A 90,278-nucleotide genomic window follows, 5' to 3' on the forward strand; every position below is an offset into this window, starting at 1 on the left:
ATAACAATGCAATCCACGCGACAAGCGCGTGATTGCGGGCGTTATGCAGTCATTCCCATGCCTAATTGACAAGTGTCACGTGACGAATTACACTTTGTTTCATGATTAAATCCTTCGCTGACAAACGAACCCAAGAACTCTACTCCAAGGGCAAGTCAAAGAAATTTCCTGCGGATGTTGCACCTAGAGCCGCTAGAAAACTTGAATACGTGGATCTGGCCGTACAGCTAGAGGATTTGAAAGTGCCGCCCGGCAATCGCCTTCACCCGCTGTCGGGAAACAGGCAGGGGCAGCACGCAATTTCAATAAATGATCAGTGGCGTATCTGTTTTCGTTTTGAAGATGGTGATGCGTATGAAGTCGAAGTGTGTGACTACCACTGAGTGAGGTGATGATATGGCTATTCTTAATACTACCGGTATGCAGCGCAAACCCACTCATCCTGGCGAAATGCTGAGGGAAGATTTTCTTCCGGACTATGGTCTGACGGTTTCGGGGTTGGCCGAATCTTTGGGTGTCTCTCGTCAGTCAGTTAATGAACTATTGCGCGAACGTCGTGCTGTCAGCCCTGAAATGGCGCTCCGGCTTGCGCGTTTGTTTGGTAACTCGCCGGAATTCTGGCTGAACGCACAGCGGTCTGTTGATCTTTGGACTGCCGCGCAGTCGGTCAAGGAAGAAGTGGATCGAATCAAGCCGCTACATGCTGCATAACCAAGCCGTGCACCGGTGACAGCAGGCGTTATAGCGCAATCAACTTAGGATCGTGAGTTTGAAAAAAATTCTTCTTCTGGCTCTTGTAGGTTTCGGTGCGTGGAACTACTACACAAATAACGTAAATTCTGCGCTTAGCCCTTCGATCCGCTGGTCTGGGGTGGATGAGACTCCCAACGAAGCACCTGTTTATAATTCCCAAACTAGTTTCAGCTGTGACGGGCGCCAGCATTGTAGTCAAATGACATCCAGAGCCGAAGCTGAGTTTTTCATTAGAAACTGCCCGAACACAAGGATGGATGGTGATCGCGACGGGATTCCTTGTGAAAACGACTCACGGTTCTAATAGCGAGAGCTAACCCCCAAGAAGCGGTCAAAAAACTGGAAAATGCATAACAAAGCCATTAAATCTGTTCCCGGCCTTTGGCTCTCCACCGGACGCCCTTGGAAGCATGCATGCTGCAAGCGTTATGCAACCATCAAGGAGAGAAAATGACGAATATTGAGAAGTTTGAGAGATATCTAAATAGCTATAGTTCAAAGGACGTTGACAGTGTATCAGCTATGTTTTCAGACGATATCACGATCAGAGATTGGAAAATCTCTGTAAAGGGGAAAGTTACAGCTATATCTGAGACAAAGAAAAACTTTTCAAACGCAGACACAATAAAGATAGAGATATTAAATACATACGAATCTCAAAACACAGTAGCGGGAGAGCTCAGAATTACTGTCGATGGAAGCGAAGTTTTGTATGTTGTGGACGTCATCAGGTTTGACAACCAAGGTCTAATTTCGTCAATCAAGGCCTATATTGGGCGCCCGGATTAGGGGCGGGATTTGCGCGCAACAAAATCATCAATGGGATGCTAAAAGCTTGGCTTGCCCTTCGGGCAGTTTAGCCAACCTTTTCTCACCCATTATGCAAACGGAATGCAGTTTGAATCAGCTGCTGAGAAATTCATGAGAATAGAACCAATGACGGCGTTACTAACGTTTTCTGTAGCTATTTTTCTTAGCTTTTGGGCATCAATTGCATCTGCTGATGGCCATAATTCCCTGATTAAAACTGTTGAGAGTATCGCTAGTGAGATAGAGGCTCGAGTGGGCTTTGCAGCTTATGATTTGGAGTCAGGTCAGAGGTGGGAATATCAAGCTGACCAGCGATTTGCAATGTCCAGTACGTTTAAAACGCTTGCTTGTGCGGCCTTGCTTCACCGGGTCGATGCGGGACAGGAGAACCTCGAAAGAACGGTGAGTTTTTCAGAGTCAGATCTCGTGACCTACTCTCCCATCACGGAAAAATACGCTGGCGGTCAAGCCATGACCCTTTCGGATCTTTGTGAGGCTGCTCTGACGAGGAGCGACAATACAGCCGCAAACTTGATTTTGCGATCGCTGGGTGGACCGGAAAAAGTAACATCGTTCGCGAGGCGCTTGGGGGATGATGTAACGCGTCTTGATCGCTGGGAAACGGAACTTAATGAGGCGGCACCAGGCGATAACAGGGATACAACAACTCCAAATGCGATGGTGAAGAATCTTCAGAGTTTGCTATTGGGCGACGCGTTATCCGGAAAGTCTAGAGAGCAACTACATGACTGGCTTAAGAGAAACCAGGTTGCAGATGGACTTTTTCGGGCTGTTGTTCCGGAAGGCTGGATTGTTGCAGATCGAACTGGGGCTGGCGGTTTCGGATCGCGATCTATAACAGCCATAATTTGGCCACCGGAGCGCCAGCCCATCGTTGTAGCTCTATATCTTACGCAAACGGAGGCGTCTTTCTCAGAGAGGAATGAGGCGATTGCTGAGATTGGTGAAGCAATAGTTTTGGAGGTGGGTTCAGGCCGGTAAAGCATAACCAGTGGCTGTTAGCGGACGCACCTGCGCGGCGCTCCGGTACGCCGCAAAGCTAAAGCGTTATGTTCCCGGGTTAGCCACGAACAGTAGACACTTTCTATGGTTAGGGTAGGCCCTGGCACGGAGGTGCTCCATGAAAACGATAGGCCTGATAGGCGGAATGAGCTGGGAATCAACCCAGACTTATTACCGACTGATCAACCAGAAAGTAAGAGACGAACTCGGAGGGCTCCATTCGGCAAAGCTCGTTCTCTACAGCGTGGATTTTGCCGAGATTGAGGCGTTGCAGCACCAGGGGGATTGGCAGGCAACAGCGGAAATACTGGGATCAGCCGGCCGGTCGATTGAATCGGCGGGTGCAGAGTTTCTGGTTCTCTGCACGAACACGATGCATAAAGTCGCCTCCCAAATTGAACGCGCAGTAAGCATCCCCCTTCTTCACATTGCAGATGCGACAGCCAACGTGCTCAAAAAGGATGGGGTAACCTGTGTAGGGCTGCTGGGGACAAGATTTACGATGGAGCAGACGTTTTACCTTGGCCGTCTCCAGGATCATGGTATTCGGGTTGTGGTGCCAGATGAGTCCCAAAGAGAGCGTATTCACTCTGTGATTTACAATGAGTTGTGCCGGGGTGTGGTCAAGTCTGATTCAAAAACGATGTATTTGGACGTAGTCACATCGTTGGCTGAGCGCGGTGCTCACGGTGTCATTTTGGGGTGTACGGAGATAGGTCTTTTGATCCAGGGATCGGATACAGAGGTCAAACTCTATGACACGACAGAAATACATGCCGAACAGGCGGTTCAGTTTGCTTTTGGCAGGATATAGCCGGGGGGCTGTTGTCGAGGGCGCCTTACCGCGCTGCCTGATGGCGCCGTGGGGCAATTTTTGTCTCTGTCTGGCAGGGGCTCGTGTATACAGCAAACTGCGACAGGGTAATGGTGATTGTTCTCCGTTATTATGGGGTAGAGTTCTAAGCTCTGTATAACCACGCGCAGCCAGTATCCAAGTCGGCCCGATCACAGAAGTGGAGTCTATTTCATGCAGCCAAAAGACATTGTGGCTCAATTTATCGCTGATATCCGTGCCCAGCGTCTTGATGAGGCAAGAACCTTGCTGGTGGCTGAGGGGTTTGAATATGTGGGGCCGAACATGCGTTTCCTCAGTCCGGATGACATGCTGTCCTACCAATTCGGTATGGTTGCCATCCAGAAAGACCTGGTCCTCCGTCAGCTCAGCGCCGACGGCGAGCACGTGTTCGCGATTCTGGATTATCAGACCCACTTTGAGCCGATCGGGGATGTGCGGCTTGCCGTCTGGTTTCGTGTCAGGGACAACAAGATCCAGACGGTTGAAGCCTTCTACAATGCGGCGGTGGTTGAAAACATGCTGGGAGGCAACCTGCCTTCAGCCACCTGCTAACTGAGTGGAGCCCGCGTCAGGCGCGGGCAACTTCCGGTTGTGGACGACCTCCCGGGAATGCCAGCCGCAGGTTTTTCAGCCAGGTAGTGCCGAACTGGCGCCACAGGGATGCCCGGTTGTAGGGCAAACCATAGCGCGCCGCCACCGCCCGCACCCGCTGGGAGGCTTCCGGATATCGATTGCTGCACATGTCAGGGAACAAGTGGTGTTCAATCTGATGGCTCAGGTTGCCGGAAAGCACATGGAACAGGCTGCCTCCGGTAATGTTGGCGGAGCCGAGGAGTTGGCGCAGGTACCACTGGCCACGGGATTCCCCTTCCACCTGATCGGGGGTGAAGTTGTACACGCCCTCCGGGAAATGGCCGCAAAAAATGATCATGAAAGCCCAGATATTGCGGATGATGTTGGCGATAAAATTGGCGCCCGCCACCAGTCCGAATACCAGCAACGGTGATTCCGGCACAAAGAAGGAAATGGGCACCGCCACCAATGCCGCCAGTCCCGGCCACATAATGTAGTCCTTACGAACCTGTCCCCAGATTTTGCGACCGATACGTTTTGCCAGCGGCTTGAACTCCGATGCTTTCTTACGGCCTTCGACCACGTCGATCAGAGCCTGTTCATGCAGTGCAACACCTTCCTCGAAGAACAGCATCAGCAACAGAAAATATACAGGTTGGGGCAGATACTTGGGATGCCACTCCTGCAAAGGCGTCACCCGCATAATGCCGTATCCGACATCGAGGTCTTTTTCCAGGACATTGGTCCAGGTGTGGTGCACCACGTTGTGGGAATGCATCCAGCGGTCCGACGGGCTCATGGTGTCCCATTCCCAGGTGTTGGACTGGATATCGGGGTCTTTCATCCAGTCCCATTGCGCATGCAGGACGTTATGGGCGATTTCCATGTTCTCCAGAATCTTGGCTGTGCCAAGCATGACCGTACCCAGTCCCATGATCAGTAATGTTGCGGTCCAGCCGGCCAGCGCATGGGACCAGGCCGGCAGGAAAAACAGGCCCGCATACATGAACAGGCGACCGATCAGGGCCATGCTTCGTTGGGTGCGGATGATCCCCAGTATGTATTGGCGATCACTCTCACCCCGGCTTTTCATGATGTCGTCATAAATCGACTCCATTTCCCGGCCAAACTCATCAATCTGTTCGTCGGTGAGATCCACCGGCAGGGGTTTCCTGGTAGCCATAGTCTGTACTCCTAAAGATCCAGTTCGCAGTCACCAGCGGCGGCACACACACAGGTCTGCACCATGGCCCCGGATTCGTTCAGTACTTCTCCGGTACGCAAATCACGCACACAACCTGAAAGCAGTTTGGTATTGCAGGTATGGCAGATGCCCATGCGGCAACCGTGGGGCGGGTTCATTCCGGCATCTTCGGCAATGCGTAACAGATTGGTTTCGCTGTCGGCATCAACATCCAGGTTGCTTTGGGCAAAACGAACCTTGCCACCGACCGCATCTTTTGGAATCTCGGCAAAATCCGCCAGAAAGCGTTCGATATGAAGTCGGCGACTGTGCCCGGCCTGCTCCCACACGCCTTCCAGCGCGGCAAGTAACCCGGGGGGACCACAGGCGTAGCAATCCCGCTCTTTCCAGTCGGGGCAGAGCTTGTCCAGCTGTTCCTGACTGAAATAACCCCGGGTCTGCTTCTCTTCGCCGAATTCCTGGGTGTGTACTTCGTGGAGGTGGTACTGCTCTTTATCGGCGGCGAGTTGGCGCAGTTCTTTGCTGAAGATCACGTCGAACTCGTGGGGTGCGTAATGGATGTGAACGGTGTCCGGCAATCGCTCCTGGGCAACCAGGCTCCGTATCATGCTCATCGCGGGAGTAATACCGCTGCCGGCAGTAATGAACAGGGGTTGGATGGGGGAAGCATCCGGCAGATAAAAATCGCCCTGGGGCAGGCCAATAGGTAAGTAATCACCCACTTTGATGTTGCGGACGATGTGTTTGGATACGCGCCCGCCGTCGATAATCTTCACTGTGATGGTAAAGCAGTCGTCATTGCGTTCCGGCGGAGACGATATGGTGTAGGTACGGGTGTAGTGGCGGCCTTCGATAGGAATGCCGATGCGGACGTGCTGGCCGGGCCGGTTTAATCGCCAGTTCACGCCCGGGCGCAAGGTAATGGTTCGGGCATCTTTGGTCTCGTCCCAGACATCGACAACCTGCGCCTGCATCTGGTGGGTACTCCAGAGCGGATTGACCAGTTCGACGTAATGGGAGGTGCGTAGGGGAAAGGCAAACATGTCCAGAACGTCTGACAGTTTTCGTCGCCAGGTCATTTCTGAATCGGGACTCTGCTGAGCTGGAGTGACCATAACTACGTTACTCTGAAAGCGTACATTGAAGTCGAAGTCGGGTGCTACATGACTTACTTTAAGCTAGTACACAGGGTCAGAGCTCACCACTTCTGCAGCGTCCACGGGTGTCGAATGGCCTGATTTGAAGTTCTCCGACAAGCGTGGCGCTCGCCACAGAGCATCTAATAATTTGATGGAAATACGCTAAATATTGAAATTTAAGATCGGATTAATCGATGGTTTAATTCTCTCATCGCTTTCGGAATACGACGTTTAGCAGGAGAGAGAATATGACAACTTTATTGAAGATTCAGAGCAGTCTGTTTGAGGATGCCGGCCAGTCATCGGTATTGGCACAGCAGTTTGTGGAGCGCTGGCAGGCGCAGCATGAAGATGCGCGCGTGATCAGTCGTGACCTGGCAACAGAGAATATTCCTCACCTGGATCAGACCCGGCTCGGGGCACTGATGACTTCTGAGGCCGAACGTACACCGGAGCAGCATGAGATGGTGGCGTTTGCTGACAAGCAGATTGCCGAGGTGCAGGAAGCGGATGTGCTGGTATTGGGTATTCCCATGTACAACTTCAGTATTCCTTCTGTTCTCAAGGCCTGGATGGATTATGTTGCCCGTGCCGGGGTGACATTCCAATACACCGCGCAGGGTCCGGAGGGTTTACTCAAGGGCAAGAAAGCCTATGTGTTCATCACCAGGGGTGGTTTCTACGGCGATGATCATGCCCAGACGGCTCTGGTGCGTCAGTACCTGGGGTTTGTGGGCATCACCGATGTGGAGATCATTCATGCCGAAGGGCTGAACATTGGTGATGAGACTCGCGACAAGAGTCTTGCCGCGGCGAATGACAGGATTGCCGAATTGCTGGCGGCCTGATCTGTAGTCGGGCCAGGAAGGGTTGGAGACATGCGTGCCGCCAACCCTTCCCGGCACGAATGATGATATTCAGCTTTTGTCCTTGGTCGCCGCCTCGATCTTCTCCAACTGCTCGTGCAGCAGCTTCTCCAGCTTGATCAGCTTCTCGCGATTCTTTTCGTTAGGGCGATTGGTATAGAGATCCACGTAGGTCCGGGTGACTTCGTGGAGTATGGGGTGAAGCTGCTTGTACTCGTCATCACTCATGACAACCCTCCTTGCCTCTCGCACTTTGCGCTTTCATACGTTAACTATGGCTCACAACCCGGGCTGTTGAAAGTGATGTGGATCAATCAGGTAATGCTCTCTATCAAACGTTGACGGAACCATCGATGGGCAGGGTCGTTGTCCAGTACGGGCGCCCACATCAGGTAGACGGGCAGCGGCGGAATGTCGGCGGGAAATGGCAGAGTCTGAAGTCCCAGTGCGTGGGCGTATAGTTGTGCCATGCGCTCCGGGACGGTGGCAATCATATCGGACCGGCTGCAGTTCGCCAACATACTGGCGAACTGGGTGACTCGTGCGCCGGTACGGCGCTGCCAGCCCGGTTTATTGAGGATCTGATCCAGCGGCAGGCGACGGTTTCGCTCTGGTAGTACCACGTGTTCAGCATCCAGAAACTGTTGTTTACTACAGCTGCCTTGCAGGGTGGGGTGCCCCTGTCGTGCCACCACGGCCAGCCGTTCCCCCATCAGCACTTGCCGGTGTAGCTGGTCGTTTTCGGTGCCAAAGGCATCCACGGCCAGATCGGCCTGGCCCGTGCTGAGTGTTTGCGGGATATCGTCGCCAGCCAGTGCAACTTCCACGACCACACCGGGCGCCTCCCTCCGTAGGCTGGCCAGCAGTGGGGGTAATACCACCATCTCGAAGTAGTCATTGCTGAGCACACGAAAGTGACGCTGACTGGTAGCTGGCACAAAGCGATTGGCGGGGTCCAGGGTGTCACGCATGGCGGCCAGTTGCTGGCTGAGGCTGCGGTGCAGTTCCCGCGCCCGGGGGGTGGGGAGCATGCCCTGACGAGTGCGTACGAACAGGGGGTCGCCCAGGGTATGGCGCAGGCGCTGCAGGGCGGCGCTGATCGCTGGTTGGCTCATGCCCAGGGTTTCGGCAGCGCGGGAGAGCTGACCGGCCTCCATGATGGCATCGAATACCGGCAGCAGATTGAGGTCGACACTTCGTAAGTTCAGCTTCATGGATAATACTTATACCAAATATTGAATAGGAAAATATATGGGGCGCCATTAAGGTCAAAAGTGCATACCTGCAATGACTGTCTGGGAGAACAAAAATGGACGATCAAAAACTGACGATGCTGGTAACGGCTTTTATCATCCTGACCGCCCTTTGGGAGGTGGTCAGTGGGCGCACCCGTGAAGGGCGCAAAAACAAGCAGGACTGGCGGATGGCGTTTCTTGCCACCTTTATGATGGTGGCAGTTCAGCGTCCGCTGGTGCTGCTGGTATTGACCCTGGTGCTCTCGACGCTGATTCCGGGCAGCGCCGGTTCACTGGCCTGGCTTGAGCAGTCGTATTTCTGGCCGACTCTGATTGTTTTCTTCTGTGTGGAGGAGTTTATCCACGGCAGTTTCCACCTGTTCGCGCACCGGCGCCGCCCCAACAACCGGATTCTCCAGTGGGTCCAGGCGTTCTACAAGATGAGCCACCGCCCCCACCACATGTCCGGTGGCCTGGATAATAAGGGGCAACTCTCGGTGACCCAGACGTTCGTCAACGGCTGGGCCTGGTGGTTGATCATGCCCAACTACACTTTCCAGTTGTTGTGCCTTTATCTGGGGCTGGTGGATGTTTTCCTGATTGCCACGGCATTCAAAGGCCTCTGGGCGGCCCATACCCACGTCAACTGGAATTACGACCTGTATTTCCACAACCACCGCTGGGCCTGGGTGCGCAAGACCATGTGGGCGCTGGCCCATATCCTGGTCTTCCCGACTCAACACCATCATCACCATGCCCGCGGTCCCAATTCAGCCAAGAATGTGACCTCCACCCTGGCGATTTATGACTGGCTGGTATTCGGTACCCTGGCCATTGAGACCAGTAAGCCCAAGGTCTACGGCTGGCGCCAGAAAGAGCAGGAAGCGAACAGTGTGCTGAAACGATATTTCTGCTGGGATGTACGGCAGTACGTACCTAAAGGCTGAGCGCGCATAGTATGTGGGCCATGTTCGACATGGTGCCTGCCAATGAACCGTTGTTACCCATCCTTATAATTGAACATTTGTTCACAGCTCCAGTCGTGGCTGCTATGGTCAATATAAGAACTTTTACGTATTTGCGCCTGGTGATGCTCCCTGGTGAGTAAGAGTTGTTGCATTGAGGCAGTTGCATATGTCTACGGTGGATGATCCAGATAACGAGATTATCGGCAGGCTCCGTGAAAAGGCTGAACGATTAGAGAGCCTTGAGAGCAGACTCCGGGTGTTGGAGCATGAGCGTGAAGACCTACTGGATAGTAAAAAGCGATTGTCCAAGGAGCTTCAGAACTATCATAAAAGCCTTCAGGAGTGGGAGTGGTTCTTTGAACATTCAGTCCAGATGCTGTGCATTGCCGGATTGGATGGTTACTTCAAACGCGTGAATTCGGCGTTCGCCAATGCCTTGGGTTATTCAAAAGAAGAGCTGTTGTCACGTCCCTTCGTGGACTTTGTCCATCCAGACGATATAGCCAAAACCGCCAGGGAACTGGAGGGGTTGGGGGCCGGCCGCGACAGCATCAGTTTTGAAAACCGTTATCTGGCCAAGGACGGAAGCTGGCGCTGGATCGCCTGGTACTGCCCCGCTATTACCAACGTCACAACCAAACTGTTTGCGATTGCCTGCGATGTCACCGAGGACCGCCGTAAGGAAGCGGAAATTCTGTATAGGGCTTCCCACGACTCACTAACAGGCCTCTATAACAGAGCCGCGTTCGAAGAAAGTCTCGAGTGTGCCATTGCTCTGCAACGCCGGAACCAGACCGGTGAGGTGGTGCTTTACCTGGTCGATATCGACGGCTTCAAGGAAGTAAATGACCAGTACGGACACATGGCGGGGGACCACCTGTTACAGGTGATCTCGGAACGGTTCCAGCAGATCCAGCGGGCGGGGGAAATGGTGGCGAGAGTGGGGGGGGATGAGTTCGCCTTTCTGGTAGATGGCACCATGGAAGAGGCTGGCAGTTATCCATTTGAACCCCTTGCGGAACGCATGATAGCCCAGGTCAGCCAGCCAGTAGAGCTGAGTACGGGAACAGTCACCGTGGGTTGCAGCATCGGCATTTCAACGTTTCCCGGTACGGCTGACGATTTCTGCTCGCTAATGTCCCAGGCCGACAAGGCCATGTATTCAGTCAAGAATTCCGGAAAGAATGGTTTCCGAAAGTTTGATCCTTCGCTAATCTGACGGGCACGATAGTAAGGCTCGCAAACAGGTCTCTCCCAACCGATCAAACGGAACAGCAGCAATGACGGAATACTTTATCCAGGCGTTTATCTATCTGTTGGCGGCGGTTGTCGCGGTACCGTTGGCCAAGCGCCTGGGGCTCGGGTCGGTGCTCGGGTATCTGGTAGCCGGTGTGGTCATCGGGCCGGTGACCGGCCTGGTGGGTCAGGAAGCGGCAACCATTCAGCATTTCGCTGAATTTGGCGTGGTGATGATGTTGTTCCTGGTGGGTATGGAGCTGGATCCGAAATCCCTGTGGGCCATGCGGGTGCGCTTGCTGGGGCTGGGCGGTCTTCAGGTGGTGCTGACCTCCGCTGCCGGTATGGCCATCGCCTGGTGGTTGGGGCTGCCCTGGCAAACCGCAGTCACCGTTGGTTTGATCTTTTCCCTGTCATCCACGGCCATTGTTCTGCAAACCCTGAACGAGAAAGGTCTGAGCAAGACCGAGGGTGGTCGTGGCGCGTTTTCGGTGTTGTTGTTCCAGGATATCGCCGTTATCCCCATGCTCGCTGTGATTCCGTTGCTGGCGGTGTCGGGGCTGGCCGCGGTTGGTGCGGCAGATGCCGAACACCATGGCAGTTTCAATCTGGTGGCGGACCTGCCCGGCTGGGCCCATGGGCTGGTGGTGATTGGCGCGGTGGCAGCCGTGATCGTAGGTGGGCACTACCTGAGCCGGCCGCTGTTCCGCTATGTGGTGCAGTCCGGAATGCGGGAAGTGTTTACCGCCATGGCGCTGATGCTGGTAATCGGCATTGCCGCATTGATGAGTGTGGTGAATCTGTCACCTGCCCTTGGTGCTTTCCTGGCAGGCGTGGTGCTGGCAAACAGCGAATTTCGCCATGAACTTGAGGCCAACATCGAGCCGTTCAAGGGGTTGTTGCTTGGTTTGTTCTTCATCACCGTGGGCGCCGGCATCAATTTCGATGTGTTGTCGGCGCAATGGGGTACGGTGCTGACGCTGGGGCTATTGGTGATCGTGGTCAAGGCCGCGGTGTTGCTGCTGTTGGCACAGTTGTTCGGACTCCGTGGCCGCGATGGCTGGCTGTTTACCCTGGGGTTGGCCCAGGCCGGTGAGTTCGGGTTTGTGTTGCTGACCTACAGTATGCAGAACCGCGTGATCCCCACAGACATTGCCCAGATCCTGTCTCTGGTGGTGGCGTTGTCGATGTTCCTCACGCCACTGTTGTTCATCGCCTATGATCGCCTGATTCTGCCGCGATACCGTGAGGCCCGGAATGAGCAGCGCGAAGCTGACGCCATTGAGGAACAGGCGCCGGTAATTGTGGCTGGTGTGGGGCGTTTCGGACAGATTGTCTGCCGCTTGCTGCGGGCCAACAACATTCCGATCGTGGCCCTGGATCTGGCGTTGGACCAGATCGAGAACCTGCGTCGCATCAACATCAAGAGCTACTTTGGCGACGCCAGCCGGTCGGACCTGCTGGAAACCGCCGGTATCGCCAATGCCCGTCTGCTTGTGGTGGCCATAGATGACCGCGAGCGGGCCGTGACCCTGGTGCACCACGTCAAGCAACACTTCCCGGGTGTCTGGATTCTGGCGCGGGCCTTTGATCGCGGGCATGGATACGATCTGCGGGACGCGGGCGCCGATGACGTGGTCAGCGAAACCTACCATTCCGCCCTGGAACTGGGCGGTCAGGCGCTGACGGCGTTTGGTGTGCATCCCTTGCGGGCCCGCCAGATGACCTGGGCCTTTGTGAACAACGAGAAAGCCCATGAGGCAGAGTTGCGCGAGGCCTGGAAAGATATCGAGTCGGGAATCAGCTTCAGTCCCCGTTACGGCGAATTGTTCATGAAGCTGGAAGACACCCTCAGCGAAGTGATGAAGCAGGAGTGGCAGCCCCCCCGCCGAGAGGAGGTGCCGCTCTGGGCTCCGCCGGAAGGTGGCGGGCGTTAGACGGTATCTTCGAGTTCTTTGGTCTCGGTTGCAGGTACCGTCAGCATCAGCAGGAAGCCGATTAGCAGGAACAGCAGGATGGTGCTCATGCCCCAACGCTGACTGTCGGTGACGGCTGTGACCCAGCCCACCAGCAGCGGGCCGGCGAATGCTGTGGCCTTGCCGGAGAACGCGAACAGGCCAAACATCTGGGTCTGAAGGTGGGGTGGGGCGACGCGGGCCAGGTGTGAACGGCTGGCGGGCTGCAGTGGCCCCACGAAGATACCCAGGATCATCCCCCAGGCCCAGAAGGCGGTGGCGCTGTCCACCAGCATGATGGCCAGCGCACTGCTGCCCAACCCGACCAGCGCCATCAGAATGGTGTTTCGGCCGCCGAGGGCGTCGTCAATCCAGGCAAAACCCAAGGCGCCCAGCCCAGCCGTTACGTTCAGGGCAATGGCGAATTGCAGAACTTCGGTGGGGCTCATATTAAAGGTGCCGGCGGCGTACACGCCCCCGAATGTGAAGATCGTAGCCAAACCATCGGTGTACAGCATGCGGGCGATCAGGAAGCGCACAATGTCCTTGTATTGGCGGACGTGAGCGATGGATTCCTTCAGTTGCACAAAACCGGCGCGGGTGGCGGCTGCCAGACCCAGGCCCGTGGAGGGCCGGTCCGGGATGAAGATAAAGGCCGGCAGGGCGAACACCAGATACCAGACCGCCACGAGAACGAAGGTGGCGCGAACGTGTTCGGCCTGATCCCGGTCCAGGTTGAAGAGACTGGCGTCGGCCTCGATAAAGCCGTACAGCGCGATCACCAGACTTGTAACTCCGCCTACATAGCCCAGCCCCCAGGCCCAGCCGGACCAGCGACCGGTGCGTTGCTGGCTGGCCAGGTCCGGTAGCATGGAGTTGTAGAAAATAAACGCGAACTCGGCGCCGAGGGTGCCCAGCCCTACCCACAGTGCGGCGTTCCAGAACTGGTCCTGATGAGGTGTCACGGTCCACAGCATGGCGGATGAAAGTACGCACAGCAGGGTAAAACTGATAAACCAGGGTTTGCGGCGCCCTGACTGGTCCGCAATGGCTCCCAGTATTGGCGCCAGAATTGCGATGAATATCCCGGAAATGCCCACGATATTGCCCCAGGCGTTGGTTCCGGCGACCTCGTCCTGCATCACCGAGACGCTGAAGTACTGGGCAAAGACAAAGGTGAGAATGATGGTAAAGAAGGCGCTGTTGGCCCAATCGTAAAAAGCCCAGGACCAGAGCGCGCGTTTGTTTTCCTGCGCGCCCGGGGGCTGGGCGTGGGGCGTGTGCGGTGGCATGTTCGGTTGGGCTCCTGATCCTGACAAGGGACATCCGTGACGTGATTGTGGCCGTTATCGACGTAAATGCCCAGCCCCGTTGAATTAAACGGTCTTCAGGTTGTTTGCTTCGTGGTCGAGCAGCCAGGCCTTGCGCTCCAGCCCTCCGGCGTATCCGGTGAGGGTGCCATTGGCGCCAATCACCCGGTGGCAGGGAATCAGAATCGCCACCGGATTAAGGGCGTTGGCACGGGCTACAGCGCGCACGGCTTTGGGATTACCCAGGATTTCGGCCAGGGTGCTGTAGGAACGATGTTCGCCCGCCGGAATGCCGGTAAGTCCCTGCCAGACATGTTGCTGGAATTCAGTGCCGGTCAACTGGATCTGCTGCCATGGCAGGGGCCGGAGTTCCCCGGCGAAGTAGGCCTCCAACCACTCGGTAATAGCTCTGGGCGCGAATTGCAGCTGCTCCTGCTCCTGCCACTGAAGGTGGCGGAACCGCCGGGCCTGCAAGATGTGCATGCGCTCTTCGTTACCCTCGAAGTCCAGATGCACCAGTTTGCCATCTACCGTGGCCAGACTGAGAGGGCCAACGGGACTGGGAAAGCGGCTGACATGGATCTGTGTTGTCATGGTGTGGTCTCCTGCCGGAGTGAATGAGTGGCCAGCGCGGCCCATAGGTACTGTGCGGCATAGGCCCGCCAGGGGCGCCAACATTCAGCGTGACGGATCAGGGCTTTGGGTGTCGTTAGGCCGCCAAGTTGGGATGCGGCCTTGAGGATGCCCAGATCACTGGCCGGAAAGGCATCCGGATCTCCCAGGCCCCTCAGGGCCAGATAACTGAGAGTCCAGGGGCCGATACCTCGCAATGTCGCGAGCTGCTCCAGCAGCGTGCTGCCATTCAGATCGGCGAAGCCGGGTTCGGCAAACAGGGTAGCGACCCGAGCCAGGGTTTCGGCCCGTTGGTGGGGAAGCCCCAATGTGTTCAGTGGCTGGCCTGCCAGATCTTCAGGTTCCGGGAATCGATGGGTAATCCCGGTACCGTCCACCAGATCTTCAGGTAAGGGGGTGCCATAGCAGGCAACCAGTCGACCGGCGAGGGTGCGGGCAGCGGCGATGGATATCTGCTGACCCAGAACTGCTCGAATGGCGAATTCGAACCGGTGCCAGCAACCGGGTACCCGCAGCCCGGGATGCTGGGTGACCACGGGATGCAGCAAAGGGTCCTGGCTCAGGTGATCGGCGATGGTCGGCAGGTCGGCATCCAGGTCGAACAGTCGGCGTACCCGGCCGCTGACCTCCAGGATGGCTTGTCGTGCCGGTCCCCGGAGAATGACCTGTAACCCTGGCTGGTCGGCGCGTGGGCGACAGATCATCAGTCCCGATTGCCCCTGGATATACAGTGCGCGCGCGTAATAGTTGTCTCCCACAGCTTCCAGCCCGGGAATGGCGCGGGCACGGAAGAAAGCCAGCAGGGCCTTGCTGTCAAAGGGGGGGCGAGCCTGCAGAACCAGGACAAGATCATCGCGGGCCGGCTGGAACGGATCGTTGGGGGCACGCCGGGTCGTGTTCCTTGTCGGCTGCTTCAGGCCACGGCGATAGACTGTCGGGGCATCGCCATAAGCTTCTTTCAGGGAGTGGTTAAAGCGACGAAGGCTGCCAAAGCCGGCAATATCGGCGATTTCGGTCATGCTCAGATTGCTGTCCACAATCAGTTGACGCGCCCGCAACAGGCGTCGGGCCTGGGCATGCTGCTGGGGGGTTACACCGGTGTGGCGCTTGTAAAGTTGGCGCAGGTAGCGATCGGTAATGCCCAGGCGCTCTGCCAGATCGGACACGGAGTTGGTATCCAGGGTACCTTCCTCCACCAGCCGCACGGCTCTGGCCAGGGTGGCGTGCACACCAGCCGCCGCCGGGCTTCCCGGAGCGGCTTCCGGCCGACACCTCAGGCAGGGGCGGAAGCCATTGGCCATGGCTGCTTCCGCTGATGGGTAAAAGCGCACATTGCCTCGCTTGGGTGTCACGGCGGGGCAGATAGGGCGGCAGAAGATCCCGGTGGTCAGCACGGCGGTGTAGAAGCGTCCGTCGAAACGGGCATCCCGGGTTTTCAGGGCCTGGTAGCAGAGGTCATCAGTCAGTGTGTCCATGTCTGAAAGTGTACCAGTGCCGGCAGGAAAAACTCGCCGAATCCGGAACTGATGATTCCGCGCTCATATGGTCAGACCCAACAGCAGGACCAGTTCGGAAAACACTACGCTGGCACCCAGGCTATCACCGGTGTAACCACCCAATTGGCTGCGCAGATAACGTCCCCACGCCAGGGCAACGCCGAGCGTTGCACATAGCCCCCACACCAATATCCAGGGTTGGTACAGGGTCAGAACCAGGGACGCAACGATCGTGAAGGCTGCAGCAATCGCCAGTCGGGTTCGCGAAAAGCCGTCGGCGACCGGCTTGCTCTTACTTTTGTCCGGATCGGTCACATACGGCAGGTAGCCCATGATCAGCAATGGTGTCAGGCGCGCCACCATCGGTGCGGCCAAAAGCGCCAGCCAGACCGGCCTTGCCTCCGTCAGGAGGGCAACTTTCAGTGTCAGGGCGGTGACCAGTGCCACGGTGCCGTAGGTACCAATCCGGCTGTCCTTCATGATCTCCAGGCGTTTTTCGATCGTATATCCACCACCCAGGGCATCTACGCTGTCTGCCAGGCCGTCCTCGTGGAACGCCCCGGTTAACCACAGGTGCAGAATGATCACTAACAGAATTGAGATCAGTGAACTGAAAGCGAAGGTCAATAACGTGTAGGTGCCGGCGTAGCATGTACCGAGCAGTAGGCCGACCAATGGGAAGTAAAGACTGCTCTGGTTCATCAGCCGTTGCGAATAATCGATCTGGATCAGCATCGGAATCCGGGTGAGGAAGCCGATCGCAAGCCAGAAGGCCTGCCATTCGCGGGAAGTAGTCGTTGCATTGGTACTCAAGCGTCGCTCCGGGGCATGCTCGCGGGATTTGTTGCCATACTCTACACTTTTTTTGTAGGTTGCCGGAAACGGCTCCTTGGGTAGGAGTCACGCAGTTTTATGCATGATCAACAGGACAGCGATGGCCCAGGCCAGGATTCGCAGACGTTTTATAACAAGCTGATCACCAGTGTGCCCGGCATTCTATACACATTCTGGGCAAGCGCTGACGGCAGTAAGCAGCGGTTTCCTTATGTTAGCCAGCGAGTGAATGACTGGTTCGGACTGGAACCGGAAGCGTTGCAGAAAAGTGCGGATGGCCTGTTTGGTATTGTACACCCGGATGATCTGGCCGGTATCTTGGAAAGTATCCAGACCTCCGCCCTTGATCTGACGGTGTGGAAGCACTGTGCCAGGCTGAAGCTCACTTCCGGAGAATATCAGTGGTTTGAGGGTTATTCCGTGCCGGAACGCCTGAGCGATGGCAGCATCCTGTGGTACGGTCAATTTCACAATATTCAGCAATACAAGGAGCTGGAACAGACTCTGCGTGAGAGCGAAGCCGAGCATTCCTATCAGGCGGCTTTCCAGAAGTTGATAGCCGACCTTTCCAAGGAGTTCATCAACCTGCATTTCGGAACCATTGATGAATGCATCAATGAACTGCTGAAAAAAATTGGTCAGTTTTTTGGTGTCGATCGTGCCTACCTTTTCAGCTTTCTGGACAATTACCAGTATATGACCAGTACCCATGAGTGGGTCAGGCCAGGTAGCCCGCCGCAGATAGGAAGTCAGCAGAATGTTTACATAGGGGGATATCCCTGGTGGCAGGAACAGATCATCGGGATGGTAAATGACGACAAGGTTGTTTTTGTTCCCGATGCATCGGTGTTACCCGATTTGGCAACCGGGGATAGGGAATTACTGATGCGCCGGGGCGTTTGCTCCATGTTTGTCGTGCCGGTTAAGGTCCGGGGGCGTGTTACCGGCTTTTTTGGGGTGGATTCACTTCGACAGCGGCGCTGGCGGGAGGATCAGGGCGATCTGTTGATCGTTGTTTCCGGTCTCCTGTCCGGCGTTCTGGAACGCCATAATCTGGAGCAGAAGCTGCTAAGCCAGTCCATCCGTGATCCACTGACAGGATTGCATAATCGCCGGTACCTGATGCCCCGGTTGTATGAAATGCTCGGGCGTGCTGCCCGGAACCAGGAAACGTTTGCGGTGGCGATGTTTGACATAGACCATTTCAAGCAGATAAACGATTCCCTGGGACATCTCGCCGGCGATTATGTACTGACAGAAATCGCTGGCATTCTGGAGCAACAAACCCGCGGCATGGATGTGGTTGCCCGTTTTGGTGGTGAAGAATTCGTGGTGGCGTATTCACTGGAACAATCCGACGACGTCGGTCGTATGGTGGCCAGGATCCTGCAAGCAGTGCGGGATCACAACTTCAGGTACGAGAGCTTCCCCATTGAGGTCACTGTCAGTGCCGGGATAGCGGCAGTCACAGATTTGCCGAAAATACCCTCCAGCCCCGATCCAGTGATCGGCAAAGCGGATCGCTATCTTTACCTGGCGAAACAGGCGGGCAGGGATTGTTTCGTCGATGCATCAGGGACTTATCGTATTTAAGAGGCAAGCCTGCGATGGGCATGACGGACAATCTGTTGTCGACCACCCAGTGGATTATTACCGCTCTTCTGTTTCTGGTTGTACTGGTGCTGGCCATCCGTCGGGTGGACTGGTCAGGTTTCCGCAAGGACAACGCGTTGCAACACTCGTTCTTCGGAGCGGCAGTGGTTCTGGCTATTGTCTGGCAACTGCGTGCGGGCATCTCGCCGGGGTTATCCATTCACATTTTTGGCATGACCGTCATTACGCTGATGTTGGGGTGGGGGCTGGCGGTGCTGGCGGGCCTTGTGGCCCTGGTGTTCACGGTCATCACCGGGCGTGAGCCGCTGATCATGTTTGCTGCTAATGGCCTGGTGACAGTCATGGTGCCAGCGCTGGTCAGTCACGGCATTATGTTGTGGGAGCGACAGCGGAATTTCCGCAATTTCTTTGCCTACATTTTTTTCTGCGGTTTTTTTGGTGCGGGCATCGCTGTGACCTGTGCCGGCCTGGTGATGTGCCTGATGCTGTGGACGGCCGGAGCCTATGACTTCCGCGAGCTGGTTCACGAGTACATCCGCTATCTGCCGCTTTTTGCATTGCCGGAAGGTTTCGTAAATGGAACCATCGTTACCGGTCTGATGGTCTTTCATCCGGACCGGTTAACGACTCTCGAACAGGGGCGCTACCGCTGAAAAAAGCTTGCCGCAGGGTTGGTTTTTAAGGTGCCACTGTCGTCGTCCCGGACCTGCCGTTGCCATTGCAGGGTCCAGTCGAGAACGTCGTCGGCTGGCATGGGGCGGGCAATGCCGTAACCCTGAACAAATTTGCAGCCCATCTGCTTCAGGGCATGGGCTTGGGCTATGGTTTCAACGCCTTCAGCCAGCACCGGATGGGCAAAGCGCTGGGCAAGGAAGATCACACTTTCGACAATGGCCCGGTCACTGGCATCTTCCAGCATGTTAAAGACAAAGCTCTGGTCAATCTTGATCATGTCCACCGGCAGGGTTCGCAGGTAGGTCAGCGACGAAAAGCCGGTGCCGAAGTCGTCCAGTGCGACTTTCAGGCCCAGACACCGGCATCGGCTAAGAACGTTGCCGGCTCGTTGCGTGTCCTCCAGGGCGGTCGATTCCAGAACCTCGAGTGTGATCAGGCCCGGGTCGAGATCGGGGTGGAGTCGCAGATAGGTTTCAATGAAATCTGTGAAACTCCGGTCCATCAAGTGCTGGGCGCTGATATTGATGCTGATGGCCAAGGGCGTTCCGGCTTCCCTCCAGCGGTTGAGCTGGTGGATCGCCTCTTTGACGACCCATTGCCCCATCGGTACTTCGAGGTGGCTGTTCTCCACGGCGGGCAAGAACGAACCGGGGGCAAGCAAACCCAGTTCCGGGTGGTTCCAGCGGATCAGTGCTTCGAAACCGGTAATGGCACCGTCAGGCAAGTGAATCTGAGGTTGGAAGTACAGTTCAAACTCTTCATTCTCAAGCGCCCGGGTGATGTCCATCAGTTGGCTTCTGCGTTTGCGTCGATGCTCGTCCAGGCACGGGTCAAAGAAGTGGAACTGGTTGCGGCCTTTTTCCTTGGCCGAATACATGGCCTGGTCTGCGTGACGAATCAGCCCCTCGGCGTCGCTGTTGTCATCCGGGTAACGGGTGATGCCCAGGCTGCCAGTCAGGGTGACAGACTCGTCTCCCAATGTCAGTGGGACGCCAACAGTGCTCAGAATGCGCTGAAAGACAGGATCGGTGGTCTCGCTCTGCAGTAGCAGAACAAATTCGTCGCCCCCGATGCGTGCGACGATATCGCCGCTTCTCAGCGTTCGGGTCAGGCGTTCTGCCAGGGTCTTCAGGGCCTCATCCCCGGCGGTGTGGCCGAAGCGCTCGTTGACCGTATGGAAGCCGTCCAGGTCCAGATAGCAAACCGACAGTCCCCGACGGAGGCGGTCTGCGTGAGACCGTGCTGTTCTTAATCGTTCCTCGAGCAGTTGCCGGTTTGGCAGGCCGGTGAGGACATCGTAATTGGCTGCGCGGTCAAGTTCCCTGGCGTGGTTTTTGAGCGCGGTAATGTCGGAGAACGCCGCGACATGATAGAACTGTCCGGGTTGGTCCAGATGCACCCGGCTGATCGAGAGCAGCTCTGCATACTCCTCACCGTTCTTACGACGGTTCCAGATTTCGCCGCGCCAGTGGTCTGTCTGCTCTATCGTGTGCCACATGGATCGATAGTATTCGGGGGTGTGGCGACCGGAACTGAGTATGGCCGGATTCAGGCCCAGAACTTCGTTCCGGCTGTAACCGGTTATGCGGGAGAACGCAGGATTAACGTCCAGAATACGGTTGTTGTGATCTGTAATCAGAACGGCTTCGTGGCTGCGATCAAAAACGCTTGCGGCAATTCGCAGCCCACGTTCGCTGTTTTTGCGGTCTGATATATTGTTCTGAATTGCGATGAAGCCAGGTTTGACACCCTGCTCTTGTCCAATGGGGAAGCCGTGTATGTGCACCCAGTAGGGGGCTCCAGAACGGGTATATTGGAGTAGATCCTCTTCAAACGCTGCATTCTCGTATAACTTCTGCCGGATACGCCTCACGGTCTGCGGATCGGTATCCTCACCGAAAAGCACATCACCAACCCGCTTTCCTTTGAGGTCACTGAGCGCATAGCCTGTGTGCTTCTCAAAACTCGGGTTGACCCATTCGAAACACCCCGCATCATCGGTGATCATTACCATGTTCGGGGTATAAGCGGCCAGCAGAGCCAGCCTGGGGTCTCGTAAGTTGACAGGCTGATGGTCATGGTCGGGCGTGTCTGGCATGGGGGAGACACCTGAGAGAGTATTTTGATAAGGCGTAGAATACAGAAAACCCGCTTCGGTTTCGAAGCGGGTTTTCTACTTACAGCGACCGGGAAATCCCGGGAGTGTGTTGGTTAACGAACACCCGCCCGGCGCAAGGCTGCGGGGGTGAATTCGTTGGAACGGGCTTTCACGCCAAAGGTGTATGGGTCATCTTCCTCGTTGGTCAGGCCCATCACCAGGTAGCGGCCGGACAGCAGGTCGTACAGGGTTTCCGCAGCGTAGCTGGGGACACCGATATCGTATCCCTGAACCATGTGCGCCTCGGCTACGCGCCAGAGTTGGCTGCGGCCGTCGTAATGGTCAACCACGGCGATCTGCCAGGAATCCTCATCCACGTAGAAATCACGCTGGCCGTAAATATGACGTTCACCGTCTTTCAGGGTGGCGCGCACATGCCAGACGCGATGCAGCTCGTAACGGGTCAGCTCCGGGTTGATGTGACCGGGCTGGATGATGTCATCGTAACTCAGACTTTGATCGCCGAGTCTGTAGGAGTTATACGGGATGTACATTTCCTTCTTGCCAACCAGCTCCCAGTTGTAACGGTCTGGTGCACCGTTATAGAGGTCAAGGTTGTCAGATGTACGCTGACCATCGGCGGCGGTACCCGGTCCGTCGTAGGCTACCTGGGGCGCCCGGCGAACACGGCGCTGGCCGGAATTGTAGATCCAGGCACGGCGTGGCTCCTTGACCTGGTTCAGGGTTTCGTGAACCAGCAACACGTTACCGGCGAGGCGTGATGGGGCGGTAATGACCTGCTTGAAGTAGAACAGCACATTCTCGTCCATGCCCGGCTCGTAGTCTGCCAGTGCCACTCGGTCGGTCAGATGTTCGGTGAATTTGACCGGGCTGTAGTCACCATTGGCCTGGGGGGTTACCTGGGCAACATTACGGATAATGGAGCCACCGCGGTAACGGGTAATGTGATTGAAAATGACCTCGACCCCTTTTTTCGGGATCGGAAAGGGCACGCCGGTCTGATAGTTCTCAAGGCCGTTGCCATCGGGCGTCAGCGACACCTTGGTGGCATTTTCCGCAGCCTTTTCCATCATGAAATCCGGATAGGCACCGGTACGGCGAGTCTGGTAAACAGGAATAAAGTAATCGCTGTAGGCCTTTATGGTAGCCACCTGACCCGGGGAGAGCCGATCCTCGTACTCGTCCACATTGCTCTGGTCGATGACGAACAGGCGCTCATCTTCCGGGAATGGATCCGGGTAGATACCTTCCTGTGGCTGCTCAACAGGAGGTGATGTCAGTCCACCCGTCCACGCGGGGATTTCATCTCCGTTACCGGCTTTTTCTGCGCCGAAAGGTGTGAGTTCGTTGCCAAGTTTCGCCGCTTCCTCTGCGGAGACAGCCGCGAGGGCTGCTCCTGAAGAAAACATCGAGATGGCGATGGCGCTACCGATGAGGTGTTTTTTGTAGGTATTCACAAGTGTCTCCTTTGTGATTGTCGTTAGTGCATCAGAATGAGTAGGAAATACTGGCTGAGACGAAATCCCGGTCTTCAATGACGTTGTAGTCACCACCGAAATAGTTCGTGTAGCTGATCGAGCCAGAGTATTTGTTCTGGTAGTTGGCATCGAGACCAAGACTTACTGACTTGTTACCCTCGTTGAAGTTGCCGCCTGGATCCGGGGCATACCCCTTCACATCGTGGGTAAAGAACAACTTGGGTAACAGGTTGATGCCAGCAATCGCGTTGGAGTAATCCAGCGCGAACAGAGCGCGGTAGCCCCAGGAGAAAGGTGTCGTAAAACCGTCCGAGCCACAGTTGGTGGGGTTGATGTTGAGTCGGGTGGTCTCATCACCGGGACCTTGACTACAGAAGTCACCGGAGAAAGAGTCGCCATCCAGAGGGACCGGTCCTACGCCGTAGATACCGGACCGGCCGTAACGCGCTTCGCTTTTGTCTGGCAGGTCATGCACGTAGGTGGCGCCAACTTCAGCGACGATGATAAACCGCCCTGCACCGAGTACACGGTCGATGAAGTGGATCAGGGTAGCCTGGGCCTGGGACACGTTGTAGCGGTCGTAGCCATCCACCGGTTTGCCGGCGTAATTGAAGCCTGGGTTATCGTCCTGCACGCGCTGTTCCAGTTTGCTCACCACCTGACCGTCCGGGCCGCGTTGTTGTAGGCCGCCGTAGATCAGCTCAAAGGTGTTCCACTGGATGGGCATGTTGGGACGGAAGCTGTACTCGGCGCCCAGTGAGGTGCCGGTCGGCAGTGTGGTATTGATGCTGATGCCGTACAGGTCGATACCCTTGGGGTAATCAATGAAATAACTCGGGAACCGGGTAAACGGTTCGTTGGGATCATTGATCTGGGTTGCGGTCGGGCTTTCCGGGTTGTTGACCACACCGCTGATGTAGGGCAGACGGCTGTGGTAGCGGATGTAGTAAAAGCCCAGTTCGGAATCAAGCGCGGGCACGAACCAGCGAACTGCAGCACCGAACTGATCTTTGTCGCCGGGCTCCACATCACCACGACGAGGCGCGACGAATCCCTCTTCGAAAGCCTGGGAGTCGGGCACCTGGCCAGCCAGAAGCACCGGTCCGCAGCCGTCGGCTGCCACATCCGCCGAGGAGAAGAATGTACCACAGTCATCAATCTTGAATGGTTCCCACTGGGTCTGGACGTAGGCTTCGAAGTTGATTTCAGGTGTGATACCGATGGAGGTGTACAGCATATTGACGGGCAGCAGAACGTCTTTCAATTCTGCGCCCGGGGCACGGAACGCCGGAACATCGATAGGGTTGGTGGCGTTTATGCCGCCCAGAATAAAGGTGCTTTCACCCCAGCTCAGTACTTGTCGACCGTAACGTACGGATATCGGGGTGTTGCCAGCGTACCAATCGGTAAAAACGTAGGCGTCCAGCAGATCCACGCCAGAGGCGTTGTCCTTTGCTTCAGGGTTCAGTGAACGCTGTTGTCCCACCGGATCCACTGCCCGTTCGTTGTCCTTCAGTTCATAGTCATAGTAATAAGTGCCGCGAATCAGGGTGCCGATTCGCGTGAGGTAATTACTGTCCGGGCTGTAGTCGAGAAACAGTTCGGACCGACCACGAAGAATCTGTGAGTATGGGTCGCCTTTATCAAAATTCAGGTTGCCGTCGTCAAAGTTGTTGGACGATGCGCCGGTGTTACTGTAGGCGAATTCGGGGCCCAGGTTACCCTGGGTGATCAGATCCGGATCCTGGTCTTCGAGTCGGAAGCCGATGCCGGCTGTCAGCTTGGTGCTGAAGGAGGCATCGATGCCATAGACGTCGAAGTCGATGGCTGATGCCGGGGCGGAAGCCATCAGGGACAGTGCTGCTGTTGCAAGCGATAACCGTGTCCGGGAAAACCTGTAAGAATTTATTATTGTCATTGCTACTGCTCCAATTCTTTTGTTCTTTCGGGGCCCGCCGCAGACGCGTCGCGGACCCCGGAGGTAGTCATTTCAGCGCTGTCGGTTACAGCAGGCCTCCGAGGAGGTCGCCGCCATCAAGGAGGCCGCCGTCACCACCGCCATCGCCATCGCCATCGCCATCGCCTGATCCGTCACCTTCGGCTGGCTCAGCACCGCCGTCGGTGGCGCCATCACACTCCGGATCGCCTGGGCGATTGCCAACGTCCTTGACCACGCAGTCGTTGGTAACGTCCACCGTGAACGCCGTGCTTGCATCGGTGCGGCTGCGGAACAGTGCCACCAGTTGCGTCGCCATTTCGTCAAACACAGCACTGGAACTGAACGCATCGGCTCCCTTCTGTCCGGCTGAAATCGGGTTGCCGTGTGAGCCTTCCAAATAGCGGGTGATCACAGGACGGGTGCCGTCATCGGTGCCATCGCCATTATCAATGCTGACGGCGCCCATAAACCGGGCCATGGGATCGGTGCCGGCCAGCGGCGCAGGCAGGCTGTTGATCTCGAAGCCGGCATCGGTCACCAGTTGCAGCGGGCCCTGATCGTACAGCTGGTCGTCGGCCGCGTTGGGGATGGTGCCGTCGGATGGGCGATCGGCATCGCCGTCAATACCCACGATTGAGGTCAGCAGAGTGGCCTCGTTGCCGCTTTCCTCGAACAGCGGTGCAAAGGCGACCGGGTCTGTGGAGTCCAACAGAGCCTGGAACACGTTGAAGTAGATGTTCAGCTCTGTCCGGCCCTGTGCGAGCAAACCGCCGGATGCTGCGTCGAGTCCTGGCAGCAGTGCAGGCGCAATGGTCTCGCGTGAGTTCTCTGCCAGGCGCGTGAACTGGCCGCCTGTGTTGAACATCACCGATGCCAGGATCGGATTCAGATCCGGATTGTCCTGCGCGGCCAGGTTATTAATCACCGGATAAGGCACACCGCCCATACCGCTCAGGGAATGGCTGATGAAGTACACCCGGTCGGTGTTCATTACGGTGCCGTCGGCGCAGTCACCGTCGGTTGCGCATTGGTTGATAGCATCTTCAATGGCTGGAAGGAGCGCGTTGATGTTCAGTAGATCCAGGGCGCCCTGACGCATGTTGTCCCGGGTATTGGCATAGTTGGTGAAATTCAGGAACAGGCTGCCGGATTCCGGGTTGTCGACCTGATCCCGGGTCACTGCCTGCATGGCATCATCGGCAGTGAAGCCAAAGTGCCTTTCAGTCGCATCCTCAGACGCACCGGGCTGTTGGGAAATTTCCACCATGCCGGGTGTGGTTTCCGGATCGTTTTCATCCCGGGCACTGGTGGCGGCTTCACCGAATACGCCGTTCAGGGGCATATCGATACCGACGGTGATGAAGCAATTGGCACTGTTCTGGGGCGCATCTCCCTCTGCAAGGCAAAGCAGTGCTGCGGCCGTTGCCATTGGCAGAATCGCGGACCGATCCTGAGTGGCTGCGTGCTGATAGATAATGACCGGGTAGCCACCCTCAGGAGGCCCCCCAAAGAGATCGTTTGTGTCCGGTGTGCCGACGATAATGGGAATCTTGGTGTCGGCCGTTTTCTGGATGAACGGGAAGCGGTAGGTCACCCTGTCGGATTTCGCTTGCGGCAGATCAGGGTTTGCACTGAAATCCGCAGGGAGCCAGGATCCGGTCTGTAACGGGCTGCCATCGGTGCCGTCCGGCAGTTGCTGGTAATACGGCAGGGTAATTTCGCCCTCGTAGACCTGAACGTTAACATTGATCTCTGTCAGCCCAAGGTCAATCGCGGTCTGTTCCAGCGCCGGGTTGACCTGGCCCCCGGTTTTCTGGCTGAAGAACCGCACCGGAGACGGCTCGCCGGAAGCCGGATCATAAGCCGCCGGAATATCCAGTATGGTCGAGGCGTCAGCCGCCAGCTGATCTGCCTGGGCGGAAACGTCAACCACATCTTCCACAGCCTGGGTCGCAGTATCCTGCAGAATAAACGCCAGCCTGCGGTCATCGTCCTCGGAGGCCACCAGATCGCCATAGGCAACGGCCATGCCGTTTGTGTTGGCCTCTGTCAGAATGCCGGCGAGACCGGCGTCATACAGGCGGTAGGTTTCGTCGGTCAGCAGCTCGAAGATGCGTGAGTTGATCTGCTGATCCTCGCTGGATGCCTCACCGATCGGCTGATCAGAGAGGTTGAAATCTCCTGCGATCAGAGCGTTCAGGACGGATTGCTTGCGATCAATGAGCAACTGGTTGCGGAACCAGGCGGCTGGTGCGGCATTGGCCAGGAGCACGTCTTCCACCGCTGTGGTGGTGAAGCTGATGGCGAACGTGACGTCGTCAAACGTGGGAATGCCAGCAGCACTCCGGCCCAGGTCGCTGAGTGCCTCGCGTTTGAAGTCAAAGAAGTCGGAGCCAAAGGCGCGTGCCGGCAGCAGGGAGTCCCGGAAGGGCTGCAGCGCCGGGTTGCTGAGAACGTACTCTGGGTTGGAGGCGGTTTCGAAACGCAGTTCCTGGACCAGAGGCTCGCCATCCTTGTCCACGATGTCGCTGCTCAGAACGACGGCGTACTTGGTTTTCGGATCCAGCGGCTTGACCGGCAGAATACGGATGGCGTTATTGGCTGAACCGCCGGCGGCACCGGCAGGGCCGTCTGCGTCAACGGTAATAATCTCGATGCGGAAACGCTGCTCCAGCAATTCCTGATAGAGTGCATCGGCGTCTGCCGTATTGCCCTGCTCTTCCAGGCGCTTGGCGTGGCGATACTTTTCGGCGTCGACAACGCCACCTACTTCACGCTGTTGCTGGAAGACGCTGTCGCCTGTCGGATACTCAAGTTCCAGCACGAACACGTTCTGGTCCGGGTTTGGAACCACTTCGCCGTCTATTTCAATAAAGGCGCGTGCGTCCAGTGTCTGGTTCGGATCCAGGCTGTCACTGATTTTGACGTCAAACGGCGCCAGGATGGAATTGCCGTCGACAAAGCCAAGGCCGGTGGTGACCGGGTTGGCGGGATCGGTACCGTTTAGCATGGTACCGTCGTTTTCCGGGTTCAGGAAAAACAGTGGATCACTGGGCAACGGGAATGCGGTGTCCAGCGGTCGGAAAATGGGTTTGGTGCCGTCACCAGGGTGATTCGGGTTGTCGATCTGGTAGATCGGATTGGCGTTTTTACCGGTCTGGCCGCCACTGTCGAGGCATCCCGCAAGCGCGGTACTTCCTGCAACAACCGCCAGGAGCGTTGTTTTTTTAATATTGACCATGTCTGTCTGTACCTTTCCGATTGTTATTGTCTAGAGGGTCTGGCGACCCTTGCTAGACTAAACGACTGTTTGAAAGGAAAGGTTCCAAAAAAAGTCAATAGGATTTATGTAGTGGGTGTTGTCTGCCTTGATGCAGGGATGGAACGGTTAACCGCGCCACCGGGAACGTTTCTGGAGTTTACGTTGCAGGGTCCGGCGGTGCATGTTCAGTGCCCGCGCGGTAGCCGACACGTTACCCTCGTGCTCGTTCAGCACCCGCTGAATATGGTCCCACTCCATTTCCTCTACCGTGGGTGGTTCAGGCCGCAATCCGGAGGTGTGATCGGGGTTGTCGAATGCCGCAATCAACTGGCCGGCTGTTACCGGTTTGCACAGGTAATTCACGGCTCCCCGTCTAATGGCGTCTACGGCGGTGGCAATGCTTCCATAACCGGTAAGAATCAGAATCTCCAGATCCGGATTCTCGGACAGCAGTACGGGTAGCAACTGCAGCCCGCTTTCACCGGCGAGATTCAGGTCGAGTACGCATCGTTGGGGGTGATCTTCCTGCAGCTTCGCCAGTGCATCAGCGCAATTGGTGGCGACAACGCTATTGATTCCATGGCGGGCCAGTGAACGTTTCAGGACGGTAAGGAAGGCTTCGTCATCGTCAATCAGCAGCCAGCGTGTTTTAGTTGTCATCTCTCACCTCCGGCAAAGCGATGATCATGGTGGTGCCTTCATCCGAGGCGTGGGCGCGTAGCTGGCCACCAAGACGCTGGATAGTGGCATTGGACAGAAAAAGACCAACCCCCAGCCCGTTCGGAGACACCGCAATCTCGCTGCCGGGCTCGGAATGCCGGGCATTCTCGAAACCGCCGCCGCGATCTTCCACCACGACTTCCAGCAATCCCTGACCGGCTGCGCGGGCGCTCACCGACACCCATGACGGACTGGCAGTCAGGGCGTTGGCAAGCAGATTGAGGACTGCCTGATCCAGAGTGGCATCCACGGTGACGCGGCCATCCGGCCAGGGCAGCTGCCACTGAACGGATGAGGCCGGCCACAGCAGCGTGGCCGACTCCCGCAGGCGATTGAGCCAGTCGCTGACCGTCAAAATTTGTCGCTGCTCGGCCCGGGCCTGGCCGGCAGCTGCAGACAGCTGCTTAAGGTGGCCGGCACACAGTCCCAGCTGTTGTTCCAGCATCTCCAGGTCCTGCTGGCGGGCTACAGGGTCATTGGACTGTTTGAGCTCTTCGATCAGCAGACTCATGGTGTTGAAGGGCGTACCCAGCCGGTGCGCAACAGACGCCGCCGACAGACCCAGGGCAATAATCTGTTCATCCCGCAACCGGCGTTCCCGAACCTCAGCCAGTGTGGCCTGTTGCCGGTGCAGGCGGCGGGCGAGGTTGCCGACCACCAGCAACAGGATACCCGCAGTCACGGCAAACGTGACCCACATGCCGACCAGATGGAGCTGCGCCAGATTTCTTCCGGCATGGTCGTGTAACCCGGGCATTGGCCACAGCACCAGCGAGGTGTACACCAGAATGCCGCACAGGGTGAGTGCGATGCTCTGGCGCAGCGGAACCAGAATAATGGCGACGGCAATGGGAAGCAGCAGCAACGATGTGAGCGGGTTGGTGTAGCCACCGGTCAGATAGAGCCAGCCGCCAATCAGCAGCAAATCCAAAGCAAGGGAAACGCTGATGGGACCGGGAGATGCCGGTGGTTTCCGGGTAAGCCACAGCCAGCCGAGTGTCGCCATAACGGCGTAAACCAGGCACAGGATAACGGCTTCGCCACGGTGCGAGAGTGTGACAAAGGTTTCGGCCACTGCGATGGCAACCAGTTGAATGGCAACAATAGTCAGCCGCATGCCCAGCAGGTAACGGGCAGCCTGTTGAAATCCGGTTTGTGAGTGGGTGAGCCATTCCATAGTCGGCATTCTAGCGGGTTTTCAGTGCAGGTAGTGGGGGAATACCTCCAGAGAGATGCGGCATTTGGTCTCAGGCGTCGGGGTTGAGAGGTCTTTATGATGGTGACCTCTCTTGGAGCTGGTCAGGGTAAAGGTTGGATGACTGCGAGAATTGGCCCCCGGGTTTTAGCCATCGGTGCAGCGGGAATTGTTGCTGCCCCATTGACGGTTTGCGCACAGGGCGTTGACGAGCCGCTTCCGTTGATTCGAATCACCGAAGGCCAGTGGTCTGAGGAGGCTGCCCGAATTCTGGCGTCAGAGCCAGTCGAGCGCCTGTCCACCAGCCCTTCAGTATCACTTTCCCGCATGGGGGGCCGTGGACTTGAGCCAGTGGTTCGGGGCCAGAGTCAGGAGCGTGTGGACGTGCTGTTGGATGGTATCCGGGTTGAAGGGGCCTGCCCTAATCGCATGGATCCACCCACCAGTCGCCTGAGTGTCGCGTTGGCACCGTTGCTGGAGGTGCGTACTGAGAATCAGACTCTGCGCTGGGGGCCGATTACCGGTGGGCAGGTGATTGCCACCACCGCTGCACCAACCTTCAAGGGGGCAAGTGCCACTGGTCACCTGACAGCGGGCTGTACTGACAATGGCAATGGCAAACTGATTAATGGCAGTGCCGCTGTTGGCAGTGACAGTATCTGGTTGAGGGTGGCGGGCGGCTACGACGAGGCCGATGATTACGAAGACGGCGATGGCCGCGAAGTTCGCAGCGCCTACAAGAATTCAGAGACTCGTCTGGATTCAGCCTGGAAGGCGGACAACGGTTTCTATATCAAGGGGCTGGTGAGTCGGCAGGAAGAGCGGGATGTGAAATATGCCGGCTCGGGCATGGACGCACCGAAAACCGATACCGACATTTTACGCCTGGAACTCGGTGCGCCAGTGGTCAATGGTGAGTGGAACCTGCTGACCTGGCAGGCCGATGTCGAACACATCATGGATAACTTCAGCCTCCGTGAGTCCATGATGAACATGCTTACGGCTTCCGAGACCGAAACCCGGGGCCTTCGGCTGACCCTGGATCAGAGTCCGGATGCCATAACAGACTGGGCCATTGGTGCGGATATCGAGACCAATAACTGGCACGCCGAACGGTTCGGCGGAGCGAATCTCGATGTGCTGACCTCAGTACTCTGGCCCGACGTGGATCGCGACCGTTTCGGCCTTTTCGCTGAGCGCTTCTACCGGGTAACGCCAGAGTTAAAGCTCGGCGGTGGCGTGCGCTATGACCGCGTGGAAATGTCTGCTGCGGCAGCTGGCAAGGTGTTCGGCAGTGGCATGATGGCCATGTCGGCGGCAGACGCCTACCAGACGATATACGGCACCACCAACACCGATGTTGCCGATGACAATGTCAGTGGCTTTGTCAGCAGCGACTGGCGATTCTCTCCGATCCAGTCGCTGGTGGTTACCGCCAGCCACAGTGTCCGAAGCCCCGGTGTGACGGAGCGTTACATTGCCAGCTGGAACAACATGGACCCGGCAAGGCGCTGGGTGGGCAACCCAGTCCTGGACCCGGAGACGCACCACAAGCTGGAACTGGCGATGCCCGGCCAGAGCAACGGCTGGCACTGGCGCCCGGCGAGAACCGCGACGATAACAAGCCCCTGCCGCAAATTCCGCCGGTGCAGTTCATTCAGACCCTTGGCTGGCAGCATAGGGGGCATGCCCTTGAACTGGAGTGGGTGCTGGCCCGTCGCCAGGACCGCGTGGATCTGGAATCCGGCCAGGACCCCGGCACTTCACCGGGCTACGGTGTGCTGAACCTGTCCGGAAGCCACCCGCTCGCAGACTACCTGAGTGTCAGCTGGGCGGTGGATAACCTGTTTGATAACACCTGGGCGCCCCACGTTAGCCGCGCCAACACTGATCCGTTTAACCCGGAAGCCGTAAGAGTTAATGAGCCTGGCAGGACCCTGCGTGCCGCACTGACAGCCAGGTGGTAAGTCTCTGTATAGCGGTTGCCCGCTTCCCATAGTCGGCGGGTGACGATCTTGCCCCGGGTGGAACCAACTCCTTCACCCGGGGCTTTTTTTGTCCCTGCTCAATGTAAGCGCAGCGACGGCCTGTTAAACTTCGGTTAAGTCGCGGAATAACCTTATAACTTCAAATGGTAGAGGTTGGCATGCGTCTTCCCGCTCGCCTTTTTGCTTCGCTTTTTCCCCTGCTGTTGTCTGCATTGGCAATCGGGCAACCTCTGTTTGAAACGGTTGAGCGACGTTCCTTCCAGGAGACCGTGCACCTCGATGGCATCATTGAAGCCGCTCAGCAGAGCACCGTCTCTGCCCAGACCAGCGGTACGGTTCAAAGCCTGCCCTACGATGTCGACGCCTCCGTTGCCGCCGGCGACCTGATTGTCCAGTTGGAGGACAGTGAACAACGTTCCCGGTTACGCCAGGCGCAGGCGGGCCTGGAAGAGACCGAGGCGGCGTTGGTGGATGCGAGGCAGCGGTTCGAGCGTATCGAAGCGGTTCACGAGCGTGGGCTGGTGTCCCGTCAGGAGTTCGATCAGGCCCGGAACAATCTGGCTGCGGCCCGCGCAAGGGTGGAGCGAGCCCAAGGTGCGGTTTCCGAGGCCCGGGAACAGTTGTCCTATACCCGCGTGGTGGCCCCTTACGGCGGTATCCTCACTGAGCGCCACGTGGAGGTGGGGGAGTCGGTAAACCCCGGTCAGCCCCTGCTGAGCGGACTCTCCCTGGAGCAGCTTCGGGTTGTGGTGGACCTGCCACAAAAGTACGCCGAACTGGCGCGCGCCGAGCGCCAGGCAAAGGTCACGCTTGCCGATGGCCGGGTGCTGGAAACCGGTGAAATGACCTTCTATCCCTATGCCGATCCGCAAACCCACACCTTCCGCCTGCGGATGCGCCTGAGTGAACCCAATGGCTCGCTGTTTCCCGGCATGCTGGTCAAGGTCGGTGTGCCGGTTGCCAGCCGCGAGGCTCTCTGGGTGCCGGCCAGCAGCCTGATTCAGCGCAGTGAGCTGAGGGCCGTGTTTGTGCTGGACGATCAGGACCAGCCCCGGCTGCGGCAGGTACGAACCGGAGTCAGGGACAATGGCCGGATTGAGGTCCTCGCCGGCCTCAGTGAAGGCGAACGGGTGGTCACCAACCCCTCCGAACTGGTCGGCAGTGATCGCCTGAATCCGCTCAATAAACGCGGCGAGGAGTCGGGCCAGTGAGCCGGGAGCTGCCGCCCGTTGGCCCATCCGGGGCCATTGCCCGGGTTTTTCAGAACAATCACCTCACGCCCCTGCTCGCCATTCTGGCGATCATTCTGGGCGTGCTGGCCGTGGTGGTTACCCCGAAAGAGGAGGAGCCCCAGATTGATGTCACCATGGCCGACATCATGGTGGCGTTTCCTGGCGCCAGTACCCGAGAGGTGGAAAGCGCCATAGCCACGCCTGCGGAGCAGGTAATGAGCGAGATACAGGGCGTGGAACACGTCTACTCGGTATCTCGTCAGGGCCAGGCCGTGATTACGGTGCAGTTCGAAGTGGGCGTGCCTCGTCAGGAAGCCCTGGTGCGGCTCTATAACCAGGTGTACTCCAACCAGGACTGGTTGCCGGCCAATCTGGGCGCGACCCAGCCGGTGATCAAGCCCAAGGGGATCGATGATGTTCCGGTGATGACCCTGACCCTCTACGATCCGGTCAACGGGCATACCGGTGAGGAATTGACCCGCCTGGCGCACATGCTGGAAGTTGCCCTGAAGCGGGTTCCCGGCACGCGCGATGTCTATACCACCGGCGGCATTCCTGATCGCGTCGATATCCGGTTCGATCCGGCGTTGCTGGCCGGCTTCAACCTGACTATCGACGATATCCGTAACGCGCTTGCTGCGGCCAACACCAGCAGCCAGGAGGCCCGTATTACCCGGGACAACCTGTCGATACCGGTCCAGGCCGGAACGCTTCTTGAAACGGTGGAGGATGTCCTGCGTCTGGTGGTGGGTATGCACAATGGCGCTGCGGTGCATCTGGAGGACGTGGCCGATGTCAGCCGCGGTGGCACTGTGGCGGATCAGAGCGTGATAACCGGGTTCGGGCCGGCCCATGGGGACGGCAAGGCGGGCCAGCCCGGTCAGGTTTACCCGGCGGTCACCCTGGCCATCGCCAAGAAACCGGGCGAGAACGCCATCAATATCACCACGGCTATTGAAGAGCGACTGGCACAGTTGCGCAACCGGGCCTTGCCGGAATCTGTGGAAGTGCTGGTCACCCGGGACTATGGAGTAACCGCCTCCCAGAAAGCCCGCAAACTGATCACCGATCTGATCTCCGCCACCCTGGGCGTCGTGCTGCTGGTGCTGGCGGCCATGGGCTGGCGTCAGGCCCTGATCGTCGGCATTGCGGTTCTGATTACGCTGCTGCTGACCCTGGTGTTTTCCTGGGCCTGGGGGTTCACCCTGAACCGCGTCTCCCTGTTTGCGCTGATCTTCTCCATCGGCATTCTGGTGGACGATGGCATCGTGATCACCGAGAACATCAACCGGCGGATCCAGAACTCCCGGCGGGCGGTGAAGGACATCATTCCCGTTGCCGTGGACGAGGTGGGTACGCCCACCATTATGGCCAGTCTCACCATCATGGCGGCGCTGATTCCGATGGCGTTTGTCAGTGGCCTGATGGGTCCCTACATGAGCCCGATTCCAATCAACGCTTCAGCCGGTATGGTGCTGTCCCAGATCGTCGCCTTTGTGGTGGCGCCCTGGCTGGCCTTCAGGCTTCTCAAGCACAAGAAGGGGGAGCAAGCCGCCGAAGTCGAGGAGGCTTCCAGCTCCGCCGACGGCGTTAGTCCATTGTCCCTGCGAATTTTCCGGACAGTGCTCGGTCCGTTCCTGGGCGATCATCCCTGGCGACGCCGTTTGCTGGCACTGGGAGTGGTGGGGCTGACCCTGGCGGCCACCTCCCTGCCTGTATTCCAGGCGGTGATTCTGAAAATGCTGCCGTTCGACAACAAGTCTGAGCTGCAGGTGGTGGTGGATATGCCGGAGCACACACCCATGGAGCAGACCCAGCGGGTGTTGATGGAAATGGGCAGCTACCTGGAAACGGTAGAGGAAGTCACCAACTGGCAGACCTATGCGGGGACCGCCTCGCCGATCAACTTCAACGGCCTCGTACGTCAGTATTACCTGCGCAGCGATCCCTATCAGGGCGATATTCAGGTGAATCTCAGCCACGAGGAGCGCCGGGATCGCCAGTCCCACGACATTGCCCAATCCTTGCGGGCGCCGTTAACGGAGATTGGAGGCAGGTACGGTGCCAGCGTGAAAATCGTGGAGGTGCCACCGGGGCCGCCGGTGCTGTCTCCGTTGGTGGCTGAGGTCTACGCCGTGGATGATAAACGCCGGGCGGAACTGGCGCTGAAAATCGCGGAAGACATGGCGCAGGTGGAGGGCTTGGTGGATATCGACACCACTCTGGAAGCCCCCACAAGGCAATGGGAAGTCGTAGTGGACAGGGACCGGGCAGCGCGGCTCGGTGTTTCCCAGGCCCAGGTCGTCGGGGCCTTGCAGACGGCCCTTGGCGGAACCGGCGTCAGCTTCCTGCACGATGACCACGCCAAGTATCCCGTGCCAATCCGGGTGATACTGGGCGAAGGCGACAAAGCTCAGCCATCGGTACTGCTCTCTCTGAATGTGCGCAGCCGCACGGGCAACCTGGTACCTCTGGCGAGTATTGCCGGGATTCGGGAAGCGGACTGGATGGGGGCGATCTATCACAAGGATCTGTTGCCGGTGACCTATGTAACCGCGGATATGGCCGGTGAGACTGATTCACCGCTGTACGGAATGTTTGATATGGTCGAACGCCTGAACCAGCAGGAGGGTGCTCCGGAACAGTACTTTATCGATCAACCACCACTGCCGGAAAAAGGCACCCTGAAGTGGGACGGCGAATGGCAGATTACCTACGAAACCTTCCGGGACATGGGGGCGGCCTACAGCGTGGGCATATTCATGATTTTTGTACTGCTGGTGGCCCAGTTCCGATCGTATATCCTGCCGCTGGTGATTATGGCACCCATCCCGCTGACACTGATCGGTATCATGCCCGGTCATGCCCTTTTGGGGCGGGAATATACCGCCACCAGCATGATCGGCATGATTGCCCTGGCCGGGATCATCGTGCGCAACTCGATCCTGCTGGTGGTGTTTATACGGCAGTTGATCGAGGAGGGTGTAGAGCTGGACGAAGCGGTAGTATTGGCAGGCGCAGTTCGCATCAAGCCCATTGCCCTGACGGCCATCTCGGCGATGGTGGGCGCTTACTTCATCCTGAACGATCCGATATTCAACGGCCTGGCGATTTCGCTGATTTTCGGTCTTGCCATGTCCACTTTGCTCACCGTTCTGGTCGTACCTTTGCTGTACTACACTCTGGCACGATGCAAATGGATTTAACGGGTGGGCCAGTAGCGCTGCATTTCGACGAACAGGAACGACGCACTCCAGGTGATCAGTACCAGTCCCGTAAGGGACTCGATTCCGGTCAGGAAGCGGAGGACACCCAGCGCTTCGATATCGCCATAGCCGAGTGTGGTAAAGGTTGTAAACGAGAAATGGACACAATCCAGCAGGCTGCCGCTGAAATTGCCGGTCAGCTCTCCCCAGGATTCGGCATGGTGCATGAAGTAAAAGACGGTGGCGAAGATCCAGACTTGAACCGTGTGGGCAGCGAGAATGCCCAGCACGCCCGTAATCAGACGGAAGTGATAGCTCTGGCGCATCCGCGAGAGAAGACTGCTGAGGCGAATAAGAACCTCGTTGTGAATGACAACCACCACGACAACAATAACAACGTTGAGAAGGGTCGCATTGAGGAGGTCGATATGTTCTGTTGCAGCCAAGGGTACCGTTCTCCGCGGAATCGTGGGGTTGGTCCTGATTGTATAGTAGTTTGATTCCATCAGCCCAAAGGCTTTATTCACATTAGCTGGTCAGCAAGTAATGTCCAAACGACTCATTCCTGTATTGATTCTTGCCGTCGGTGTCGCCGGCTTTCTGTTTCTCAAGATGACCCGCCCGGAGCCCGCGGAGGTGGGAGCTACGGAGCGTAGCTGGCGTGTTCAGATTCAGCAGGTAGAGCCCGGCATCCATACCCCGGTGTTGCCCCTGTACGGTGAAGTTGTGGCTCCTGAGCAGCTGACGGTCACGGCGACGTTGGCCGGAAGAATCGGAGAACGGCCGGTTACTGAAGGACAGCGGGTGAATGAGGGGGATCTTCTGGTGGCTCTCGATGACGATGATATCCAGCCTGCGTTGGCCCAGGCCGAGGCGCAGGTGGCGGATCTGGACGCGCAGATCCGTTCGGAACAGGTACGCCATCGGAACGATCAGGCGGCGCTGACCAATGAGCAGGCCATTCTCGATAACGCGCGCCGGCAGCTTGAGCGTACACGGTCACTGGTTAATCGTAACCTGGCGTCCCGTGAGGCACTGGAGGCCGCCACCGATGCCGCTGCCAGGGCGGAGCTTACCGTGAACACCCGACAACGGGCTATTGAGGAACATCCGGCCCGCCTGCAGAGCCTGGAGGCGAAGTTGGCTCAGGCCAAGGCCAATCTCGACAGCACCCGGCGGGATGCCAAGCGTGCCCGAATGCTTGCGCCGTTCGAGGGTATCGTGACCGGCATTCAGGTGGCTCGCGGTGATCAGGTCAGCCGGAACGAAGCCCTGCTGTCGCTGTATCCGGTTGAGGGTCTTGAGCTCCGGGCGCGGGTGCCGGAATTGTTTCGTGCCGAACTGCTGGACGCTCTGAGCCGGGGTGACACGCTGAGGGCGACCAGCGCCGATAATAACCACCGGTTCCGGCTGACCCGGTTTGCCGGTACCAGTGATCCGTCTGGAACCGAAGCTATCCTGGAACTCGAAGGAGAGCCGAAGGGGCTCCGCCCGGGTGGATTGCTGCAGGTGACTCTCGAACGAGCCGCCCGGGGCAATACCGTTGCGATTCCATTCAGCGCGCTGTACGGCGCTGGCAGTGTCTACCTGATGACTGCAGACAGTCGGATGGAGCGAGTGAAGGTCGAGCGGATCGGCGAAGCACGAGGTCAGAATGGCGAGCGCCGTTTGCTGGTGTCCGGAGAAGCTCTGGCTTCAGGTGCACGCCTGATTACCACGCACCTGCCCAATGCGGTGACGGGGCTCAAGGTAGAAGTGGCTGACTCCGGAGCAGTGGAACAATGAGGCGCAGGAAAGGCGTGATTGGCTTTTTTGTTCATCATCGGGTTGCCGCCAACCTGGTGATGCTGGTCATGCTGCTGGGGGGCGTGCTGGCGCTGACCCGCATGAATATTCAGTTTTTCCCCACCTTTGCCCTGGACATAGTGAGCGTCCGGGTGGTCTGGAGTGGCGCTTCCGCGGAAGATGTCGAACAGGGAATTACCAACCCCCTGGAACAACGGTTACGCAGCGTGGACGGTCTGAAAAAGATGACCTCCACATCGGCCCAGGGGGTATCGTCGATCACCCTGGAATTCCAGGAAAATACCAACCCGATTCAGGCCCTGGACGACGTTCGCCAGCAAGTGGACGAATTCACCAATCTGCCCGCTGAGGCGGAAGAGCCCCAGGTTGCCCGGGTGGAACGCTATGAACCGGTAGCCCGGTTGCTGGTCTTTGGTGATGTGGATCGCCGTGAGTTGCGGCAGTTGGCTTATCGTTTCGAGGATGAGTTGCTGCAACAGGGCATTGACCGTGTGTCCATTCGGGGACTGCCTGAGCAACAAATCAGTATCGATGTGCCCGTTGAACGTCTGGAGACACTGGGGCTTTCACTGGAGCAGATCGCCGGGCGTGTCTCTGCCATATCGCGGGATTTGCCCGCCGGGATGATGGCGCAACAGGACGCCACCCGCGAGTTGCGGGCTGTCGAGCAGCGTCGAAGCCCTCAGGAGTTCGAGAATGTGCCCGTGCTCAGTGGTGAGCGAATTCAGCTGAATCTCGGGGATATTGCCATCATCCGGCAAGAGGCCCGCGAGAACCAGGTGACCCTCGAGCAGGATGGCAAGCCGGCGGTGGAACTTCAGTTACAGCGGGCAGAAAACGGTAATTCTCTGGCTGCGGCCGAGATTCTGGAGAACTGGCTGGCGGATACCCGACCGGTGTTGCCGCCAACCGTAGAACTGGAAGTTTACGATGAAACCTGGCAGCTGCTGAACGATCGTATTTCCCTGCTGGTGACCAATGGCCTGGGCGGCCTGGTGCTGGTGATCTGTCTGCTGTACCTGTTCCTGCCGGGCCGTGTGGCCCTGTGGGTTGCCGTCGGCATTCCGACGGCTTTCCTTGCGGCCATGGCGGTGCTCTGGCTGATCGGTGGTTCCATTAACATGATTTCGCTGTTCGCGCTGATCATGGCGTTGGGGGTGATCGTCGATGATGCCATTGTGGTGGGCGAAGACGCCGATGCCCATGCCCGCATGGGTGAGGAATCCATATACGCCTCCGAGGGGGCAGCAAAACGCATGGTCTGGCCGGTGCTGGCGTCTTCCCTGACCACCGTCGCAGCTTTCATGCCGCTGTTGGTGGTCGGTGGTGTGATTGGAAATATCCTTGGGGATATTCCCTTGGTGATGATCTGTGTGCTGGTCGCCTCGCTGCTGGAATGTTTTATTGTTCTGCCGGCCCACTTGCGACACGCCTTTGTTCCCCGTCCAAAAAAGAAAACGGAAAAGGTAGCACCCGAGCCGGAACAGCCCGGTCCGGTTGAACGCTTCCGGCGTGGCTTTGAGCAGCGTTTTGAACAGTTCCGGGACGGGCGATTCCGCCGACTCTCCCGTTACACTCTGGAGCACCGTGGCGCCACGGTTGCCGGCGCCGTTGCCCTGGCCATTGTGACCGTTGGGTTGCTGGCTGGCGGTAGGCTCGGGTTCAATTTCTTCCCGACGCCGGAACCCTCGGTATTTCACGCCAATGTCAGCTTTGTCGCCGGCACTGACCGGGGAACGGTGGATGACTTCCTGGCTCAGATGCAGAGAACACTCAATGAGACGGAAGACGCCCTGGGTGGGGATTTCATTCTCAATGCGGTCACCACGCAGGGGGCAACCCAGAGTGCTGAGGGCAGCTCACGCAGCGGCGACGAGCTGGGGGCCATAATGGTTGAGCTGGTGCCCTCGGATCGGCGATCGGTGCGCAACCCCGAGTTCATCACCGAATGGCGCAGCCGGCTGGACATGCCTGCCGGGATGGACAATCTCACCATTTCGGAACGCCAGGCCGGCCCACCGGGCCGGGATGTGAATGTCCGACTGACCGGCGACAATGCCGAAAACCTGAAGCGGGCAGCCGATGAGCTGATCCAGGCGCTTTCAACCCTGCCAGGGGTGCTGGACGTTGAGGATGACATGCCGTGGGGGCGTGAACAGCTGATCTATCAGGTCAGCGCCTATGGAGAAGCCCTGGGACTGACCACCGCGGATCTCGGACAGCAACTCAGGGCGGCTTTCGATGGCCGGGTTGCACAGATATACCAGGATGGCCGCGACGAGGTGGAAGTACGCGTGCAGTTGCCGCGGGATCAGCGCGAGCGTCTGTCGACCCTTTCGCGGATCACAGTGCGGGTTCCGGACGGACGCTTTGTGCCGCTTACCCAGGTGATGAACCTCGACCACCGCCAGGGCTTCCAGGCTCTGCGTCACGCGGATGGGAAACTGTCGATTGAGGTCACATCGGGGCTGAACACCCGGGTCAGCACCACCGATCAGGTTCTGGAAAGCCTGCAGTCTGAGGCGCTACCGGACATCGCCGGTCGCTACAATGTGCGCTACAGCTTTGAAGGCCGGTCGGCGGACCAGCGGGAAACCATGGCCGATATGAAAACGGGGCTGGTGATTGGCCTGGGGCTGATGTACGTGGTGCTGGTCTGGGTGTTTGCGTCCTGGAGCCTGCCGCTGATCGTGATGGCCATTATCCCGTTTGCCCTGGTGGGTGCTTTGCTGGGGCACTGGCTGATGGGGCTGCAGCTGACCATTCTGTCCCTGTTTGGTCTGTTCGGCCTGTCCGGCATTGTGGTCAATAACGCCATTATTCTCGTCGCTTTCTATAATCAGCAGCGGCAGAAAGGGTTGGGCATTACCGACGCGCTCAATGAGGCCGCCGTTCAGCGGATGCGGGCGGTGATACTGACGTCACTGACCACCATCGGCGGGCTGTTGCCGCTGATGTTCGAAACGTCCCTGCAGGCACAGTTCCTGATTCCCATGGCCACGTCCATTGCCTTCGGGCTGGGGCTGTCGACTTTGCTGGTCCTGGTGGTCATTCCGGCGCTCCTGTCCTGGCTTGAACAGTTCCGTGAGTGGCGGGCGCGGCGTCACGGTTCCACTGCCGAGCCCCTGAGCGCTCCTGACTAATCCTGACGGGAAATACATGGTGGCATCCTTGCTTACGGCCCGAGGCCTGAACAAGCAGTTCCGCAGCGGCAATCAGCCGGTGTCGGTGTTCCGTAATCTCTCCCTGCAACTGGATCGGGGCGAGTCACTGGCCCTGACCGGCCGTTCGGGGTCCGGAAAAAGTACCTTGCTCAATATCCTGTGTGGTCTGGAGCAGCCTGACACCGGCAGCGTGCAGGTGCTCGACGAGGTTTTTGAAGGAAATAATACTGATCGTCAGACTGAAGCCCGCTGGGCGAACTTGCGCCGGCAGCAGATCGGCGTGGTGTTCCAGGAAGCGAACCTGATGCCCGCCCTGTCGTTGCTGGACAATGTCCGCCTGCGGGCAGGGCTGGCGGGACAGAATGAGGATGACTGCAGGGACTGGCTCGAGCGTCTGCGGATTGGTGAGCTTGCCGGCCGCTTTCCGGACCAGGTGTCCGGTGGTCAGCGCCAGCGCGCTGCCCTGGCCATGGTGTTTGCCATGAACCCGGCCCTGATCCTCGCCGATGAGCCCACTGGCAGCCTGGATCGCCATACCGCTGAAGACGTCACTGGACAACTCTTTGATCTTCAGTCCCGTCACGGCTGCGGATTGATCCTGGCTACCCACGATGCCGAACTGGCTACCCGGTGCAGCCACCATCTGGACCTCGGGCATCTGCCCGAAACCTGAGGCAGCCAATGACCGTTTTCTCCGCTCTGCTCAGCCATTATCGCCGTCACCCGCTGCAACTGCTGGCACTGGCGTTGATGATTGTGTTGGCAACCATGTTGTGGACCGGCGTCAGCCATCTTACCGACCACGCACGGGCCAGCCTTGCCCAGAGTGAGCGGGCTATAGCCGGTCAGCAACAGCTGGTGCGGGAGGATGGGCAGGCGTTGTCCGTGCAGGATTTCGCCTATTTGCGGCGTCAGGGATTGTGTGTGATGCCCTGGCTGGAGGTCCAGCGGCCGCCGCCGGAAGGGCGTGTGATTGGTGTGGATCCGTTCGCAAGCGCCTGTTTCGGGACCGAGGCGCCCGGTCAGGCCGGAGTGGATGCGCTGAACGGGACGCCTTTCCTCGATATCGCTGAGGCGAAGGCGATGGTTCGTCAGGGCAGTGACGGGGCTCTTTCTCTTCTGGTGCCAGTAGATGTCGAAGCTGATGCTGTTCCTGCTGACTACCGCCTGAAGGACTTCTCGATGGGGCCGGCTACCGGCGAACTGGGAGAGAGCTTCCTGTTGAATCTGGATGCCCTCGGGGTTCTGGTGTTGCTGATAACGGCGCTTCTGGTGCGCAGCGTCTACCAGTTGGGGTTAGTGCAGCGTCGCGAGAGTTTTGCGTTGCTGGGGCGCTTTGGCGTGCCCGCTGCCCGGGTTCAGGTCCTGTTGCTGATTGAGATGGTTGTGCTGACGTCGGTCTGCGTGATCCCCGGGATCTGGCTGGGGCGGTTGTTGGCGGAAATGCTCGGTGGCAGCTTTGGCCAGGTTCTGGAAAGCCTGTTTGATGCGCCTCTGTACGCAGTGGGTGGTGATGGCTTTGTCCTGCCCGCACTGGTCATGGTGACCGTGGTGTTGTTGGCGTGCTTTGCCGATAGATGGCTGTTGCGGAGGTTGCCATGGATATCGGGAAGACAGTCGGTGTTGTGGTTCGGTGTGCCTGCCCTCGGGCTGGGCCTGGCAATGGTTGCCTGGCCGTTTACTCTTGGTTGGCTGTATGTAGGTATTGCCCTGGTGTTTGTGGCTGTGGGGTTGCTGACGCCACGAGTGCTCTCTTTCGTCGCGCAATGGCGCGCCGAGGGCGCGGGTGCAATCACGCTATGGCAACGGCGGGAGTTGGCGGTACTGTTCCGTCGCCTGGCCCTGCCAGTAGTGGCGCTGCAGTTTGCCGTGGCCATGGTGCTGGCAATCCAGGCTTTGGTGACGACGTTCGAGGACACCTTCGAGCGTTGGCTGGGCCAGCGTCTGGAGGCCGAATTCTATGTGGAAGTGCCTGAGCAATCCGCAGCGGCGGACGGGGTCCGTTACCTTGCAGGTCTGTCAGGGCTGGGTGACTGGCATCTCGTTCAGCGAGGTAAAACACACGTGGTGCCGGAAATGGCAGGCGACGATGCTGCGACTTCTGTGGAAGTCGACTTGTTTTCAATCTCTCCAATCGGGCCATTGGTCACGGGCTGGACATTGCTTGATGCCACACCGGATGCCTGGGAAAAGCTGGCTGCCGGCCAGGGCGTGATGGTGAATGAACAACTGGCGCGACGTCAGGGGTATCAGCCTGGCGACCCAATCGGTTTTGTCCTCGGAGAGCAAACCCTGGCGCTGCCAGTGGTCGGTGTGTACGCGGATTATGGTCGTCCAGACGGAGAGATCCTGGTTGCGGGGAAAATTTTACCGGAGACCTTCAACACCCGCTTTCAAAGCCTGTCCCTGAACCCCGGTACATTGGCCATGGCGGAGATCGAGCAGGGCCTGGCGACTGTCTGGAATATCGACCAACTGACGGTCCGGGATAACGGCAGTATTCGGTCCCTGGCCTCGGGAGTGTTTGATCAGACCTTCCTGATTACCCGCGCCATTACAGTGTTGACGTTGGTGCTGGCGGGAACGTCGCTACTGGTCATGGGGTGGGTGTTTTTTACCACGCGGGCCCGGTACTACCGGTTGTTGTTTGTCTGGGGGCTGTCACGTCGGGAAGCGGCAGGCCAGCTGCGGTGGCTGGCCATGTGCCTGACCGGTGCGGTTGCTGTGGCGGCCCTGCCATTGGGGGTATGGCTGACGTGGACACTGGTCAGTCGCATCAATCCACTGGCGTTTGGCTGGTCTCTGCCGATGGCAGTATATCCCGGATTCTGGCTGGAAATGTTGGTGCTGTGCCTGGTAATTGGCCTTGCGATTGCTGTGCTGATGCGCCGACAGCTCGGAGCTGGGGTGGCGGCCCCGGTCGTGGCCAATGTCTCAGGTGGGGGTGAGCGATGACGTGTTGTTTTCAACCGCTTCGATGGGGCTTGATGGCCTTGGTCCTTGGCCTGACGGCGTGTTCGGAAACTCCGGAATCCGCTGGGTTTGCAGGCCTGGCCGAACAGGTAGATGAGGATGTCTTCGCTCAGCCGGCACCAGGGCATCGGTTGCGGTTCCCCGAGGATTTCGGGCCTCACCCACGACACCGCATCGAATGGTGGTACCTGACTGCCAATCTCACCACCGAGCAGGGGGAACCGCTTGGTCTGCAGTGGACCCAGTTCCGCCAGGCTCTGGAAGCACGCGATCCCGGCGAACCTGAGCCTGAACCAGACAGTTGGCCCCTGGACGCGGCCTGGATGGCCCACGCGGCAGTATCCTTTCAAGGGCAGCACTGGTTCTCCGAAAAACTGGCCCGGGGTGGCATCGGGCAGGCTGGGGCGACGGCGGAGCCCTTTGAGGTCTGGCTCGACGATTGGCATATGCGGGTGGAGGGCGACGGGCGCTGGCGGCTGCAGGTCAGTGGTGACGGCTGGTCATACGACCTGCGAGTGACGATTGAGGGGGAGCCGGTTGCCCATGGTGACGACGGTTTCAGCCCCAAATCCGCCAGTGGCGAAGGCTCGATGTACTTCAGTCTGGTGGATCTGGCCATTGAAGGTGAGGTGACGCTCGACGGTGAAACCTTTGGGGTGTCAGGGCAGGGTTGGTTCGACCGGGAATGGAGCAGCCAGTTTCTGAAAGCCGGTCAACAGGGCTGGGACTGGTTTGCTCTGCATCTGGAGTCTGGAGACAAGCTGATGATGTTCCGCTTGCGCGAGGCGGGTGGGGATTTCCTGTCAGGCACCTGGGTGACGCCGGAACGGGAGGTCATTCCGCTAGGGGCCGATACGATGACGCTGGAGGTTGTAGAGCATCGCGACACTGCTGAGGGCAACATACCGGCACAGTGGCATATTCGCATTCCCGGGCGACAGGCTGATTTCAATGTGATGGCGCCACAGGGGCAGTACTGGAACGACGGTTTATTCCCTTACTGGGAAAGCCCGGTCAGCGTCACCGGCAGCCATCAGGGTGAGGGCTACATGGAGCTGACCGGGTACTAGCCGGCAGGCTTCAGTCCATTGAGGTGGCGCCGATCTTGTGGATGCTCACGTCCGCGCCGTTGAACTCTTCTTCCTGGGTCAGGCGGAGCCCGGCAATCGCGTTAATCACACCGTAGACAATCAAGCCGCCCACGAAGGCAATCAGAACGCCGGCGACGGAGCCAACAATCTGGGACATGAGGCTGACGCCTCCCAGTCCACCCAGGGCTTCCTGGCCAAAGATGCCGGCAGCGATCGCACCCCAGACGCCACACACACCGTGCAGCGGCCACACACCCAATACATCATCCAGGCGCTCGATTTTGGCCTGGGCCCATTCGAACAGGTACACGAAGACGGCCCCGGCAACACCGCCGGTCACCAGCGCACCGACCGGGTGCATCAGATCTGAACCGGCACACACGGCGACCAGACCGGCCAGCGGGCCGTTATGGATAAAGCCCGGGTCCTTTTTACCGACCAGCATGGCGACCAGTACGCCACCAACCATGGCCATCAGGCTGTTGACCGCCACCAGGCCGCTGATGCCGTCCAGGGTTTGTGCGGACATCACGTTAAAACCGAACCAACCCACGGTCAGAATCCAGGCGCCGAGGGCCAGGAACGGGATATTGGACGGTGCAAAAGCGACTACGCGACCATTGCGATAACGTCCATTCCGGGCGCCAAGCAGCAGGACGGCGGCCAGGGCGATCCAGCCACCCACGGCGTGCACCACAACAGAGCCGGCAAAGTCGTGGAAACCTGCACCAAACTGGGTCTCCAGCCAGGCCTGGAAGCCATAGTTGCCATTCCAGATCAGTCCTTCAAAGAACGGATAGACAAAGGCCACGATCAGGCCGGAAGCAATCAGCATGGGGTAGAACTTCGCCCGCTCGGCAATGCCGCCGGAGACGATGGCGGGAATCGCGGCGGCGAAGGTCATCAGGAAGAAGAACTTCACCAGATCGTAGCCGTTGGCGGCGGTCAGTTCCGAAGCGCCGGCCATGAAGTGGCTGCCGTAGGCGATGTAGTAGCCGATGAAGAAATAGGCGACGGCAGAGATGCCGAAGTCGGTCATGATCTTGACCAGGGCGTTGACCTGGTTCTTGTGTCTTACGGTACCCACTTCCAGAAAGGCAAAGCCGGCGTGCATGGCCAGCACCATAATGGCGCCGATGAGTATGAACAGCGTGTTGGCGCTTTCGGTCAGGGTGTGTACTGCACTCGTGATGTCCACGGGTTTTCTCTCCTGATGTTATGTTTTCGGCCTCTGTCGGGCCTGTGTGCATTGATGGGGTGCATCAGAAGCAAGAGCTGTTCCAAAACGATGCATTTTTAGAGCGATAAGGGGGTTGCGGGATTATTTGGCATCCGCGCCAGGGTGAAGCTAACCACAATTGCACTATTGCTGTGCATTTTTGGGGTTGGCGCACCAATCTGGTCTGGCGTGCCTTACCAGTTGATGTCGTTCGATGGCGTGTTGTCAGACTCGATTCCGAGAGTCGTTTCCTGGTCTCGGGAGGCGGACTCTATGAGTTCCCGCAGGCGAACTTCATGCTCCTGCATGGGCTCGGAGAGATCGATGATAATTTCTACCCGACGATTCCTGGCGCGGTTGTCAGAGGAGGTATTCGGCACTCTCGGCTCCGTATCCGCAAGCCCCGTCACGGCCAGCCTGGTCGACTGCACGTAATCACGGGCCAGCAGCACGTTCGCGACAGCGGCTGCCCTGGCCGCCGAGAGGTCCCAGTTGCTGTAAAAGCGGTCTGTTCGGATCGGGACGTTGTCCGTGTGACCTTCGATGGTCAGATTGCCCGGAATATCGGCCAGAATCTCCGCCATTTCCAGCAAGAGACCCTCGAATTCGTAAGTCAGTTGGGCAGACCCTGACGGGAAAGAGCCTTTCTCTTCGACCCGGATCACAATGCGTCGCTGGTCCTGGCTGACATTGATGCGTCCGTCCGCAATGGCTGGCCCCAACACGTCGAGAATCTGGTCCATGGATTCCTGCATCTGATCCTGAATGGCAGATTCCACAGCCACGTCGGTTGGGCTTTTCAGGGTTTGGAGCTCCGGCTGTTCATCGGTCGTGGTCTGCTTTACTTCATTGACCACCGTTGGTTCCGGCGGGGCGGGGGAAAACTTGTCGAAAATGGGGCTGGTGCCCTGGGGAATTTCGAGAACCGGGACTTCGCGCTGAACACCGAAGGCTTTGGACAGTTCACCGGCTATCTGTTTGAACTTCTGGGCATCGATTTCCGAGAACGAGAGCAGTAGAACAAAGAAACACATCAACAGGGACATGAGGTCCGCAAAGGTGACAACCCAGGCCGGGATGCCCGGTTTCTCCTCTTCCGGTAACTCATCCATGACTAAGTGCCCTCTGCCTCAGCCAGTTTCTCGCGCTCCTTGGGTGGGAGGTAGCTGGAGAGTAGCTGTTCAACGATGCGCGGATTGGTGCCAGCCTTAATGGCGACGAGTGCATCGATATACAGGGACTGCATCCGCGCCTCTTCCGTCATCCGCAGAGACAGCTTGTCCGCGATGGGGGTGGCGATCATGGTTGCGATCATGGCGCCATAAAGTGTGGTCAGAAGGGCAACGGCCATCGCTGGGCCGATGGATTTCGGATCTTCCATATTCGAGAGCATCTGCACCAGACCAATCAGGGTGCCGATCATGCCCATGGCCGGAGCGACGTCCGCCATGGCGGTAAAGACCTTGGCCCCGGAGCGGTTGTGGTCGAGCGTCATCAAGCGCTCCTTGTTCAGGAGTTGCTTGATGGTGTCGCCATCCTGGCCATCAACCAGCATCTGGATGCCCTGGCTTAGAAAGGGACTGCTGAGCTCTCGGCCTTCGAGACCAAGAACGCCCTCTTTCCGCGCCACGTTGCTGATGTCCACCAGTTCTTCAATGCTGGCCTGAGTTTCCGGCAACTTGAATTTGAAGGCTCTGGCGGCGGCCTTGAAGGCCCCTAAAAACTGGGCAAAGCTGAATTTGGCAAGTACCACCAGCAACGTGCCGCCAACAACGATCAGCAGGGAGGCCGGATTTATAAAAACGGATGGGGAAACGCCGAGAATCACTGCAGAGGCGATCAGCAAAATGGCGCCAACAAGACCAATAAGAGTGGCGAAATCCACAGTAACTCCAGATGTGATTGCAGTGCCGGAAAACGAGGGGGGAGATTACCTTCAGATCAGAATTTAATCAATTCGATTGAGGTGCACTTTCTCTCTCTTCCTGATGTTCTTTCCAGGCGGCATAGCGATGAAGGTCCGATTCCACCAGCTTCAGGCACAGGGCCACGACACCGGCATCGTCCAGAAAACCAATGCCAAACAGCAGGTCCGGGATAACATCCAGCGGATTCAGCACATATATGAGGGCTCCGGCAATGGCGGCAATACTTTTCCACGGCACATCGCGATAATTGCCGTTCCAGTAGTCCCGTATCATGGCAAACATAAGCTTGATGTCGGCGCTGAAGCGATTCAGTTTGCCGCTGCCTTTTACTTTTTCTTCTATGGCGCATTGACGGACCAGCAGGCTTTCAAGGTCGTCGCGGTGGACCTTGTCTGCCTCTGCATTTAACTGCTTTTCTGCATTCTTCTCGGTAAACAGCGGCATCGTGTCTGATCCTGTCATGGATAGGGTCCGGGATGGTCACCACCAGGCCTTGCCCCACATCTCCGGGTTGGCCCAGTTGTCCGGGTTGTTCCACGCCCGTTTGTGATTGTAAGTGTCGATATTGTAGGTGTAGAGCGTTGAAGGCGCACCATCGTTCTCCAGCTCTGCCTGCCGCCGAAAGCCCAGGGCAATAAAGTCGGTGAAGCTCCAGCCGTGATCGGGCTCGATCACGACGGCAATCTGGTGGGTGCCGTAATTTCTCAACTGACCCAGGAGCATCTCGCCCTGAGCTCGGGGAAGTTGCTCCAGAACGTCGGTCACCAGTGCCAGATCCTGAATTTCGGGAAGTGGGAATGCGTCATTAAGCGAGGTTTCTGTCAGTGTTGTTAAGTGGCTGTGTTTATTATGTAACTGCCAGTGCCTGCCCGCTTCCTCAGCCAGCACCCCGCAAACCAGCAGAGTTTGTGGTTGAGTGGTATCGATAATTCTTGCAACAGCTTGATGAGGCGTTGTCATAAAGCGATCCGGATAGGATTTGAGGATCAGTATCCCATTTGCGGCTGGTGGTCGGCAATGTCAGGGGGGGCGTAGGCTCAGGCCGGATTCAGGAGGCTTTCGGGCCGTGTGATTATTGGCCGATATGGCCAGTTTACTTGTCTTTAAAGGCAATATTTTAATGGGTGGCGCGGTGTTAATGTGGTGTGACGTAATCGACTTTTGGCTCGGTCCTGAAGAGTGTTTTTATGAGCTGGGTCAATTGACGGCAGAAAAAAAGCCTGACTATCAGTAACAAAAAGCAAAACAAAACCTGTCGCTTTGATGGCGGCATTTGAACTACGTTTAAGTCATACAACAAGCCATGCGAAGGAGTTTGCCATGAGCATCCAAAGGATCAACAACATGTCCACACGTATTGCCGCCAATCTCCAGACCAGGAAGTTGCCGCTGAAATCCAAACAGAAAGGTGCCTCTGCGCTTGAATATATTGTTCTGGCCGCGGCATTAATCGGAATTCTCACCCTGCTCGCCACTTCAGGCGTTGGGGCTCAGGTGGTTCAAGCCTTCACTGACCTCTTCACTGATGCAGCTTCCGCAGGAAGTGGTACTTAAGACCGAGTTTTCGTGACCGTGCGGGGGCGAGGCACTATTTATGCGAAATAGTCGTGGGGCAGTTGCTCTGGAGTTTTTGCTGCTCTTCCCCATGGTCGTCGCCATGCTCTACGGGGCGGCGGCCTACGGCATTCTGTTTTTCGGGAAGTATGAGATGCAGAGCGTGGTGGATCAGGCTGCCTCGGCTGCTCTGCGGGTGGATCGTACCCGTTATACGGCAGATGATCTTTCGGGTCAGGTTGCCACCATTGCCAACACGGCGCTGGCACAAGGTTGGGCGTCGAAATCCCAACGCCTGAGGGCCGGAGTGGAAATTACCGGCAATGAATGTCAGGTGGATGGTTCAGGCGATTTCCTGAGCTGCACCCTCTCCCGTGACAATAAGACCGAGCCCATGGTTCCTCAATTGACGTTCGGGTTTCTGGGAAAGTTTCCGCCCATGCCTGACACAATGAGTGCGGAAGCAACCATGGCCTTCTAGTTTGGATGACTAAGGCACAACAACAATGAATAAAAGACTGATTTACGCGTTGCCGGCGACGGTGTTGGCACTCGTTGCATTGGGCCTTGCTATCGTTGGTCTGCTGTCGACAACGGATCAGCCTGCCAAACCCCAGCAAACCCAGGTGTCTCAGCCTGAGCAGATGCCGTTTGCCCCGGAGTATCGATATCTTGTCGCCCGTCAGGGCCTGTCCCCCGGCGATGTCATGGAGGAAGAGGGCTTTACGTCGGTTGCCTCTTCAGATCCCGTACCCGACGCCATTCGTGCCGACGATGCCCCCTATGGCCAACCCATCAAAACCGCCCTTTCGGCAGGCCAGATGCTGACAAAAGCGAACCTCCGAACTGACAGCGTGCTGGAAACTCTGGTACCGCAAGGACATCAGGCGATGGCCGTTGCCGTGGACGATGTTTCGGGCGTGGGGGGGTTGTTGCGCCCCGGTGACCGGGTTGATGTGACGGCCTCCTTTCGCCGATCGGACAAAGACAAACCTGCTGCCCTGAAGGTGCTGGGGAACGTCTTGGTGCTGGCGGTCAAGGGGGTTCCGTACAACGGTGAAGCGGGGGAGGAAAACGATTCCCGGCGCAACAACACCGTTGTCTTGTCGGTGCCCGAAGGTGAGGTTTCGCGCCTGTTGTTGGCGTCCAGTGAAGGCAAGCTCCAACTGGTGGCACTTGCCCCGAAACAGGTGGCCGCATCGGAAGCCGCGACAGAGGGTAAAGAGCCGGAAGTGAAACCGGTCTACCTGGAAGATCTTTTCCCCGAGCCGCCCAAGCCAGCGCCAGCCCGGCGCGCAACACCCCCACCTTCCACCCGCGTACAGGTATTCGAAGGATCCGAATCAAGGAGTGTGTATGTACGGTAAACCGATCGCCCTATGGCTCACGGCAGTGTTGTTGGGCAGCCTGGCAGGTGTCCTGCCGGCAGCGGCCCAGGGCGAAGAAATGGCGGATGGCACTCCGGTCACATTGGGTACGGGGGAGCAGAAGGTACTGAGCTTTGCGGATACCCTGGCCAAGGTTGCAACGTCTGACCCGGAGGTGGCGGCAGTATCGGTGTCCGGCGACAGGGAACTGTTGGTAACCGCAAAGTCGCAGGGTGCGGCCATTTTGTCGGTTTGGCTCAAGGGTCGTTCGGAACCTTTGCGCTCCCCGGTCGTTGTTGCGTCGACTCTTGGCGCCAGGCTGCCCTTCGGGACTCAGGTGCAGACCGATATCCGTATTGTTGAGGTTAACCGCAATGAGCTGAATGAATTGGGGATGTACTACTCCAAACTGTTCGACAGCGGACGTCTCGGTGCCTCTTTTGCTGCACCGGACTCGGTGGTGCCTGGATTCGGTGGTGCGATGGGCATTGCAACCAACGGTTTCAATTTTTTCCGGTTTGGAAACAGCTCCCTGAGTATTCTCAATGCCCTTGAGTCCGGCGGTTTTGCCTACACGCTGGCGGAGCCTTCGCTGGTCACATTGAGCGGCCAAAGCGCCACCTTTCTCTCCGGCGGGGAGTTCCCGATTCCGGTGCGTAGTGACGATAACGGGATACAGGTGGAGTTCAAACAGTTCGGCGTCAGTCTGAGCCTGACACCGACGGTGGTGGGTGAAAACCAGATCATTTTAAAAGTGGCGCCGGAGGTCAGTGATCTGGATGACACCGCCGGTGTGACCACTGGTGGCATTACCATTCCCGGCTTGCGGGTGCGACGTACGGAAACCACCGTTGCCATGGCGCCTGGGGAAACGTTCATTATCAGTGGGCTGGTGAGCCGTAATACCTTTAACAACAGTGACCGGATTCCCGGGCTCGGCAATCTACCGGTTTTAGGTGCGCTGTTTCGTTCCGATCGGGTGGCGCGGGAAGATCGCGAACTCATCATGGTGGTGACCCCGCATCTGGTCAGCCCCGGCAAGCAGGGCAATGGCAAGCTGGAAACCATCGCTCGGGACTATCATCACAGCAGTACGGGCTGGCTGGACATGGCGACTGATTCCAGCCCAGGTGAACGCCCCATCAAACACGGACTGAGCTGGTGATCCTATGAACAGAGACGACATTCTTGTTTGTGTGGCGGATGACATTGGTATCAGGACATGGCTTGAGCGCACTCTGGACGGTATGTGGCCTGTGGAGTTTGTTGCTTCTTCCGACCTTTCCCGTGTCAGCAGGCTGGTAGAGGCCACTGGCAGTCGCTTTGTGATGGTGGCAGCGGATGAAAACGATGCCGAGAAAGCCCTGAGGATCATCAGTGCCCTGACTAAATCCCGTAATGACCTGGCGGTCGTATCCCTGACTCGCAGGGTGAGCCAGGACTTTCTCCTGCGGAGCATGCGGGCAGGTGCCCGGGATTGCTTCATCGCCAGTAGTGATGGCGAGGAAATCAGGACACGAATCCAGCAATTTCTTCACGTGTCGCCCGAGCGCGCCACCACCGGCACCCGTACGTCAGAAGGGCGGAAGAAAATTACCCTGGTTACCAGTTCCAGTGCGGTGGTTGATACTCGATTTTTCGCACAGAACCTGGCATTCACCACCAATAAACTGTTCCCGAACGCCCGGATTCTCGCACTGGACACCTCGGCGACGGACCGGCACGCATTTTATCTGGACAGTAATAACAGGGTGACCCTGGAAAGCCTTCTACAGAATCCGGAATCGCTTGATCAGGCAATGATTGAGACCGCATTGGAGGAATACGCCCCTAATCTCCGCCTGCTGTCGGGCAAGCTGTCGCCTGAAGCCCTCAGTGACGATCGTAACGCAGATCTGTTTATCGCCGTCAGCCAGCTGATGAGCATGTTCGATAACATTGTTGTCAACGTGGATCCAGTCGTTGCGGATTTCTGGATCAGTGCGGTCGGTCTGCATGCCAAGGATCTGGTGGTGGTGATTCAGCCTATTGTTGAGCAGGCCCACGAAGCGCGCCGGCAACTGGATGGTTGGCGTGAACATCTTGCCCGTGACTGTCGAAAATCGCTGGTGCTGGATTGCTATGAGAAGAAGGGCTCCCCGGCGATTGGTGAAATCGAGCGAGCGGTGGGCATCGATTATATGGGAAGCCTGCCACTGGACTGGAACAACCGGCTGATGTCGATCAATGCGGGGTTGCCGTTGCACAAACTGCCCCAAAGAAGCCCGTATCAGAAACAGCTGGAAGCACTTCTCAAACGCTACGGAGCGGATGAAAACAGGAACGATCAAGTCGCCGTGCGACGCAAGTTATTGCGGATTGGATAAGGAGAGCGCGGAATGGCCACCCGGATTGATCAGGAATATCAGGATCTGAAAAAGCGCGTTCACTACTTTCTGGTGGAGCGTCTGGACGAAGAGGGGATGGAAGTCGGTAAGTCTGGCCGTGAGACCCTGTTTGCCTTTATCCAGGACAACGTGCGGAGTTTTGTCGCCCAGCACAGGATGCCGCTGTCTGCTCAGGATCTGACTTTGCTGACCCGCGAAACCTTTGATGAAGTTGCGGGGTTCGGGCCTCTGGAACCGTTACTCGCGGATGAAACCGTTAATGACATACTGGTCAACGGACCCAGGGATGTGTTCATTGAAGTATCCGGCGTGCTGCAGCGGGCGCAGACCCGTTTCATTGACGATGATCATGTTACCCGTGTGATTCGCCGCATTCTGGCGCCCCTGGGGCGTCGACTGGACGAGTCCAGCCCCATGGTGGATGCCCGCCTGCCGGACGGCTCCCGTGTCAACGCCATTATTCCCCCGATCGCCCTGGACGGTCCGTCCATCAGTATCCGGAAATTTACACAAAAGCACCTGACGGCCCAGGATCTGGTGAACAGCGGTTCCATGACGTCCCGTTGCCTGGAAATCCTGATGAATCTGGTCGAGGCGCGCCGTAACATTCTGATCAGTGGCGGCACCGGTACCGGTAAAACCACTATCCTCAATCTGTTGAGCCAATACATCCCGAGGGACGAGCGGGTTGTCACTATCGAAGATTCGGCGGAACTCCAGCTGAATCATCCACACATCGTGCGCCTGGAAACCCGACCGGCCAATACCGAAGGCTCGGGCAAGATCACTGCCCGGGACCTGGTGATCAACGCGCTGCGTATGCGGCCAGACCGGATTATTCTTGGTGAGGTGCGTTCCGGTGAGATTATCGAACTGCTTCAGGCCATGAATACCGGTCATGAAGGCTCGATGAGTACGATTCACTCCAACAGTGCAAAAGATGCGCTGGTCCGAATTGAAACTTTGCTTGCGGTGAATGGTTATGATGCCGGTGAGCGGGCCATTGGCCGTTTGATTGGCTCATCGCTGGATGTCATCGTCCAGCTTGCCAGGTTACCCAGCGGCCGCCGGTTTATCAGTGAAGTCGTTGCGATGCAGTCCACACCGGACGATCCCTACAAAATGGAAACCCTCTACCGGGCAGAACGTGAAGAGCATGGCGACCTGGCCCCGCTGACCGGGGAGGGGCCAACGTGACTAGCCAGCTCTGGTTCACCGGTGCGTTGCTGGTGGGACTTCTCGCAGTCTTCCTGCTGTTGTTGCAGCTAGGGTGGAGCGAGTGGCAAAGCGGCCGTCAGATCACACAGACAATCAAGACGCGATTGACACCCGCCGGTGAAGCCGCCGGACTCGGCGGTGCCAGAGTGGATCTGGGACCTTTGGAGAGAGTGCTGGTCCAGGCCGATATCCATTGGAGTATTCAGCGCCTGGTAATGCTATCGGTGGTGTTGATGGGGGTGCTGACCATTATTGCCGTGTCCCGGGGTGTGGTGGTTTTTCTGGTGGTACTGTTTTTCACTGTGACGGCTTTGGGAGTCTGGTGGCGCATGAGATTTCAGAAGCAGCGCCAGACCATTCATGAAGAGCTCCCGGGTGTAGTGGATGCGGTATTGAGGAATATCGATGCTGGCCGATCCCTGGAGCACTCTCTGATTACGGCGTTTGATGAGTCGTCACCCGTATTCAGCCCGCTGGTTTTCCGGCTGCGCAATGCCGTGGAGTCTGGTCGTGAATATACCCGACTGTTTGAGGATTTCGCAGATCTTTACAAGGTGCCCGCAATGGTTCTGGTCGCCATAGCCCTGCGCACAACCTCGCGTTTCGGCTCGTCGATTCGTCCAGTGCTGGAACAGGTGTCCACGTCACTGAGAACACAACAGGCCATGCGGCGGGAATTCCTTGCAGCCAGTGCGGAAACGCGCTTTACGGCGGTGACGTTTGCTGTTCTTCCCCCGGCATTGGCGGCCTTTATGGTGCTGGTCAATGAAGAGTATTCGGATGTGTTGCTGCACACGCCTACGGGGCATTCTTTGCTGCTGACCGCAGGGATTCTGCAAGTGCTCGGTATGGTGGTGATCTGGCGGATGATCCAGGGGGTGGGGCGTGGTTGACACTTGGTTCCTGTTATCCACTGCGGCGGCGCTGTTTGCGTTGTGGATGGCCGGCTATATGGCTCCGCGTTGGGCCCTTAAAGCCCGGATACATGATCGCCTGAAAAACCGGGGCGGAATTGGCAATCATGACGAGGAAATGTCCAGCTTTCTGGCGGAATTGGGGGAAAGCTTTACCAGCCTGTCTTCCATTCAGGGTGATTACGAGGATATGGAAGCCGCATTGGAAACCACGGGCCGGAATCGCCAGCAAAGTCAGGCGACCTATATGGTTCTGTGCTGGTTGCTGCCACTGATTGTGATTGTGTTGGGATTCATTATCGCCGGGTCCATTGTCGGTATCATCATTGCTGCCGTGGCCTTTCTGCTGCCTCGTCGTGTGATCCGGACAATGGGGGTCACCGCCGAAAAACAACAGAACCTTGAAGCCATCGAATTGTGCCATATGACACGAATGCTGATGGAAGCTGGTTTGTCTATTGAGCGTGCCCTGCGGCTTACCGCTGTTCAGGCACGGCCCATCATGCCCCACCTGGCAAGCAGGCTTGACCGTTTCAACCGGGTAATGGAAAGCGGGGCGGACCGGACTGCAGCACTGGATGAACTGGGTAGAAATCGACGCATTGTGGTGTTGCGCAGTTACGTGAACCTGATGAAGCAGAGTGGAACCCTGGGGGCAGGGGTGACCTCGAGTCTGGATCAGATCATCAAGGAAGCGCAACAAAAAGAACGCAGTAACCTGAACGAGGAAACCAACCGGATTGGCGCCAAGATGACGATTGTGATGATGGTGTTCCTGCTGCCCGGATTGTTCCTGTTGATTGGCGGTCCGGCCGTGATGTCCATTTTGGAAACGATCAGTCGCTAGGGTATCCGTTCAGGGTTAGCGACAAAGTAAAAAACCTGTCAGGAGACATTATGGGAGTATGTAAGCGTATTAGCGGGCGGGGAAGCCTGCTGCTGGCAATTTCACTGGCAGTTACCGGTTGTTCGACCATGAGCACAAGTACCGTGGATGAGCCGCAACTCCAGGTCAGTTGCACCACGACCTTGCAACCCGAACATCAGCTTCAGCTTGACGCTGTGGATGCCCAGATGTCCCGATCACAGCCCTACGCGGCGCTGGCAAAACTGGAGAGTGAAGGCCTTGCAACTGAGCAGCACTGGGTAAGGCGTGGGCAGCTATTGGCTTCAACCAGTCAGGTAGCTGAAGCACAAGAAGTGTTCCAGGCATTGGCCACACAATGTGATTCGGCGATGGGGCACCATGGACTGGGGCTTGTTTACCTGAAGATGGGAAAACTGAATGAAGGTACCCGTGAACTGAGAAAAGCCCGGGAACTGGCTCCGTCATCATCGGATATCCGCAACGATTATGGCTATGCCCTGTTGCTGACCGGTGGTTACTACGATGCGGTTTTCGAGTTGCGGACGGCGTTTGAACTGGCTAATGGGGAAGGCGCGGTTCGTCAGAACCTGGCGGCAGGTTATTTCATCACCAATGATCGTTCCGGCATCGCGATGCTTAGGCAAAAGTACAATTTGTCGAACGACGAAATCGCCCATGCTGAAAAGTTGGCGGCCCGGATCAGGAGGTCCAAATGAGAACAGCACTGATGTGGCTTCTGCTGCTTGCGCCGATATCAGTACTTGGCCAGGAGCGGCCGGAGCACGGTCTGTCGAACTCGGTCGTTGTCTTCGAGAGCGTGCCCGAGACCCGACAAAGGCTCGACAGGCAGGCGGGAAGCGGCGCACCGGAGAAAAGCGAGTTGTCTGTCCAGTCTTATGTGGATAGTCAGGAGCGAATTTCCGAGACGTTCCGGCGTGCTATTCCTGACAAGTTGACAGAGTCGTCCCGTGAAAATGATTAAGGGCGTGCGGAAGCAGCGTGGGGTGCTGATTTTTATTACCCCGCTGATTATTACCGTGATTGTTCTGATGATGGTGCTGGCCATTGATGGTGCCCGCTTACTGGCGCTGCAATCCGAAATGCAGAACCAGGTTAACGCCGCTGCCAGTGCCGCTGCCGACGGAGCCCAGGCTTGTGGCGGCCCGGAAATTGCGATGTCGACCATGTCCGCCAGGGCACTGGCCGCAGCTCAGGCCGCTGGCTACGAGGGGGGCGGGGATGCTCTGCAGGTCTTGCCCGGCGTACTGGAATCGACGGAAGCAAATGCCGAACTGGTATTCCGCAGTGTTCCGGAATCCGCCCTCAGTCGCAGCAACGGTGTCCGGGTATCCATGACCCGCGATGAGCCTATTTCAAGGCTGATTCCCGGTGGTCTCTTTGGCAACATCACTCTTGAGACATCCGCGGCTGTGCGGAAGGAAGTCAATGCCACCATCAGCGCGGCCGGATCAGCCTTAAGCGTCGAGGGGGGCCTGCTGGGAGACCTCATCGGCGGGGTGTTGGGTGTCCCGTCTTATAGCCTCAGTCCTACCGACCTGAACAGCCTTGAAAACACCCTGGTCAATGTCGGGGACCTGTTGGAACAGATGGGGGTTGCCAGTGTGGCGGATCTGGTCGACGAGCCGCTTGTTGACCTGTTGACGGAGGTGACGGGGCTTGTCGGGGGGGCTGGGATGCCTGTTGGCGGACTGGTGGATGATCTGACCGATGCGGCGGGTGTCGGCGGTTTGTATGTGAGCGATGTGCTGACGGTAGTCGAGGGAGCTGAGGTGCCGGCGAACGCCAGTTTCCCGGTTTATGACCTGGTGGTCAGCACCGCTATGAACAGTGCCCGTGTCTTGAGCGAGGGCGGATCCCTTCTGGCTCTGAATCTGCAAACCTCGGAGTCCACGCTATTGCAGGATCTGACCAGCTCAATCGGAGAGCTGGCTGATCTGAGTGTCGATCTTGGTCTCTTCGTGGCGGAACCGCCGAAGATGGTATACGGCCCGGCACGCCAGAATGCCGCAGGCGACTGGCTAACCCAGTTTCAATCCGCGGATATAAGGCTTGAGGCCGTTATCTCGGCCGGGTTGAGCGAAAGCACCGTTAACAGCCTGATATCGACCCTGTCGCTTGGGTTGATTGATCTCAATCTGATGGAGAACATCGAGATACCCCTGGCTGTCCAGGCTGGTGGTGGTCGTGGCAGTTTTGTGTCAGGTGACTGCGCCAGTGGTGGCAATGACAATGATGTGTCCCTGGGTTTTGACCTGATTGAGACGGCTGTTGATGTGCAGACAGGCACCGTTGACCCGGGATCAGGCACGGTGATTCCGGGGGATGTGCATGCGGAGATTCTGGAACTCACTATCAACACCATCCTGTTGGGAACCTATACCGAGCAACTGTGCGTGGATGCCGGCCTGGCCGTCGATCTGTATGGCGCAAGTGCACTGCCATCGGTCATTGATAATTACCCACTCGAATGTGTGGATGGTGATTGCGCCAGACAGAGCCTGGCCTCGGGAAACTCGGCCGATGATTTCAACGCGGATGTCGACATTACGTCGCTTGATCTGACTTGCGGCGAAAGCGGACTGAGTGCGGGTGTTTTGAGTATTGCCAGTGCGTTGGTAACACCGATCACTATTCTGCTGGAAGACGTCACGAGTGATGTTGTGAAAGGTGTCGTAGCGCCACTGCTGTCAGCTCTGGGCGTGAATCCCGGCGATATGTCGGTGACCGTAGTAAACGCTAACCAAAACACCACACAGCTGATTGAAAATGTGTCTATAGTGGAATAGTAAACAAAGCAGCTTCAAGCATGGATGGCAAAGACGTGGGCTCAGCAGTTTCGGATTACTGGACGTTTTCTTCAGACAATCTCGTATCGGGCATTCTGCCATTAATAACGGCCGTGCTGGCGGCTTTATTGCTGGTGTCCCTGATTCGCTACAGGCGGTTGGGGGGCAGGGGACAGGGGCTCAGTGTTGAAATGGGATCCGCCAGTCGCTCCTTGCGGAATGCGGACCGTGATCTCCGTACGCTCTTTGATCAGTCCGCTATCGCAGTGATGTTGCTGGACCCCACGACAAAATCGGTCCTCTACGCCAATGAAACAGCCATGATGGCATTTGGTGTGCGAACGGAAGAGCAGCTCACTGCGGAGGTCATGCAAAAGCCGGACGCGTGGTCCCCCTCCCCATTCAGTCTGCTGGATTTCGAAGAGACTGTTTTCAAAACCAGCCGTTCCGGCCTACAGAAATTTGAATGGTATTTTGAACCCACTGGTCGCCACCCGGTCTGGCTGGACAGCTCGCTCTCCATTATCTCCTATAAAAGCGGACAGGCATTGATGTTCACCGGGGTCAACATCACTGAACGCAAACACGCTGAGAAAGCCGATCATTTTCGCCATAAAGCCATGACCTCCATGGCAAACGACAATGGCCTGCATGTCACTCTTGACCATCTTGCAGCCATGGCGGAATCCCGCATGCCCGGAGCCTACTGCGGGGTGATGGTTCATGATGGAGAGCGCGCCCGCCTGCGGTGGGTGGGTGGCCGATCACTGCCGGAACCCTTCCGTGAAGCAATGGACGACCTGCCAGTGGCTTTTGGTGCCGCCAGTAGTGGTACCGCCGTGTTTATTCGGGGGCGTGTCGTGAGCCGGGATGTGCGTACGGATGATCGGTGGGAGCGTCATCGCGACGATGCTGAGTGGGCCGGGTTACGAGCCTGTTGGTCAGAGCCGGTTATCGGTAGTAGTGGGGAGTTGCTGGGTACCTTTGATGTGTACCATAAAGAGCCCTGGACACCAGGGGATGATGACATCGATGCCCTGACTGACCCCATTGCGATTACCAGCCTGGCCATCGAGCGGCACCTGTCGAAAAGCCAGTTGGAGCATATGGTACTCTCTGAGCAGATGGTTCGGAGAATCAGTACCGATCTGCTCACCCTTGGCCCGGAAGAAACCGACCAAGGCATCACCAGCACGTGTCGGGCCCTGGGGGATTTTTACCGGGCGGACCGGGTGTTTCTGTGTCAGTTTGAAGATGCCAGTCAGCAGGTGTGGGTAAGTCATGAATGGGCGGGGGAAGGCTTTGGTTCGCTGTGTCCGGACATTGCCAGAAAGTATCCGGTTATTCCGTCCAGCCTGAACAAGGTCTTTGAGGGCAAGCCAAGTGTGATCTTCTCGGCGGAACAGGAGATACCCCCGCAGCTTGAGTTCCTGAAGGAGTTGCTGACCTTGAAAGGTCAACAGTCGGTGCTGCTGGTCAGGGTGCATCGTGGTGACAGAATGTCGGGAATACTGGGGATACAGATGACCTCCGCTGTTAATCCCTGGACACCTCAGCGAGCCCAGACAGCGGAGCTGATGGCGAATCTGTTCGGCAGCGCTCTGAATCGTAACCAGTTACTCCATTCGCTGACCTACCAGGCCGTGCACGATCAATTAACCGGACTCTATAATCGCCACAAGATCGAAAGCTTCATGGATCAGGAGGTGGCCCGCTGCACCCGGTATGGCAGCACGTTCTCAGTGATTATCTTTGATCTGGATAACTTCAAATCCATCAACGACCGTTATGGCCACAATGAGGGGGATGCGGTGTTGTCCGGTGTCTCAGTGCTGGTTGGTCAGGGCATTCGTGAGTCAGAGATTGCGGGTCGCTGGGGCGGCGAGGAGTTCCTGATTATACTGCCGGAGACATCTCTGGACAGTGCGGTGCCGGTCGCTGATCGTTTACGGGGAAGTATTGAAAGTCACCGCTTCTCGATTCCGGAGCCGGTCACCATCAGCGTTGGGGTTGCAGCCTTCCGTCCTGGCGACACGCCCCATGAGATTATTCAGCGTGCAGATGCGGCGTTGTACAGCGCGAAAGAATCCGGTCGGAATTGCGTGAAACAGTCCTTTTAATGGATACGGTCATCTACACTGAGTAAACAGCGTAGTACTCCAAAACTGTCAACGTATCCGAAAGGAGTCTGAAAGTGATTAAATCCCGTGCTGCGGTGGCATTTGCCCCCAACAAACCGCTGGAAATTGTAGAGGTGGACGTTTCTCCGCCCCAGAAAGGGGAAGTACTCGTACGCATTGTCGCCACCGGCGTGTGCCATACCGATGCGTACACGTTGTCCGGCGCTGATTCCGAAGGTAATTTCCCGGCGATCCTCGGCCACGAAGGTGGTGGTATCGTCGAGGCCGTCGGCGAGGGTGTGACGTCCGTGGAAGTGGGTGACCACGTGATTCCCCTGTACACCGCCGAATGCGGCAAGTGTAAATTCTGCACCTCCGGCAAGACGAACCTGTGTGGTGCCGTGCGGGAGACCCAGGGCAAGGGTGTAATGCCTGATGGTACTTCCCGGTTTTCCTACAAGGGCGAGCCGATCTACCACTATATGGGTTGTTCCACCTTCTCCGAATACACCGTGTTGCCGGAAGTCTCCCTGGCAAAAATACCCAAGGAAGCCCCGCTGGATAAAGTCTGCCTGCTGGGCTGTGGTGTGACCACCGGCATTGGTGCGGTGCTGAACACGGCCAAGGTGGAAGAAGGCGCTACGGTCGCCATCTTTGGTCTCGGCGGTATCGGCCTGGCGGCTATCATCGGCGCGACCATGGCCAAGGCCAGCCGGATCATTGCTATCGACATCAACCCCGGAAAGTTCGATATTGCCCGACAACTCGGTGCCACCGACGTGGTCAACCCAAAGGACTACGACAAGCCGATCCAGGAAGTCATCATTGAAATGACCGATGGTGGTGTGGACTACTCCTTTGAGTGCATCGGCAACGTTGATGTTATGCGTTCAGCCCTGGAGTGCTGTCACAAGGGCTGGGGTGAGTCCATCATCATCGGCGTGGCCGGTGCAGGTGAGGAAATCCGTACCCGCCCGTTCCAGTTGGTCACCGGCCGGGTCTGGAGGGGCTCAGCGTTTGGTGGCGTCAAAGGTCGTACGGAATTGCCGGGTTATGTGGAAAAGGCCGAAAAAGGGGAGATTCCGCTGGATGTGTTTATCACCCATAACATGCCGCTTGAGGATATCAATGAGGCGTTTGAGCTGATGCACGAAGGTAAGAGTATCCGGTCGGTGATTCACTTCTGAGACGGAATGCCTGTGCGTTGGTAATCCAGCAATCAAAAAACCCGCCAGTTGGCGGGTTTTTTGATTGTCAGGTTGCTGGTGTTAAGGAGTCAGAAAGCCTAGTAGATCCAGCGGATCCAGCAGTCCCAAGAGATCCTCCAGCAACGTGGCATCGCCCAGCTGATCAGGGTTGAGCAGATCGGCCAGTGGGCTCAGAGGGCTATCTTCACCCAAGACACTATCCGGATCCAGAAGCGTTGTCAGTTCGCCCACCAGAGGTAAGGTGCTCGGATCGCCACCGCCGTTGAACGCCAGCAGTTGTTCGACAAGGTCACCCAGGACAGGGATATCCGTCAGCGGATTACCTTCCAGGTTGGCCGGGTCCAGCAGCAGGATCAGATCTGCAATGATGGGCAGATCATCACCACCTCCGAAGCCATCCGGCAGGGCTGCCAGAATATCGCCTACCAGAGGCAGAGTTGCAGGATCAAACTCAAAGCCCTCGCCAGGCATCAGCAACTCTGCGAGATTCTCAAGCTGTGCCGGGTCCAGAGAGATATCTTCCAGGTTCAGAAGGTCACCAATCAGCGGCAGGTCGGCTGGCGACAGCGGCAGATCACCACCTGGAGCCTCTGGCGCGCCTGGCTCAGGAATCATGCCGAGCAACAGGTCGAACAGGGAGCCGCCGAGGTTAAGAGCGCCGTCTTCACCGATGAATGTCTGTGTGCCGCTAAGAACATCCACAGAGGCCAGTCCACCCAGGTCAACGCCCAGCAGGGAACCTTCCAGCAGGCCCAGATCGACAATCGATCTGCCGTCATCCAGGTTGAACAGCTCACCCAGTACTGGAATCGCGTTGAACGCATCCAGCACCATCATCAGGGCATTTTCGGCATCGGCTGGCAGCGGAATGCTGCTGTCGTCCACCAGTCGCAATTCCACGCCGAGGCCATCGTCTCTCGGGAACAGCTGGCCGCCCAGTGCATCGGACAGTTCCTGGGGCAGGTTGTTGAAGTCGCCTGAGGCGAAGGTTTCTGCCATGGCCTGAATCAGGGCCGGGATCTGCTCCGGGTTGCCGCCGGTGAAGGCGTCGGCCAGGCTCTGCAACTGGGTTACATCCAGACCAAGATCCAGCGCAAGTGCGCAATCCGGTGAAGGATCCGTCGTGGAAATTGATTTCGGATCACATACGGCTACCAATGCAGAGGAATACTCGGTGAAGTCTGTGCCTTCCAGGCTGGGTGTGTCACTTGCATTCAGAGCCGTAAGGGCGGTGAGGAGGTCTTCCACCAACGGAAACTGCAGGATCAGCGCATTATCGACACTGTTCAGACCGTCCTCGGAATCACCAAACTCCAGGGCGGACAGCAGGGTGCCACCAAGGGTGTGTAAACCCTCGACCAGAATGCCACTGTCAAAACCCTCGGATTGGGCTGTCGTCGGGTCACCCAGCAGGGTGTTATCCAGCAGCACTACCAGGCCACCGGTGCGGAAGGTAAAGGTCGCAGGCTGCTCCAGGCCGTTGCCGGCGAGATCGGTGATTGTCGTATCAACCGCAATCTCGTAGGTGGTCTGGAAGCTCAGATTGCTGTCAGGGTTAAACTCGATGGAGTTGCCCACCGGATTGATCACACCCTCTACAGTGGCAACCGGATTGCCGTTTCCATCGATTTCCGTGACGGTGAAGTTGTTCGCATTGACCGACTGAGGATCAATCTCTTCATCGAATTCGACATAGATGTTGGTGTCAGTCGGTGCCAGTGTTTCGCCGTCCTCAGGTGAGGAGGTAACAGCCGTTGGCCCCTGACCGTCCAATTCACTGCCTGTCTTGAATGCGGCGGAGTCGTTTCCGGTCAGAGTCTTGACCAGGTCACCTTCTTCGTCACACAGGGCACGCAGGTCCGTAGTGGCGGTTACCTGATAGTCGGTATTGGCCAGCAGGTCCATATTGGGATTAATGACAACGGCCTTGCCCAGCGTGTTATAGGAGGCAGCTATCACGGTGGCATTGCCATTAACGGTCAGCGGCAGGGAGTTCTGGCTGACAGTGGCCGCATCGACATCGGCGTTGAAGGTCACCCGAATACTGCGGTTGAGCGCAACGCCCTGTTCGCCATCCGCAGGCACGAATTCAGAAACTTCAAAGACCGTACTCTCGGACGTGCAGAAGGTTTCCTGTTCGCCCCCGACGTTGCCGTTATTGCCGCCGTCATCGGAAGGTGTGTTTTCTGCTGGAATACGCGGGTCGCTTGGACCGCTGCCGCCACCGCCGCAGCCGGCGAGCAGAAGAGAGAGGGCCGTGACGCCAATGCCCAGATGCGTTTTAAAATTAGTCATGTTGAGCCCCTTATTGTTTTTTCATTATTTCGGTGTGTTTGCCTGTGAGGATGGCCTCTACACGCCGGTTTTTCGCGCGACCTTCGTCGGTAGCGTTGTCGGCAATGGGCTGGGATTCACCCATTCCCGTTGTTGAGATGCGTTCAGCACCGATGTTGAACTCCTTAACCAGTACCTTCATGACTGAGTCAGCACGGCTCTGGGACAGGTTCTGGTTGTAGCCGGCGCTGCCTGTGCTATCGGTGTGACCTTCGAGCAGGATGCGGCTGGTCGGGTACTGGGTCATTAATTCCGCCAGCTTTCCGATGTCATTGAAGTACTCCGGCTTGACGTCCGTGCCGTCAAGGTCGAACTCTACGTAAAGAGTCTCCTTGATCTCGCGGGTCAGCTCCTGGGCGCAGCCATCGTCGTCCACCAGAGCACCCTGGGGGGTGTTGGGGCACAGATCGCGTGGGTCGGGAACGCCATCGCCGTCGGAGTCAGCAGGCGGCGCAACGGGCGCGGGGGGCTCAGGAAGCTGGTTTTTGGGCGGTTGCGGGTACGAACGGTTAAACAGGAACTGAACGCCGGCAAATACCTGGCCATCCACATAGCCATCTTCCAGTTCCGTCCGGGCACGGGCACCCGCTTCGAACACAATGCGTTCACTCACCATGCGTTGAAAGCCGCCTTCGAGGTACAGGGCGTCCTCGGTTTTTGAGTCCAGTGCGCCGTCGACGTCAATATCGGTGTAGCTGTAGCCCAGACCTGCAAACGGACGCCAGCCGGCGAGTCGGAATTTGCCGGGATGAATGCGCCCAGCGAGAGAGCCTCGCAGAATATCGGTGTCGATGTCCGTTGAGCGTGTTTCAGCATCGCCGTAGCTGAAGGCGCCCATCAGGGTGAAGTTAGGATTGAACTGATGGCCCAGTGTGAGCCCGTATTCCGGGTAGTTCGCGAGGTTATCAATGTTGGAAGACTTGTCTTTCGAGTTACCGGAGTCGACATAGCCGACTTCTGCGCCGATGAAACTGTAGGAAAGCGGGAAATGCGTCGTGTCAGCCTGTGCCCAGGTTATGGGGAGTGCTATGCATCCAGCTAGAAGGAGCCTAGGTAATTGAGTCATGGAAGTGTGATCCCTCTCACGGTTTTGGTTATTGTCAGTCGCTCAGTGCGTTCTTGGGGTGTAGGCTTTAGTTATTAGCCAGCAATGTTTCCGAACGTTTCTTTTTGTTAATGGTTCGGAAAATACTCCAGTGGCCCATAAAGCAGCATTGGCTGTGTAGCCAGTCATATTGGGCATCTCGACCAGTTTGTCGGCTGTAAGCGCCTGATTTAACATTAATTAACAATTGGGCGAGATGAGGGCGTGATGAGGTGGGGCGTTCAGCGATCGGTCAACTTGAGCTCGATCCGCCGATTTTGTCGCAGTGCCTCTTGAGTAATCCCCTCGGCGACCGGGAAGAATTCCCCAAAGCCGGCGGCTACCATGCGTCTTTCCGGAACCCCTTGATCGGCGAGGTAGCGAACGACCGCCACGGCACGAGCAGTGGACAGCTCCCAGTTGGATGGGAATTGCGGCGTGTTGATGGGAATCACGTCGGTATGGCCGTCGATCCGGAGAATCCAGTCAATGTCTTCCGGTATCCGTTTGACCACATCCAGTAATACGTTTGCCAGTTTATCCAGTTCGTTTTGTCCGGCCTCGCCGAGTTGTGCCGAACCGGAGGCAAACAGCAATTCCGATGGCAGCAGGAAACGGTCGCCGACCACGCGAATATTTTCGTTCTCCTCCAGAATCTTCCGTAACCGGGCAAAGAACTCCGATTGGTATTGCTCAAGTTCATTCACGCGCTCGGCCAGAAGGGTATTCAGTCGCCGGCTGACGTCTTCCAGTTCCGCCTCTTTTTCCGCCGTCTGTTGTTCCTGCAGTTTCAGCGCAGCGCTGATCTGCTGTAGCTGATACTCAAGGGCTGCGATCTGGTTAGACAACCGGAGAATCATGGCCTGCTGGCTGGCGGAGAGTTCGTCTTTCTCATCCAGTGCGCGATCACGCTCTTCCACGGCCTGGCTGAGGGCATCCAGCCGTTCGGCTTGTGCCTGGGCATCGGCTGACTGCTGCATGAGTTGATTCCGCACGCTCTCGAAACGCATCTGCATCTCTTCGTTACGGGTCAGGCTTGCCTGCAGCTGGCTCTGGAGCCTCGTATTCTTGTCTTTCTCCAGACCCAGCAGACGGGAAATGTCATTCAGGCGATCATTCAGTCGCGCCAGTTCCATGTTGCGGTCGGACAGAGTCTGGGACAGGTACAGCTGGCTGACCACGTAAATCAACAGCATGAAAATGATGAGCATCAGCAGCGCGGACAGGGCGTCCACATAACCCGGCCAGACATTGATGGTGCTGCGGGCGCGGCGCTTGGAACCAATCACGAGGCATTACCCGATTTGTTGGCCATGATCTTCCACGGTATCCACGAGGTTGGTGACGCTGGTCAGCCATTCTTCCAGTCCGTCATAAAAGCGGTTCTGGGCGTGGCCCGCCTGGATATCCATAAACCCCAGAATTAAGGATCCACCCAGCCCCAGCAGGGAAGAGCTGAACGCAGTGCCCATGCCCTGCAGCGGCGTTTGCAGGCCTGCCTGCAGGTCGGCGAAGACAACGCCAAAATCGCCCTGATCCATGTTGAGGTTGGTGATCACCTCGCCCACGGCGTTGATGGTGCCCAACAAGCCCCAGAAGGTCCCGAGCAGCCCGAGGAAAATCAGCAGGCTGATGAAGTAGCGGGTGATTTCCCGCTGCTCGTCCATACGGGAATGGATACCGTCCAGCACTGTGCGTAGGGAAAGCGTGGACAGAGTGAAGCGATCACGCTTGTATTCATCGCCCAGCTGTTTCGCCAGTGGCTTGAGCAGCCGCGGCTCCTGCAGTACCGAGAGCCCGGCGTTGCCGGTGCGGAACTGGGCAATCCAGCGCAGTTCGGGGAACAGGATGAAGACCTGCCGGTAGGTCAGCGCGATACCGATGATCAACACGCACACGATCAGCAGGTTAAAGACCCAGTTGGCCATGAACGCTGTGGTCAGGGGCGCGTGGATGAGGGCGCACACAACCACCACAACGGCAAGGAAAAGTGTCATCCAGAACAACGTGTGTTTTGGGTTGCTCATATGCACCGCCTGCCTGTTTGGGAGGGTATCAAAGAACATAGCACAGGTTGGCGGGCGGTGACGGATGCAGTGTGAAATCGCTGATCAAGTCGATCGTTGATGGTTCATTGGCATTTAATAACTTCGCGAATTACCCGAGGTAACGTCCATGGAAACGCAGGTGTTCCTCGATAAAGCTGGCAATGAAGTAGTAGCTGTGGTCGTAGCCCTCACGAAGGTTCAGCGTCAGCGGATAACCGCTTATGGCCGCAGCAGTCTCAAGAGCTTCCGGATGCAGCTGTTCCGCCAGGAAGCTATCCGCATCCCCCTGGTCGACTAGAGCCGGTACAAACTGCCGGGCCTCCCGCATCAGCACGCTGGCGTCGTAATCCACCCAACGGGCAGTGTCCCTGCCCAGGTAGGCGGTAAAGGCTTTCCTGCCCCAGGGGCAATTGACGGGATTGCTGATCGGACTGAACGCCGAGACTGACTGGTATCGTTCGGGATTGCGCAGTGCCAGCACCAGAGCCCCGTGACCGCCCATGGAATGGCCGGCGATTGAGCGTTGGTCCGTGACCGGGAAAACGGACTCAATCAGTGCAGGCAATTCATTCAGCACGTAATCGTACATCCGGTAGTGCCGTTCCCAGGGGCTTTCGGTGGCGTTGACATAGAAGCCCGCGCCCTGGCCAAGGTCGTAACTTTCGTTGTCAGCAACGTCCTCGCCCCGCGGACTGGTGTCCGGCGCCACGATGGCCATGCCCAACTCCGCTGCCACACGATGGGCACCGGCTTTCTGCATGAAGTTCTCATCGGTGCAGGTCAGGCCGGACAGCCAGTAAAGCACCGGTACCTTTTGCCCGTTGGCGACCTGGGGTGGCAGGTAAATCGCGAAGCGCATCACGCAGCCAGCGCTGTCGGACGGGTGACTGTACTGCTTGTGCCAGCCACCGAAGCTTTTGTTGCTGTTCAGGTTCTCAAGGGTCATTGGCAACTCCGTTGACGGTCCACCTTCCTGGCAGGGCAGGCGGCCATCAGGCTTACTTGTCGAAATGGATAACGCTGCGGATGCTCTTGCCCTCGTGCATCAGCTCGAAGGCCTCATTGATATCTTCCAGCCCCATGGTGTGGGTGATGAAATCATTGAGCTTGTACTCACCCTGCAGGTAGCGCTCGACAATACCCGGCAATTCGGAACGGCCCTTGACGCCGCCGAAAGCGGAGCCTCTCCAGACCCGACCGGTGACGAGCTGGAACGGGCGGGTGGAGATTTCCTGGCCAGCGCCAGCGACACCAATGACGACTGACTCGCCCCAGCCCTTGTGGCAGCATTCCAGGGCTGAACGCATCACGTCGACGTTGCCGATGCATTCAAAGGAATAATCCACGCCACCCTCGGTCAGCTCGACAATCACTTCCTGGATCGGCTTGTCGTAGTCTTTCGGATTGATGCAGTCGGTTGCGCCCAACTGGCGGGCCAGGTCGAACTTGCTTTCGTTTATATCGATGCCAATGATGCGGCTGGCCTTGGCCATGGTGGCGCCGATAATGGCGGACAGACCGATACCGCCGAGCCCGAAGATCGCCACGGTAGCGCCTTCTTCCACCTTGGCGGTGTTCATGACGGCGCCCATGCCGGTGGTCACACCACAGCCCAACAGGCAGACTTCCTCCAGCGGCGCTTCCTTGTTGACCTTGGCCAGGGAGATCTCAGGCAACACGGTGTACTCGGAGAAGGTGGAGCAGCCCATGTAGTGGAAGATTGGCTCGCCGTCTTTGTAGAAACGGCTGGTGCCGTCGGGCATCAGCCCCTTACCCTGGGTTTCACGGATTTTCTGGCACAGGTTGGTTTTGCCGGACAGGCAGAACTTGCACTCGCCACACTCCGGCGTATACAGGGGAATGACGTGATCCCCGACCTGGACACTGGTAACCCCCTCACCGATCGCTTCCACGATGCCGCCACCTTCGTGGCCGAGGATCGCCGGGAAGTTGCCTTCCGGATCTTCGCCGGAGAGGGTGAATGCGTCGGTGTGACACACGCCGGTTGCGATGACTCGAACCAGCACCTCTCCCGCTTTCGGGGGCATCACATCCACTTCTTCGATTGACAGTGGCTGACCGGGACCCCAGGCAATTGCCGCTTTCGATTTGATCATCTCAGCCATAACTCTCTCCGTTGGTAACACGTGGAAGGCGGGAAGCCGCCCGACTCATCTGCCCATTTTATTTATCTCTCTCTGATTGATAATGGTGCATTTTCTTAAATCACCTTTACCGATGTGGAATAATAAGATCGCATGAACGCTGACGGGGCAGGGTATGTATCATTGGGAAGGCGTGAACGAATTCGTCGCTGTGGCGGAAACTGAGAATTTCACCCGGGCCGCCAAAAGGCTGGGTATTTCGACTGCCCAGGTTAGCCGTCAGGTCAGTGCCCTTGAAGCCCGGCTATCCACTCGTCTTTTTTATAGAACGACTCGGCGCGTCTCCGCGACCGCGGCCGGGGAGATCTATTACCAGCATTGCCGACAGGTGTTGGACGCTCTCGAACAGGCGGAACGCTCCATCACGAATATGCAGTTGGTACCACGGGGCAGGCTGAGGCTGACCGCACCGGTGACATACGGAGAGAAGTCGATAGCGCCCCTGGTCAACGACTTTGTGTTGCGTTACCCGGAACTCGACGTGGAAATGAACCTCACCAACCAGACGTTGGATCTGGTGGCCGAAGGCTACGATCTTGCGGTGCGGCTCGGTAAACTCGAGGACTCCAGCCTGATGGCCCGACGCCTGGCTTCCCGGACTCTGTATGTGTGTGCCTCACCAGCCTATCTATCGATCCATGGCACCCCGCATTCATTGTCTGAGCTGGAGCACCATAACTGCCTGCAGGGCAATCTCGATTACTGGCGCTTCCAGGACGCGGGCAAGCCACGCAATATCCGGGTAAGCGGCAACGTTCGCTGTGACAGCGGGAGGGCCCTGCTGGATGCCGCACTCAAGGGCATTGGCATCGTCCAGTTGCCGGACTACTACGTTCAGCCGGCGCTGGATGCGGGAACCCTGATCCCCCTTCTGACCCATTATCAGGAAGATGACGACGGTATCTGGGCCGTGTATCCCCATAACCGCCATCTGTCGCCCAAGGTGCGAATGCTGCTGGATTATTTTTCAGAGTCGCTCGCCACGGCGAGCAGAAAATGATGGGTTGATGGGTTAGGCTGTGGGTCCACCCATATTTTGTAGATTGAATAACAATGACACCTAGTGATCAGCCGTTCCGCTTCCGTTTCCGCGTCCGCTACGGTGAATGCGACGCCCAGAGTGTGGTGTTCAATGCCCGCTACGCGGACTACGTGGACATTGCCATGAACGAATACATCCGCACCCTGTTTGGAGACTACCAGAACCTGCTGGATCAGGACCTCGATATCCAGGTGGTCAGTCTGACGACCAATTACCGCTCGCCGGCGCGGTTTGATGACGTGCTGGAGGCGCGGATCAGGGCCGGGCGCCTGGGACATACTTCGTTCACCCTACATCTGGAGTTTGTCGGCTTCGGGGACGGGCAGTTGGTCGCCGAGGCCGACATTACCTACGTGTTGATTCAGCCATCGGAGATGGCGAAGACGCCGATACCGGCGCAGATCCGGGAACAACTGGAGGTGGGTGCCCCCGGCGTACTGATCAGCCACGCCGGGGGATAGTGGGGCAGGAGGGTGGTTTCAGCCTTGCTGCAAGGCCTGAATCACCGCCTTGGCGGCTCCCTCCGATGAGGCCGGGTTCTGGCCGGTGATCAGTTTACCGTCCACCACAATATGTGGCGCCCAGTCATCGCCTTTGGAGTAGGTAGCGGTATTCTCCTTGAGCATGTCTTCCAGCAGGAAGGGCACAACGCTGGTCAGGCCGACCGCTTCCTCTTCGCTGTTGCTGAAACCGGTGACCTCGCGGCCACCAACGATGTTCTGCCCGGGTTTCACTTCCACGTTCTTGAACACGGCTGGTGCGTGGCACACGGCGCCAATGACCTTGTTCTGTTCATAGGCGGCTTTGATCAGCGCGATGCTTTTCGCATCGTTCACCAGATCCCACAGCGGGCCGTGGCCGCCGGGATAGAAAATGGCCTCGAATTGGTTCATGTCCACATCGGCCAGCTTTTTGGTGCTGGCGAGGGATTCTTTGGCGTGGGCGTCTTCCCTGAACCTGCGTGTGGTTTCGGTCAGCGCCTCTTCCGCTTCACTGTTGGGGTCGACAGGGGGCTGGCCGCCCTTGGGTGTGGCTATGGTAATCTGCGCACCGGCATCCTTGAAGACATAGTATGGAGCGGTGAACTCTTCGAGCCAGAAGCCGGTCTTGTGACCGGTATCGCCCATCTGGTCGTGGGAAGTCAGAACCATCAGAACGTTCATGGAGTCTGTCCTTGTGATTGATGGATGAATGGGACTTCGTCAATCTGTTGGCTGCTCTGATGTAAAACCTTGTGGCCAACAGGATTAATTTCAAGCGGCAAATACGGAAAGCAGTCCCGGTCAGATTTCGAAAGGTCTCTACTCGGGGCAACAACGAACACGGTGCCTGTGATTCATGGAAGGACGAACAGCTATACGCCTACCGTTGATGCTGATATCGGCACTCATGCTTGCACTGCTTCTGCAGCCGGCATTGGCGAACGACTCCTCAGCCAGGGAGCCGCTGATGGTTACCGTAGGCGTGAACCATGCGCCGCCTTATCGGATTGTAGACGGCGATCAGAAAACTAGCCTTTATGTGGACATTTTCCGGGAAATAGCCAATCGGCTTGGTTGGCAGCTCAAGTTCGTCGAGGCGCCGTTCCGTCGTGTGCTGCTGATGGCGCAGCAGGGTCATGTCGACGTCATGCTGGGGCCATTGGAAACCGAAGAGCGCGCTGAGTATTTGGAGTTTGTGGCACCGGCCTTTCCGCCCGAAAGGAAGCTGTTTTTCTACATGCATGAGGGTCATCGCATTGACCGCTACAGCGACCTGGGTGAGAAGCGGATCGGTGTACTGTCAGGTGCCAGCTATTTCCCGAGGTTTGATGCCGACGATCAACTGATCAAGGAAAGTGCATCGCGTTACGAAAACCTGATGCGCATGTTGGCAAAAGACCGAGTGGATGTAGTGATCGCTCCGGAACTGGTTGGGCTTTATACCATCAAGGAGCTTGGCCTGGCCGTGTCGGTTTCCCCATTCTTCGTGCCAGGGAATCGCTCCTATATTGCAGTGTCCAGAAGCTCACCGGTGATGGCCTACGCCGATGACATCCGTGCGGCTCTCAAGCTGATTGTACAGGAAGGCATACACGAGGATCTGGTGTTGAAGTATCTCGAACAGGCACATCCCTGACCCCCGATCACACCGCCCTCGGGTTTTGCCGCTGGGCGGGTTTATTGATGTATGACGAAAATACAATAGTCGTTCGCTTCCTATCTGGATAGACTGTATTTTTGATCATTAAATCGAACCTGCCCGGGAGACGGAAGAGCAATGGCAATCTGGACCCAAACCCCCAATCTTGAACAAATGATGGAAGCCAGCAAGAATACGGCGGTCCACCACATGGGGATCGAGTATCTGGAAGTCGGTGATGACTATGTCAAAGGTCGTATGCCGGTCGATGAGCGCACCGTTCAGCCTTTTGGCATCCTGCACGGCGGTGCATCCGTTGTGTTGGCGGAAACCCTGGGAAGCATGGCTGCGAACTGTTGCCTGAAAGACCCGAACACCGTCGCGGTAGGTTTGGACATCAACGCCAACCACATTCGGCCGGTGACCAACGGCTGGGTGTATGGCACTGCCACCGCTCTGCATATCGGCAGCGCGACCCAGGTGTGGGAAATCCGCCTGGAGAATGAGCAGGGCAAGACCACCTGTATTTCCCGACTGACCATGGCCGTGACCAAGCGTCCCTGATGGCCACCAACCGGTGAGTCTGCTGTGTGCTTACATTTGGAAGCAGGCATATGGTATCAATATGCAATAGCCTGCCATTTGGAGCGCACGCATGGCTGACCACAGGAATGTGCCGTTATGGTGGCTGGCGCTTGCCGCTGGCCTTATTCCATTTCTGACCATCCACACCACCTTTGTGGTCTCGGTGCTGGAGGGCCACGTTTCTGCCTGTATCCCATACTGGGACAGCTGCACCAGCATTAGTCGTACCGGGCGTCATGGTATGGCCTATTTCATCTTCAAGGGGGCGATGCTGCCGGCGGGTGTGGTGGGTATTCTGTTCTGGTGGCTGAATGGTCGCTGGTTGCGCCAGTTGGGTATCCACACCGCAGGAGCAGCCTGGATTCCCTGGCTTGGGTTGGTCGCCTGCCTTTCGTTGATAGCGTATACCCTGGCGCTCGGTCACGCCGGTGATGGTTTTAACCTGGTTCGGCGCACCGGAGTGGTGCTGTATTTCTCGCTCACCTTCATCGCCCAACTGCTGATCAGCGGTGCTCTGCGAGATCACCCGTCCTGGAGCGGAACCGGTTCACGGCTTCTGAGGCTATGCCAGGTCACTCTTGCCGTGGGCATCCTGTCGGTCATTCTTGATGTCGTGGTGCCTGAATTTTACGACCAGAGGGACGATGCCTTTGAGTGGACTCTGGCCCTGCTGATCAATCTTCACGCCCTATGGCTGGCCATGCTGTGGCGGCGAAGCCGTTTCCGGGCACGACTTTGGGCGGACTGAGGCCGGGGGAACTTTACAGCTGGAGCGTCAGTAACCCACGAGCCAGAGCCGCCGCACCCGCTACGGCGGCGATGCCCAGAATGACAGGTCGAAGTCCCTCCACCGGCAGGCGATGGACCAGTTTCCCCGAGAGCCAGAAGCCGCCCAGAACACCGGGAAAAGTGAGGGCGAACAGATTGAGTTCCCGGGTGCCGAGATACCCGGAAGCAAACAGTGCTGCTACGCTGAAAAAGCTGGCGACCAGAAAGAATGCGGACATGTTCGCGCGAACCAGCGGCCCCTTCTCATTTTGGTATATCAGCGCGATGGGTGGTCCTCCTACAGCGGTAATCGTGCCCATGTATGTGGAAGCCACGCCAGCAAGTACACTGTTGCGGGCGTTCAGTCTCGGGCGTAAGCCGCCAATGCTCAGCAGTACCCCTGTGAGTATCAGCACCCCGAATATCAGCTCAAAGCCTTTGGGGGACAGAATCAACAGTGTCAGCCCGGCGAACACGGTGCCCAATGCACCGCCTCCGATGGCAAAGCGTACTTCGCGGATCTGCAACGATTCATGGTAACGGAACAGCATGAATACGGTCAGAAGCACGGCGTTGAGTACGAGTGGGGCGGGCACAAATAGTGGGCTGATGAGAAATAACAGTGGTGCCGAAAAGGTGCCTATGCCGTAACCGGCAACTCCCTGGAGGCAGGCGCCTGCAAGTAACGTCAGGTTGGCGAGCAGAATATGAACCAGGGATACTTCGTCCAAAACAAGTCACCGATTGAAGGTAAGGGATCTTGATCGCGCAGCCGGAGAACAGTTGGAGCTGATAAACTGTGCCCCTTCGTAACAGTATAGTGGAATGAGAGTATCCGGATGACTGATCGAGCCTCTGATAAACAGCAACGCTGCCCCTGCGGTTCCGGCGAAGCCTACCATGCCTGTTGTCAGCCAATGCATCAAGGCCGCCCGGCTCCTACGCCGGAAGCGTTGATGCGCTCGCGGTATTGCGCGTTTGTGTACCGGCTTGCCGACTATCTGCTGGAAACCTGGCACGAAAGCACCCGCCCCCAATCCCTGGATCTTGAGCACTCGCCGGACTGGTCGTCCCTTAGCATTCTTGACACGTCCGCCCGGGGTGATAGCGGCACGGTACATTTCCGCGCGGTCTACCGTCTCGGCAATGGTTGGGGGTATCTGGAAGAGGCATCGATTTTCAGGATGGCAGAGGGGCGTTGGTACTACGTGTCCGGAGAGACCACGGAAGGCCAGCTGAAATCTGGTCGCAACGAGCCGTGCCCCTGTGGTAGCGGTAAAAAATACAAAGCCTGTTGTCTTTGACGTCCATGAAACAACCCATTGTCGGTTACCACAAAGATGAGGAAGACCACTGGGTTGCCCAGCTGGCCTGCGGTCACAACCAACACGTGCGCCATGATCCTCCTTGGGTGAACCGGCCATGGGTTGAGTCTGAAGAAGGGCGCGCCTCAATGATCGGGTTTGAGCTGGAGTGCAAAAAGTGCGATGAGGGTGCTCCGATGGACCAGCGCCCCTGATGACAGGCTGTCTGATCACAGCATAAGGCGATGGTGGCTGAGAATCTGATCCCTCAGGCCTGCCTTGTCTTGTTCAACGCTCTCAATCAGCGTGTTGATTGCGTCTTCGGTTTCGTCGTGTTGCGTGAGTGTCCCTTTGTCTTCCCTGAATCGATACAACAGTTCCAGGTGCACATGTAAATCCTGAAAATTGCCCAGCCAGCTTTGTCGTTTTTTCACCTTCTTCATGACCTTGTTCCGGTCAGGCTTCTGCAGCTCCATCAGGTAGCGAATGCGCTTCAGCAACTTGCGAAGGCCATGGATGTCTTCGTCCGGGGATCGTTCAGTCATTTCTGCTGCCCATTGGTTGTAGCGCGATATCCGGGACTCCAGCGTGTGTCGGATGTCTTTCGGCTTCAGGTTAAGGGTGTGTTTCCTGAAAGAGGACGAAGTGATCAGGCGCAACCATCGGTCCATGTCACGTTGATAGTTGCCGCTTTGCAGGTGCTCCCTGAGCTGTTGTTGAGAGTGGGCAAGAGATTGGAAGAACGGGAGAGCACCGGCTGCACGCAAGTTCTCTTCACGGGCAGCGATGAATACATGAAGATCTCGCAGGGCACTCGTTGCTCTGGCGTGCCGCCCGAGAGTTTTAATAGCCTTGTGCAGATGCCTCACCTCGATCAGCCCGGCCACCGTTTCGGCAATGGCCCGGGAGCGTCTGAGCGCGATCCGGTACTGGTGAAGGAATTCTTCGTCAAAGCCGTAAGTGACACCGTTTTCAAGATCCCGCATAAGGCGGTATTGGTGCAGGAGCGCGTCAGGGATGTGGCCCGCGAGGGGCTCGGCACTGTCCGGACTGTTCATATCGCGTTTACGGATAAATAGCTGAAAACTGATGTCCCTGGGGGTTAGCAGTGTTCGCAACTGGCCGCTGTGTTTTTTCAGTTTGTTCCACGGCCGTGCCGGCAACCGAATGTGCATCAGACTGCCGGTTGGAAAGCTGTCCGGAGGGTAGTCAAGGAGGTGCGATGCCAGATCCAGCAGGGCAGGATTGTGGCCAACAATGGTAACGGTGCTTTCATCGTCCACAGTGGACAACGTCTTGAGGAGAACCCGGTAATCAAATGTGTAAAGTCCAGGCTCAGTGAAGATCCTGTCTTGCTGGCACCTGTCTGCTGTGATGCCTGCAAGGGTCTGAGTGGCACGCTCGGCATTGCTGGAGAGGATGAGGCCGTCCAGCGCGCCCAGTTGACGTGCTGCGCGGGCAAGTGCCGGTAACTGCTGCTGGCCGCGGGCATTGAGTGGACGTGCCTGGTCACGGAGTGACTCGTCGGCCCAGCTTGATTTCCCATGTCGTATAAGGAACAGGTCAGTCATGGGTGCCCTCTGCTGATTGGTACTTTAGTCTACACTGGATTCAAGTCCGTAACCGGTTGGCCGATACACTTCCTATCGTAACCGACTGTTGTAAAACCGGTTCGCTGTGGAGCCCCGATCCCACGTCGATCTCTGGTAACACCGTCTTAACAAACTGGAACAGATGCGTTTGCGGGCCTGTGCATAATTGCACTTTAAGCACCGATAATTATGGATACTTGCCGATGACCCTGATGACCCGACTTAAAATTCGTTCCCGATTGCTGCTGGCCGTATTGGTGCCCGTCCTGTTGACGGCTGCGACCATAGCCTGGGTTACCGCGAGTCAGATCAGTGCGAACGGAGAGGCAGAGCTTGAGCGCCTGGAAGAAAGCCTTCTGGATGCACGCAAAACTGGATTGAAGAACCTGGTGGACGCAGCCCGTGCCGTGGTCATGGAAGCAAAGAACGACCCCGGCCTGTCGGAGCGGGAAGCCAAGGAGGCTGCGGCAGCCCGTTTGCGGTCGATCCGTTTTGATAAAACCAATTATGTGTTTGCGTATACCCGGGATGTGTACAACCTGGCCTATGCCCCGGATCCTTCTAAGGAAGGTCCCACGGATAATCCGACACTCAGAAAGCTGGTTGGCAACCTGTTTGATGCCGCGGACAGTGGCGGCTTTTATGGGTACGACTGGATGAACCCGGCATCGGGTAATGAAGAACCCAAGGTATCCTATTCAACGCTGATCCCTGGCTGGGACTGGATGGTGGGTGCGGGTGTGTACGTGACGGATATAGACGCCGTGGTCGACGCCGCTCGCAAAGATATCGAAAAGAACATTCAGGCGACTCTTGGCATTATCCTGATGGTGACCGTTGTTGTGGTTCTGGTGGCCCTGTTCATTGGTCTTTTTGTCGGTCGCACGGTGACCAAACCGCTAAAAGTGGTCAGTGACATGATGCAGGAGATCGCCGACGGAGAAGGCGATCTGCGTCAGCGACTGCCTGACGAGGGCACGGATGAGCTGGCGGAGTTGGGCCGGCGCTTCAACAACTTTGTCATCAAGATCCAGAACACTATGCGTGAAGTGGGCAGCACCACGGATCAGGTGGCTTCGGCTGCTGAAGAGCTGAGCCGGGTGGCGAACGAAACCCGCGCCTCCGTCCAGGAGCAGGGATCGGAAACCGATCAGATTGCTTCGGCAATTAATGAAATGGCGGCGACGATCCAACAGATTTCCGGCAACGCCAATGAGGTCGAGAGTGCCGCCTCGGATGCTGATCGCATGGCCCGTGATGGTGGTGAAACCATCACCAATGCGCAAGCTGCTGTTAACCGGCTGTCCGGCGAAATTGACGAGACTGCCCGCAGCATCCATGCCCTGGCTGAGAAGTCTGATGACATTCAACAGGTACTGGATGTTATTCATGCCGTCACTGAACAAACTAACCTGCTGGCACTCAACGCTGCTATTGAGGCGGCCCGGGCCGGCGAGCATGGTCGCGGTTTCTCAGTGGTGGCCGATGAAGTCCGGCAGTTGGCTAAGCGCAGTGCCGAGTCAGCGGATCAGATTCGAGAAATGATTGGCGGCTTCGTCAGTGAGTCGCGGGCAGCGGTTGAGCGTATGAACGCGTCCCGTGATCACTCCACGGAAACCGTTGAGCGGATCAATCACGCTACCAGTGCGCTGGGCACCATCGAAAAGTCCGTTGGTCAGATTCACGATCAGGTAACCCAGATCGCAACGGCGGCCGAGCAGCAAAGCCAGGTGGCTGAAGAGATCAACCAGAATGTGGTACGCATTGTAGATGCGGCTCAGCGTAGCGATACCGGCGTGACCCAGACCAATGAAGCAAGCCATGAGTTGGCGCGTCTGGGCGAGAGCCTGCGGACCCTGGTCGGCCAGTTCAAGGTATAAATTGACCGGGTAAAGGGAACCCTTTCTCTCCGTTGTTCGTTTATTGGTGACAGGGCGTCAGCTTTGTGACCAAAAATAACAACGACGGAAGAGACAATGATACCTACAATAAAACTGGGCGGGGTTGCTCTGACGGTAATCCTGCTTTCCGGCTGCCTGAGCAGCAGTGGCGGCAGTGACAATGACTCAAACGCCTCAGCGCCTGCCGTTGGTGGCGAACAGCAACTCTTCAAGGCAACTCTCAAACGTACCGCATTCGGTATTCCTCATATCGAAGCCGATGACTTTGCCAGCATGGGATACGCCTACGGTTATGCCCAGGCGGAAGACAATCTCTGCCTGCTGGCGGAGGATACCCTGACCGTTCGAGGACTGCGTGCCCGTTTCCTCGGGGCCAATGGCACCTACCAGATCCCCTCCAATGGTGCGACAACCACCAACCTCAACGCCGATTTTTTCTGGCGCGCTGCTGCAACGGATGAAGCTATCGAGCCCTTCAAAACCGGCAGTGATCCAGAAGTCCTGGAGGCGTCCAGTGGTTACGTTGCCGGCTTTAACCGCTACCTGCGGGAACTGCGGGATGGTCAACACTCGGGACGGCATGAAGCCTGTCGCGATGAGCCCTGGCTGATGCCAATGGCAGAGGATGACATGTACCGGCGCTATTTCCGCCTTGCGGTGCTGGCATCCTCGTCGGTTTTTGTTGACGGTGTCGCGACGGCGCAACCGCCGGCCACGGACATTCCGGAATTATCTGCGGATCAGATCCTGGATGCCCTGGCTGATGCGGGCATTGAAGGCAGTGAAGATCTGCCTTTCCCGTTTGCGGATGAGCTGCCGATTGGCAGCAACATGTATGGCTTGTCAGCAGGTGCCAGCCGCACCGGCGAGTCCATGTTGTTCGGTAATCCTCATTTTCCCTGGGAAAAGACCGAACGCCTGTACCTTGCGCACCTTAAAGTCGGGGACCAGGCCGAGATTATGGGCGCGGCCCTATACGGCTTGCCAGCCGTGCTGATTGGCTTCAATGATCAGTTTGCCTGGAGCCACACTGTTTCCACCGCCTATCGCTTCAGTTTCTATGAATTGACCCTGAATCCCGCGGACCCTACCCAGTATCTGTACGAGGGTGAGTTTGTGGATATGGAAGCCACTGACATCACCGTGCAGGCGATGAATGAAAACGGCGAAGTGAGTGACGTTACCCGTACGCTCTACCGCTCCCGTTACGGCCCCATGCTGACCTTTGAGGCAGCGGGGGTGCCGATACTGAACTGGTCCACCGCCAAGGCATACACCCTGCGTGATGCCAACGCCGAGAATGACCGCCTGCTGAACCAGTTTTTCCGCTGGAACCAGGCCGACAGTTTTGAGGAATTCGTGGAGCTGCATGGCAGCGTGCTCGGTGTGCCCTGGGTCAATACGGTGGCAACCGGTCCCGGGAAGCCGGCTTATTACGGCGATCTGACCGTGGTGCCCAATGTGCCCGACGCCAAGGCACAGGCCTGTGCGACGCTGTTGTCCCCGGTCTTCGATCTGTTGGCTCCGGGCCTGCCGCTGATGGACGGTGCCCGTGCTGATTGCCAGTGGGATACGGATGCGGATGCCCCGGCTGAAGGTGTATTTGGCCGCGCCAACCTTCCGTCTCTGCAGCGGGATGACTGGGTACACAACTGCAATGACAGTTACTGGGTGACCAATCCCGCGGAACCGCTGACCGGCTTCGCCGCCATCATCGGTGACGAGGAAACCCCGCGAACCCTGCGTACCCGCAAATGCATGCAGCAGGTCATCCAGCGTCTTGATGGCTCCGATGGCAAACCAGGCAGTACCGGATTCGATCTGGCCAATCTGCAGGATATCGTTCTGGACAGCTCGTTACAGTCTGAACAACTGGCGCGTGAAGCGGTGCTGAACGCCTATTGTCCGATCGGCACTTTGTTGAGCAGTGGCGGTCAGCCGGTGGACATTGCTGAAGCTTGTTCAGTTTTGCAGGCCTGGGATGGCACCCATAACCTGGGCTCGGTAGGCGGCCATATCTGGCGTGAGTTCTGGCGCAATATCGATCCGTTGCCGGTGGAATCCCCGGACAAATGGCTGACTCCATTTGATCCTGCCGACCCGGTGAATACGCCTGCGATGCTCAACGTGGCCAGCCCGTTGGTGCAGGCGGCGTTTGCCGATGGCGTCCAGGCCATCCAGGACTCACCGATGGCCATGGACGCCGCCATGGGTGACCTCCAGGTTTCCGGAATTCACGATACCGTGATCCCGATATTTGGTGGTGAAGGATTCGAAGGGGCGTTTACCATTGCCAGTTCACGTCCACACGATATCAGCGATGGCCTATACGACGTAAAGTATGGCAACAGCTATATCCAGACCGTGACGTGGGATGAACCGGGCCAGCCGGTTGCGGAAGGCTTTGTGACCTATTCCCAGTCCACTGATCCGGCATCGCCTTACTACAAGGATATGACGGAAGCCTATTCCGGCAAGCAATGGATCCGCTTTCCCTTCACTCAGGAAGAGATCGACAGTGATCCGGGACTCGTAGAGTATCGCCTGGTAGAGCTGGCACGTTAGTATAGAACTCAATGCAGTGGGCGCAGGGAGACGTGCCCGCTGATTGGCTAAGCGGTATTTGGCACGCTACTATTGTCGGGATTCTCAGACAATAACCGACAACAGGTAAGACGATGCCAACAATAACTTTTCGCACACCGTTCCTCGCGGCGTTTGCGCTGGTGCTGTCGCTGATCAGCACTTCGCTGATGGCCGAAAAAACCTACACCATCCGACTGGCCGAAACCTGGGGGCCAGGATCCCCGATCCTGGGAGAAACGCCCCGCAGTATGGCCGCCATGGCTGAAAAGATGTCCAATGGGCGTCTGAAGTTCCGCATTGATTCCTCCAACAAGCACAAGGCACCGTTCGGTATTTTTGACCTGGTGCGTCAGGGCCAGTACGACATGGGGCACACCGCTTCTTATTATTATAAGGGCTCGATTCCCAACGCCATGTACTTCACCACGGTTCCATTCGGCATGCTGGCCCCGGAACAATATGCCTGGTTCTATTACGGTGGCGGCATGGAACTGATGGAAGAGGTCTACAAGCCATACGGTTTGTTGTCGTTTCCCGGCGGCAATACCGGTAATCAGATGGGCGGTTGGTTCCGTGAGGAAATCACCTCGCTGGACGACCTGAAGGGTCTGAAAATGCGCACGCCGGGTTTTGCCGGAGAAGTCATGGCTGAGCTGGGGGTGGCTGTCACCAATATTCCTCCCGGGGAGCTTTACACCGCGCTGGAGCGTGGCACCATTGATGCCCTTGAGTGGGTCGGGCCAGCCCTGGATCTGCCCATGGGCTTCCACCAGATCGCCGATTACTACTACGCTGGCTGGCAGGAGCCGGGTGCGGAAGTTCAGTTCCTGATCAATCAGAAAACCTGGGACAGCCTGCCCGAAGACCTTCAGGAGATCCTGCGGGTGGCCATGCGTACCGCTGCCTACGACATGTACATCCAGACCATGCATGAAAGTGGTGAAGCCTGGGATCGTATGAAGGAAGACTATCCCAACGTGACCCACAAGACTTTCCCGCCCGAAGTGATCGAGGCGCTCCGCAATGCGACCGATAAGCTGCTGGCAGAGGAGGCCGAGAAGGATCCGCTGGCAAAGGAAATCATTACTTCCCAGCGCGAGTATCTGAAGCAGATCCGTCAGTGGACCAATATCTCTGACAAGGCTTACCTGAACAGTATCTCCACGGACTGATACGGCTCCGGCACTCCTGGTGAGGGCATAGGGGGAGGCAATATATCCCCTATGCGCCCCCGGCAGCTTGCCTCTGTAAACGGATCGTCAAACGTCGTCATTTCTCAGAAGAATGCAGTGTGAAGTTCCAGCGTGTCTTATACTCAGGGCAGACCAGCCCTGCAGGACATGCCAAGGATGCGCTTTGTATCACTCTATCTCACCAGACTGACTGTGCTGATGGTCTGCCTCCTGCCATTGGGTGCAGCTTCGGCCGCATCCCAGACACTTTCCGAAGGCTGGGAGTATCGCTGGGGCGATTCTCCGTTCCGCAATGATGGTACGCCGGCATGGACCCTGGATGGCCCCGGGGAGGACGGCTGGCGTTCCATCGGTTTTCCATCCAATCCTCCCAACCGTGATGGTCGTGAGCACGTCTGGTTCCGGGTAATGCTGCCTGACGGGGAGTGGCAGGAGCCTGTCCTTTACATCTTCAGTGTCGATCTGATCGTTCAGGTGTATTTCGACGGCCAGAAGATCTACCAGTACGGCACCTTTGATGAGCAGGGCCGTGGCCGTTTTGAAGGCTGGCCCTGGCATGAAATCAGCCTGCCTGATGGGTTTGAAGGTAAGTATCTGTACTTCAGAGTGTTCTCGGATTACACCGATATCGGACTGTGGGGCGAAGTGTCGATTATGAATCGGCCGGATCTGGTGCTGTTCGTCCTTGAGAATTCTCTGGAGGCGCTGGTTATAGCGGCGATTTCGATGCTGATTGGTTTGCTGGCGCTGATTTTCGCAGTGCTGCAGGCGAAGAAAAAAAGTTTTGCCAGCCTCGCCCTGTTCGCATTTTCCTCAGGGACAATGTTGCTGGCTGAGAGTCAGGCAAGCCAGTTGCTGTGGGACGTACCGCTGGTCTGGGATTACCTGGCTGCCGCGTCCTATTACCTGCTGCCGGTTGCCATGGCAATGCTGCTCGAACAGTGGCTTGCCGACCATCGCCCGCGAATGATCAATCTGGTGTGGAAGGTTCATCTGGCCTATGTCGTGGCGGCAATAGGGCTATCGTTGAGCGGCGCCATCAATCTGTCGTCAACGTTCCCGCCATTTGACGCCCTGTTCCTGGTGTCCCTGGTGACTATTACCGTGGCGGTTATTTATCGCTTCAGGCACCTGCTGCTGGAGCAACGCATTATCCTGCTGGCGTACGCCATCTTTTCTGTGTTCTTGGTCGTGGATATGGCCGTGGCGCACGGGCTGTTGCCTTGGGGGAGGGTACCAGTCAGCTGGGGCGCACTGCTGTTTGCGCTGGCGGTGGTCGTGATCTCGCTGTGGCATTACGCCCGCACCCAGCAAGCGTTGTACCGGCTGACCCTGTCACTGGAACAACAGGTTGCCGAACGCACCGAGAAGGCCGAGACCCTGGCCCGACGGGAACAGGCAAGGGTGCGGTTGCTCACCTTTGAAAATGAAAAAAAACAGATCCTCAATGACATTATCGCCGGGCTTCAGGATTGCTTGGGTCTGAGCCAGGCTTTCGACTATCTTGCCCGCGTTATGCTGGATCTTTGCAGTCCGGTGAGCGGAGCTTTTTATCTGCGCCGTGACGAAGGTAAGACCTATGAGAGGCTCAACCATTGGGGCTATGGCGGGAATATGCCGGAGTTTGCACTGATTCTTGATACTTCTGGAGGGCTGCCTTCGCCCACCGAAGTTCCTTCCCGCTATCGAGAGACACCTTTGGATTCGGTCACTTCACAGGATCAGGTGCTGGAAGGTACGGTGTGTTTCTGGATTACGGTTCAGTCGGCCAGTGAGGGGGCTCTGGTGATGGGCTTGTTGCTGGTCGAGATCCCCGAGAACTTTTCAGCACAGGACAATGGTTATGGCGCGGCCCGCCTTTTCCATGCCCTGGACCAGGGGTTGCAACGGATTGGTATCACGTTGTCCAGTATCCGCTTGCACGAAGAATTACAGAAATATTCCTACGAAGATGTGCTGACGGGGCTGAACAACAGGCGTTACTTCGATCAGCTGCTGAAACATGAAAGAGCGGGTGCTGTGAGGAATCAGGTGCCGCTGGCCCTGCTGATTGTTGATATCGATCATTTCAAGTTGTTTAACGATACCCATGGCCACGAAGCGGGTGACAGTGCGTTGAAGACAGTGGCCGGAGTATTGTTGCAACAGTTTCGGGACAGCGATGTGGTGTGCCGATATGGGGGGGAGGAATTTGTCGTTATTATGCCCGGGGCTAACCTGTCCGCTGCCCGGGAAAAGGCTGAAAATCTGTGTCGGGCGATTCGAACCGTTCACATCTACCACGGCGATCAGGATCTGGGGGGTGTGACGTTGTCGGTGGGTGTTGCAGGTTGGCCGGAATGCAGCAATGATCCCGACGCCCTGTTGGGACTGGCGGATCGGGCTCTTTACAGGGCCAAGGAGGGTGGCCGGGACCGGATAGAAGGATGCTCCACCTGCACACCGCCATAACGGTGTGCAGGTCCGGGGTCAGCGCTCAGGGTAGGCTGTCCAGCCGGCCAGCCAGCTGGATTGCAGGCGTGGGTTCAGCGCTCCTGCGTAGTTTGCCGACTCATCGAAGAACTCGGATTTTGGCGGCTGCGTTGCTTTCATCTGACGCATTTGCACTCGGGTCTGGAAGTCAGGGTTTACCGGGTCCCTGGCCGTCACATGCATCGCGCTGTCGAGGCGTCGAAGGTTGTCCTGATTCGCAGCCATCAGCCATTGGCCTTCGTTGAAGCCAAAGTCATCATTATCCTGGCCGGACTCATCGGAACTTTTGCCGAGCTTGCCGCTATTGGCAATCAGGTTATTGGAGAAGGTCAGCACGCCTTCGGCAATCAGCGATGCGACTTCGTCCCTCAAGTCGATGGTTTCAATCCCGTAGCTGTCGATGATCATGTTATGGAAGTGACCTCCGCTGCCCTCACGAAGTACCATGCCCCGATGCTTTTTCGCGGTCTGTCCGGTGCCGACAAGGGTGACGTTGTAGAAGGAGGGCTCCGATCTTGGTTGAGCCTGGTGATCGTTACCATTGTTGTCACCTTCAAATGCATTATCTCCCACATCCGCGTGTTGCTGGACAATCAGGAACTGTACTCGTCCGGTCCAGCCCCAGTCCCAGTCTATACTGTCATCTGCGGCACCGGACACCACAATATTCTTGAGATCGACAGATCCACCAAACATCTCAATGCCATCATCCAGGGCGCGATGCACCTGTACATTCCGGACAATCGTGTCGCTGCCGCAGCCGCCAAGAGTGAGGCCGTTGAGTTCGTTGTTTTTGTAGACTTCGAAACCGGCGAATTCAATGCGGGTGTATTCGATAACACCGCAACTGTAACGAGAGTCGTTGCCCCCGAAGCTGCCCCTGGAATCGTTTCCTGAGATGCCCTCTATGGCTGCGTCGGGTTGATTGACCGGCGCCTTGCCGAGCACCACGATACCGCCCCAGTCGCCCCGGGCACGCTGACCCTCGGGTTGATTGCTGGTGAAGACCACCGGACTGTCGGGGCGACCACGGGAAAACAGTTTGCTGCCCCTGGTGACGATGAGTGCTGATCCGTTGTTACCTTTTACGGTAACGCCGCTTTCGAGGGTCAGGTCGGCACCTTCAACAAAAATGGATTTCTCCAGGACGTATGTCTTGCCTGATTCCCAGACCGTGTCCACAACGATGTCTTCATGTACCCGGATGGTTTGAGGTTCAAATGCGGTGAAACCGACCGCGGCGATTGCCGCAGCCACGGTCACCGGCGTCATCCAGATCAGGTTCCGGCGAAGCCAGGATTGGGGTTTCTGCTCGCTCTCTGGCGGTCGTGTTGCAGAGGTCTGCACCGCAGGTGTTGCCATCAGCGGTGCTCCCGAGTCCAGAGCGCGGATGTCTTCGGCAAGTCGTTTCAGGCGTTCGGTGCCGGACGACTCGACACGGCGTAACACATCACTGCGATATCCGGGTTCCCGCAGCAGGTTATTCAGATGCACAAAAGCGATGTCCGGGCACTCGCCTTTATCGATCCGTCGTTTGAGTTGCCAGAGTTTTTCAACAAGAAGGGAGGATTGATCCGACATTGATACAGCTCCAAAAAAATGTCGGATCTTTTTTAACGCAAACAGATGACGTTTTAATTACGAAATGTGTAGAGACTCAGAAAGTTACACGACCAGTACCGGGCACTTGGCATTTGAGGCGACCCGGTGGGACACGCTGCCAAGCAGCATGCCGTCCTTGTCACTGTGTGTGCCCCGGGTGCCGACCACGATCAGATCGGCTTCCTTGTCCTGGGCAAACTTGACGATGACCTTGGACGGCCGACCGCTTTTCACAAACCCGCGGACTTTGGTCGCGCCGTGTTCCTTGGCCAGATTCTTGGCATGGTTAACCACTTCCTTGGCGTAGTCAGACAGCACCTTGTCAGGAATGTCCATTTCCGTTGGGCGACCAATCGAAAGTGATGCCTCAAACAGGCTGTGGTGTTTGTACACACAGAGGATATAAATCTCTGTCTCTGGCGTGAGTTTCTGGAACTCAATGGCTTTGTCCAATGCCTTGAGGGACGTCTTGGAACCATCAACGGCTACCAGGATCTTCTTGAACATGTTTATCTCCTAGCGAGTCGGGTCTGTTGCATCATTCCGCAAAGGCAAGGTCACGCAGGAACAGTGCGATTTGCGGGAAGGCGATGATGAGCCCGGCTGCCGCAATCAGGATGATGATAAAAGGCGGAGTCCCGCGAATGACTTCCAGATACGGCCGTTTGAAGATCGCAATGGCGGTAAAAATATCGCATCCAAACGGCGGTGTGGCTGAGCCGATGGCAACTTGCAGTGTAATAAGAACACCGACAAGAACCGGATCCAGTCCAGTGGACTGGATCGCCGGAGCGAAAATCGGTGTCAGCACCAGAATCACGACGATCGGGTCGACGAACATACAGGCGATGAAGAAAGCGACACAGATTGCAATCAGCACACCGACGGGGCCGGCCTCGTTGACACCGACGGTTTCGAGTATGGCTTGCGGAATCTGGGCGAAGGAAATAATCCAGGAGAAGCCGTTACCGACGGCCACGAGAATGAACACTACGGCGGTGATCAGGCCGGTGGATTTGGCAATCTTGTAGATTTCATGCAGCTTGAGCGAGCGGAAAACCACAAATTCCAGGAAAAAGGCATACAGAACACAAACCGCTGCTGCTTCCGTCGGACTGAAGATACCGCCATAAATACCGCCCACGATAATGACCGGGAACATGAGTGGCCATGAGGCATCCCTGACGGACACGGCACGTTGCTTCCAGGTGGCTTTATCCTCCGTGGGAACGTCATTCTTGTAAGCGTAGATCAGGCAGTAGATCGAGAACATGAACAGAATCATGATGCCCGGACCCACACCAGCAATGAACAGTTCGGCAATGGAGGTCTCGGAAATAACCCCATAGATGATCATGCCGATACTGGGTGGTATCAGGAAGGCAATGTCGCTGGCATTAATAATCAGCGCGAGGGTGAACGAGTCGGAGTAGCCTGCCTTCAGCATTTTAGGGCGTAGTGGGGAACCAACGGCGACCACCGTCGCCTGGGTGGAGCCAGAAACCGCACCAAAGAGCGTACAGGAGGTCGCGGTACTGATTGCCAGACCACCCTTGATGTGGCCAATAAAGGCCATGACCATGTTGATCAGCCGGTCGGCGGAGTGGCCGCGGGTCATGATATCGGCGGCGAGGATAAACATGGGGACGGCAATCAGCGATGCGGGTCGAATGCCGCCCATCATCTGCTGGATAAAGGTCCCCATCTGGCCGAAGCCATCGAACATCATTACGAAGCCAACGACAGCCGCCGTCGTTAGTGGAATCATCATCGGAAAACCGAGCAGTAGCAGCCCGATCATGATGACCATGAGAATTGTTGCCATAGTTACGCCCTTCCTTAACTTGCCCGGTCTGCTGCCGGATCAGACTTCCGATTCGCTGTCAGCGTAGCCATCAAGTACACCGGTGGAGAGATAGACATCCTTGCTGGTGAAGTTCTTGATTGCGGTGAGGAAATACTGGATGCCGGTAATGGCAAAGCCGACCGGGGCCCAGATATAGATCCACCAGATTTCAAAACCCAGCGCCGGCAGAATGCGGCCACGACCGTAGAGGGTTTCAATGTAACCGTAGGAGTGGTAGCACAGGAAAAACATCACGACGGAAGTGAACAGTGCGATGAAGATCATCAGCACCTTTCGGCCTTTGGCGGGAAACGCGTCGTATATTGCGGACATGCGGATGTGGCGCCCGTGCCGGGCTGCGTAGCCGATGCCTGCGAAGGTGATCAGGATGATCAGGATCCGGTTGATTTCGCCCGAAAAAAACAGCCCCTGGCCAAAAACAAAGCGGGCAATCACGTTGGTGCAGGTGTTCAATGCCATGAGTATCACGCCGGCTGCCAGCATTACAGCCTCTACCTTGGCAATGATTTCATCAATGGTTCCCAGGAACCCGGGCAGGCCGGACTCGTAGGTACCGGTATCGTCTTCTACCTCTGAGGGTTTCTCTGACATGGGATTTGCTCCAGAGTGTCTCGCTCTCGCCCGGTAGGGGCTCCGGGGCGAGGCGAGGTTCGTACAGATTCCCCCCCCCC

At 57.3% G+C, this 90,278-nt stretch carries 79 protein-coding genes; 46 read left to right on the forward strand and 33 right to left on the reverse strand.

Translation table 11 applies throughout. The features are described from left to right. Positions 1 to 101 precede the first annotated feature (101 nt). The 7 genes from MARLIPOL_RS14640 (at position 102) to MARLIPOL_RS14665 (ending at position 3,994) form a co-directional block, all read left to right on the forward strand. On the forward strand, positions 102 to 383 hold the full coding sequence (locus tag MARLIPOL_RS14640; RefSeq protein WP_012139018.1) for a type II toxin-antitoxin system RelE/ParE family toxin: 282 nt from the start codon (positions 102 to 104) through the stop codon (positions 381 to 383). Positions 384 to 396: 13 nt separating this feature from the next. Further along, on the forward strand, positions 397 to 711 hold the full coding sequence (locus MARLIPOL_RS14645) for a HigA family addiction module antitoxin (RefSeq protein ID WP_012139019.1): 315 nt from the start codon (positions 397 to 399) through the stop codon (positions 709 to 711). Positions 712 to 871: 160 nt separating this feature from the next. After that, positions 872 to 1,057 (forward strand): excalibur calcium-binding domain-containing protein, encoded by a 186-nt coding sequence (locus tag MARLIPOL_RS18925; protein WP_323807382.1) that lies wholly within the window; start codon positions 872 to 874, stop codon positions 1,055 to 1,057. A gap of 146 nt (positions 1,058 to 1,203) precedes the next feature. Next, on the forward strand, positions 1,204 to 1,542 hold the full coding sequence (locus tag MARLIPOL_RS14650) for a nuclear transport factor 2 family protein (RefSeq protein WP_012139022.1): 339 nt from the start codon (positions 1,204 to 1,206) through the stop codon (positions 1,540 to 1,542). Positions 1,543 to 1,689: 147 nt separating this feature from the next. Then, on the forward strand, positions 1,690 to 2,565 hold the full coding sequence (bla, locus tag MARLIPOL_RS14655) for a class A beta-lactamase (RefSeq protein WP_012139023.1): 876 nt from the start codon (positions 1,690 to 1,692) through the stop codon (positions 2,563 to 2,565). Positions 2,566 to 2,704: 139 nt separating this feature from the next. After that, the gene (locus tag MARLIPOL_RS14660; protein ID WP_012139024.1) at positions 2,705 to 3,400 is read left to right on the forward strand and encodes an aspartate/glutamate racemase family protein; all 696 of its coding nucleotides are present in this window, start codon (positions 2,705 to 2,707) and stop codon (positions 3,398 to 3,400) included. A gap of 213 nt (positions 3,401 to 3,613) precedes the next feature. Next, entirely contained in the window at positions 3,614 to 3,994 is a 381-nt protein-coding gene (locus MARLIPOL_RS14665) for a nuclear transport factor 2 family protein (RefSeq protein WP_012139025.1), read from the forward strand. 16 nt (positions 3,995 to 4,010) lie between these two features. Here the strand turns inward: MARLIPOL_RS14665 and MARLIPOL_RS14670 are convergent, their stop codons facing one another. Both MARLIPOL_RS14670 and MARLIPOL_RS14675 read right to left on the reverse strand, forming a co-directional pair. Continuing rightward, positions 4,011 to 5,198, reverse strand: coding sequence for a fatty acid desaturase family protein (locus MARLIPOL_RS14670; protein ID WP_012139026.1), 1,188 nt, complete (start codon positions 5,196 to 5,198; stop codon positions 4,011 to 4,013). 11 nt (positions 5,199 to 5,209) lie between these two features. Beyond that, positions 5,210 to 6,298, reverse strand: coding sequence for a ferredoxin reductase (locus MARLIPOL_RS14675; RefSeq protein ID WP_222102473.1), 1,089 nt, complete (start codon positions 6,296 to 6,298; stop codon positions 5,210 to 5,212). A 308-nt stretch (positions 6,299 to 6,606) separates the two neighbouring features. On the opposite strand from MARLIPOL_RS14675, the gene MARLIPOL_RS14680 reads away from it, so the two are divergent. Beyond that, positions 6,607 to 7,206 (forward strand): FMN-dependent NADH-azoreductase, encoded by a 600-nt coding sequence (locus MARLIPOL_RS14680; protein ID WP_012139028.1) that lies wholly within the window; start codon positions 6,607 to 6,609, stop codon positions 7,204 to 7,206. 69 nt (positions 7,207 to 7,275) lie between these two features. Here MARLIPOL_RS14680 and MARLIPOL_RS18680 read toward each other — a convergent pair whose 3' ends face one another. Then, on the reverse strand, positions 7,276 to 7,452 hold the full coding sequence (locus tag MARLIPOL_RS18680; protein ID WP_012139029.1) for a hypothetical protein: 177 nt from the start codon (positions 7,450 to 7,452) through the stop codon (positions 7,276 to 7,278). An 86-nt stretch (positions 7,453 to 7,538) separates the two neighbouring features. Continuing rightward, complete coding sequence (locus MARLIPOL_RS14685) at positions 7,539 to 8,438, reverse strand: LysR family transcriptional regulator (RefSeq protein ID WP_012139030.1); 900 nt, start codon at positions 8,436 to 8,438, stop codon at positions 7,539 to 7,541. Between the two features lie 95 nt (positions 8,439 to 8,533). Here MARLIPOL_RS14685 and MARLIPOL_RS14690 point away from each other — a divergent pair, with 95 nt between their 5' ends. From MARLIPOL_RS14690 to MARLIPOL_RS14700, 3 genes are all read left to right on the forward strand, one after another. Beyond that, on the forward strand, positions 8,534 to 9,406 hold the full coding sequence (locus MARLIPOL_RS14690; RefSeq protein ID WP_012139031.1) for a sterol desaturase family protein: 873 nt from the start codon (positions 8,534 to 8,536) through the stop codon (positions 9,404 to 9,406). A 187-nt stretch (positions 9,407 to 9,593) separates the two neighbouring features. Then, the gene (locus tag MARLIPOL_RS14695; RefSeq protein WP_012139032.1) at positions 9,594 to 10,646 is read left to right on the forward strand and encodes a diguanylate cyclase domain-containing protein; all 1,053 of its coding nucleotides are present in this window, start codon (positions 9,594 to 9,596) and stop codon (positions 10,644 to 10,646) included. A 61-nt stretch (positions 10,647 to 10,707) separates the two neighbouring features. Next, complete coding sequence (locus MARLIPOL_RS14700) at positions 10,708 to 12,600, forward strand: monovalent cation:proton antiporter-2 (CPA2) family protein (protein ID WP_012139033.1); 1,893 nt, start codon at positions 10,708 to 10,710, stop codon at positions 12,598 to 12,600. Here the strand turns inward: MARLIPOL_RS14700 and MARLIPOL_RS14705 are convergent. The 4 genes from MARLIPOL_RS14705 to cobS all read right to left on the reverse strand — a co-directional run bounded on the left by MARLIPOL_RS14705 (position 12,597) and on the right by cobS (position 16,870). Then, positions 12,597 to 13,910, reverse strand: a complete 1,314-nt coding sequence (locus MARLIPOL_RS14705; RefSeq protein ID WP_012139034.1) for an MFS transporter — start codon at positions 13,908 to 13,910, stop codon at positions 12,597 to 12,599. The genes MARLIPOL_RS14700 and MARLIPOL_RS14705 overlap by 4 nt on opposite strands. Positions 13,911 to 13,994: 84 nt before the next feature. Then, a complete protein-coding gene (locus MARLIPOL_RS14710; RefSeq protein WP_012139035.1) occupies positions 13,995 to 14,522 on the reverse strand; it encodes a methylated-DNA--[protein]-cysteine S-methyltransferase in 528 nt (175 codons plus the stop codon). Next, complete coding sequence (locus MARLIPOL_RS14715; protein WP_012139036.1) at positions 14,519 to 16,036, reverse strand: DNA-3-methyladenine glycosylase 2 family protein; 1,518 nt, start codon at positions 16,034 to 16,036, stop codon at positions 14,519 to 14,521. Before MARLIPOL_RS14715 ends, MARLIPOL_RS14710 begins: the two co-directional genes overlap by 4 nt. 63 nt (positions 16,037 to 16,099) lie before the next feature. After that, positions 16,100 to 16,870 (reverse strand): adenosylcobinamide-GDP ribazoletransferase, encoded by a 771-nt coding sequence (gene cobS, locus MARLIPOL_RS14720; protein ID WP_012139037.1) that lies wholly within the window; start codon positions 16,868 to 16,870, stop codon positions 16,100 to 16,102. Between the two features lie 99 nt (positions 16,871 to 16,969). On the opposite strand from cobS, the gene MARLIPOL_RS14725 reads away from it, so the two are divergent. Beyond that, the gene (locus MARLIPOL_RS14725) at positions 16,970 to 18,484 is read left to right on the forward strand and encodes a sensor domain-containing diguanylate cyclase (RefSeq protein WP_012139038.1); all 1,515 of its coding nucleotides are present in this window, start codon (positions 16,970 to 16,972) and stop codon (positions 18,482 to 18,484) included. Between the two features lie 14 nt (positions 18,485 to 18,498). Continuing rightward, the gene (locus MARLIPOL_RS14730; RefSeq protein ID WP_012139039.1) at positions 18,499 to 19,158 is read left to right on the forward strand and encodes an energy-coupling factor ABC transporter permease; all 660 of its coding nucleotides are present in this window, start codon (positions 18,499 to 18,501) and stop codon (positions 19,156 to 19,158) included. On the opposite strand, the gene MARLIPOL_RS14735 is transcribed toward MARLIPOL_RS14730, so the two are convergent. The 6 genes from MARLIPOL_RS14735 to MARLIPOL_RS14760 form a co-directional block, all read right to left on the reverse strand. Then, complete coding sequence (locus MARLIPOL_RS14735; protein WP_012139040.1) at positions 19,149 to 21,278, reverse strand: sensor domain-containing protein; 2,130 nt, start codon at positions 21,276 to 21,278, stop codon at positions 19,149 to 19,151. The two genes, MARLIPOL_RS14730 and MARLIPOL_RS14735, sit on opposite strands and share 10 nt — an antisense overlap. Positions 21,279 to 21,391: 113 nt before the next feature. Beyond that, entirely contained in the window at positions 21,392 to 22,708 is a 1,317-nt protein-coding gene (locus tag MARLIPOL_RS14740; RefSeq protein ID WP_051123164.1) for a DUF1329 domain-containing protein, read from the reverse strand. Between the two features lie 79 nt (positions 22,709 to 22,787). Then, a complete protein-coding gene (locus tag MARLIPOL_RS14745) occupies positions 22,788 to 24,626 on the reverse strand; it encodes a DUF1302 domain-containing protein (protein ID WP_012139042.1) in 1,839 nt (612 codons plus the stop codon). A gap of 154 nt (positions 24,627 to 24,780) precedes the next feature. Then, positions 24,781 to 27,957: an MECDP-synthase gene (locus MARLIPOL_RS14750; RefSeq protein WP_012139043.1), complete on the reverse strand. Its 3,177-nt coding sequence runs from the start codon at positions 27,955 to 27,957 to the stop codon at positions 24,781 to 24,783. Between the two features lie 147 nt (positions 27,958 to 28,104). Further along, a complete protein-coding gene (locus MARLIPOL_RS14755; RefSeq protein WP_012139044.1) occupies positions 28,105 to 28,638 on the reverse strand; it encodes a response regulator transcription factor in 534 nt (177 codons plus the stop codon). Beyond that, positions 28,628 to 29,875: a sensor histidine kinase gene (locus MARLIPOL_RS14760; protein ID WP_012139045.1), complete on the reverse strand. Its 1,248-nt coding sequence runs from the start codon at positions 29,873 to 29,875 to the stop codon at positions 28,628 to 28,630. Before MARLIPOL_RS14760 ends, MARLIPOL_RS14755 begins: the two co-directional genes overlap by 11 nt. Before the next feature lie 138 nt (positions 29,876 to 30,013). Here MARLIPOL_RS14760 and MARLIPOL_RS14765 point away from each other — a divergent pair, with 138 nt between their 5' ends. The 4 genes from MARLIPOL_RS14765 to MARLIPOL_RS14775 all read left to right on the forward strand — a co-directional run bounded on the left by MARLIPOL_RS14765 (position 30,014) and on the right by MARLIPOL_RS14775 (position 36,319). Next, positions 30,014 to 31,678 carry a TonB-dependent receptor domain-containing protein gene (locus tag MARLIPOL_RS14765; RefSeq protein ID WP_323807379.1) on the forward strand — a complete coding sequence of 555 codons (1,665 nt, stop codon included), beginning with the start codon at positions 30,014 to 30,016 and terminating at the stop codon, positions 31,676 to 31,678. Beyond that, positions 31,672 to 31,860: a hypothetical protein gene (locus MARLIPOL_RS18930; RefSeq protein WP_323807380.1), complete on the forward strand. Its 189-nt coding sequence runs from the start codon at positions 31,672 to 31,674 to the stop codon at positions 31,858 to 31,860. Before MARLIPOL_RS14765 ends, MARLIPOL_RS18930 begins: the two co-directional genes overlap by 7 nt. A 179-nt stretch (positions 31,861 to 32,039) precedes the next feature. After that, the gene (locus MARLIPOL_RS14770; protein ID WP_051123165.1) at positions 32,040 to 33,092 is read left to right on the forward strand and encodes an efflux RND transporter periplasmic adaptor subunit; all 1,053 of its coding nucleotides are present in this window, start codon (positions 32,040 to 32,042) and stop codon (positions 33,090 to 33,092) included. Beyond that, on the forward strand, positions 33,089 to 36,319 hold the full coding sequence (locus MARLIPOL_RS14775) for an efflux RND transporter permease subunit (RefSeq protein ID WP_012139047.1): 3,231 nt from the start codon (positions 33,089 to 33,091) through the stop codon (positions 36,317 to 36,319). Before MARLIPOL_RS14770 ends, MARLIPOL_RS14775 begins: the two co-directional genes overlap by 4 nt. On the opposite strand, the gene MARLIPOL_RS14780 is transcribed toward MARLIPOL_RS14775, so the two are convergent. Further along, positions 36,316 to 36,765, reverse strand: coding sequence for a potassium channel family protein (locus MARLIPOL_RS14780; RefSeq protein ID WP_012139048.1), 450 nt, complete (start codon positions 36,763 to 36,765; stop codon positions 36,316 to 36,318). The genes MARLIPOL_RS14775 and MARLIPOL_RS14780 overlap by 4 nt on opposite strands. Before the next feature lie 100 nt (positions 36,766 to 36,865). Between MARLIPOL_RS14780 and MARLIPOL_RS14785 the strand changes: the two genes are divergently transcribed. Genes MARLIPOL_RS14785 through MARLIPOL_RS14805 form a run of 5 tightly spaced genes read left to right on the forward strand, consistent with a single transcriptional unit; the run spans position 36,866 to position 45,332 of the window. Beyond that, positions 36,866 to 38,104, forward strand: coding sequence for an efflux RND transporter periplasmic adaptor subunit (locus MARLIPOL_RS14785; RefSeq protein ID WP_012139049.1), 1,239 nt, complete (start codon positions 36,866 to 36,868; stop codon positions 38,102 to 38,104). Beyond that, entirely contained in the window at positions 38,101 to 41,268 is a 3,168-nt protein-coding gene (locus MARLIPOL_RS14790; RefSeq protein WP_012139051.1) for an efflux RND transporter permease subunit, read from the forward strand. The genes MARLIPOL_RS14785 and MARLIPOL_RS14790 overlap by 4 nt, the downstream gene beginning before the upstream one ends. Before the next feature lie 16 nt (positions 41,269 to 41,284). Further along, complete coding sequence (locus MARLIPOL_RS14795; RefSeq protein WP_012139052.1) at positions 41,285 to 41,962, forward strand: ABC transporter ATP-binding protein; 678 nt, start codon at positions 41,285 to 41,287, stop codon at positions 41,960 to 41,962. 8 nt (positions 41,963 to 41,970) lie between these two features. After that, the gene (locus MARLIPOL_RS14800) at positions 41,971 to 44,244 is read left to right on the forward strand and encodes an FtsX-like permease family protein (protein ID WP_012139053.1); all 2,274 of its coding nucleotides are present in this window, start codon (positions 41,971 to 41,973) and stop codon (positions 44,242 to 44,244) included. Positions 44,245 to 44,276: 32 nt separating this feature from the next. Then, positions 44,277 to 45,332 (forward strand): lipocalin-like domain-containing protein, encoded by a 1,056-nt coding sequence (locus MARLIPOL_RS14805; RefSeq protein ID WP_012139054.1) that lies wholly within the window; start codon positions 44,277 to 44,279, stop codon positions 45,330 to 45,332. A 10-nt stretch (positions 45,333 to 45,342) separates the two neighbouring features. Here MARLIPOL_RS14805 and MARLIPOL_RS14810 read toward each other — a convergent pair whose 3' ends face one another. The 5 genes from MARLIPOL_RS14810 to MARLIPOL_RS14830 all read right to left on the reverse strand — a co-directional run bounded on the left by MARLIPOL_RS14810 (position 45,343) and on the right by MARLIPOL_RS14830 (position 49,460). Then, complete coding sequence (locus MARLIPOL_RS14810; RefSeq protein ID WP_012139055.1) at positions 45,343 to 46,551, reverse strand: ammonium transporter; 1,209 nt, start codon at positions 46,549 to 46,551, stop codon at positions 45,343 to 45,345. A 215-nt stretch (positions 46,552 to 46,766) separates the two neighbouring features. Continuing rightward, positions 46,767 to 47,684, reverse strand: coding sequence for a flagellar motor protein MotB (locus MARLIPOL_RS14815; protein ID WP_012139056.1), 918 nt, complete (start codon positions 47,682 to 47,684; stop codon positions 46,767 to 46,769). A 2-nt stretch (positions 47,685 to 47,686) separates the two neighbouring features. Then, on the reverse strand, positions 47,687 to 48,457 hold the full coding sequence (locus MARLIPOL_RS14820) for a MotA/TolQ/ExbB proton channel family protein (protein ID WP_012139057.1): 771 nt from the start codon (positions 48,455 to 48,457) through the stop codon (positions 47,687 to 47,689). Between the two features lie 67 nt (positions 48,458 to 48,524). Next, on the reverse strand, positions 48,525 to 48,944 hold the full coding sequence (locus MARLIPOL_RS14825) for a YkvA family protein (RefSeq protein ID WP_012139058.1): 420 nt from the start codon (positions 48,942 to 48,944) through the stop codon (positions 48,525 to 48,527). Positions 48,945 to 48,980: 36 nt separating this feature from the next. Further along, positions 48,981 to 49,460 (reverse strand): DUF6231 family protein, encoded by a 480-nt coding sequence (locus tag MARLIPOL_RS14830; protein WP_012139059.1) that lies wholly within the window; start codon positions 49,458 to 49,460, stop codon positions 48,981 to 48,983. 360 nt (positions 49,461 to 49,820) lie between these two features. On the opposite strand from MARLIPOL_RS14830, the gene MARLIPOL_RS14835 reads away from it, so the two are divergent. From MARLIPOL_RS14835 to MARLIPOL_RS14895, 13 genes are all read left to right on the forward strand, one after another. After that, the gene (locus MARLIPOL_RS14835) at positions 49,821 to 50,054 is read left to right on the forward strand and encodes a hypothetical protein (RefSeq protein WP_012139060.1); all 234 of its coding nucleotides are present in this window, start codon (positions 49,821 to 49,823) and stop codon (positions 50,052 to 50,054) included. Positions 50,055 to 50,094: 40 nt separating this feature from the next. Next, on the forward strand, positions 50,095 to 50,535 hold the full coding sequence (locus MARLIPOL_RS14840) for a TadE/TadG family type IV pilus assembly protein (protein WP_036191977.1): 441 nt from the start codon (positions 50,095 to 50,097) through the stop codon (positions 50,533 to 50,535). A gap of 25 nt (positions 50,536 to 50,560) precedes the next feature. Beyond that, on the forward strand, positions 50,561 to 51,421 hold the full coding sequence (gene cpaB / locus MARLIPOL_RS14845) for a Flp pilus assembly protein CpaB (protein ID WP_012139062.1): 861 nt from the start codon (positions 50,561 to 50,563) through the stop codon (positions 51,419 to 51,421). Further along, positions 51,411 to 52,586, forward strand: coding sequence for a type II and III secretion system protein family protein (locus tag MARLIPOL_RS14850; RefSeq protein WP_012139063.1), 1,176 nt, complete (start codon positions 51,411 to 51,413; stop codon positions 52,584 to 52,586). The genes cpaB and MARLIPOL_RS14850 overlap by 11 nt, the downstream gene beginning before the upstream one ends. 4 nt (positions 52,587 to 52,590) lie before the next feature. Continuing rightward, the gene (locus MARLIPOL_RS14855) at positions 52,591 to 53,787 is read left to right on the forward strand and encodes an AAA family ATPase (protein WP_012139064.1); all 1,197 of its coding nucleotides are present in this window, start codon (positions 52,591 to 52,593) and stop codon (positions 53,785 to 53,787) included. A gap of 12 nt (positions 53,788 to 53,799) precedes the next feature. Then, positions 53,800 to 55,005: a CpaF family protein gene (locus tag MARLIPOL_RS14860; RefSeq protein WP_012139065.1), complete on the forward strand. Its 1,206-nt coding sequence runs from the start codon at positions 53,800 to 53,802 to the stop codon at positions 55,003 to 55,005. Further along, positions 55,002 to 55,919, forward strand: coding sequence for a type II secretion system F family protein (locus MARLIPOL_RS14865; protein WP_012139066.1), 918 nt, complete (start codon positions 55,002 to 55,004; stop codon positions 55,917 to 55,919). The genes MARLIPOL_RS14860 and MARLIPOL_RS14865 overlap by 4 nt, the downstream gene beginning before the upstream one ends. Next, positions 55,912 to 56,787 (forward strand): type II secretion system F family protein, encoded by an 876-nt coding sequence (locus MARLIPOL_RS14870; protein ID WP_012139067.1) that lies wholly within the window; start codon positions 55,912 to 55,914, stop codon positions 56,785 to 56,787. Before MARLIPOL_RS14865 ends, MARLIPOL_RS14870 begins: the two co-directional genes overlap by 8 nt. Positions 56,788 to 56,915: 128 nt before the next feature. Then, entirely contained in the window at positions 56,916 to 57,524 is a 609-nt protein-coding gene (locus MARLIPOL_RS14875; RefSeq protein ID WP_036192039.1) for a tetratricopeptide repeat protein, read from the forward strand. Next, complete coding sequence (locus MARLIPOL_RS14880; protein WP_012139069.1) at positions 57,521 to 57,790, forward strand: hypothetical protein; 270 nt, start codon at positions 57,521 to 57,523, stop codon at positions 57,788 to 57,790. The genes MARLIPOL_RS14875 and MARLIPOL_RS14880 overlap by 4 nt, the downstream gene beginning before the upstream one ends. Beyond that, entirely contained in the window at positions 57,777 to 59,615 is a 1,839-nt protein-coding gene (locus MARLIPOL_RS14885; protein WP_145768795.1) for a hypothetical protein, read from the forward strand. The genes MARLIPOL_RS14880 and MARLIPOL_RS14885 overlap by 14 nt, the downstream gene beginning before the upstream one ends. Before the next feature lie 20 nt (positions 59,616 to 59,635). Next, entirely contained in the window at positions 59,636 to 61,735 is a 2,100-nt protein-coding gene (locus MARLIPOL_RS14890; protein ID WP_012139071.1) for a sensor domain-containing diguanylate cyclase, read from the forward strand. A gap of 74 nt (positions 61,736 to 61,809) precedes the next feature. Continuing rightward, positions 61,810 to 62,922, forward strand: coding sequence for an S-(hydroxymethyl)glutathione dehydrogenase/class III alcohol dehydrogenase (locus tag MARLIPOL_RS14895; RefSeq protein ID WP_012139072.1), 1,113 nt, complete (start codon positions 61,810 to 61,812; stop codon positions 62,920 to 62,922). Between the two features lie 81 nt (positions 62,923 to 63,003). On the opposite strand, the gene MARLIPOL_RS14900 is transcribed toward MARLIPOL_RS14895, so the two are convergent. The 6 genes from MARLIPOL_RS14900 to MARLIPOL_RS14925 all read right to left on the reverse strand — a co-directional run bounded on the left by MARLIPOL_RS14900 (position 63,004) and on the right by MARLIPOL_RS14925 (position 70,526). Next, complete coding sequence (locus MARLIPOL_RS14900; protein ID WP_012139074.1) at positions 63,004 to 65,238, reverse strand: Ig-like domain-containing protein; 2,235 nt, start codon at positions 65,236 to 65,238, stop codon at positions 63,004 to 63,006. A gap of 10 nt (positions 65,239 to 65,248) precedes the next feature. Continuing rightward, the gene (locus MARLIPOL_RS14905; RefSeq protein ID WP_012139075.1) at positions 65,249 to 66,343 is read right to left on the reverse strand and encodes an OmpA family protein; all 1,095 of its coding nucleotides are present in this window, start codon (positions 66,341 to 66,343) and stop codon (positions 65,249 to 65,251) included. Between the two features lie 260 nt (positions 66,344 to 66,603). Further along, positions 66,604 to 67,650: a peptidoglycan -binding protein gene (locus tag MARLIPOL_RS14910; RefSeq protein ID WP_012139076.1), complete on the reverse strand. Its 1,047-nt coding sequence runs from the start codon at positions 67,648 to 67,650 to the stop codon at positions 66,604 to 66,606. Between the two features lie 6 nt (positions 67,651 to 67,656). Next, on the reverse strand, positions 67,657 to 68,388 hold the full coding sequence (locus MARLIPOL_RS14915; RefSeq protein WP_012139077.1) for a hypothetical protein: 732 nt from the start codon (positions 68,386 to 68,388) through the stop codon (positions 67,657 to 67,659). 130 nt (positions 68,389 to 68,518) lie between these two features. Next, complete coding sequence (gene fghA / locus MARLIPOL_RS14920; protein WP_012139078.1) at positions 68,519 to 69,355, reverse strand: S-formylglutathione hydrolase; 837 nt, start codon at positions 69,353 to 69,355, stop codon at positions 68,519 to 68,521. Positions 69,356 to 69,407: 52 nt separating this feature from the next. Continuing rightward, positions 69,408 to 70,526 carry an S-(hydroxymethyl)glutathione dehydrogenase/class III alcohol dehydrogenase gene (locus tag MARLIPOL_RS14925; protein WP_012139079.1) on the reverse strand — a complete coding sequence of 373 codons (1,119 nt, stop codon included), beginning with the start codon at positions 70,524 to 70,526 and terminating at the stop codon, positions 69,408 to 69,410. Between the two features lie 163 nt (positions 70,527 to 70,689). Between MARLIPOL_RS14925 and MARLIPOL_RS14930 the strand changes: the two genes are divergently transcribed. Together MARLIPOL_RS14930 and MARLIPOL_RS14935 are read left to right on the forward strand one after the other, a co-directional pair. After that, positions 70,690 to 71,574: a LysR substrate-binding domain-containing protein gene (locus MARLIPOL_RS14930; protein WP_012139080.1), complete on the forward strand. Its 885-nt coding sequence runs from the start codon at positions 70,690 to 70,692 to the stop codon at positions 71,572 to 71,574. A gap of 53 nt (positions 71,575 to 71,627) precedes the next feature. Continuing rightward, the gene (locus tag MARLIPOL_RS14935) at positions 71,628 to 72,077 is read left to right on the forward strand and encodes an acyl-CoA thioesterase (protein ID WP_012139081.1); all 450 of its coding nucleotides are present in this window, start codon (positions 71,628 to 71,630) and stop codon (positions 72,075 to 72,077) included. A gap of 18 nt (positions 72,078 to 72,095) precedes the next feature. Here the strand turns inward: MARLIPOL_RS14935 and MARLIPOL_RS14940 are convergent, their stop codons facing one another. Beyond that, positions 72,096 to 72,779, reverse strand: a complete 684-nt coding sequence (locus MARLIPOL_RS14940; RefSeq protein ID WP_012139083.1) for a type 1 glutamine amidotransferase domain-containing protein — start codon at positions 72,777 to 72,779, stop codon at positions 72,096 to 72,098. Between the two features lie 175 nt (positions 72,780 to 72,954). Here MARLIPOL_RS14940 and MARLIPOL_RS14945 point away from each other — a divergent pair, with 175 nt between their 5' ends. The 3 genes from MARLIPOL_RS14945 (at position 72,955) to MARLIPOL_RS14955 (ending at position 75,070) form a co-directional block, all read left to right on the forward strand. Next, complete coding sequence (locus MARLIPOL_RS14945) at positions 72,955 to 73,734, forward strand: substrate-binding periplasmic protein (RefSeq protein ID WP_051123160.1); 780 nt, start codon at positions 72,955 to 72,957, stop codon at positions 73,732 to 73,734. Between the two features lie 141 nt (positions 73,735 to 73,875). Continuing rightward, positions 73,876 to 74,301: a hotdog fold thioesterase gene (locus tag MARLIPOL_RS14950; protein ID WP_012139085.1), complete on the forward strand. Its 426-nt coding sequence runs from the start codon at positions 73,876 to 73,878 to the stop codon at positions 74,299 to 74,301. A 91-nt stretch (positions 74,302 to 74,392) separates the two neighbouring features. Next, on the forward strand, positions 74,393 to 75,070 hold the full coding sequence (locus MARLIPOL_RS14955; protein WP_012139086.1) for a Frag1/DRAM/Sfk1 family protein: 678 nt from the start codon (positions 74,393 to 74,395) through the stop codon (positions 75,068 to 75,070). Positions 75,071 to 75,083: 13 nt separating this feature from the next. On the opposite strand, the gene MARLIPOL_RS14960 is transcribed toward MARLIPOL_RS14955, so the two are convergent. After that, positions 75,084 to 75,821, reverse strand: a complete 738-nt coding sequence (locus MARLIPOL_RS14960) for a sulfite exporter TauE/SafE family protein (protein WP_012139087.1) — start codon at positions 75,819 to 75,821, stop codon at positions 75,084 to 75,086. A gap of 108 nt (positions 75,822 to 75,929) precedes the next feature. Here MARLIPOL_RS14960 and MARLIPOL_RS14965 point away from each other — a divergent pair, with 108 nt between their 5' ends. After that, positions 75,930 to 76,394: a YchJ family protein gene (locus MARLIPOL_RS14965; protein WP_145768796.1), complete on the forward strand. Its 465-nt coding sequence runs from the start codon at positions 75,930 to 75,932 to the stop codon at positions 76,392 to 76,394. A gap of 5 nt (positions 76,395 to 76,399) precedes the next feature. After that, positions 76,400 to 76,609, forward strand: a complete 210-nt coding sequence (locus tag MARLIPOL_RS14970) for a DUF3565 domain-containing protein (protein WP_012139089.1) — start codon at positions 76,400 to 76,402, stop codon at positions 76,607 to 76,609. 15 nt (positions 76,610 to 76,624) lie between these two features. Here the strand turns inward: MARLIPOL_RS14970 and MARLIPOL_RS14975 are convergent, their stop codons facing one another. After that, positions 76,625 to 77,965: a CHAD domain-containing protein gene (locus MARLIPOL_RS14975; protein WP_012139090.1), complete on the reverse strand. Its 1,341-nt coding sequence runs from the start codon at positions 77,963 to 77,965 to the stop codon at positions 76,625 to 76,627. 224 nt (positions 77,966 to 78,189) lie between these two features. Here MARLIPOL_RS14975 and MARLIPOL_RS14980 point away from each other — a divergent pair, with 224 nt between their 5' ends. From MARLIPOL_RS14980 to MARLIPOL_RS14995, 4 genes are all read left to right on the forward strand, one after another. Further along, the gene (locus MARLIPOL_RS14980) at positions 78,190 to 79,866 is read left to right on the forward strand and encodes a methyl-accepting chemotaxis protein (protein WP_012139091.1); all 1,677 of its coding nucleotides are present in this window, start codon (positions 78,190 to 78,192) and stop codon (positions 79,864 to 79,866) included. Between the two features lie 96 nt (positions 79,867 to 79,962). Then, on the forward strand, positions 79,963 to 82,452 hold the full coding sequence (locus MARLIPOL_RS14985) for a penicillin acylase family protein (RefSeq protein WP_012139092.1): 2,490 nt from the start codon (positions 79,963 to 79,965) through the stop codon (positions 82,450 to 82,452). A gap of 188 nt (positions 82,453 to 82,640) precedes the next feature. After that, entirely contained in the window at positions 82,641 to 83,645 is a 1,005-nt protein-coding gene (locus MARLIPOL_RS14990) for a TRAP transporter substrate-binding protein (RefSeq protein WP_407638102.1), read from the forward strand. A gap of 177 nt (positions 83,646 to 83,822) precedes the next feature. After that, on the forward strand, positions 83,823 to 86,117 hold the full coding sequence (locus tag MARLIPOL_RS14995) for a diguanylate cyclase (protein WP_012139094.1): 2,295 nt from the start codon (positions 83,823 to 83,825) through the stop codon (positions 86,115 to 86,117). Positions 86,118 to 86,135: 18 nt separating this feature from the next. On the opposite strand, the gene MARLIPOL_RS15000 is transcribed toward MARLIPOL_RS14995, so the two are convergent. The 4 genes from MARLIPOL_RS15000 to MARLIPOL_RS15015 form a co-directional block, all read right to left on the reverse strand. Next, positions 86,136 to 87,719, reverse strand: coding sequence for a hypothetical protein (locus MARLIPOL_RS15000; RefSeq protein ID WP_012139095.1), 1,584 nt, complete (start codon positions 87,717 to 87,719; stop codon positions 86,136 to 86,138). 84 nt (positions 87,720 to 87,803) lie between these two features. After that, complete coding sequence (locus MARLIPOL_RS15005) at positions 87,804 to 88,247, reverse strand: universal stress protein (protein WP_012139096.1); 444 nt, start codon at positions 88,245 to 88,247, stop codon at positions 87,804 to 87,806. A gap of 31 nt (positions 88,248 to 88,278) precedes the next feature. After that, positions 88,279 to 89,565, reverse strand: a complete 1,287-nt coding sequence (locus tag MARLIPOL_RS15010; protein WP_012139097.1) for a TRAP transporter large permease — start codon at positions 89,563 to 89,565, stop codon at positions 88,279 to 88,281. 39 nt (positions 89,566 to 89,604) lie between these two features. Continuing rightward, complete coding sequence (locus tag MARLIPOL_RS15015; protein ID WP_012139099.1) at positions 89,605 to 90,198, reverse strand: TRAP transporter small permease; 594 nt, start codon at positions 90,196 to 90,198, stop codon at positions 89,605 to 89,607. Positions 90,199 to 90,278: the final 80 nt, after the last annotated feature.

Source organism: Marinobacter lipolyticus SM19, from assembly GCF_000397065.2.
Classification (GTDB): Bacteria; Pseudomonadota; Gammaproteobacteria; order Pseudomonadales; family Oleiphilaceae; genus Marinobacter; species Marinobacter lipolyticus.

What these genes read in the sequence shown, in the direction of transcription:
- MARLIPOL_RS14640 (WP_012139018.1), top strand. Translation starts at nt 102, where the DNA reads ATGATTAAATCCTTCGCTGACAAACGAACCCAAGAACTCTACTCCAAG.
- MARLIPOL_RS14645 (WP_012139019.1), top strand. Translation starts at nt 397, where the DNA reads ATGGCTATTCTTAATACTACCGGTATGCAGCGCAAACCCACTCATCCT.
- MARLIPOL_RS14650 (WP_012139022.1), top strand. Translation starts at nt 1,204, where the DNA reads ATGACGAATATTGAGAAGTTTGAGAGATATCTAAATAGCTATAGTTCA.
- bla (WP_012139023.1), top strand. Translation starts at nt 1,690, where the DNA reads ATGACGGCGTTACTAACGTTTTCTGTAGCTATTTTTCTTAGCTTTTGG.
- MARLIPOL_RS14660 (WP_012139024.1), top strand. Translation starts at nt 2,705, where the DNA reads ATGAAAACGATAGGCCTGATAGGCGGAATGAGCTGGGAATCAACCCAG.
- MARLIPOL_RS14665 (WP_012139025.1), top strand. Translation starts at nt 3,614, where the DNA reads ATGCAGCCAAAAGACATTGTGGCTCAATTTATCGCTGATATCCGTGCC.
- MARLIPOL_RS14670 (WP_012139026.1), bottom strand. Translation starts at nt 5,198, where the DNA reads ATGGCTACCAGGAAACCCCTGCCGGTGGATCTCACCGACGAACAGATT.
- MARLIPOL_RS14675 (WP_222102473.1), bottom strand. Translation starts at nt 6,298, where the DNA reads ATGACCTGGCGACGAAAACTGTCAGACGTTCTGGACATGTTTGCCTTT.
- MARLIPOL_RS14680 (WP_012139028.1), top strand. Translation starts at nt 6,607, where the DNA reads ATGACAACTTTATTGAAGATTCAGAGCAGTCTGTTTGAGGATGCCGGC.
- MARLIPOL_RS18680 (WP_012139029.1), bottom strand. Translation starts at nt 7,452, where the DNA reads ATGAGTGATGACGAGTACAAGCAGCTTCACCCCATACTCCACGAAGTC.
- MARLIPOL_RS14685 (WP_012139030.1), bottom strand. Translation starts at nt 8,438, where the DNA reads ATGAAGCTGAACTTACGAAGTGTCGACCTCAATCTGCTGCCGGTATTC.
- MARLIPOL_RS14690 (WP_012139031.1), top strand. Translation starts at nt 8,534, where the DNA reads ATGGACGATCAAAAACTGACGATGCTGGTAACGGCTTTTATCATCCTG.
- MARLIPOL_RS14695 (WP_012139032.1), top strand. Translation starts at nt 9,594, where the DNA reads ATGTCTACGGTGGATGATCCAGATAACGAGATTATCGGCAGGCTCCGT.
- MARLIPOL_RS14700 (WP_012139033.1), top strand. Translation starts at nt 10,708, where the DNA reads ATGACGGAATACTTTATCCAGGCGTTTATCTATCTGTTGGCGGCGGTT.
- MARLIPOL_RS14705 (WP_012139034.1), bottom strand. Translation starts at nt 13,910, where the DNA reads ATGCCACCGCACACGCCCCACGCCCAGCCCCCGGGCGCGCAGGAAAAC.
- MARLIPOL_RS14710 (WP_012139035.1), bottom strand. Translation starts at nt 14,522, where the DNA reads ATGACAACACAGATCCATGTCAGCCGCTTTCCCAGTCCCGTTGGCCCT.
- MARLIPOL_RS14715 (WP_012139036.1), bottom strand. Translation starts at nt 16,036, where the DNA reads ATGGACACACTGACTGATGACCTCTGCTACCAGGCCCTGAAAACCCGG.
- MARLIPOL_RS14725 (WP_012139038.1), top strand. Translation starts at nt 16,970, where the DNA reads ATGCATGATCAACAGGACAGCGATGGCCCAGGCCAGGATTCGCAGACG.
- MARLIPOL_RS14730 (WP_012139039.1), top strand. Translation starts at nt 18,499, where the DNA reads ATGGGCATGACGGACAATCTGTTGTCGACCACCCAGTGGATTATTACC.
- MARLIPOL_RS14735 (WP_012139040.1), bottom strand. Translation starts at nt 21,278, where the DNA reads ATGCCAGACACGCCCGACCATGACCATCAGCCTGTCAACTTACGAGAC.
- MARLIPOL_RS14740 (WP_051123164.1), bottom strand. Translation starts at nt 22,708, where the DNA reads ATGTTTTCTTCAGGAGCAGCCCTCGCGGCTGTCTCCGCAGAGGAAGCG.
- MARLIPOL_RS14745 (WP_012139042.1), bottom strand. Translation starts at nt 24,626, where the DNA reads ATGGCTTCCGCCCCGGCATCAGCCATCGACTTCGACGTCTATGGCATC.
- MARLIPOL_RS14750 (WP_012139043.1), bottom strand. Translation starts at nt 27,957, where the DNA reads ATGGTCAATATTAAAAAAACAACGCTCCTGGCGGTTGTTGCAGGAAGT.
- MARLIPOL_RS14755 (WP_012139044.1), bottom strand. Translation starts at nt 28,638, where the DNA reads ATGACAACTAAAACACGCTGGCTGCTGATTGACGATGACGAAGCCTTC.
- MARLIPOL_RS14760 (WP_012139045.1), bottom strand. Translation starts at nt 29,875, where the DNA reads ATGGAATGGCTCACCCACTCACAAACCGGATTTCAACAGGCTGCCCGT.
- MARLIPOL_RS14765 (WP_323807379.1), top strand. Translation starts at nt 30,014, where the DNA reads ATGACTGCGAGAATTGGCCCCCGGGTTTTAGCCATCGGTGCAGCGGGA.
- MARLIPOL_RS14770 (WP_051123165.1), top strand. Translation starts at nt 32,040, where the DNA reads ATGCGTCTTCCCGCTCGCCTTTTTGCTTCGCTTTTTCCCCTGCTGTTG.
- MARLIPOL_RS14785 (WP_012139049.1), top strand. Translation starts at nt 36,866, where the DNA reads ATGTCCAAACGACTCATTCCTGTATTGATTCTTGCCGTCGGTGTCGCC.
- MARLIPOL_RS14790 (WP_012139051.1), top strand. Translation starts at nt 38,101, where the DNA reads ATGAGGCGCAGGAAAGGCGTGATTGGCTTTTTTGTTCATCATCGGGTT.
- MARLIPOL_RS14795 (WP_012139052.1), top strand. Translation starts at nt 41,285, where the DNA reads ATGGTGGCATCCTTGCTTACGGCCCGAGGCCTGAACAAGCAGTTCCGC.
- MARLIPOL_RS14800 (WP_012139053.1), top strand. Translation starts at nt 41,971, where the DNA reads ATGACCGTTTTCTCCGCTCTGCTCAGCCATTATCGCCGTCACCCGCTG.
- MARLIPOL_RS14805 (WP_012139054.1), top strand. Translation starts at nt 44,277, where the DNA reads ATGGCCTTGGTCCTTGGCCTGACGGCGTGTTCGGAAACTCCGGAATCC.
- MARLIPOL_RS14815 (WP_012139056.1), bottom strand. Translation starts at nt 47,684, where the DNA reads ATGGATGAGTTACCGGAAGAGGAGAAACCGGGCATCCCGGCCTGGGTT.
- MARLIPOL_RS14825 (WP_012139058.1), bottom strand. Translation starts at nt 48,944, where the DNA reads ATGCCGCTGTTTACCGAGAAGAATGCAGAAAAGCAGTTAAATGCAGAG.
- MARLIPOL_RS14830 (WP_012139059.1), bottom strand. Translation starts at nt 49,460, where the DNA reads ATGACAACGCCTCATCAAGCTGTTGCAAGAATTATCGATACCACTCAA.
- MARLIPOL_RS14835 (WP_012139060.1), top strand. Translation starts at nt 49,821, where the DNA reads ATGAGCATCCAAAGGATCAACAACATGTCCACACGTATTGCCGCCAAT.
- MARLIPOL_RS14840 (WP_036191977.1), top strand. Translation starts at nt 50,095, where the DNA reads ATGCGAAATAGTCGTGGGGCAGTTGCTCTGGAGTTTTTGCTGCTCTTC.
- cpaB (WP_012139062.1), top strand. Translation starts at nt 50,561, where the DNA reads ATGAATAAAAGACTGATTTACGCGTTGCCGGCGACGGTGTTGGCACTC.
- MARLIPOL_RS14850 (WP_012139063.1), top strand. Translation starts at nt 51,411, where the DNA reads ATGTACGGTAAACCGATCGCCCTATGGCTCACGGCAGTGTTGTTGGGC.
- MARLIPOL_RS14855 (WP_012139064.1), top strand. Translation starts at nt 52,591, where the DNA reads ATGAACAGAGACGACATTCTTGTTTGTGTGGCGGATGACATTGGTATC.
- MARLIPOL_RS14860 (WP_012139065.1), top strand. Translation starts at nt 53,800, where the DNA reads ATGGCCACCCGGATTGATCAGGAATATCAGGATCTGAAAAAGCGCGTT.
- MARLIPOL_RS14875 (WP_036192039.1), top strand. Translation starts at nt 56,916, where the DNA reads ATGAGCACAAGTACCGTGGATGAGCCGCAACTCCAGGTCAGTTGCACC.
- MARLIPOL_RS14880 (WP_012139069.1), top strand. Translation starts at nt 57,521, where the DNA reads ATGAGAACAGCACTGATGTGGCTTCTGCTGCTTGCGCCGATATCAGTA.
- MARLIPOL_RS14890 (WP_012139071.1), top strand. Translation starts at nt 59,636, where the DNA reads ATGGATGGCAAAGACGTGGGCTCAGCAGTTTCGGATTACTGGACGTTT.
- MARLIPOL_RS14900 (WP_012139074.1), bottom strand. Translation starts at nt 65,238, where the DNA reads ATGACTAATTTTAAAACGCATCTGGGCATTGGCGTCACGGCCCTCTCT.
- MARLIPOL_RS14905 (WP_012139075.1), bottom strand. Translation starts at nt 66,343, where the DNA reads ATGACTCAATTACCTAGGCTCCTTCTAGCTGGATGCATAGCACTCCCC.
- MARLIPOL_RS14915 (WP_012139077.1), bottom strand. Translation starts at nt 68,388, where the DNA reads ATGAGCAACCCAAAACACACGTTGTTCTGGATGACACTTTTCCTTGCC.
- fghA (WP_012139078.1), bottom strand. Translation starts at nt 69,355, where the DNA reads ATGACCCTTGAGAACCTGAACAGCAACAAAAGCTTCGGTGGCTGGCAC.
- MARLIPOL_RS14925 (WP_012139079.1), bottom strand. Translation starts at nt 70,526, where the DNA reads ATGATCAAATCGAAAGCGGCAATTGCCTGGGGTCCCGGTCAGCCACTG.
- MARLIPOL_RS14930 (WP_012139080.1), top strand. Translation starts at nt 70,690, where the DNA reads ATGTATCATTGGGAAGGCGTGAACGAATTCGTCGCTGTGGCGGAAACT.
- MARLIPOL_RS14935 (WP_012139081.1), top strand. Translation starts at nt 71,628, where the DNA reads ATGACACCTAGTGATCAGCCGTTCCGCTTCCGTTTCCGCGTCCGCTAC.
- MARLIPOL_RS14940 (WP_012139083.1), bottom strand. Translation starts at nt 72,779, where the DNA reads ATGAACGTTCTGATGGTTCTGACTTCCCACGACCAGATGGGCGATACC.
- MARLIPOL_RS14945 (WP_051123160.1), top strand. Translation starts at nt 72,955, where the DNA reads ATGGAAGGACGAACAGCTATACGCCTACCGTTGATGCTGATATCGGCA.
- MARLIPOL_RS14950 (WP_012139085.1), top strand. Translation starts at nt 73,876, where the DNA reads ATGGCAATCTGGACCCAAACCCCCAATCTTGAACAAATGATGGAAGCC.
- MARLIPOL_RS14955 (WP_012139086.1), top strand. Translation starts at nt 74,393, where the DNA reads ATGGCTGACCACAGGAATGTGCCGTTATGGTGGCTGGCGCTTGCCGCT.
- MARLIPOL_RS14965 (WP_145768796.1), top strand. Translation starts at nt 75,930, where the DNA reads ATGACTGATCGAGCCTCTGATAAACAGCAACGCTGCCCCTGCGGTTCC.
- MARLIPOL_RS14970 (WP_012139089.1), top strand. Translation starts at nt 76,400, where the DNA reads ATGAAACAACCCATTGTCGGTTACCACAAAGATGAGGAAGACCACTGG.
- MARLIPOL_RS14975 (WP_012139090.1), bottom strand. Translation starts at nt 77,965, where the DNA reads ATGACTGACCTGTTCCTTATACGACATGGGAAATCAAGCTGGGCCGAC.
- MARLIPOL_RS14980 (WP_012139091.1), top strand. Translation starts at nt 78,190, where the DNA reads ATGACCCTGATGACCCGACTTAAAATTCGTTCCCGATTGCTGCTGGCC.
- MARLIPOL_RS14985 (WP_012139092.1), top strand. Translation starts at nt 79,963, where the DNA reads ATGATACCTACAATAAAACTGGGCGGGGTTGCTCTGACGGTAATCCTG.
- MARLIPOL_RS14990 (WP_407638102.1), top strand. Translation starts at nt 82,641, where the DNA reads ATGGCCGAAAAAACCTACACCATCCGACTGGCCGAAACCTGGGGGCCA.
- MARLIPOL_RS14995 (WP_012139094.1), top strand. Translation starts at nt 83,823, where the DNA reads ATGCGCTTTGTATCACTCTATCTCACCAGACTGACTGTGCTGATGGTC.
- MARLIPOL_RS15000 (WP_012139095.1), bottom strand. Translation starts at nt 87,719, where the DNA reads ATGTCGGATCAATCCTCCCTTCTTGTTGAAAAACTCTGGCAACTCAAA.
- MARLIPOL_RS15005 (WP_012139096.1), bottom strand. Translation starts at nt 88,247, where the DNA reads ATGTTCAAGAAGATCCTGGTAGCCGTTGATGGTTCCAAGACGTCCCTC.
- MARLIPOL_RS15010 (WP_012139097.1), bottom strand. Translation starts at nt 89,565, where the DNA reads ATGGCAACAATTCTCATGGTCATCATGATCGGGCTGCTACTGCTCGGT.
- MARLIPOL_RS15015 (WP_012139099.1), bottom strand. Translation starts at nt 90,198, where the DNA reads ATGTCAGAGAAACCCTCAGAGGTAGAAGACGATACCGGTACCTACGAG.